This window comes from Pseudomonas entomophila (assembly GCF_018417595.1).
In the GTDB taxonomy this organism is placed as follows: domain Bacteria; phylum Pseudomonadota; class Gammaproteobacteria; order Pseudomonadales; family Pseudomonadaceae; genus Aquipseudomonas; species Aquipseudomonas entomophila_C.
Map to the genome: position 1 here is coordinate 1,562,482 of NZ_CP070982.1, position 112,584 is coordinate 1,675,065.

The window sequence follows — 112,584 nt, forward strand, 5'->3', positions numbered from 1 at the left end:
CCGCAAAGCGGGGGCCGGGCATCGCGTTGCCTGGATCGCGGCTGAAGCCGCTCCTACAGCGAACAGTTGTTACTCGGCGATCTGCAACTTGCGCGCCTGGGTGTACACGTAGCGCAGCTTCTCGTACTCGAACGGCGAGTTGGTCTGCCCGTAGCGGAAGTTGTTGGTGTAGCGCCGGTCGATCACACGCAGCAGGGTGATTTCGGGGTGGTCCTCGGCCGCTTCGGCCATGTTGAGGTAGTTGAGCTCCCGCTCGCCCACGTAGTCCACCACCAGCCCGGTGGTGTCGCGCAGGTTCGACGGCCCCAGGATCGGCAGCATGATGTATGGCCCTTCCGGCACGCCATAGACGCCCAGGGTTTGGCCGAAGTCCTCGTTCTGTTTCGGCAGGCCCATCTTGGTTGCCGGGTCCCACAACCCGCCGACGCCAATGAGGGTGTTGAACATCAAACGTGCGGTGATTTCCGCCGAACGCCTGGGCTTGAGCTGCAGCACGCTGTTGAACAGGTTAGGCACATCCCCCAGGTTGCTGAAGAAGTTGCTGACGCCGGTACGCACGAAGCCCGGCGTGACATAGCGGTAACCGTTGACCACCGGCAGGAACACCCACTCGTCGAAGCGGTAGTTGAAGTGATAGATGCGCCGGTTCATTGACTCCAGCGGGTCGTACACGTTCAGCGCGGCCAGGGTCGAGCGCTCGAATTCGCGCTGGTCCAGGCCCGGGTTGAATTTCAATGCGCGCAGCGGGTCGAGGAAACCGTCGGGTTCCGCCGAGAGGGTGCCGATGGTTTCGGATTCGACCACGCTGGCACGCGGCGCGGTCTCCTCGGCCAGGGCGCAGCCGCTGGCGAGCAGGGCGGTGACGAGCAGCAGTCTGTTAACCACGGAAGAACTCCAGCATGGCGTCGCTGTTGACGCGGTAGTTGAGGTTGCCGCAATGGCCGCCATGGGGGTAGAGCGTGAGACGGTCGCCGAACACCCGGCGCAGGAAACCGATATCGCCGGGCCCGAGGATCACGTCGTCGGCGTTGTGCATCACGGCGATCTTGGGGCTTTCGCGCAGGTAGTCTTCCAGGGCGTACAGGCTGACCTGGTCGATCAACTGCAGCACGCTGTTGCCATCGGTGCGTGCACGCCACATCGGAATCACCTGTTCGGTGATGTAGCAGTCGAAGTCGCATTGCAGGGCGCGCTTGAAGAACGGCTCCAGGCTGCTGCCCTCGGTGATCGGCAGCTTCGGCGGGATGATCAGGCCACGGCGGTTGATCAGGTCGGAGGTGAAGGCGATGTCGGCCGCCGAGAAGCGGAACGAGGTACCGATGAGCATGGCCATCTGTTCGTTGGACAGGTGCTCGCGGGACCTCTGGAAGTCATACAGCAGGGCGTCATTGAGGTCGATGTAGCCCTTTTCCTGGAAGTAGCGGGTGAGCTTTTCCAGCATCAGCTCGTAGAAAGTGGTGCTCTTGTCGATGCCCTTGACCCGGGTCTGCACCAGCTTGTCCAGGTTGGTGACCGAGGTGTACAGGTTGACCGGCGGGTTGAGCAGCAGCACGCGCTTGAACTTGAAGCTCTGGCGGGTTTCGTCCAGCTTGCTGACGAACGCCGCGTCCAGCGCCCCCAGGCTGTAGCCGGTGAGGTAGTACTCGCTGACCGGCAGGCGCGGATGTTGCGCGCGCACCGCCTGCATGACCCGGTACAGGTCCTTGGCGTCTTCGCTGGTCACCCCTGGGGTGGCGAAGCGTGAGGCGGCGCTCATGAAGTCCCAGCTGGTGGGCGATGACAACTGCACCACGTGGTAGCCGGCCTGGTAGAACAGTTTCTTCAGGTATTCGTTGATGCTGCTGGAGTAGGGCGCGCCGGTGCCGGCGATCAGGAAGATCAGCGGCGCCTCGTGGTCCTGCCTGGCCAGGCGATAGCGCAGCTTCTTCACCGACCAGAAGTTGTCGGGCAAGGTGAATTCGCGCTCAGGGCGCAGCGTCAGGCTGTAGTCGGCCTGGTCGATGTCGTCGTCGCTAGGCAGCGTCGGGCGATGGTCCGGCGGCGTGGTGGCGATGGTCGCCTCGAACGGGTTGGTCAGCGGAAAGCCGTAGCTCGCGGCGTCGATGTCCCGCGCCAGGGCGGCCGCAGCCATGAGCAGGCCGCCAAGCAGGGCGGCGAGGCGCAAAGGTCGAAGCATGAAATCCCCCAGGAAAACGCAAGGTCGTGCAATCAATACGCAGGCTAGGACCACGGCTGGCGGGGCAAAGTTGCCGCCGTTCATGCCTTTGTCGCGCCAGATGTTGCCGCGCCGGGCAATGTTTGTCTTGTGCAACATAGCTGCAGGCAGGTGATTTTGCCTTACATCGGGGCTTGGGCGATCATGCGGCGTTTCGGTTACCGCTATTGGAGAACGGGATGTCGCGGTCGCTTCCGGTCGTTGCCTTGATGCTGTTCCTGGCCCTGTGGCTGGCCGCCAGTTATGGCGTGCGTTACGAATTGATGGAGGATGCCCGTTGGGTGGGGCTGTGCAGCGTGCCGGGCGAGCAGTGGCAATGCCAGGTGCGCTCGCTGCTGGGGTTGGCGATTCATTTCCAGGTGATTGCCTGGGCTGGGTTGGGGCTGGCGTTGATCGCCCAGTTGCTTTCGGCGCGGGCGGGTCGGTGGCTGGCGGTGCTAGCTCTGGTGTTCGGACTGCCTTCGCTGGTGCTGTATACCGCCAGCATCGCGGTGTTCACGGTGGTGCTGGCGGGGTTACGCCTGGTCCGGCAAACGCGGGGCGGCTGACAGGGGCTGCTGTGCAGCCCATTCGCGGGTAAACCCGCTCCCACACGGACCTTGCCGGGTTCAAATGCCACGCAGTACCTGTGGGTGCGGGTTTACCCGCGAAGGAGGCAATGCAGGACTCAGGCCTTGCGCAGGCTGCGCCACAATGCCCCGGTCATCATCACGCTGACCATTGCCCAGCCCCAGGCCTGCTGATTGCTCAACCCCTCCTGGAACAGCTGCGGCGCAATGCCCGCTCCGATGATGAACGCCAGCAACGCCACTTCCGCCCGCCTTGCCGTCACCGGCCGCAGCAGGTACACCACGGCCGGCAGCAGCAACGCGGCGCTAGGGAAGCTGCGATAGCGCGGGTCGAACACCATCGCCAGCATGCTCACCGCTGCGGCAAACCCCGCCGCCAGCAACCACGCGCCGCCATTGTGCTCGAGCCAGGCGAACAAGCGCTGGCGCCAGCCCTCGCGACGGGCCAGGGCCAGCGTGCCGTGGGCCAGCACCAGCAGGTTCAGCCCGGCCAGGGCCACGGCCCACAGCCATTCCCCGGCAAAACGGGCGTTGGTGCGCATCAGCTCGCCCCACAACCCCAGGCTGCCGGCGCCCACGGCCGCCAGCAGCGGCAGCAGCAAGGCGGCGCGGGCATTGGCCGGGCGCCCGGCCAGGGCCAGGGTGGCCAGCATCAGCAGCACGTTGGCCAGCAACCATTGCGGCCACAGCGCCAGGTTGCTCACCGGCCCTTCGAGCACGCCCTTGTCCAGGCGGTCGGCGTCGTACAGGCCCCAGTAGCCGCCAACGGCGCCTTCGCTGGCGCGCTTCCACGGTTGGTCGAAGGCTTCGATCAGGTTGTAGTGCCAGCCATTGGCTTCGGCCAAGGCCACGAAGCCGCGGATGAAGCGTGCTTCGTTGACCCGGCTGGGCACCGCCGTCTCGCGCTGACGGCCCTCGCTGGGCCACCCGGTCTCGCCGATCAGGATATCCTTGGGCGCGAAGCGGTTGCCGAACACCTGGCGCACCTCGGCGACATGGGCCAAGGCCGCGTCGATGCCACGCGGGTCATCCTCCCAGTAGGGCAGCAGGTGGATGGTGAGGAAGTCCACCGCCGGCGCCACCTGCGGGTGCTGCAGCCAGAATTCCCAGACATCGGCGTAGGTCACCGGTACGCTCACCTGGCTTTTCACCTTGCCGATCAATGCCGCCAGGCGCTCGCCGGTCACTTCCTTGCGCAGCAGCGCCTCGTTACCGACGATCACCGCGCTGACCACGTCCGGGTTGGCGTTGGCTTCGGCGATCAGCAGGTCGATCTCCTTGTCGGTGTCCGCCGGGTTGGCATTGACCCAGGCGCCGAGCATCACCTTCAGGCCATGCTTGCGCGCCAGCGCCGGGATCGCCTCCAGGCCGGTCATCGAGTAAGTGCGGATGCACTGGAAACGCTCGGCCAGCAGTGCCAGGTCGGCGTCCATGCGCGCCGGGCGCAGGCGCAACGGCTGGTCGAACGGCGACTGGTCCTTGTCGAACGGCGTGTAGGAGGCGCACTGCAGCTTGTGCGTCGGGCTGGCCGCATCGGGCAGGTGCACCGGCTTGCCCAGGCCGTACCAGAGGGCACCGAGGCAGGTGAAGGCCAGCAGGCAGGCGAGCAGGTAGGTGGTGCGGAGCATCGGGTGGTCACGTTCCCCTGTAGGAGCCGGCCTTGCCGGCGAAAGGGCCGGTACAGACCGGCCAAAGGCTGTGATAGTAGCCCGGCACCAAGGCTTTGGCATGCAAGGATCGCGCAGACCCTCATCGCGCGATGACGCTAATGGCACAGTGCTGTCGCTGATCGTTCGCTGGAGGTCGCTGACAGAGCAGGTCGCGCGCCGGGGCAGGTCGATGATGCAGTCTCCAAGACCTGACGAGGGGATGCTTTGATGAGTATGCGACGTTTCCTGGGGGTGGGCACCGCCCTGGTATTGGCCATGAGCACTGCACAGGCAATGGCCAAAGAAGTGAGCATCGGTTACGTGGATGGTTGGTCCGACAGCGTGGCGACCACCAACGTGGCTGCCGAAGTCATCAGGCAGAAGCTCGGCTACGACGTGAAGCTGCAGGCGGTGGCCACCGGGATCATGTGGCAGGGCGTGGCCACCGGCAAGCTCGACGCCATGCTCTCGGCCTGGCTGCCGGTCACCCATGGTGAGTACTGGGCCAAGAACAAGGATAGCGTCGTCGACTACGGGCCCAACTTTAAAGACGCCAAGATCGGCCTGATCGTCCCCGAGTACGTCAAGGCCAACAGCATCGCCGACCTCAAGACCGACCAGAGCTTCAAGCAGAAGATCGTCGGCATAGACGCAGGCTCCGGGGTGATGCTCAAGACCGAGCAGGCGATCAAGGATTACGACCTGACCGGTTACAAGCTGACCGCCAGTTCGGGTGCTGCGATGACCGCCGAACTGGGGCGCTCCTACGCCAAGAATCAATCCATCGCCGTGACCGGCTGGGTACCGCACTGGATGTTCGCCAAGTGGAAGCTGAAGTTCCTCGAGGATCCGAAAGGCGTTTATGGCGCGGCGGAAACAGTCAACAGCATCGGCAGCAAGGATTTGGCGGGCAAGGCCCCGGAAGTGGCCGAGTTCCTGAAGAAGTTCCAGTGGCAGTCGAAGGATGAGATCGGTGAGGTGATGCTGGCGATCCAGGAAGGCGCCAAGCCCGAGGCGGCGGCCAAGGACTGGGTGGCCAAGCATCCGGAGCGGGTCAAGGAGTGGACCGGCAAGTAGTTAGACTTGACCTCTTGATCTGATATGCCTGCTGTAGGCGTGGCTTCAGCCGCGATCACCCGCGAAGCGGGTGCCAGGCACCGCGATGCCTGCATCGCGGCTAAAGCCGCTCCTACAGGGCGAACGGTTGTTGCGAAATCTGTAAAACACCGTTGCATCTAAGACTAAGGTCGTCTGGTTGGCGTCCAACGGCAGCATAAAGTTGGAGTCGGGTTCTCCCTACTCTGTGCTGCTAGGACAAAAACAATGAACGACAGCATCTATCAATCGATACAGAACAGTCCGCGTTTCAAGGAACTGGTCACCAAACGCGAGCGCTTCGCCTGGATTCTCTCGGCGATCATGCTCGGCCTCTACTGCGCCTTCATCCTCCTCATCGCCTATGGCCCGCATGTTCTGGGCAGCAAGCTCAGCCCCGGCTCGTCGATCACCTGGGGCATTCCCCTGGGCGTCGGCCTGATTCTCTCGGCGTTCGTGCTCACCGCGATCTACGTGCGCCGCGCCAACGGCGAATTCGACGAGTTGAACAAGGCGATCCTCGAGGAGGCCAAGCAATGATCCGTCACATGAAAACCGTGGCCGTCCTGGCCTGCGGCGCTTTCGCACCCGCCGTGTGGGCTGCCGATGCCCTGACCGGCGAGGTGCAGAAACAGCCGCTGAACGTCGCGGCGATCGCCATGTTCGTGGCCTTCGTCGCCTTCACCCTGGGCATCACTTACTGGGCCTCCAAGCGCAACAAGTCGGCCGCCGACTACTATGCGGCCGGCGGCAAGATCACCGGCTTCCAGAACGGCCTGGCGATCGCCGGCGACTACATGTCGGCGGCCTCGTTCCTGGGCATTTCCGCGCTGGTGTTCACCTCCGGCTACGACGGCCTGATCTACTCCATCGGCTTCCTGGTCGGCTGGCCGATCATCCTGTTCCTGATTGCCGAACGCCTGCGCAACCTGGGCAAATACACCTTCGCCGACGTGGCCTCGTATCGCCTCGGGCAGAAGGAAATCCGCACCCTGTCGGCCTCCGGTTCGCTGGTGGTGGTGGCGTTCTACCTGATCGCCCAGATGGTGGGGGCCGGCAAGCTCATCGAGCTGCTGTTCGGCCTGGACTACCATGTGGCGGTGATCCTCGTCGGTATCCTGATGTGCCTGTACGTGCTGTTCGGCGGCATGCTGGCCACCACTTGGGTGCAGATCATCAAGGCGGTGCTGCTGCTGTCCGGTGCCAGCTTCATGGCGCTGATGGTGATGAAACACGTCGGCTTCGACTTCAACACCCTGTTCTCCGAGGCGATCAAGGTGCACGCCAAGGGTGAGGCGATCATGAGCCCGGGCGGCCTGGTCAAGGACCCGATCTCGGCGTTCTCCCTCGGCCTGGCGCTGATGTTCGGTACCGCCGGCCTGCCGCATATCCTGATGCGCTTCTTCACCGTCAGCGATGCCAAAGAAGCCCGCAAGTCGGTGCTCTATGCCACGGGCTTCATTGGTTACTTCTACATCCTGACCTTCATCATTGGCTTCGGCGCAATCCTGCTGGTCAGCACCAACCCCGACTTCAAGGATGCCGCCGGCGCCCTGATCGGCGGCAACAACATGGCGGCGGTGCACCTGGCCGATGCCGTGGGCGGCAGCGTGTTCCTCGGCTTCATCTCGGCGGTGGCCTTCGCCACCATCCTGGCGGTGGTCGCCGGCCTGACCCTGGCCGGTGCCTCGGCGGTGTCCCATGACCTGTACGCCAGCGTCTGGCGCAAGGGCAAGGCCAACGACAAGGATGAGATCCGCGTGTCGAAGATCACCACCGTCGCTCTGGGGGTGTTGGCGATCGGTCTGGGCATCCTGTTCGAGAAGCAGAACATCGCCTTCATGGTCGGCCTGGCTTTCTCCATTGCCGCCAGCTGCAACTTCCCGGTGCTGCTGCTCTCGATGTACTGGAAGAAGCTGACCACCCGTGGCGCCATGATCGGCGGCTGGCTGGGCCTGGTGAGCGCGGTGGGCCTGATGATCCTCGGGCCGACCATCTGGGTGCAGATCCTCGGTCACGAGAAAGCCATCTACCCGTACGAGTACCCGGCGCTGTTCTCGATGATCATCGCCTTCGCCGGCATCTGGTTCTTCTCGGTCACCGACAAGTCCAAGGCCGCCGACGACGAGCGGGCGCTGTTCTACCCGCAGTTCGTGCGTTCGCAGACCGGCCTGGGGGCCAGCGGAGCGGTTTCCCATTGATAGGTCACGTTGCCTGAACCACGCCCCGGCTTGCCGGGGCGTGGTCGTTTACGGGAAGAGGCGCACTTTCCCGGGAATTTTCTGGATCGTGCTGCTCAGCTACCAGGCGCATTACAAGAGGGCGCGTCGAGCGCCCGCCCTGGATGAGGTTGGCATTGCAGGGCGGGTGAGCCGGCTGTCATATCCGGCCGAGCAGCAACAGCACCAGCAGTACCACCAGCACCACGCCAACGATGCCGGAAGGGCCATAGCCCCAACTGCGCGAGTGCGGGAAGACCGGCAAGCCACCGATCAGCAGCAGGATCAGGATGATGATGAGGATCGTGGTCATGGTGGAGTCCTTGCGTGGTTGAGGGGCAGGGCCTCGGAATGCTGGGCGCTTACTGTGTGCGACTGTCGCAGGTGGGCAAAGATTCAATCGGATCGCGACCACCGGCCCGCGATATCCCCTTATTCAGCATCCTGATGCCGCACCGCGGCCCCCCGGGTTGTGGCTAGACTCCTGGCCAAACCCACCGATCAGGACCCGATTTCCCCATGCACAACCGAATGATGATCACCGGTGCCGGTTCCGGCCTTGGCCGCGAGATTGCCCTGCGCTGGGCCCGTGATGGTTGGCGCCTGGCGCTGGCGGACATCAACGAAGCAGGGTTGCGCGAGACGCTGGAGCAGGTGCGCGAGGCCGGTGGCGATGGTTTCATCCAGCGCTGCGATGTGCGCGACTACAGCCAGCTCACGGCCCTGGCCCAGGCCTGCGAGGAGAAGTTCGCGGGCATCGACGTGATCGTCAACAATGCCGGGGTCGCTTCGGGCGGTTTCTTCGCCGAGTTGTCGCTGGAGGACTGGGACTGGCAGATCGCCGTCAACCTGATGGGGGTGGTCAAGGGGTGCAAGGCCTTCCTGCCGCTGCTGGAGCGCAGCAAGGGGCGGATCATCAACATCGCTTCGATGGCCGCATTGATGCAAGGGCCGGGCATGAGCAACTACAACGTGGCCAAGGCCGGTGTGCTGGCGCTGTCGGAAAGCCTGCTGGTGGAACTGCGCCAGTCGGAGGTCGCGGTGCATGTGGTCTGCCCGTCGTTCTTCCAGACCAACCTGCTCGACTCGTTTCGTGGACCAGACCCGGCAATGAAGGCACAGGTCGGCAAATTGCTGGAAGGTTCGCCCATCAACGCCGCCGACATTGCCGAGCACATTCATGGGCGGGTGGCCGCGGGCGAGTTCCTGATCCTGCCCCATGAGGCTGGGCGCCAAGCCTGGCAGCTCAAGTGCCAGGCACCGCAGCGTCTCTATGATGAGATGGCGGACATGGCCGTCAAGATGCGGGCGAAGTCTCGTAGAAGCGGCAACTGAGCGGTGTGGCTGTAGGATCTTTTACTGTCGCTGGTAGGAACGGTCTATTTGTCTGGCGAACGATTGTGTAGGCAAAAGGCCAGGGTGCAGTCTCCGATTTTCCCTGTAGCTGGAGGATCGGAGCATGCTGGTAATCGGACGCGAGATCGGTGAGGTGATTGTCATCGCCGATGACATCAAGATCCAGGTGATGGCGGTGGAAAACGGCCAGGTGCGCTTCGGCATCCAGGCCCCTCGTCATGTCGAGGTGCACCGGGTCGAGGTGTACAAGCGAATCAAGGCGTTGGCCCAGGTGAAGCAGCAAGCCTGATGGGCGTCAGCCCAGCAGCTCGCGCGGCACGTCATGCCTGGCCAGTAGCTGGCATTGCTGGCTTTCCACGTCGAACAGGATGAACGCCTGGCCCTTGGCCAGTGCCTGGCGCACGCGCAGTACGCGGGTTTCCAGGGGCGTGTCGTCGCCGTTGTCGGTGCCGTCGCGGGTGACGAAGTCCTCGATCAGGCGGGTCAGGGTTTCGGCTTCGAGTTGGTCGTGGGGGATCAGCATGGTCTGGGTGCAGTGGTGGGCGTGGGTGCATGCTACGTGAAATCTGCGGACATGCGCAGTCACTCATTGAACCGGCGCAACCTTTGTAGGCGCGGCTTCAGCCGCGATCACCCGCGAAGCGGGTGCCGGATATCGCGGCGCGTGCATCGCGGCTGAAGCCGCTCCTACAGAGAAAGCTCGTCAACCTTTGTTACCCACCAGGCTGTCCACCGCCGGTACCCGTGTCTCGCTCTCCATCTGCGCATCGTGCTCCAGTTGGTGGCTGAAACGCTCCAACGAGGCATGGGCCGGCTGCGAGTCGCTGGCGAACACCGGTGGGCTGAGCAGGTAGCCCGAGAGCAGGCGGCTGAGCGCCGCCAGGCTGTCGATATGGGTACGTTCGTAACCGTGGGTGGCGTCGCAGCCGAAGGCGACCAGGGCGGTGCGGATATCGTGTCCCGCGGTCACCGCCGAATGGGCGTCGCTGAAGTAGTAGCGGAACAGGTCGCGGCGCACGGGCAGGCCCTGGTCGCCGGCAAGCTTGAGCAAGTGGCGTGACAGGTGGTAGTCGTAAGGGCCGGATGAATCCTGCATGGCCACGCTCACCGCATGTTCGCTGGAGGCCTGCCCCGGTGCCACCGGGGCGATGTCGATACCGACGAACTCACTGACATCCCAGGGCAGGGCGGCCGCAGCACCGGAGCCGGTCTCCTCGGTGATGGTGAACAGCGGGTGGCAGTCGATCAGCGGCTGGCGACCACTTTCCATCACGGCCTTGAGCGCGCCCAGCAGGGCGGCTACGCCGGCCTTGTCGTCCAGGTGGCGGGCGCTGATATGGCCGCTTTCGGTGAATTCCGGCAGCGGGTCGAACGCCACGCAGTCACCGATGGCGATACCCAGCGCCTCGCAATCGGCGCGGGTGGCGCAGTAGGCGTCCAGGCGCACCTCTACGTGGTCCCAACTGATCGGCATCTGGTCGATGGCGGTATTGAACGCGTGCCCACTGGCCATCAATGGCAGCACGCTGCCGCGAAACACGCCGGTATCGGTGAACACGCTGACCCGGCTGCCCTCGGCGAAGCGGCTCGACCAGCAGCCCACCGGGGCCAGGGCCAGGCGGCCGTTGTCCTGCAACTGGCGCACGCTGGCGCCGATGGTGTCCAGGTGCACAGCGACGGCGCGATCGGGCGAGCTCTGGCGGCCCTTCAGGGTGGCGCGGATGGTACCGCGGCGGGTGAGCTCGTAGGGGATGCCAAGCTCGTCCAGGCGTTCGGCCACATAGCGCACGATGGTGTCGGTGAAGCCGGTGGGGCTGGGGATGGCGAGCATTTCCAGCAGGACCTTCTTCAGGTAGTCGAGGTTGGGTTCGGGGGGGCATGAAGGCATGGCACACTCCTTAGGCGTTATGTCGTGTCTGCGGGCCCTTTCGCCGGCAAAGCCGGCTCCTGCAGGTACGGCGCCTGTGGGAGCGGGTTTGCCCGCGAAGAGGCCAGCACGGGCTCACATCAATGGCCGGCTATGGGGAAACAGCAGGTCGACGAATCGTTCGGCGGTGGGCTGTGGCTCATGATTGGCCAACCCTGCGCGCTCGTTGGCTTCGATGATCACGTAGTCCGGATGCTCGGCATCGCGGACCATGAAATCCAGCCCCACCACCGGGATCTCCAGCGCACGGGCGGCGCGCACGGCGGCATCGGCCAGCACCGGGTGCAGGCGGCTGGTGACGTCCTCCAGCGTGCCGCCGGTGTGCAGGTTGGCGGTGCGTCGCACGGCCAGGCGCTGACCGGCCGGCAGCACATGGTGGTAGCCCAGGCCCGCGGCCTTGAGTGTGCGCTCGGTCTCGTCGTCCAGCGGGATGCGGCTTTCGCCGCCCGTGGCGGCCTGGCGCCTGCGGCTCTGGGCGTCGATCAGCGCGTGGAGGTTGTGCCTGCCGTCGCCAATCACCTGCGCCGGATGGCGGATGGCGGCGGCCACCACTTCGTAGCCGATCACCAGGATGCGCAAGTCGCTGCCTGGGTGAAAACTCTCCAGCAACACGCGGCTGTCGAAGCGCCGCGCCTGTTCGATGGCCTGGTCGAGTTCGTCGAGGCGGCCCAGGTTCACCGCTACCCCCTGGCCTTGTTCGCCGTCCACCGGTTTGACCACTACCGCGCCATGCTCGTCGAGGAACGCCTGGTTGTCGTCGGCGGCGCCCGCCAGTTGCTGCGCCGGTACTTGCAGACCGGCAGCGTGCAGCACTTTGCGGGTCAGGCACTTGTCCTGGCAGAGGGTCATGGTCACGGCGCTGGTCAGGTCGCTGAGCGATTCGCGGCAGCGAATGCGTCGCCCGCCCAGGCTCAGGGTGAACAGGCCGCTGGCGGCATCGTCTACCTGCACATCGATGCCGCGGCGCAGCGCCTCGTCGACGATGATCCGGGCATAGGGGTTGAGCCCGGCCTCAGGCCCCGGCCCGAGGAACAGCGGCTGGTTGATGCCATTCTTGCGCTTGATCGCGAACGTCGGCAGGTTGCGAAAACCGAGCTTGTGGTACAGGCGCTTGGCCTGGCGATTGTCGTGCAGCACCGAGAGGTCGAGGTAGGCCAGGCCCCGGCTCAGGTAGTGTTCGACCAGATGGCGGACCAGCACCTCGCCGACGCCCGGGCGCGTGCCGTGCGGGTCGACGGCCAGGCACCAAAGGCTGCAACCATGCTCGGGGTCGTCGAAGGCCTTGTGATGGTCCAGGCCCATGACACTGCCGATCACTGCGTTGCTGTCTTCATCCTCGGCCAACCAGTACACCGGGCCGCCAAGGTGGCGCGGGGTGAGCAACTCAGGATCCACCGGCAACATGCCGCGTGCCTGGTACAGCGTGTTGATCGCCTGCCAGTCGGCGGCGCCTTGCGCGCGACGGATGCGGAAGCCGCGGAATACCCGTTGCGCGGGGCGGTAATCGGTGAACCACAGGCGCAGGGTATCGGACGGATCGAGGAACAGTTGTTGCGGCGCCTGGGCCAGTACCTGCTGGGGGGCGGCCACGTACAAGGCGATATCGCGCTCGCCGGTCTGTTCTTCCAACAGGGCCTCGGCAAGGCTGACCGGGTCGGGGAAGGTGTGCCCGATCAGCAACCGTCCCCAGCCACAGTGCACCGCGCGTGGCTGAGCGTGAGGTTGATTGCCGTCACCGGCCAGGCGCGCCTGCAGGCGCTCGTAGGACGGCGCCTGGCCGCGCAGCAGGCGCTGACCGTAGGCGATTTCGTGAGCTTTCATCGGTCAGATTCCTAGCTCGCTGAGCCACAGGTTCAAGGCGGCCAGCTGCCACAGCTTGGAGCCGCGCAGCGGGGTGAGCTGGCTGTGCGGGTTGCTCAGCAGGCGATCAAGCATCGCCGGGTTGAACAGGCCGCGGTCCTGGCTGGGGTCGGTGAGCAGTTCGCGCACCCAGTCCAGTGTCGCGCCTTGCAGGTGCTTGAGGCCGGGTACCGGGAAATAGCCTTTCTTGCGGTCTATCACTTCATGGGGGATGACCCGCCGCGCAGCCTGCTTGAGCACCTGTTTGCCGCCATCAGGCAGCTTGAAGCGGCCCGGGATGCGTGCTGACAATTCGACCAGGCGGTAGTCGAGGAAGGGCGTGCGCGCCTCCAGGCCCCAGGCCATGGTCATGTTGTCCACGCGCTTGACCGGGTCGTCCACCAGCATCACCGTGCTGTCCAGGCGCAGGGCCTTGTCCACCGCATCGGGCGCACCCGGACGAGCGAAGTGCTCGCGCACGAAGTCACCTGCGGCATCGCTCTCCAGCAGCCAGGGCGCTTGCACGGTCTCGCGGTATTCGTCGTGGCTGCGGTCGAAGAAGGCGGCGCGGTAGGCGCTGAATGCGTCTTCGGCGCCGTCGACCTGTGGGTACCAGTGATAGCCGGCGAACAGCTCGTCGGCGCCCTGGCCGCTCTGCACGCCCTTGCAGTGCTTCGCGACTTCCCGCGAGAGCAGATAGAAGGCGATGCAGTCATGGCTGACCATCGGTTCGCTCATGGCGCGGAACGCCGCCGGCAACTGTTCGATGATCTCGTGTTCGTCGATGCGCAGTTGATGATGGCGGGTGCCGTAATGGCGGGCGATCAGGTCGGAGTACTGGAACTCGTCACCGCGCTCGCCACCGGCATCCTCGAAGCCGATGGAGAAGGTCGACAGGTCATCGATCCCGCTTTCGCGCAGCAGGCCGACCAACAGGCTGGAGTCGACGCCACCAGACAACAGCACGCCGACATCCACCGCCGCGCGCTGGCGGATCGCCACTGCGTCGCGTGTGGTATCGAGCACCCGGGTGGTCCAGCCTTCGAGGTCGAGTTCGCGCTCATCCGGGTTCGGGCCGTAGTGCAATTGCCACCAGGCCTGGCGTTCGACTTCACCGTGGTGGTCGATACGCATCCAGGTGCCGGGTTCGAGCTTCTGCACATTGGCCAGCAGGGTGCGCGGCGCGGGTACCACGGCGTGGAAGTTGAGGTAGTGGTTGAGCGCCACCGGGTCGATCATCGGGTCGATATCGCCGCCCTTGAGCAGCGCCGGCAGGGTCGAGGCGAAGCGCAGGCGTTCGCCGTTGCGCGACAGGTACAGCGGCTTGACGCCGAGGCGGTCGCGGGCCAGGAACAGGCGCTGGTTGTCGCGCTCCCAGATGGCCAGGGCGAACATGCCGTTGAGCTTGGGCAGCAGTGCCGCACCCCAGGCGTGGTAGCCCTTGAGCAGCACTTCGGTGTCGCCGTCCGAGTGGAAGTGGTAGCCCAGCTCCTGAAGCTCCTGGCGCAGTTCGGGGAAGTTGTAGATCGCGCCGTTGAAGGCCAGCGACAGCCCCAGGGGCGTGTCGACCATGGGCTGGGCCGAGCCGTCGGACAGATCCATGATCTTCAGTCGGCGGTGGCCGAGGGCAATCGGGCCCTGGCTATGGAAGCCCCAGGCGTCGGGGCCGCGGGGTGCCAGGTGGTGGGTGATGCGCTCCACGGCGGCGAGGTCCGCCGGGCGTGGGGCTTGGTCGAGGGGGGTGAAACGTAACTCTCCTGCTAATCCGCACATAATTCCTTACCGGTTTTGCCGTTGGGGAGGTGCGCCCTTTATTCCGGGCACCTAGTGAAGGACATGGGTGAGCTGCGAGAGTTTTATATCGATCTGTTATATAGGGTGGTGCGCGAGTGCCCTGTAGGAGCGGCTTCAGCCGCAATGCGGGCGTCACCGTGCCTGGCACCCGCTTCGCGGGTGATCGCGGCTAAAGCCGCTCCCACAGTGGTCGTATCGGATCGCCCAACCGGCGAACAATCCACTACTTGCCGCGAATCAGGCGGCGCAAGGCAAAGCGGTTGGGATGGCACGCCTCGGCAACGGCCCTGGGGACCGGCAACGGTTCGCCGCAGACCCACGCCGCGATCAATTCGCCCGACAACGGCGCCGTGATCAGCCCGCGCGATCCATGCCCGCTGTTGACGTACAGCCCATCCAGCCACGGGCAGGCGATATCCGGCACCTGTCGTGCATCCTTTGCCAGCATGGCATAGGTGGTGTTGAACGCCTGGACATTCGCGACCGGCCCGACAATGGGCAGGTAGTCGGGGCTGGTGCAGCGAAACGCCGCGCGCCCTTCGAGCTGTTCGGCATCAAGCTCGGCGGTAGCCAGGCGCGTGGCCAGGTCGGTCGAGATATCCTCCAGCAGCCCGAGGTTGCCCTGGTGCTCCGCGGTGGTCGGTGTGAGGTCTTCGTTGTGGAAGTCGAAGCTGGCCCCGAGGGTGTGCTCGTCGCCACGCGGCGGCGCGACATAGCCATCGGCGCAGACCACCGTGCGCAGCTCGCGGCTGGCCTCGGTGGCCGGCAGGCGGGTGATCTGCCCGCGGATACGCTTGAGCGGCAGCTCGGCGCAGGCCGTGAAGCGCCGCACATCGGCGGCACCGGCCAGCACCACCAGCGGCGCGCTGGCCAGCAGGCGCTTGCCATCCCAGGCCTGCCACAGGCCATCGGCCTTGCGCAGTTCGACCACTTCGTGGTGGTTGAGCAGGCGAATATTCGGATGCCCGAGCTGCGCCTGGCACAAGGCCGGTGGATGCACCCAGCCGCCTTCGGGATAGAACAGGCCACCGCAGGCCAGGGCGATGCCGGCCACAGCCTCGGCCTGGTCGCGTTCCAGCCGCTGCAGCAGGCTTGCGTCGAACGCAGCAGCCAGCTTGGCCTGGCGTGCGGCTTCCTGATCGTCGAAGGCCAGTTGCAGTACGCCGCAGGCGTCCCAGTCCTGGCCGCGTTGCAGGTGTTCGAGCCAGCGGCGGGTGTAGCCGAAGCCTGAGAGGATCATCTGCGAGAGGGCGGTGCCGTGGGCGGAAAGCTTGAGGTACAGCACGCCCTGTGGATTGCCCGAGGCCTCCTGGGCCGGGCTGGCGTGGCGCTCCAGCACGCTGACCTGCCAGCCACGCTCGGCCAGGCTCCTGGCCGTGGCGCTGCCGGCCAGGCCGGCACCGATCACCAGCGCTTCGCGTGGGCCGGGCAAATCGGTCGGGCGTGCATACCAAGGCGCGGCCGGCGAAGCTGCGGCGCCCGTGTATACACCGTGCATCACTTCCCATTTCTTGCCGATGCCCGGCACCTTCTTCATGGTGAAGCCGGCTTCGATCAGCGAGCGGCGCACCCAACCGGTGGTGGTGAAGGTGCCCAGCGTGGTCCCCGGCCGCGACAGGCGGGCCAGCTGGGTGAAAAGCTCGGGCGTCCACATGTCGGGGTTCTTTGCCGGGGCGAAGCCGTCGAGGAACCAGGCGTCGATATGAGCGTCGAGCTGCGGCAACTGCTCCAGCGCATCGCCGATCATCAGGGTCAGGGTGACCCGGCCTCCGTCGAGGCTGAACTGCTGGAAGCCTGGGTGGATCGCTACGTACTGTTCGAGCAACGGCTGGGTGAACGCAGCCAGCTCTGGCCAAAGCTGCGTGGCACGGGCGAGGTCGTCGCGGCTCAGCGGGTATTTTTCGACGCTGACGAAGTGCAGGCGTGCCCCGGCCGGGGCCAGTTCGGCGAACAGTTGCCAGGCGCAGAAGAAGTTCATGCCGGTGCCAAAGCCTGTCTCGCCGATCACCAGGCAGTCGTGCGGCTTCAGTTCGGCGAAGCGCTGGCGCAGATGGTTCTGCTCGATGAACACGTGCAGGGTCTCGTCGATGCCCTCATTGATGGCGAAATAGACATCGTTGTATTGCCGCGAGTGGGGACGGCCCTGGTCGTCCCAGTCGATCTGGGCATTTTGAGGGAGGGAGGTGTCGGACATGGTCATATACAAGCCGCAAGTTGCAAGCTTTGAGCTGCAAGAAAAAAGCGAATAGTGGCACGACCTGCTATTTCTTGCAGCTTGAAGCTTGTAGCTTGTAAAAGATCCATTGACGGAGTCCCCCATGTTCGAATCCGCGGAAATCGGCCACAGCATCGACAAGGAAACGTACGAAGCAGAAGTCCCCGCCCTGCGCGAGGCGCTGCTCGAAGCCCAGTACGAGCTCAAGCAGCAGTCGCGGTTCCCGGTGATCGTGCTGATCAACGGCATCGAAGGTGCCGGCAAGGGCGAGACGGTCAAGCTGCTCAACGAATGGATGGACCCGCGGCTGATCGAGGTGCGCACCTTCGACCAGCAGACCGATGAAGAGCTGGCGCGCCCGCCGGCCTGGCGTTACTGGCGGGCGTTGCCACCGAAAGGGCGCATGGGCGTGTTCTTCGGCAACTGGTACAGCCAGATGCTCGAAGGCCGCGTGCATGGGCAGTTCAAGGACGCCGTGCTCGACCAGGCCATCGCTGGTGCCGAGCGCCTGGAGCAGATGCTCTGCGACGAGGGCGCGCTGATCATCAAGTTCTGGTTCCACCTGTCGAAGAAGCAGATGAAGGCGCGGCTCAAGGCGCTGAAGGAAGACCCGCTGCACAACTGGCGCATCAGCCCGCTGGACTGGCAGCAATCGGAAACCTACGACCGTTTCGTACGCTTCGGCGAGCGTGTGCTGCGCCGCACCAGCCGCGACTATGCGCCCTGGCACGTGATCGAAGGCGTCGACCCGCATTACCGCAGCCTGGCCGTTGGGCGCATCCTGCTGGAGAGCCTGCAGGCGGCACTGGGCAACAAGCCGCTCAAGCACCAGGGCAACGTCGCACCCTTGGGGCGCAGCATCGACCAGAAGAGCCTGCTGGGTGCGCTCGACCTGAGCAAGCGCCTGGACAAGCGCGACTATGAGGAACAACTGGTCACCGAACAGGCGCGCCTGGCGGGGCTTCTGCGTAACAAGCACATGCGCCGGCATGCGCTGGTGGCGGTGTTCGAAGGCAACGACGCTGCAGGCAAGGGCGGGGCGATTCGCCGCGTGGCGGCGGCGCTGGACCCGCGCCAGTACCGCATCGTGCCGATTGCCGCGCCCACTGAGGAAGAGCGTGCCCAACCGTACCTCTGGCGCTTCTGGCGGCACATCCCGGCGCGCGGCAAGTTCACCGTCTTCGACCGTTCCTGGTATGGCCGGGTGCTGGTGGAGCGGGTCGAGGGTTTCTGCAGCCCGGCCGACTGGATGCGTGCCTACGGCGAGATCAACGATTTCGAGGAACAGCTGCGCAATGCCGGGGTGGTGGTGGTCAAGTTCTGGTTGGCCATCGACCAGCAAACCCAACTCGAGCGGTTCGAGGAGCGCGAGCAGATCCCGTTCAAGCGCTACAAGATCACCGAGGAAGACTGGCGTAACCGTGACAAGTGGGATGTATACGCGGAGGCGGTGGGCGACATGGTCGACCGCACCAGCACCGAGATCGCGCCGTGGACCTTGGTGGAGGCCAACGACAAGCGCTGGGCGCGGGTGAAGGTGCTGCGCACGATCAACGAGGCCCTGGAGGCGGCGTTCACCAAAGACAAGAATTGATCCGTGCCGCCCTCTTCGCGGGTAAACCCGCTCCCACAGGGATTGTCGCAAACCTGTGGGAGCGGGTTTACCCGCGAAGAGGGCGACACGTTCGTATCGGGCATGCCCGGAAGGAATGACCTGATGAAATCTTTTCCCGCCACTTCTCTCCCGCCAACCCTTTAGACTGCACTTCCCCCGCTACCGGCCTGACCGAGGACACCATGCACATCTCTTCCGGACGCTGGGTCCATGGCCTGTCGCTGGCTCTGTTGACCGCCTTTCTCTGGGGCATCCTGCCGATCAAGCTCAAGCAGGTACTGCAGGTGATGGACCCGGTAACGGTCACCTGGTACCGCTTGAGCGTCTCGGGTGGCCTGCTGTTCGCCTGGCTGGCGGCCAATCGACGGCTACCGTCGTTCAGGCACCTGGGCCTCAAGGGCAAGGGGCTGGTGGCAGTCGCGGTGGGTGGGCTGGTGGGCAACTATGTGTTGTACCTCGTCGGGCTCAACCTGCTCAGCCCCGGCACGGCGCAACTGGTGGTGCAGCTCGGGCCGGTACTGCTGCTGGTGGCCAGTGTGTTCGTGTTCAAGGAGCGCTTCAGCCTCGGGCAGGGCCTGGGGTTGCTGGTGTTGATGGCAGGCTTCGGGTTGTTCTTCAACCAGCGCCTGGAAGAGCTGTTCACATCGCTCGGTACCTACACCACCGGTGTGCTGACCATCATCCTCGCCACCAGCATCTGGGTGTTCTACGCCTTGAGCCAAAAGCAATTGCTGACCGTGTGGAACTCGCAGCAGGTGATGATGGTGATCTACCTGTGCTGCGCGCTGCTGCTCACGCCCTGGGTGCATCCACTGGAGGCGCTGCAACTGAGCCCGGTGCAGGGCTGGCTGTTGCTGGCCTGCTGCCTCAACACCCTGGTGGCCTACGGCGCATTTGCCGAGGCACTGGCGCATTGGGAGGCCTCACGGGTGAGCGCCACGCTGGCGCTGACGCCGCTGGTGACCTTCGTGGCCGTGGCATTGGCGGCCTGGGTGTGGCCGGAGCATGTGCAGGCCGAGGATATCAATGGCCTGGGGTATGTGGGCGCGGTGACGGTGGTGCTGGGCTCGGCGCTGGTGGCATTGGGGCCATCGCTGGTGGCGGGGTGGAAAGCACGGGGGGCGCAGGCACGCTGACGACCATGTTGGCTTCTTCGCGGGTAAACCCGCTCCCACAGGGATCACCATGGCCCCTGTGGGAGCGGGTTTACCCGCGAAGGGGGCGGCACATGAACCGATCAGCCCTTGCCCCCCGGCGCCAGCATGTTCTCCGGCCGTACCCACTGGTCGAACTGCTCGTTGGTCAGGTACTTCAGCTCCAGCGCCGCCTCCCGCAGGGTCTTGCCCTCGCTGTAGGCCTTCTTGGCGATTTCCGCCGCCTTGTCGTAACCGATGTGCGGGTTCAGCGCCGTCACCAGCATCAGCCCGCGCTCCAGGTGCGCTGCCATCTGCCCGGCATCCGGCTCGATCCCGGCCACGCAATGCTGCTGGAAGTTGTGGCAGCCATCGGCCAATAGCGCGATCGATTGCAGCAGGTTGTGGATGATCACCGGCTTGAACACGTTCAGTTGCAGGTGCCCCTGGCTGGCGGCAAAGCCGATCGCCGCGTCGTTGCCAAGCACCTGGCAGGCCAGCATCGACAGCGCCTCGCACTGGGTCGGATTGACCTTGCCGGGCATGATCGAACTGCCGGGCTCGTTGGCCGGCAGGCGTACCTCGGCAAGCCCCGCGCGCGGGCCCGAACCGAGCAGGCGCAAGTCGTTGGCAATCTTCATCAACGCCACGGCCAGGGTTTTCAGCGCGCCCGCCAGGCTGGTCAACGGTTCGTGGCCGGCGAGGGCGGCGAATTTGTTCGGCGCGGTCACGAACGGCAGGCCGGACAGGGCGGCCAGTTCGGCGGCGATGGCTTCGGCGAAACCGTGCGGGGCATTGAGCCCGGTGCCCACGGCAGTGCCGCCCTGGGCCAGCTCGCAGACCGCCGGCAACGTCGCGCGAATGGCGCGCTGGGCGTAGTCGAGCTGGGCGACGAACGCCGAGACTTCCTGGCCGAAGGTGATGGGGGTGGCGTCCATCATGTGCGTGCGGCCGGTCTTCACCAGTTTTTCGTGGCGCTCCGACAACTCCGCCAACCCCGAGGCGAGTTCGCCGATCGCTGGCAGCAGCTTCGCGTGTACCGCCTGGGCCGCGGCGATGTGCATGGCGGTGGGGAAGCAGTCGTTGGAGCTCTGCGAGCGGTTGACGTGGTCGTTGGGGTGGACTGGTACCTTGCCGCCGCGGCCTTTGCCGGCCAGTTCGTTGGCGCGCCCGGCGATCACTTCGTTGACGTTCATGTTGCTCTGGGTGCCGCTGCCGGTCTGCCAGACCACCAGCGGGAACTGATCGTCATGTTCGCCATCCAGCACTTCATCGGCAGCCTGTTCGATCAGCCGGGCGATGTCTGCGGGCAGGTCGCCGTTGCGATCATTGACCCGCGCCGCCGCTTTCTTGATCAACGCCAGGGCATGCAGCACCGCGAGCGGCATGCGCTCCTTGCCGATGGCGAAGTTGATCAGCGAGCGCTGGGTCTGCGCACCCCAGTAGGCCTCCTCCGGAACTTCGACCGGGCCCAGGCTGTCTGTCTCGATACGGCTCATGCTGCGCTCACTCCTTTGTAGTCCGAAATCGCAGTTTAGGCCCTGATTCGACAGCGCGGTTCCATCGCTCGTCGTGCCACTTGAGCACTTCGCCATCACGGCGCAGAATGCTCTACTCTGAGGTACTCGCCTCTCTTTCTTGAAGGAAATGCAATGACCCGTCTTCGTGTCCTCTGTGCCGCCGTTGCCCTGGTCTGCGCCAGCGGCCAGGTACTCGCCGCAACCCCCAGCCACAATGCTGCCGCCGAGAAATTCCTGACCCTGGCCAATGCCGACAAGCTGGGCACCCCGGTGTACATGCAGGTCCAGCAGATGTTCGCCCAGCGTTTCGAGCAAACCAAGGCGCCCGCCTCCAAGAAATCCGTCCTCGACAGCTACCAGGCCAAGGCCAACGCCGCCCTGGACAACGCCATCGGCTGGAAGAAGCTCAAGCCGAAGATGGTCGACCTGTACACCGCCACCTTCACCGAAGGCGAGCTGAACGACCTGGTCAAGTTCTACGAGTCGCCGCTGGGCAAGAAAGTCCTGCGCGAAATGCCTAAAGTCACCCAGCAATCGGCGCAACTGACCCAGCAAAGCCTGGAGCCGGCCGTGCCGGTGGTGAACAAGCTGCTCGACGACATGACCAAGGAACTCGACCCGAATGCCGGCAAGGCACCGGCGAAGAAGTGAGCCTGACGCGATGAGCATGCAGCAACGCATCGAACAGCAACTGGCGCCGCTGGCCAGCCAGCACCTTGAAGTGCACAACGAGAGCCACATGCACAGCCGTGGCCAGGAAACGCACTACAAGGCGGTGCTGGTCAGCGAGCAGTTCGCCGGGCTGAACAGCGTCAAGCGTCACCAGAAGGTCTACGCCACCATGGGCGAGCTGATGGGCGAGATCCATGCCCTGGCCATCCACACCTACACACCCGAAGAGTGGGCGGCGGTCGGTGTGGCGCCAGCCTCGCCGGTGTGCGCCGGCGGCGGGCACTGAATCCTTTCCGTCCTTCTGGTACAATCCGCGTCATTCCCTTGGGGGCCGCCGCGCGGCCCATCGCCGGCAAGCCTGCTTCTACAAAACCTGTAGGGGCCGGCTTGCCGGCGATGGGCTGTGCAGCAGCCCCCTTGCTTTTGTCAAACCCGGTCCGCCCCTTACGAGGGCAACCACCTGGAGATGCACATCCATGTCCCAACCGATCGTCGTGGCGGCGCTGTACAAGTTCGTCACCCTGGAAGACTACGTCGAACTGCGCGAGCCCCTGCTCAAGGCCATGACCGACAACGGTGTCAAAGGCACCCTGTTGCTGGCCAACGAAGGCATCAACGGCACCGTGTCGGCCACCCGCGAAGGCATCGACGCGCTGCTCGCCTGGCTGCGCAACGACCCGCGCCTGGTGGATGTCGACCATAAAGAGTCGTACTGCGACGAGCAGCCGTTCTACCGCACCAAGGTCAAGCTCAAGAAAGAGATCGTCACCCTGGGCGTGCCGGGCGTGGACCCGAACAAGGCGGTGGGTACTTATGTCGACCCGAAAGACTGGAACGCCCTGATCAGCGACCCGGAAGTGCTGTTGATCGACACCCGCAACGACTACGAAGTGGCCATCGGCACCTTCAAGGGCGCCATCGACCCGAAGACCGAAACCTTCCGTGAGTTCCCCGACTACATCAAGGCCAACTTCGACCCGAGCAAGCACAAGAAGGTGGCCATGTTCTGCACCGGCGGCATCCGCTGTGAGAAAGCGTCCAGCTACATGCTCGGTGAGGGCTTCGAAGCCGTCTATCATCTCAAAGGCGGCATCCTGAAATACTTCGAGGAAGTAGCCCAGGAAGAAAGCCTCTGGGACGGCGACTGCTTCGTCTTCGACAACCGGGTCACCGTGCGTCACGACCTGAGCGAGGGCGAGTATGACCAGTGCCATGCCTGCCGCCACCCGATCGATGTGAAGGACCGTGAGTCGGAGCACTATTCGCCAGGCGTGAGCTGCCCGCATTGCTGGGACACCCTGAGCGAGAAGACCCGGCGCAGCGCCATCGACCGCCAGAAGCAGATCGAGCTGGCCAAGGCGCGCAACCAGCCGCACCCGATCGGCTACAACTACAAAGCCGAGGCTTGATGCATGTCCGCACGCCTGCTCTATGTGATGGACCCGATGTGTTCCTGGTGCTGGGGCTTCGCCCCGGTGGCCGAGGCGCTGATCGCCCAGGCCCGCGAGGCCGGGGTCGGCACCCGGCTGGTGCCGGGCGGCCTGCGCAGCGGCGGCAGCGCCCTGGACGCCTCGACCCGCAAGTACATCCTCGAGCATTGGCAGGCCGTGCATGATGCCACCGGGCAACCGTTCCGCTTCGAAGGCGCGATGCCGGACGGTTTCGTCTATGACACCGAACCTGCGTGCCGCGCCCTGGTCGCGGCGCGGGAGCTGGATGACCTGCGAGCCTGGAGCTTGCTCAAGCTGATCCAGCGTTCGTTCTACGAGCAGGGCGTGGACGTCACCCGCGCCCCGCAGCTGGTGGATCTGGCCGAGCAGGCCGGATACGACCGTGAGCCGTTCGCGCAACGTTTTGCCAGCCTTGACACCCGGGCCGCCACCAGCGCCGATTTCGCCTGGGTGCAGGGCCTGGGTATCGCCGGTTTTCCCACGCTGCTCGCCGAGCGCAATGGCCAGCTGGCACTGCTGACCAACGGCTACCAGCCGCTGGACAGCCTGCAACCCTTGCTCGGCCGCTGGCTGCAGCAGGCCGCTTGTGCTTGATCTGCCAGGGTCGCCAGACCCTGTGCCAGGGAAGCCCCCCGCTGTGCCCGATCGCCTGAGCTGGGCGGAAATCCGCCGCCTGGCCCTGCAACACAAGAAAGCCCTGTGGACCGCCAACCTGGTGGCCGTGCTTGCGGCCCTGTGCAGCGTGCCGATCCCGTTGCTGCTGCCGCTGCTGGTGGACGAGGTGCTGCTGGGGCATGGCGACGCCGCGCTGAAGTGGATGAACAACTTCCTCCCTTCCGGCTGGCAGGTCGCGGCTGGCTACATCGGCCTGATGCTGTGCGCCACCTTGGGCCTGCGCCTGGCCGCGCTGGCGTTCAACGTGGTCCAGGCCAAGCTGTTCGCCGGGCTGGCCAAGGATATCGTCTACCGCCTGCGCATCCGCCTGATCGAGCGGCTCAAGCGCATTTCGCTCAAGGAATACGAAAGCCTGGGCAGTGGCACGGTGACCACCCACCTGGTTACCGACCTGGATACTCTGGACAAGTTCGTTGGCGAAACCCTGAGCCGTTTCCTGGTGGCCGTGCTGACACTCACCGGTACCGCCGCGATCCTGATCTGGATGCACTGGCAGCTGGCATTGCTGATCCTGCTGTTCAACCCACTGGTGATCTACTTCACCGTGCAGTTGGGCAAGCGCGTCAAGCACCTGAAGAAGCTCGAGAACGACAGCACCGCACGTTTCACCCAGGCGCTCACCGAAACACTGGACGCCATCCAGGAAATTCGCGCCGGCAACCGCCAGGGGTATTTCCTCGGGCGCCTGGGCCTGCGCGCCCGCGAGGTGCGTGACTATGCCGTGGCCTCGCAGTGGAAGAGCGATGCCAGTGGCCGCGCCAGTGGCCTGCTGTTCCAGTTCGGTATCGATATCTTCCGCGCCGCGGCCATGCTTACCGTGCTGTTCTCCGACCTGTCCATCGGCCAGATGCTGGCGGTGTTCAGCTATCTGTGGTTCATGATCGGGCCGGTGGAGCAGCTGTTGAACCTGCAATACGCCTACTACGCGGCAGGCGGTGCGCTCAGCCGGCTCAATGAGCTGCTGGCGCGCGCCGACGAGCCGCAGTATCCGGCGGCCAGCGATCCGTTCGCCGGGCGCGAGACGGTGGGGCTTGAAGTGCGCGACCTGCGTTTTGCCTACGCGGATGAACCGGTGCTCGACCAGCTCAACCTGTCCATCGCCCCGGGCGAGAAGGTGGCCATCGTCGGGGCCAGCGGCGGTGGCAAGAGCACCCTGGTGCAGTTGCTGCTGGGGTTGTACAGCGCCCAGGCCGGGACTATTCGCTTTGGTGGCGCCAGCCTGCAGGAGATTGGCCTGGAGACGTTGCGCGAGAACGTCGCGGTGGTGCTGCAGCACCCGTCGCTGTTCAACGACAGCGTGCGCGCCAACCTCACCATGGGCCGTGACTGCAGTGACGAAGCCTGCTGGCAGGCGCTGCGCATCGCCCAGCTGGACGCCACCATCGCCGCCTTGCCCCAGGGGCTGGACAGCGTCGTCGGGCGTTCCGGGGTGCGCTTGTCTGGAGGTCAGCGTCAGCGATTGGCGATTGCCCGCATGGTGCTGGCCGAGCCCAAGGTGGTCATCCTCGACGAAGCCACCTCGGCACTGGACGCGGCCACCGAGTACAACCTGCACCAAGCGCTGGCGCGTTTCCTCAGCGGCCGCACCACCCTGATCATTGCCCACCGTCTATCGGCGGTGAAGCAGGCCGACCGGGTGCTGGTGTTCGACGGCGGGCACGTGGCCGAGGATGGCGGCCACCAGCAGCTGATTGCCGAAGGTGGGCTGTACGCCAAGCTGTACGGGCATTTGCAGCAGACTTGAGCGTCTGTGCCGGGTTTCGCCAGCAAGGCTGGCCCCAAAAGGGCGGCGCATTCCCTGTAGGAGCGGATTTATCCGCGAATGCGCCCCATCAGGCACCGACAATACCGCAGAGTTGATACTTTCGACGATCATCCCGCTCCCACAGGCATGGCAAATGGCCTACGCTGTGCTTGTCTAGGTCGATTCGTGCCTTATCTGCCGCAGTGACAGGGACCACATGAAGGGAAATCGGACGCTCGAGGCACCAAGGCTGCTGGGTATCATCTGGCCTTTCGTCGCCGTTGTGGTCTTCCAGGTGCTGCTGGGCAGCCTGAGCCTCTATGCATTGTCCGCCATGCGCGCCTATGTGGCGGGCGAGAGCCTGTGGTCCAAGGCGCAGAAAGACGCCATCTACTATTTGAATCTCTATGCCGAAGACCGTGATCCGCGGACCTTCGAACGCTACCAGCGGGCCATCCTCGTACCAAAAGGCGACCATGACCTGCGTGTGGCCCTGGATCGCCCCGAGCCGGACCTCGAGGCTGCGCGCGCGGGTATCCTGCAAGGCGGCAACCACCCTGACGACGTCGCTCGGATCATCTGGTTCTACCGCAATTTCCGCCATATCAGCTACATGGAAACGGCCATCGATCTGTGGGATGTGGGTGACGACTACCTGCGCCAGCTCGATGTGCTGGCCGTGCAGATGCGCGACGGCTTCAACGCCGGTGACGTCGCGGCGCGGCAGGTGCTGGACTGGAAGGCGCATATCGTCGCCATCAACGATGGCGTGACGCCGGCCGCCAAGGCGTTCAGCGATGCGCTGGGCGAAGGCTCGCGGGTACTGCTCAAGGTACTCATGCTCACCAACCTGGCCACGGCGCTGTTTCTGATCGCCATGGCCTGGCGGCGCTCGAGCAAGTTGCTGGCCCAGCGCCAGGCCTTCGCCATCGCCTTGCAGGAGGAGAAGGAGCGGGCGCAGATCACACTGGAGTCGATCGGTGATGCGGTGATCACTGCTGATGTCGACGGCTGCATCGCCTACATGAACCCGGCCGCCGAGCAGTTGACCCATTGGCAGGCCGCCCAGGCCCAGGGGCTGCCCCTGGCGGCCTTGTTCAGCCTGCTCGACGAGAACGCCGAAAGCGACAGCCGCACCTTGGTCGAGCAGGTGCTCAGTGGCAGCCTCAAGGGTGGTGCCGAGCACGCCCGGCTGATCCAGCGCCTGGACGGCAGCACCGTGTCGGTCAACCTGGTGGGGTCGCCCATCCTCACCGAAGGGCAGGTCAGCGGCATCGTCGTGGTGCTGCACGACATGACCCAGGAACGCCAGTACATCGCCAACCTGTCATGGCAGGCCACCCATGACGCGCTCACCGGCCTGGCCAACCGGCGCGAGTTCGAGTATCGCCTGGAGCAGGCGCTCAATGCCTTGGCGCGCCAGGCCGGGCGCCATTCGCTGATGTTCCTCGACCTCGATCAGTTCAAGCTGGTCAATGACACCTGTGGGCATGCTGCTGGCGACGAACTGCTGCGGCATATCTGTGCGGTGCTGCAATCCGGCCTGCGCGAGGGCGATACACTGGCCCGGCTGGGCGGTGACGAATTCGGCGTGCTGCTGGAGAACTGCCCGCCGGACCAGGCCGGACGCATCGCCGAACACCTGCGCCAAGCGGTGCAAAGCTTGCATTTCGTCTGGAAGGGGCGGCCCTTCGTCACTACGGTCAGCATTGGCCTGGTGCACATTGCCCAGCCGCCCGGTACTCTGGAAGCCTCACTGCGCGCCGCCGACATGGCCTGCTACATGGCTAAGGAGAAGGGCCGCAACCGGGTCCAGGTGTACCACGCCGACGACAGTGAGCTGTCCATGCGTTTCGGCGAGATGGCGTGGATCCAGCGTCTGCACGTGGCCCTGGAAGAAAACCGCTTCTGCCTCTATGCCCAGGAAATTGCACCCCTGCGGCCGCAGGAGGGCGCCGGGCATCTCGAGATCCTGCTGCGCCTGCACGACGAAAACGGCCGCACCATCCTGCCGGACAGCTTCATCCCCGCCGCCGAACGCTACGGACTGATGACCGCCCTCGACCGTTGGGTGGTGCGCAGTGTGTTCCAGGTGGTGCGCCAGTGCCTGGACGAAGGCCGTGAGGGGCCGCTGGCGATGTGCGCGATCAACCTGTCGGGGTCGAGCATCGGTGATGACAAATTCCTCGAGTACCTGCAGCGGCTGTTCGAGGAGTTTTCCATCCCGCCCTGGCTGATTTGCTTTGAAATTACCGAAACCAGCGCGATCGCCAACCTGGGCAGTGCGATTCGATTCATCAATGAATTGAAGGCGCTGGGCTGCAAGTTCTCCCTGGATGACTTCTGCGCCGGAATGTCGTCATTCGCCTATTTGAAGCATTTGCCTGTAGACTTCCTGAAGATCGACGGAAGTTTCGTCAAAGACATGCTCGATGACCCGATCAACCGGGCGATGGTCGAAGTGATCAATCACATCGGCCACGTCATGGGCAAGCGGACCATCGCCGAGTTCGTCGAGACGCCGTTGATCGAGCAGGCGTTGCAGGAGATCGGCGTGGACTACGCCCAGGGCTACCTCATCGAACGCCCGCAGGTCTTCACCTGCGACAGCCTGCAGCGCCAACGGATTGCCGCGAGGCCCCTGCTGCACCGGGCGCCGGGGACCTTTCGCTGAACTTTGCCCGGTCATCACAGGGAATCAAGGAGCTGACAGTGATTGACTCGTTCGTAAGGATCGGACCATTGATGGATCCGGCCAGTTATCCGGATTGGGCCCAGCAACTGATCGAGGATTGCCGCGAAAGCAAGCGCCGAGTAGTCGAGCACGAGTTCTATCAGCGCCTGCGCGATGGCCAGCTGCGGCCGGCCACCATCCGCCAGTACCTGATAGGTGGCTGGCCGGTGGTCGAACAGTTTTCGTTGTACATGGCCCACAACCTCACCAAGACCCGCTACGCCCGCCACCCAGGAGAAGACATGGCGCGGCGCTGGCTGATGCGCAACATCCGCGTCGAACTCAACCATGCCGACTACTGGGTGCACTGGTGCCAGGCCCATGGCATTCACCTGCACGAGTTGCAGGCCCAGGAAGTGCCGCCCGAGCTCAATGGCCTGAACGACTGGTGCTGGCGGGTGTGCGCCACCGAGTCGCTGGCCATCTCGATGGCGGCCACCAACTACGCCATCGAAGGCGCCACGGGCGAATGGTCGGCAGTGGTCTGCTCGACCGACACCTATGCCCAAGGCTTCCCTGAAGAAACCCGCAAGCGCGCGATGAAGTGGTTGAAGATGCACGCCCAGTACGACGATGCCCACCCGTGGGAGGCGTTGGAGATCATCTGCACCCTGGCCGGCGAGAACCCCACGCTGGGGCTGCGCACCGAGCTGCGCAGGTCGATCTGCAAGAGCTACGACTGCATGTTCCTGTTCCTGGAGCGTTGCATGCAGCTGGAAGGGCGTCAGCAGGGGCGGGTGCGCCCGGCGCTGGCGGCGGGTTGAGGCGCTCTGTTTGTCTGAGCCGGCCTTTCGCGGGTAAATCCGCTCCAACAGAATGGTCACTGCCCTTGAGGGTTGTGTAGATCCTGTGGGGGGCGGGTTTGCCCGTGAAATGGTCGGCTCAGTCGACGCAAGGCTTATTGCGCGTTCAGCGCCTGCCCGTTCACATCCTTGCTGTCCGGGCCCATCAGGTACAGGTACACCGGCATGATTTCTTCGGGCAGCGGGTTGTTCTGCGGGTTCTCGCTCGGGTAGGCCTGGGCCCGCATCGCCGTGCGCGTGGCGCCCGGGTTGATGCTGTTGGCGCGTACCGGCGCGACGCCTTCCAGTTCATCGGCGAGCGTCTGCATCAGCCCTTCGGTGGCGAACTTCGAAACGCCATACGCGCCCCAGTAGGCCCGGCCCTTGCGCCCGACGCTGCTGGAGGTGAACACCACCGAGGCGTCCTCCGACAGCTTGAGCAGCGGCAGCAAGGTGCTGGTAAGCATGAAGGTGGCGTTGACGTTGATATGCATCACGCGCATGAAGTTGTCGCCCGACAACTGCTCCAGCGGCGTGCGCGGGCCGATGATCGATGCATTGTTGAGCAGGCCGTCGAGGCGCCCGAACTGCTCCTCGATCATCACTGCCAGTTCGTCGTACTGGTGGGGCAGGGCGGTTTCCAGGTTGAATGGAATGACCACCGGCTGCGGGTGGCCGGCGGCTTCGATCTGGTCGTACACCTCGTTGAGGTTGGCCTCGGTCTTGCCCAGCAGCAGCACGGTGGCGCCCAGTGCTGCATAGGCTTTGGCGGCTGCGGCACCGATGCCGCGGCCGGCGCCGGTGACGAGGATGATCCGGCCCTTGAGCAGGTCGGGGCGGGCGGTGTAGTCGAACATGTGATTTGTCCTTGAAATCAGTGGGCGACGCACCCCTGTAGGAGCGGGCTTGTCCCGCGATTGCGTCCGCCCAGGCGGCGATGTTGCCGCGGTCAGCCTCATCGCGGGGCAAGCCCGCTCCTACAGGCTCTACGTCAGGCCGAGGGTATCAGCAGCCGCACAGCGCGCTGTCGATCACCTTGCGCAGTTCCAGCGGGTGGTCCACCACCACGTCGGCGCCCCAGTTGTTGGGGTTGTCCTCTGGATGAATATAGCCATAGCGCACGGCTGCGGTGCGGGTGCCGGCGTCGCGTCCGGACTCGATGTCGCGCAGATCGTCACCGACGAACAGCACGCTGGCCGGGTCGAGGTCGAGAGTCTTGCAGGCCAGGATCAACGGTTCGGGGTCGGGTTTGCTGTTCTTCACGTGGTCCGGGCAGATCAGCAGCGCCGAGCGCTCGGCCAGGCCCAGGCGTTGCATGATCGGCTCGGCGAAGCGCACCGGCTTGTTGGTGACCACGCCCCACAGCAGGTTGCCTTTCTCGATGTCGGCCAGTAGTTCCGGCATGCCGTCGAACAGCTTGCTGTGCACCGCGCAATCACGCTGGTAACGCTCGAGGAACTCCAGGCGCAACGTTTCGAAGCCTTCCGCGTCCGGGTCCATGGCGAAGGTCGCGGCGACCATGGCTCGGGCGCCACCGGAAATCACGTCGCGGATGCGCGCATCGTCGATGGTCGGCAGGCCGCGGTCGGTGAGCATTGCCTGGCAGATGGCGATGAAGTCCGGCGCCGTGTCCAGCAGGGTGCCGTCCATGTCGAAGAGTACTGCTCGCAGGCGCATGCTCATTCCTCGCGCAGGGTCTGGATCATGTAGTTGACGTCGACGTCGTTGCTCAGCTTGTAGTGCTTGGTCAGCGGGTTGTACGTGAGGCCGATGATGTCCTTCACTTCAAGCCCGGCGACGCGGCTCCAGGCGCCCAGTTCGGAAGGGCGGATGAACTTCTTGAAGTCATGGGTGCCGCGCGGCAGCATCTTGAGGATGTACTCGGCGCCGATAATGGCCAGCAGGTAGGCTTTGGGGTTGCGGTTGATGGTCGAGAAGAACACCTGGCCGCCCGGCTTGACCATGCGGTAGCAGGCACGGATCACCGATGACGGGTCGGGCACGTGTTCGAGCATTTCCAGGCAGGTGACCACGTCGAACTGTTCGGGCATCTCCTCGGCCAGGGCTTCGGCGGTGATCTGCCGGTATTCGACGTCCACGCCGGACTCCAGCTGGTGCAGTTGGGCTACCGCCAGCGGCGCCTCGCCCATGTCGATGCCGGTGACGGTGGCGCCGCGCTGGGCCATCGCCTCGCTGAGAATGCCGCCGCCGCAACCGACGTCCAGCACCTTCTTGCCGGCCAGGCTCACGCGCTCGTCGATCCAGTTGACCCGCAACGGGTTGATGTCGTGCAGTGGCTTGAACTCGCTCTCGCGGTCCCACCAGCGATGGGCCAGGGCCTCGAACTTGGCGATTTCGGCGTGGTCGACGTTGCTCATGTGAACGGTCCTCTGAATCTTCGATGAAAGTGCTACAGGCGGCAGCCGTGGCTGCCGGCCGGTTATTCGTTGCGCCCGCCGATGCGGGCTCCCCAGGCGCGGGCGGTGCTGGCCAGCGCGGCTTCGTCCATCTGCGTCAGGCAGCGATCCTGAACCAGGGCGTGGCCGGCCACCCAGACGTCTTTCACGCAATCGCGGCCGGTGGCGTAGATCAGTTGCGAGACCGGGTCGTGCACCGGTTGCTGCTGCAGGCCGGAGAGATCGAAGGCGACCAGGTCGGCGGCCTTGCCCACTTCCAGCGAGCCGGTAACAGCCTCCAACCCCAGTGCCCGGGCGCCATTGAGCGTGGCCATGCGCAGGGCGCGATGGGCGTCCAGCGCCGTGGCCGAACCTGCAACCGCCTTGGCCAGCAGGGCGGCGGTACGGGTCTCGCCGAGCAGGTCGAGGTCGTTGTTGCTGGCGGCGCCATCGGTGCCGACCGCCACATTCACGCCAGCCTGCCACAGGCGCTCCACCGGGCAGAAGCCACTGGCCAGCTTGAGGTTGGATTCGGGGCAGTGGACCACGCTGGTGTTGCTTTCTACCAGCAGCGCCAGATCTTCGTCGCTGACCTGGGTCATGTGCACCGCCTGCAGATTTGGGCCGAGCAGGCCCAGGCGGGCGAGGCGGGCCAGCGGGCGCTCGCCGTTGTCCTCGAGGGCCTGCTCGATTTCGCCGGCGGTCTCGTGGATATGCATGTGCAGCGGCGCGTCGAGCTGGTCGGCGATGATGCGGATCTTCTCCAGGTTCGCGTCGCTGACGGTGTAGGGGGCGTGCGGGCCAAGGGCGACAGTGATGCGCGGGTGGTGGCGCAGGTCGCCGAACAGCTCGATGGCCAGGTGCAGGCCCTCTTCCGGCGTGCGCGCGCCGGGGATGGGGAAGTCCAGCAGGGGGACGGCGATCTGTGCGCGGATGCCGCTGCGGTGCACGCGGTCGCAGGCTTGGCGGGGGAAGAAGTACATGTCGGCGAAACAGGTGATGCCGCCTTTGAGTTGTTCAGCAATGGCAAGGTCCGTGCCGTCGCGCACGAAGGCTTCATCGACCCAGCGCCCTTCGGCCGGCCAGATGTGCTCCTCGAGCCAGGTCATCAGCGGCAGGTCGTCGGCCAGTCCCCGGAACAGCGACATGGCGGCATGGCCGTGGGCGTTGACCAGGCCGGGGGTGAGCAGGCAATCGGGGAGCTCGCGCACCTGGTTCGCTGATGGGGCACGCTCACGCGGGCCGAGCCAGGCGATCTGGCCATCGCGGATGCCCAGCGCATGATGTTCCAGTACCACGCCAGCCGGCTCCACGGGTACCAGCCAGCGTGGTGCCAGCAACAGGTCTAGAGGGGGCATGGGGGAGGACATGCGCGGTATATACCAGGGTTGGTTTGGTTAAACGCGCAGTATACCCGAGCGGCCGCGGCTGAGGGTCGCTATAATCGCCGCCTTTTGATGCCAGGGCGACGGGGAGAGGCGATGCGCGAGCAACTGATGGCGGCGGAGACGGTGACGGGCATCGAATGGCACGATGGCGTGCTGCACCTGCTCGACCAGCGCCTGTTGCCGCTGGAGCAGTGCTGGCTGGCCTGCACCGATGTGGCGCAGGTGGCCGAGGCGATCAGCGACATGGTTGTGCGCGGCGCCCCGGCAATCGGCATCAGCGCCGCCTACGGGCTGGTGCTGGCGCTGCGTCGGCGCCTGGCCGAAGGCGAGGGGTGGGAGGAGTCCCTGGAAGAGGACTTCCTGATGCTGGGCGAGGCGCGCCCCACGCCGGCCAACCTGTTCTGGGCGCTCAACCGCATGCGAGAGCGCTTGCAGCGCCTGCGTCCGGGTGAGGATGTGCTGGCGGTCATGGAGGCCGAGGCGATCGCCATCCATGAAAGTGACCGTGAAGCCAACCTGACCATGGCCCAGTTCGGTGTCGAGCAGATCCGCAAGCACCAAGGCAGCGAGCAGGCCCTGCTCACCCACGGCAACGCCGGGGCCCTGGCCACCGGTGGCTTCGGCACCGCTCTAGGGGTGATTCGCGCCGCCACGCTGGAGGGCATGGTCGAGCAGGTTTATGCCTGCGAATCCCGTCCGTGGCTGCAAGGGTCGCGCCTGACCGCGTGGGAACTGGCCGCCGACGGCGTGCCGGTGACCGTGGTGGCCGACGCGGCGGCAGGGCATCTGATGAAGACCAAGGGCATCAGCTGGGTGGTGGTCGGCGCCGACTGCATTGCCGCCAATGGTGACGTGGCGGCGAAGATCGGCACTTACCAGTTGGCGGTGGCGGCCATGCACCACGGGCTGCGCTTCATGGTGGTGGCGCCCAGCAGCAGTATCGATCTGAACCTGGCCACGGGCGAGGATATCCCGCTGGAGACGCGCGGTGTGGAAGAGCTGCTGGAGGTGGCGGGCATCCAGGTGACGGCCGACGTCGAGGCGTACAATCCGGTGGTCGATGTCACGCCGGCCGACCTGATCGACGTGATCGTCACCGAAAAGGGGGTGGTCGAGCGTCCGGACGCGGTGAAAATCGCCCAGTTGATGTGCCGTAAACGCCTCCATTGAGGCGTTTTTCAATTCATTCGGATAGTGCTGCACGGCAACCTGCCACATCTCCCATGCGTCCAGCGTTTGTGATACCATCCGGCAGTTTCCAAGGCCGTTCATTGCGGCGGCCTTCATTGCGCAGATCCATGGCACAACTCATTGATTTGTCGTATGTCGTCGCTACTCTTCACGCAGCGGCGGCGAGCTTCGTTCGTCCTACGAGGGACCAGGCGAAGTTTCACCAGAAAAAGGAATCAGGCTTCTCATGGGCGAACTGGCCAAAGAAATCCTCCCGGTCAATATCGAAGACGAACTGAGACAGTCTTACCTCGACTACGCGATGAGCGTGATTGTCGGGCGAGCGCTGCCCGATGCGCGTGACGGCTTGAAGCCCGTGCATCGTCGCGTTCTCTATGCGATGAGCGAGCTGGGCAACGACTGGAACAAGCCGTACAAGAAATCCGCCCGCGTGGTCGGTGACGTGATCGGTAAGTACCACCCGCACGGCGATACCGCCGTGTACGACACCATCGTGCGCATGGCGCAGCCGTTCTCGCTGCGCTACCTGCTGGTCGATGGCCAGGGCAACTTCGGTTCGGTGGACGGCGACAATGCCGCGGCCATGCGATACACCGAAGTGCGCATGGCCAAGCTGGCCCACGAGCTGCTGGCCGACCTGCACAAAGAGACCGTCGACTGGGTGCCCAACTACGACGGTACCGAGCAGATTCCGGCGGTCATGCCGACCAAGATCCCCAACCTGCTGGTCAACGGTTCCAGCGGTATCGCCGTGGGCATGGCCACCAACATCCCGCCGCACAACCTGGGCGAAGTGATCGATGGTTGCCTGGCGCTGATCGATAATTCCGATATCACGGTCGATGAGCTGATGCAGTTCATCCCGGGCCCGGACTTCCCGACAGCAGGCCTGATCAACGGTCGCCAGGGCATCATCGAGGCCTATCGCACCGGCCGTGGCCGCATTTATATGCGCGCCCGTTCGGAAATCGAAGACATCGACAAGGTCGGTGGCCGCCAGCAGATCGTCGTCACCGAGCTCCCTTACCAGCTGAACAAGGCGCGTCTGATCGAGAAGATCGCCGAGCTGGTCAAAGAGAAGAAGATCGAAGGCATCACCGAGTTGCGCGACGAGTCCGACAAGGACGGCATGCGCATCGTCATCGAGCTGCGTCGCGGCGAGGTGCCGGAGGTGGTGCTCAACAACCTCTACCAGCAGACGCAACTGCAGAGCGTGTTCGGCATCAACATCGTCGCCCTGATCGACGGTCGTCCGCGCCTGCTGAACCTGAAGGACCTGCTCGAGGCGTTCGTCCGTCATCGCCGTGAGGTAGTGACGCGTCGTACCGTGTTCGAGCTGCGCAAGGCTCGTGAGCGCGGCCACATTCTCGAAGGTCAGGCGGTTGCGCTGTCCAACATCGATCCGGTCATCGCCCTGATCAAGGCTTCGCCGACGCCGTCCGAGGCCAAGGAAGCCCTGATCAGCACCGCCTGGGAATCCAGTGCCGTGCAGGTGATGGTGGAGCGTGCCGGCGCCGACTCCTGCCGCCCGGAAGACCTGCCGGAGCAGTATGGTCTGCGTGAAGGCAAGTACTACCTGTCGCCGGAACAGGCCCAGGCCATCCTCGACCTGCGTCTGCACCGCCTGACCGGCCTGGAGCATGAGAAGCTGCTGGCTGAGTACCAGGAAATCCTGGAGCAGATCGGTGAGCTGATCCGCATCCTCAGCAGCGCCGAGCGCCTGATGGAAGTGATCCGCGAAGAGCTCGAAGCGATCCGTGCCGAGTACGGTGATGCCCGTCGCACCGAAATCCTCGATGCCCGTCACGACCTCAACTACGGCGACATGATCCCCGAAGAAGAGCGCGTGGTGACCATCTCCCACGGCGGCTACGCCAAGACGCAACCGTTGTCCGCCTACCAGGCCCAGCGCCGTGGCGGCAAGGGCAAGTCGGCGACTGGCGTGAAGGACGAGGACTACATCGAACATCTGCTGGTCGCCAACAGTCACGCGACGCTCCTGCTGTTCTCCAGCAAGGGCAAGGTGTACTGGCTCAAAACTTATGACATTCCCGAGGCCTCCCGCGCCGCCCGTGGTCGTCCGCTGGTCAATCTGCTGCCGCTGGAGGAGGGTGAGCGCATCACCGCCATGCTGCAGATCGACCTGGAAGCCCTGCAGCAGCACGCCGATCCGGAAGAAGAGCTGGAAGACGGTGACGACGGTGTGATCGAGGGTGAGCTGGTCGAGGTCGAGGAAGTCGACGAGGAAGACGGCGACACGCCTGAGTGGGCCGCCGAGCCTACCGGTGCCTACATCTTCATGGCCACAGCCTCCGGTACCGTCAAGAAGACCCCGCTGGTGCAGTTCGCTCGCCCGCGCTCAAATGGCCTGATCGCCTTGAAGCTCAAAGAGGGTGACACCCTGATCGCCGCGGCTATCACCGACGGCGCCAAGGAAGTCATGATGTTCTCCGACGCCGGCAAGGTGATCCGCTTCGCCGAGAGCGTCGTGCGCGAAATGGGCCGTACCGCCCGTGGCGTGCGTGGCATGAAACTGGGCAAGGGGCAGCGCATCATTTCCATGCTGATTCCGGAGTCTGGCGCGCAGATCCTCACCGCCTCCGAGCGCGGCTTCGGCAAGCGTACTCCGCTGTCGAAGTTCCCGCGTCGTGGTCGTGGTGGCCAAGGTGTGATCGCCATGGGCACCAAGGGGCGTAACGGCCTGCTGACTGGCGCCATCCAGGTGCAGGAAGGCGAAGAGATCATGCTGATCTCCGACCAGGGCACGCTGGTGCGTACGCGGGTTGGCGAAGTGTCCAGCCTGGGCCGTAACACCCAGGGTGTTACGCTGATCAAGCTGGCCGCCGACGAGACGTTGGTCGGTGTGGAGCGTGTCCAGGAGCCATCCGAGGAAGAGCTCGACGAGCTGATCGAGACGGACGAGGAGGGCGCCCCGCTCGATGCGGTGGGCGAGGGCGACGCGGGTGCCGAAGAGGCGCCTCAGGAATAAGTGAAGCTACAACCCGAACGGGGCGACCAAGGTCGCCCCGTTTGACTGATTGGAACAGGCAACGCCGCTGCTTCAGGGTTTGGCGAGCCTGCAAGTTACGATTTGTTCTATTTGGCAGAGCGAGAGTGGATGTGAGCAAACGAGCCTTTAACTTCTGCGCAGGCCCGGCCGCGCTTCCCGATGCTGTCCTGCAGCGTGCCCAGGCCGAAATGCTGGACTGGCGCGGCAAGGGGCTGTCGGTGATGGAAATGAGCCATCGCAGCGACGACTACGTGGCCATCGCCGAAAAGGCCGAACAGGACCTGCGCGACCTGCTGTCCGTCCCCTCCAACTACAAGGTGCTGTTCCTGCAGGGTGGTGCCAGCCAGCAGTTCGCCGAGATTCCGCTGAACCTGCTGCCGGAAAACGGCGTCGCTGACTACGTCGAGACCGGTATCTGGTCGAAAAAAGCCATCGAAGAGGCGCGCCGTTTCGGTAATGTCAACGTTGCCGCCAGCGCCAAGCCTTACGACTACCTGGCGATCCCTGGTCAGAACGAATGGCAGTTGAGCAAGAATGCCGCCTACCTGCACTATGCGTCCAACGAGACCATCGGCGGCCTGCAGTTCGACTGGGTGCCCGAGGCCGGTGACGTACCGCTGGTGGTCGACATGTCCTCGGACATCCTCTCGCGCCCGATCGACGTCTCCCAGTACGGCCTGATCTACGCCGGCGCGCAGAAGAACATCGGCCCCAGCGGCCTGGTGGTGGTGATCGTGCGTGAAGACCTGCTGGGCCGTGCTCGCAGCAGCTGCCCAACGATGCTCGACTACAAGGTCTCGGCCGACAACGGCTCGATGTACAACACCCCGGCCACTTACTCCTGGTACCTCTCGGGCCTGGTGTTCGAATGGCTTAAGGAGCAAGGTGGCGTCGAGGCTATGGAGCAGCGCAACCGCGCGAAGAAGGACCGCCTGTACGGTTTCATCGACTCCAGCGAGTTCTACACCAACCCGATCAGCCACAACGCTCGTTCGTGGATGAACGTGCCGTTCCGCCTGGCCGACGAGCGCCTGGACAAGGCCTTCCTCGCCGGCGCCGACGCCCGTGGCCTGCTGAACCTCAAGGGTCATCGTTCGGTCGGCGGCATGCGTGCTTCGATCTACAACGCCTTGGGTCTGGAAGCTGTCGAGGCCCTGGTCGGCTACATGGCCGAGTTCGAGAAGGAGCACGCTTGATGTCCGATCAGGAACTCAAGGCGCTGCGCGTTCGCATCGACAGCCTCGACGAGAAGATCCTCGAGCTGATCAGCGAGCGTGCCCGCTGCGCCCAGGAAGTCGCCAAGGTCAAGACCGCCACCCTCGCCGAAGGCGAGAAGCCGGTGTTCTACCGCCCCGAGCGCGAGGCCGCGGTGCTCAAGCGTGTCATGGAGCGCAACAAGGGGCCGCTGGACAACGAAGAGATGGCGCGGTTGTTCCGCGAAATCATGTCTTCCTGCCTGGCCCTGGAAGAGCCGCTCAAGATTGCCTACCTCGGCCCTGAGGGCACTTTCACCCAGGCGGCGGCCATGAAGCACTTCGGTCATGCCGTGGTCAGCCGCCCGATGGCGGCCATCGACGAGGTGTTCCGCGAGGTGGCGGCCGGTGCCGTCAACTTCGGCGTGGTGCCGGTGGAGAACTCCACCGAGGGTGCGGTCAGCCATACACTGGACAGCTTCCTCGAGCACGACATGGTGATCTGTGGCGAAGTCGAGCTGCGTATTCACCACCATCTGTTGGTGGGTGAGAACACCAAGACTGACAGCATCACCCGCATCTACTCCCATGCCCAGTCGCTGGCCCAGTGCCGCAAGTGGCTGGACGCCCACTATCCGAACGTCGAGCGCGTGGCGGTGTCCAGCAACGCCGAGGCGGCCAAGCGGGTCAAGGGCGAGTGGAACTCGGCGGCGATCGCCGGCGACATGGCGGCCAACCTGTATGGCTTGACGCGCCTGGCCGAGAAGATCGAGGACCGTCCGGACAACTCCACGCGCTTCCTCATGATCGGCAGCCAGGAAGTGCCGCCGACCGGCGACGACAAGACCTCGATCATCGTGTCCATGAGCAACAAGCCGGGTGCGCTGCATGAACTGCTCGTGCCGTTCCATGAGAACGGCATCGACCTCACGCGCATCGAAACCCGTCCGTCGCGCAGTGGCAAATGGACCTACGTGTTCTTCATCGACTTCGTCGGCCATCATCGCGATCCGTTGATCAAGGCGGTGCTGGAGCAGATCAGCCAGGAGGCCGTGGCGCTGAAGGTGCTGGGTTCCTATCCGAAGGCGGTGCTTTGATCTCGTCCGTGGGGGCCGCCTTGCGGCCCATCGCCGGCAAGCCGGCTCCTACGGATCTGCGCTGTCTCTGTGGGAACCGGCTTGCCGGCGGTGGGCTGCAACGCAGCCCCAATGGGTCTCGCAGATTGCCTAGATTTCTGAACAGGGTTCGCACTCGTGGTTGATGCTGTAACAAAACAATCCGCACCGTTTATCGGTCGCCTGGTCGTGGTCGGCCTCGGTCTGATCGGCGGCTCCTTCGCCAAGGGCCTGCGTGAAAGCGGCCTGTGTCGCGAAGTGGTCGGTGTCGATCTCGATGCCGAGTCGCGCAAGCAGGCCGTGGCGTTGGGCGTGGTCGATCGCTGCGAGGAAGACCTCGCCGCCGCCTGTGTCGGCGCCGATGTCATCCAGTTGGCAGTACCGATCCTGGCCATGGAGAAGCTTCTGGCTCGCCTGGCTCAGCTTGACCTGGGCGACGCGGTAGTCACTGACGTGGGCAGTGCCAAGGGCAACGTGGTGCGTGCCGCTCGCGAGTCCTTCGCCGAGCGGCTGCCGCGCTTCGTGCCGGGGCATCCGATCGCGGGTTCCGAGCAGAGTGGCGTGGAAGCTTCCAATGCGGCATTGTTCCGCCGCCACAAGGTGATCCTCACGCCATTGCCGGAAACCGACCCGCAGGCGCTGGCCCTGGTCGATCGTTTGTGGCGCGCGCTGGATGCCGATGTCGAGCACATGTCGGTCGAGCGTCACGATGAAGTACTGGCCGCTACCAGTCACTTGCCACACCTGCTGGCCTTCGGTCTGGTCGACTCGCTGGCCAAGCGCAATGAAAACCTGGAGATCTTCCGGTACGCTGCGGGGGGCTTTCGCGATTTCACGAGAATCGCCGGCAGCGACCCGATCATGTGGCACGACATCTTCCTCGCCAACCGCGAGGCTGTCCTGCGCACCCTCGATACATTTCGCAGCGACCTCGACGCCTTGCGCGACGCGGTCGATGCAGGGGACGGGCACCAACTGCTGGGTGTGTTCACCCGCGCCCGGGTTGCCCGCGAGCATTTCAGTAAAATCCTGGCCCGCCGGGCCTATGTGGACGCTATGAACGCCAACGACCTGATTTTCCTGGCCCAACCTGGTGGCCGCGTGTCCGGACGGATTCGCGTACCGGGCGACAAATCGATCTCGCATCGCTCGATCATGCTCGGCTCGCTGGCCGAAGGCACCACCGAGGTGGAAGGTTTCCTCGAGGGCGAAGATGCCCTGGCCACCTTGCAGGCCTTCCGCGACATGGGCGTGGTCATCGAGGGCCCGCATCATGGTCGCGTGACCATTCATGGTGTTGGCCTGCACGGCCTCAAGCCGCCACCCGGGCCGCTCTACGTCGGCAACTCCGGCACCTCGATGCGCCTGCTGTCCGGCCTGCTGGCGGCGCAGCCGTTCGATACCACCATGACCGGCGATGCCTCGCTGTCCAAGCGTCCGATGAATCGCGTCGCCAATCCGTTGCGTGAAATGGGCGCGGTGGTCGAGACTGGTCCTGAAGGCCGTCCGCCGCTGACCATCCGTGGTGGCCACAAGCTCAAGGCGCTGAACTACACGCTGCCAATGGCCAGTGCCCAGGTCAAATCCTGCCTGCTGCTCGCCGGCCTTTACGCAGAGGGCACCACTACCGTCACCGAGCCTGCGCCGACCCGCGACCACACCGAGCGCATGCTGCGCGGCTTCGGCTACGCGGTCGAGTCGAATGGTCCGGTCGCTTCCCTGCAGTCCGGCGGCAAGCTCACCGCCACCCGCATCGAAGTGCCGGCGGACATTTCATCCTCGGCGTTCTTCCTGGTGGCGGCGTCCATCGCCGAGGGTTCTGAGCTGGTCCTGGAGCACGTCGGTATCAACCCGACCCGCACCGGCGTGATCGATATCCTGCGCCTGATGGGTGGCGACATCACCCTGGAAAACCAGCGTGAAGTCGGTGGCGAGCCTGTGGCGGACCTGCGCGTGCGTGGAGCGAAGCTCAAGGGTATCGAGATTCCCGAGCACCTGGTGCCACTGGCCATCGACGAGTTCCCGGTGCTGTTCGTCGCCGCGGCCTGCGCCGAAGGGCGTACAGTGCTGCGCGGCGCCGAAGAACTGCGGGTCAAGGAGTCGGACCGCATCCAGGTGATGGCCGACGGCCTGATTGCATTGGGCGTGAAGTGCGAGCCAACCCCGGATGGCATCATCATTGACGGCGGCCAGATCGGCGGCGGTGAGGTGCACGGTCACGGCGATCACCGCATCGCCATGGCCTTCAGCATTGCTTCTCTGCGCGCCAGTGCGCCGATTGTCATTCATGATTGCGCCAACGTCGCGACATCGTTCCCGAACTTCCTGGCGCTGTGCGCCGAAGTCGGTATTCGTGTTGCTGAAGAGGGCAAGTCGTGAGTTCGCAAGCACCGGTCATCACCATCGACGGGCCGAGCGGCTCGGGCAAGGGTACTGTTGCCGGCCTGCTGGCCCGAGAGCTGGGCTGGCGCTTGCTCGACTCTGGCGCCCTGTACCGCCTGCTGGCCTTCAACGCCAGCAACCATGGTGTCGACCTGACCAATGAAGAGTTGCTCAAGGCCCTGGCCGCTCATCTGGATGTGCAGTTCATCGCCGCCGAGCCGGGCAAGCTGCAGCAGATCATTCTCGAAGGCGAGGATGTCAGCAATGTCATCCGTACCGAGACTGTAGGTGCTGGCGCGTCGATGGTCGCCTCGTTGCCTGCGGTTCGCGAAGCGCTGCTGCAACGCCAGCGCGCCTTCCGTGAAGCGCCCGGTCTGATCGCCGATGGTCGTGACATGGGGACCGTGGTGTTCCCGGACGCCCCCTTGAAAGTCTTCCTCACCGCCAGCGCGGAGGAGCGTGCTCGCCGCCGTTACCTGCAGTTGAAGGGCAAGGGTGAAGATGTTAGTCTGTCAAGTCTGCTAGATGAGATCCGTGCGCGCGATGAGCGTGACACCCAGCGCGCAGTGGCCCCGCTCAAGCCGGCGGCCGATGCGATTCAGCTGGATTCCACGGAGTTGTCCATCGAGCAGGTGCTGCAACGCATCAGGAGCGAGCTGTCGCTACGCGACCTCGTCTGATGGAGAGGAGAGCAGGCAGGGGCACCAGTCAACGTCCTGCCAGCTTTTCTTTACTTAAACGAAACCCACATTGTCTGGAATGTGGCTATGGGCGTCTGTTTCGCCCGAATCTACAGGAATTAAAATGAGCGAAAGCTTTGCAGAACTCTTTGAAGAAAGCCTGAAAACCCTCAATCTTCAGCCGGGTGCCATCATCACCGGTATCGTTGTCGACATCGACGGCGACTGGGTTACCGTTCACGCTGGCCTGAAGTCCGAGGGCGTCATCCCGCTCGAGCAGTTCATCAACGAAGCTGGCGAGCTGACCATCAAGGTCGGTGACGAAGTTCACGTTGCGCTGGACGCGGTCGAAGACGGCTTTGGCGAAACCAAGCTGTCCCGTGAAAAAGCCAAGCGCGCCGAGTGCTGGATTGTTCTGGAAGCTGCTTTCGCTGCCGAAGAAGTGGTCAAGGGCGTTATCAACGGTAAGGTTAAGGGCGGCTTCACTGTCGACGTTAACGGCATCCGTGCGTTCCTGCCGGGCTCCCTGGTTGATGTCCGCCCAGTGCGCGACACCACCCACCTGGAAGGCAAAGAGCTGGAATTCAAGGTCATCAAGCTGGACCAGAAGCGCAACAACGTTGTCGTTTCCCGTCGCAGCGTCCTGGAAGCCGAAAACAGCGCCGAGCGCGAAGCTCTGCTGGAATCGCTGCAGGAAGGCCAGCAGGTCAAGGGTATCGTCAAGAACCTCACCGACTACGGTGCGTTCGTCGACCTGGGCGGCGTCGATGGTCTGCTGCACATCACCGACATGGCCTGGAAGCGTATCAAGCACCCGTCCGAGATCGTCAACGTTGGTGACGAGATCGACGTCAAGGTCCTGAAGTACGATCGTGAGCGCAACCGCGTTTCGCTGGGTCTGAAGCAGCTGGGCGAAGACCCATGGGTTGCTATCAAGGCTCGCTACCCAGAAAGCACTCGCGTCATGGCTCGCGTCACCAACCTGACCGACTACGGCTGCTTCGCTGAGCTGGAAGAAGGCGTTGAAGGCCTGGTGCACGTTTCCGAAATGGACTGGACCAACAAGAACATCCACCCGTCGAAAGTCGTTCAGGTTGGCGACGAAGTGGAAGTCATGGTTCTGGACATCGACGAAGAGCGTCGTCGTATCTCCCTGGGTATCAAGCAGTGCAAATCGAACCCATGGGAAGATTTCTCCGGCCAGTTCAACAAGGGTGACAAGATCACCGGTACCATCAAGTCGATCACCGACTTCGGTATCTTCATTGGCCTGGACGGCGGCATCGACGGTCTGGTTCACCTGTCGGACATCTCCTGGAACGAAGCCGGCGAAGAAGCCGTGCGTCGCTTCAAGAAGGGCGACGAGCTGGAAACCGTCATCCTGTCGGTTGACCCAGAGCGCGAGCGCATCTCCCTGGGCATCAAGCAACTGGAAGACGATCCGTTCTCCAACTTCGTTGCTCTGAACGACAAGGGCGCGATCGTCAAAGGTATCGTCAAGGAAGTTGACGCCAAAGGCGCCATCGTTACCCTGGGCGACGACATCGAAGCTACTCTGAAAGCTTCCGAAATCAGCCGTGACCGCGTTGAAGACGCTCGCAACGTGCTGAAGGAAGGCGAAGAGATCGAAGCCAAGATCATCAGCGTCGATCGCAAATCCCGCGTCATCAGCCTGTCCATCAAGTCGAAGGACGACGCTGAAGAGCGCGAAGCCATCCAGAGCCTGAAAAACGCTCCGGAAGCGGCTGCCGATACCACCATGGCTGCGCTGCTGCGCGAAGCAATGGCCAAGCAGAACTGAGTTCTGTTTGATCGGTAAAAAGGGCGACCTTCGGGTCGCCCTTTTTTTTGCCCGTGGGTGTAGTGCTCTCTTCTGTGAATGGCTTGCCTGGTGATGGGGCGCTAAGCGGCTCCGTAGAGCAACTGCCTTGGTCTGTAGTTTGTGATGCGAATCCGTCGGAGGTCTCTCGGGGCTGACAAAGGGATCCCCTTGAGGTTGTAGCCCTCTTCTTGAATTTTTTTATTAAGTCAAGAACCGCACTGTTCAAATCTTCCGGGGCGTGCTACAAACTGATTAAGCAATGATCTAGCTGCTTGATAACGAAGGGAAAAATATGACGAAGTCGGAGCTGATCGAACGAATTGTCACCCATCAGGGGCTGCTCTCGTCCAAAGACGTGGAGTTGGCCATCAAGACCATGCTTGAACAAATGTCGCAGTGCCTGGCGACCGGCGATCGCATAGAGATCCGCGGTTTTGGCAGTTTTTCATTGCACTATCGTGCGCCGCGGGTGGGGCGAAACCCCAAGACTGGGCAGTCTGTCAGCCTTGAGGGTAAGTATGTGCCTCACTTCAAGCCCGGCAAGGAGTTGCGTGATCGGGTTAATGAGGAAGAAGATGCGCCTACCTGAACGAAAGAAGGTCCATCCTGATGCGTAACCTCAAGCGCGCCCTGGTGGCGTTGTTCGTGCTGTTGTTGGCGATGTTGGTGTTGTTCTTCGTGTTGGAGAACCAGCAGTCTGTTTCGCTGATGATCTTTGGTTGGGCTACACCGGCGCTGCCGATTGCGGTGCTGATCCTGGCGGCATTGGTTGTCGGGCTGGTAGTAGGCCCGTTGCTGGGTGTTTATGGGGTGATGCGTGGCAAGCGCAAGCTCCGTGCGCCCGCCAGTTGAAGAGAGTTCCTGCGCGGTGCCCTTTTCCACTGTTTCAATGGAAGGGGTGAGGTCGAGGGTCGGTTTGCGCTCGGGCGACCGGCGTGAGGGTGCGGTTTCGATGTTGATGTTGCTCGGCTTCCTTTTTCCTTCGATCGGTTCGCTCGTCCCTCTTTGTTATGCGGTGCAGTGTTCACTATCCCGTTTTTATTGCTCGGCTCCCTTGCAGGCATTTTTTTGGTGTGTGGGGTGATAGAGATTGGCGGCGTATCCTCATGGTGCGCCCTTTGGCGTTTCTTGAAGTCCATATTTCCTCCATTACCGTTGGGCTGTTGATGTGCAAGTGGTGAGTGTGCAGGCCTATGAGGGTGGTGCGCTCTTGTGGTTGTGGTGCTTCTTGCGAGGATCAGGGGTGATTCTGATGGAGGGCGGGCGTCTAAGTTCCCTTTGGTGGCTCTGATAGCGAAAGCGTGGTGCGCAGGAGGGGCAGTGAGCAGCGGATTGTTTTGGGTCAGGGATTGACGCAATTGCGCAATAATATCTGGTGGGATTTGTACCACTGGTCGATGTAGGGGAACCAATACAGTTGCGTGCTTTCTACACGCTCCTGGTATTTATTGAGTGCTGCCTTTGTCCGGGGCTGGAAATGCTGGCTGCTCTTCAGATTGAGCGAGGAGAGGTTGAGTGTTGTTGGGCTCTCGGGGGCTAGGTTAAAAATCAGACCCAAGGAAAAATAGAATAAATGCGCAGTGAACGTGAGCGCCTGAGTGCTGGTGATGAGATTGATCTGTTTGAACTAGTGGAAGGGTTGTGGAAGCAGAGGCTGTTGATTGTCGTAGTGATGATTGTGGTCATCGGCCTAGCGCTGGTCTACGCGCTGCGTGCGACGCCTATTTACGAGGCCAGGGTGATCGTACAGCCGCCTGCGCAAAACGATATTTCTGCGCTCAACTATGGGCGAGGAGGGGATTCCGGGCTAAGTATGCTTACTGTCAAGGAGGTGTATGGCGTTTATCTGCATCACTTGCAGTCGGAGTCGTTGCGTCGCGAGTTTTTCCAGGGTGTCTATCTCCCAAGCTTGTCGGCGGGGGAGCGAAAGGGGTCGCAGGATGAGCTCTATGCCCGTTTTGAAAGCCTGCTCACGCTGGGGGGGCTCTCCAAGGATGCTTTGCCTCGATTCTTTGTGAAGGTTGACCTGCCAGATCCTCGGTTGGCGGCGGATTGGGCGGTTCGTTACATTGAGATGGCTGGGCTCCGAGGCAAGAACGAAATCACCGAGGACCTCAAGGCTGAAGCCGCGATGAAGTCCAGTAACCTCGAGCGTGAAATTGCTGCAGCGCGCGAGGGCGCGCGCAAGCAGCGCGAGGACAGGATCATTCAGTTGAATGAAGCCTTGCGAATAGCTCAATCGATCGGTTTGGAGCGGCCGCCAATCATTTCGAATACCTTGTCCGGTGAGTTGTCCGCCAATATGGAGGATTCGCTTACCTATATGCGGGGGAGCAAGGCGCTGCTCGCTGAAATCGAGAACTTGCGCGATAGGGTGAGCGATGATCCATTTGTTCCTAACCTTCGTCAACGTCAACAATCTCTGGATTTCTACCGTTCGGCCCATGCTGACATTGAGCGAGTGCGGGTGTACCGGCAGGATGGCTCAGTCGAGTCTCCGGATAGGGCTGTGAAGCCCAGAAAAGGGGCCATTGTGGCGTTTGGAGTGGTCGCTGGTTTCGCGTTGGGTGTCATGCTCGCCTTGCTACGGAATTTGCGAGGCCTTCGTCGGCGCTAGTCGGGCGGGGGGTGCTGGCGCATTGATAAGTCAGCTGTCACAATGCTGTCTTTTCAGTGTGTATCGGAGCATGGAGGTTCCACTGAGTGGGGTGGCCAGGAGATGTGGCTGCTTTTCCTGTTCCCTACCCCTCTCTCCAGCAGGCAGGTGTGCCGTGACCAGCATTGTCCCTATTTCATCCTCAGCCAATCACGATGAGGTCGACTTACTTGCGTTGCTTCAGTCGTTCTGGCGCCAGGCGATATTGATCGGAGTTGTAACAGTCTGTTGTGCGGTGATTGCCGGCATCTACTCACTCAAAATGACTCCGATGTATCAAGTCAGCACGGTTTTGCGCCCTGCCTCCTTGAGTGGCCTGGACGAGTTGAATCTGACGAAGATATACCATTTGCCACCGGGTGAGGCATTGAAGCGGCTGGCGGTGTCGCTGGAGTCTTACGATACGCGGCTGAGCTACTTTCGCTCCAATTCAGCGTTGCAGGCATCGATGATGGAGCCTGGCTGGACGGTGGAGCAGGCCTTTGAGAGGTTTAATTCCAATGCCCTTCGGCTAACGGCGCCGGTCATTAAGGATGGGGATGCTTCCAAGGCGTTTATTCGCTTGGATATGCTATATCCAGCCGGTTTGGATGGTAAATCTGTTCTCAACGGGTTGGTGCAGTATGCCATTGATCGCGAGCGGCGGCAGATTACTGAAGATTTGCAGGCTCTTGTGCAGAACCGTATGCAGGCAGTGGATGCGAAGTTGGAGAACGCGCGGGAAGCGTATTCGACTGACAAGCAGCAGCAGATCGCTGCGTTACTCGAGGCTGATGCGCTCAGCCGTGCTCAGCTCACCGATGAGTTGCGAGGCTTGCGCCTCCAGCTGAAATTACGTCGTGAGAATCGTATCGCCGAGCTCGGCGAGGCGATTTCTATTGCGCGCTCGTTGGGGCTGAAGCGACCCTCAACACCTTCTAGCCTGGAGGAAGGTAGTGTTGGCGTGGGTGGGAATGTCATTCGCACGGAAATCAATAATCAGCTCATCCCACTATATTTCATGGGTACTGACGCGCTGGAGGCGGAGCAGCGAGTGCTCAGCAAGCGCACCTCTGACGATTTCAGTGAGCCTCGTATTGCTCGGATTCGAGAAAAGCTTGCCGTCCTGGAGACCAACCGGAAGGTCCAGATTCTCAAGGGGCGTGAGAACGAAGAGCTCTTTCTCAGGGATGTCGAACAGGTGCGGGCTGAGCGGAGTAGGCTGAGCCTCATTCGCACGGATATGAGTGCCTTGCAGCTTGTCAGTGTAGATCGCCTAGCGGTAGAGCCGTTACGTCCCATCAAGCCGGACTTCAAGGTGTTCGTAATGCTGGGGGCGGTGTCGGGCTTCGTGCTGGGGCTTCTGATTGCGGCTTTGCGCTACATGTTGGTCTTGCGTCGACAGGCGGCGAGAGCAGTGTAAGAAAGTAGGCGTAGTGCGAGTCGCCAGGGGGGTAGACGCCTGGCGTGAGCGGCTGATGCGCGTTCGGGTTGGGTGGCCTCATATTGCCATCAAATGGAGTGGTTTGCATTGCCCTAGCAGAATGTAGCTACTTGAGCAGGCAGCGGGTATGATCGCAGCACTGATGCACAGGGGACGGTTCGTTCCCGTCTTGCGGATTTTCAGAGGCCTTCGAGTGTTTTGGGCGCTGGAAGTTGATGCTTATAATTGGGTCGGTTCTTAATTTTGGAGAATAAGGATGTCGCTGCAGAAGCAGGTCAGCGTAGAGAAGTTTAAAAGTAAGCAAGCGAAGCTCGGAATCGTTGGGCTCGGTTACGTTGGCTTGCCGCTGATGCTTCGTTACAATGCTATCGGCTACAATGTGCTGGGTATCGATATTGATGAAAGCAAGGTAGAGCGTCTCAATGCGGGTCAGAGTTACATTGAGCATATCGCTGCCGAGAAAGTATTGGCCGCGCGCCAGTCGGGCTTTGAGGCGACCACGGACTTCTCTCGCGCTTCTGAGTGTGATGCGTTAATTCTCTGTGTGCCGACACCGCTGAATAAATATCGCGAACCCGATATGAGTTTCGTGATCAATACCACTGATGCACTGAAGCCTTATGTCCGTCGTGGGCAGGTGGTTTCTCTGGAAAGCACTACTTATCCAGGTACCACGGAAGAAGAGTTACTTCCGCGCATTCAGGAAAGTGGGCTGGTCGTCGGTGAAGACATTTTCCTCGTCTACTCACCTGAGCGCGAAGATCCAGGCAACCCTGACTTTGAAACGAGGACTATCCCCAAGGTGATTGGTGGCCATACGCCTGCCTGCCTTGAAGTGGGTGTCGCGTTGTACGAACAGGCGATTGATCGGGTAGTTCCAGTCAGTTCCACGAAGGCAGCAGAGATGACCAAGCTGCTGGAGAATATTCACCGTGCGGTGAATATCGGCCTAGTCAACGAAATGAAGATCGTCGCAGATCGCATGGGTATCGATATCTTCGAAGTTGTCGATGCTGCGGCGACCAAGCCTTTTGGCTTCACCGCTTATTACCCAGGCCCGGGATTGGGCGGTCATTGCATTCCTATCGATCCCTTCTATTTGACCTGGAAGGCGCGTGAGTACGGTTTGCACACTCGCTTCATCGAGCTTTCCGGTGAGGTCAATCAGGCGATGCCCGAATACGTTGTCGGCAAGCTCATGGATGGCCTCAATGATCAAGGCAAGCCGCTCAAGGGAAGCAAGGTGCTAGTGCTTGGCATCGCGTACAAGAAAAACGTGGATGACATGCGAGAGTCTCCCTCCGTGGAGATCATGGAGCTGTTGGAGGCCAAAGGGTGCAATATCGCTTATAGCGATCCCCATGTTCCTGTTTTCCCGAAAATGCGGGAACATCATTTTACATTGAGCAGTGAGCCAATCACGGCGGAGAACTTGGCGCGCTTCGATGCCGTCGTGCTCGCGACGGATCATGATAAGTTTGATTACAAGCTGATCAGTGACAGCTGCAAGTTGGTCGTGGATAGCCGTGGCAAGTATCGGCAGCCGGCAGCTCATATTATTAAAGCCTGACTATGTTTCTGGGCGGTCATCCGCCCAGTTGCCAAGGATAGAATGATGAAGAAGTTTGCGTTGATTGGTGCGGCCGGTTATATCGCGCCTCGACATATGCGTGCAATCAAAGACACTGGGAATGAATTGGTTTCAGGTTATGATATCAACGATTCCGTCGGGATCATTGATAGCATCTCTCCTCAGAGTGAGTTCTTTACCGAGTTCGAACGGTTCCTCGAACATGCTTACCGGTTGCGTCGCGACCCGGCGACAGCCCTGGATTATGTCGCTGTGTGCTCGCCAAACTACCTCCATCAGTCCCACATCGCCGCTGGTTTACGCTTGGGGTGTGACGTGATATGCGAGAAACCGTTGGTGCCGAGTGCCGCGGCGCTTGATGAACTCGCTGAAGTTGAGCGGGAGACGGGCAAGCGGGTGTTTAATATTCTGCAGTTACGCCACCATCAGGCAATACTTGACCTTAAGCAGAAAGTTGCGGGACAGCAACAAGCAGATAAGCACGAAGTCGAGCTGACCTATATTACATCGCGCGGAAAGTGGTACATGGAAAGCTGGAAGGGCGATCCGCGTAAATCGTATGGCGTGGCCACCAATATTGGTGTTCACTTCTACGATATGTTGCACTTTGTATTCGGAAAGCTGGTGAGTAATGTTGTTCACTATGCAAATGACTACAAGGCAGCCGGCTACCTTGAGTATGAGAAGGCGCGGGTGAAGTGGTTCCTGTCGATCGATGCCAATGATCTTCCTGAATCGGTGAAAGGCAAGAAGCCCACCTATCGCTCGATCACCGTGGATGGGCAGGAAATCGAGTTTTCCGAAGGCTTCACTGACTTGCACACCACGAGCTATAAAGAAATTCTGGCGGGGCGGGGCTATGGGATCGAGGATGCACGGCATTGTGTTGAAACCGTGGAATATATTCGTTCTGCGCCGATTCAAGTGGCGTCTGCAGATCAGGCTCATCCAATGCTGGCCTTGCTGAAAGGCTAAGGCGAATGCTCGGCGCATTTGGTTGAAGGTCAGTAATGTTTTGTGATTGGCTGTGGGTTTGAGTGGTGAATATAAACGTGTTCAGCAATGGTCAGCTTCGGACCGCACAGCCAATCAATGCAAGCCCGTATGGCAGCTACCGCTATGACGTGCAGGGGTTGCGCGCGATCGCCGTGCTTGCGGTGATCTTGTTTCATGTTGATAAACACTGGTTGCCTGCCGGTTTCCTTGGTGTTGACATGTTTTTTGTCATCTCTGGGTTTATCATTACACCAATCATCATGCGTCATGAAGGCAAGCGTTTCTGGCTAGATTTCTATTGGGGCCGAGTCCGCCGTATCGTTCCGGCATTTCTCGCGATGGCGTTGCTGGTGGGTGTGACCGCCGCTATATTTTTTATTAACCAAGATTTCAAGGTCTTTTCGGAAAGCCTGAAATACTCACTGCTGTTTTTTTCCAATCACTATTTCTCCGAGTTCGGCAGCTATTTCGCTCCGGCGGCGCACGAACTGCCACTCCTGCATACGTGGTCACTGGCCATCGAGATGCAATTCTATCTGTTGATGCCGTGCTTGATCGTGTTCATCCCGCGCCGCTGGTGGTTGCCGGTGCTGGCCGCGATTACTTTGGCGTTTACGCTGCAGGCTGAGTATCGATTGAGTCTGCCTGATGAGCAGGCGCATGTTTATTTCTCACTGCTGTCAAGGGTTCCCGAATTCATGGTGGGGGCTTGCTTGGCCATATCCTCGCTGGGCGAGACATGGACAGCGCGGAAAGCTAACGTGATTGCAGGGCTTGCCTTGCTGTTATTGTTCTGTTGCTTCTTTTTATTGGAGGCCGGGCATTTTCCAGGAGGGCTTGCGCTGTTGCCATGCGTTGCTACCGCCATGTTGATTGCTGCCAGCAAAAGTCGCGTTTCTGCTTGGATTTCTGCGCCTCCGCTGGTCTGGTTGGGGGCCATATCGTACTCCCTGTACCTGTGGCATTGGCCGGTTCTGGCCTTCATGCGGTACTGGAGTGGCCACTACCAGTTGAGCATGCTGCAACTGCTCTTGTTTGTCGTCATGACCCTTTCGCTTGCGTGCCTGTCTTACTACTTCATTGAGGTTCCGCTGCGTAGGCCGGGAGGGGGGCGGCGTATCTGCGCTGTCGCGGTAGTCGCCCTGGTCACGATGTTCGGTTTCGCGCCGGTATTGAATAGCCAGGTCGAGAAACCATTACCTGTGGCGTTGACTCGTTACGCGTCAGCGGAGCAAATCTGCCATGGACAGATGGTCGGTCTGTGTACGCGCGGGGATCCGGCGCGAGAAGTGCGGGCATTGGTCATTGGTGATAGTCATGCGGCACAGTTGAACTACTTCTTTGATGCAGCAGGCAAGCAGCAGGGCTTTTCAGTGAAAGTTGTCAGTGCCAGCAACTGTGTGCCCATTCCGGGGTTCGATGTTGAGCGCATCCCCAGTTATTCTCGACATGACTGTGAAACTCAAATTCAGGCGGTCCTGCCACTCCTGGATCAGGTGGATACGATTTTCGTTGCGGGCATGTGGCAATGGCAGGCCCAGAGCGAGGCATTTGTAGGCGCTTTTTCCCGATTTTTGAGCGCAATGACTGCCCAGGGCAAACATGTGGTCGTGCTGGCACAGATTCCAATGTTTGAGGTCAATGTCCAGCGGATGAAGCGCTTTACGGCGTTGGGCTTGGAGTTGGCGCCTGAGCAGGAAAGAAGTTGGCGCTCTTCCAATCAGGCTATTGCGAGCGTGACGAGACGAGTCGCGGGTGCAGAGTTTCTGGACTTCTCAGATTCAGGATTTTTTAAAGATGCACCCTATGAGCACGGTGTTCTGATGTACCTGGATAATCATCACCTGAATGAGGTCGGTGCGTTTCGTTATGGAGAAATGGCCGGCCCTACCCTGGCAAAGCTGATCGGGCCTATCAAATGATGGAAAAGGTTATGTACGACAAGCATCCGAGCGCGATAATTGACCCCGGTGCGCAGATTGGTGAAGGCTCCAGGGTTTGGCACTTCGTTCATGTATGTGGCGGTGCCATTATCGGCAAGGGCGTTTCTCTCGGGCAGAACGTGTTCGTTGGAAACAAAGTGGTCATTGGCGATAACTGCAAGATACAAAACAATGTATCGGTTTATGACAATGTAACGCTTGAAGACGGTGTATTTTGTGGGCCGAGTATGGTGTTTACCAATGTCTACAATCCTCGTTCCCTGATTGAGCGAAAGAGCGAGTACCGTAATACGCTGGTCAAGCGCGGGGCAACGCTTGGCGCCAACTGTACGATCGTGTGTGGCGTGACCATTGGTGAGTTCGCCTTTGTCGGTGCGGGGGCGGTCATTAATAAGGATGTGCCAGCCTACGCGCTGATGGTAGGAGTGCCCGCTCGGCAAATTGGTTGGATGAGTGAGTACGGAGAACAATTGAACCTGCCCTTGACCGGGGAGGGGCAGGTGCAGTGTATACACTCCGGCATGCGCTATGTTCTTTCTAATGGGTCTGTAATTAAACAAGGAGAGCAGCATGATTGAGTTCATCGACCTCAAGGCTCAACAGCAGCGCTTGAAGCCTGCCCTGGACGAGGCAATCCAGCGGGTCCTTGCTCATGGGCAATATATTCTGGGGCCCGAGGTTTCCGAATTGGAATCAAAGCTGGCGCAGTATGTAGGTGCGAAGCATTGCATCACCTGTGCCAATGGTACCGACGCGCTGCAAATTGCTCAGATGGCGTTTGGTATCGGGCCAGGCGATGAAGTGATCACACCTGGTTTTACTTACATTGCAACTGCCGAGACCGTGGCGCTCCTAGGGGCAAAGCCTGTATATGTTGACGTAGACCCGAAAACCTACAACTTGGACCCTGCATTGCTGGAGGCTGCGATTACACCGCGCACCAAGGCAATCATCCCAGTCTCGTTGTATGGGCAGTGTGCAGATTTCGATTCGATTAACGCCATTGCCAAGAGGCATGGCTTGCCGGTCATTGAGGACGCCGCCCAAAGTTTTGGTGGGGTTTATAATGGTGTGCGTTCCTGTAACTTGAGTACTGTAGCCTGTACCAGTTTCTTTCCAAGTAAACCGTTGGGCTGCTATGGTGATGGCGGTGCGATATTCACCAACGATGACGACTTGGCGCTGGTGATTCGTCAAATTGCCCGGCACGGTCAGGATCGGCGATATCACCATGTCCGCGTCGGCGTGAATAGTCGCCTGGATACTCTCCAGGCTGCGATTCTGCTCGAGAAACTCTCAATTTTTGATGAAGAAATCGATCTTCGTTTGCGGGTGGCTCGCGAGTATGATCGGCGCTTTGACTCCATGGGGCTGAATACTCCTTTCGTCGATCCTCGGTGTCAGAGCGCATATGCTCAATATACACTTCGAGTTGAAAATCGTGAGGCCTTTCAGTGCAATATGAAAGCATTGGGTGTCCCAACTGTAGTGCATTATCCTATCCCTTTGAATCGCCAGCCTGCCGTCGCCGACACCAGTAAATCACTGCCCGTCGGGGATCGGATCGCAGAGCAGGTTGTAAGCTTGCCGATGCACCCTTACCTGAGTCAGGAGCAGCAGGACTTCATCGTGGAACAGGTTGGGAAAAGCCTTCAGTGATCAAGGCGCTCATTCCGAAGTCCTCGTTTGCCCGTAATGTGCTTACCTTGATGACGGGCACCACCTTCGCGCAAGCGGTGCCCGTTTTGGTTAGCCCAGTGCTGACGCGTTTGTACTCACCTCAGGAATTTGGGGTTTTTGCATTTTATCTGGCGCTCGTGTCCATCCTGGCGGTGCTCGCCACGGGGCGCTATGAGCTGGCAATCATGGTGCCCAGGCGTGACAGAAGTGGTGCTGCTATAACCCTTTTGGCGCTTGCTGTGTCACTGGCCTTTTGTGCAATCATTTTTCTGGTGGTGTTGCTGTTCGGGCGTGATATTGCAGAGCTCTGTAATATGTCTGATCACTACCAGATATTTTATTGGGTGCCTGTGAGCGTTGCGTTCATGGCCGGCTATCAAGCGCTCAATTATTGGTGTAATCGAATCGGGTACTATCGTCCGATGGCGATGGCGCGTATTTCTCAAAGTATCTCGATGTCCATTGTTCAGGTCGGTGCCGGACCTCTAGGGGGCGGAGTACTGGGTCTGTTGGGTGGAGGTGTTGTTGGGCATTTTTCTGCGTTTGTTTTTCTGCTCCTGAGGGTCAGGCGTTCAGATGGGCGCGTGTTCCGGCGCTGCCGCGCTCCTCTTTTGCGAGCGGTCGCAAGGCGCTATGTCGACTTTCCGAAATACCTCATTGTTGCCCATAGTTTGAATATGGCATCCTTCCAGGCGCCGGTTATCATCTTGGGTGCGATTTTTGCGAACAGTGTCTCTGGCTTCTTCATGTTGACACAGCGTGTTGTGGGGGCGCCCATGAGCATTGTCGCAAGTGCGATTGGCGATGTATTCAGGCAGCAGGCGGGGCGGATATATGCTGAGCGCGGGCAATGTCGGGAGGTTTACGTAGGCACATTCAAGCGTTTGTTGAGCATAGCTGTTCCCGCCTTCATTGTATTTTTCCTCGTTGCGCCAAGCTTGTTCGCCTTCGTGTTTGGCGAGCAATGGAGGGTGTCGGGGGATTATGCCAGAATTCTCACTCCCATGTTTTTCTTTCAGTTTATAACCAGTCCGTTGAGTTCAATGTATATGTTGGCTCAGCGTCAGCGCCTCGACTTGCTTTGGCAGAGTGGGCTCTTTTTGTTGACCGGGCTGTCGTTCGTCATGGCGTTTGTATTCAATAGTGTTGAGGTTGGCTTGTATTGTTATTCCGCCAGCTATAGTTTCATGTATGCCGTCAATGGCGTGTTGTCCTATCGACTGGCCAAGGGCTGGCGCTGAGATGGGGGTGGTCCATGAATGTTAGGGGCATTAAAGATCTTTGTGTTTCTTTGTTTGCCGAGCTGCGAGCTGCCGTGGCATACAGGGCGATCCCTGTGTCTGCGGAAGATTCGTATATTCTGAGGGGATTCAAGTGGCGTGATCTTCCCAGCGTGCGCCGGCTCTATCGTGACCTTAATCCAGAGGGGCGTCTGTCCTGGCTGCGCCTGGTTATCGGGCTGCTTTCATATCGCAAGTTACTTCTCGTCATCGAGAATTCTGATCGCGATATCGTGGGTATTGACCTTTTCTATTTCAATGTCCGGGACGTTTCAGAGGCAACGGTGCATGAGGGGTTTGTAGGGGTTTCCGAAGCCTACCGCGGTTTGGGGTTGGCAACCAAAATGCGTGTTGCCGCCAAGGGGCACTTTAAACGCAATGGGCTGGCCGGTATCTCGACCCGAATCGCTCAGGATAATCCCGCGTCGCTTCTGTCTGCGTTGAAGTCCGGGTTTGAAATCGTAGAAACCCATGTGTCGAATAATGTTGATAACCATTACATGGTTTGCAGTCTTGGAGACAATAAGTGACATCTTTGCGAGAGAGGTATCGTCAACTTTGTGAGGTAGAGTCCACTGTTCCTTTATTCAGTCAGTCGTGGTGGCTTGATGCTGTCGCAGGGGATGCCTGGGATGTTGTTTTTTGTGAAAAAAAAGGTGTCGTGCTGGGGAGTATGCCTTTTGTTTTAAAGAAAAAAGGCCTTTTCACCTTGTTCGCTATGCCTTCGTTAACTCAGCATCTGGGCCCTTGGGTTCGACCTATCGAAGGCAAGATGTCAAAGCGTTTGTCCTATGAAAAGGATGTCTTGACGGACTTGGTGGAAACCATTCTTTCGCGGCGCTTCGACTATTTCGACTCCAATTGGTCGTATGCCAAGACCAACTGGCTTCCCTTCTATTGGGCTGGTTTCAAGCAAACAACCCGTTACACCTATGTGCTGGAGGACCTTTCCTGTACCGATGTTTTATGGGAACAACTCCAGGAGAACGTGCGTAGGGAAGTCAGGAAAGCTGAAGGACGGTTCAATCTTCGTGTGCGAGATGATCTGGGGGTCGATGAGTTCCTAAAGCTGAACAATCTCGTGTTTCAGCGCCAAGGCATGCAACTCCCCTACACTGAGGATTTGGTCAGGCGTATTGACGCTGCATGCGCTGAACGAGGTTGCAGAACTATTCTGATTGCCGAAGATGCAGAGGGGCGACGTCATGCGGGTGTGTATGTCGTCTGGGATGAACACAGCGCCTATTACCTGATGGGTGGGGGGGACCCGGAGTTGCGCAATAGTGGCGCGACCAGTCTTTGCATGTGGGAAGCCATCAAGAGGGCCAGCGCCGTGACGAAAGCATTCGATTTTGAAGGCTCGATGATCGAGCCTGTTGAGCGTTTCTTTCGCGGTTTTGGCGCAACCCAAGTGCCTTACTTCTCTGTCACCAAGACCAACTCCTGGTTGCTGAAGGGCTATTTCTTTCTTCAAGACTTGAGGGCGCGCGCGTGATGGCCGGCCATGGTTGGCCTAATCTGGCCATCTTGCGATGGCTGGAATCACTGCTGGGTGAGCGTTTTGGCCTGGAGATAGTGTTGGCGCTGCGCGGAGACAGGCTCTGCCTCTCCCTGCCGGGGCGGCCAGGTTGCATTGACTTTGCGGTCAATGATTCGGCATTCAGTGGTCCCATAGCCAGCATTCCGGTGGCCTCCTGGCCTGCCAAGGAGGAAGGTTGGCAATCTGTCTGGCTCGATGAGTTGAAGGCGCCTGGCGTATCGTCGTTGCGTTCGCCGCTGATAGCCCGGACTCCGGAAGGATTGGACGTCGATTATGACGTATTGGGTTTCGTCTACTGGATGCTTGCACGGTGTGAGGAAGTGACGTCCGAAGAGATTGATGAGCATGGCCGATTTCCTGCTCGTGCATCTCACGCCTTTCAGCAGGGTTATCATGATCGCCCGATCGTTGATGAATGGTTGGCCGTGCTGGGGCAAATGATTTGCCGGCAATGGGGCGTGACTCTCAACCTGCGTCCATTCACCGTGTCTGTCTCACATGATGTGGACGAACCGAGTCGCTATGCTTTTCGATCCTTCAAGGGGTTGATCAGGGCCATGGGGGGGGACCTGCTGCGGCGTAAAGATCCGCTTGCAGCCCTGAGAGCGCCATTGCTGAAGATGACCAGCCGACGGCGTATCAGTACTCTGGATCCGAGCAACACCTTTGACTGGTTGATGGCCGAGTCGGAGCGGCGCGGATTGGTCAGTGCGTTCTATTTTATTTGTGGGCGAACCGACCCGGGGAAAGATGCTGACTACGAGATCGAGCATCCCGCTATACGCTCGCTGTTGCGGGATATTCATGGACGTGGGCATGAAATAGGCCTGCACCCTAGTTATGGCACGTTCCTTTCACCTGACACGCTTGAATCGGAAGCTGCTCGGCTACGGAAGGTCTGTGCCGAAGAAGGCGTCCTTCAGGCGCAATGGGGGGGGCGAATGCACTTCCTCCGCTGGCGGCATCCGATTACCTTGAATGCCTGGGAGCGAGCCGGAATGACCTACGACAGCACGTTGGGGTATGCGGAGTTGCCAGGTTTTCGCTGCGGAACATGTCACGAATATCAGGCCTTTGATCCGGTCGCCCAGCAGCCTTTGAAACTACGTATTCGTCCGCTGATCGTCATGGACGTTACGTTGCTCAGTAGCAGCTACTTGGGATTGACGGAAGAAGCAGCTTACCAGTTAAGCATGGGGCTGCGGGACGCGTGCAAGGCGGTGGGCGGCAACTTCACCCTGCTCTGGCATAACTCCAATCTTCAAAGTGTTGAAGAGCGCAGGCTCTACAGTCGTATATTGGGTTAGGTGGGACATGAATACTGTGCGTCAAAAGCTGGGCTCGTGGCGTGGTCTCTATCGAGTGCCGATGGCGCGCTTGATCTTGATCACGTCCATTTTATTGTACGCCTTGGCGATCATGCTTGGGCAGGAACGCTACCTGTCGGTTGAACATGCGTTCTGGGGTTTTAATGTCCCGTCGTACGATCCTTTGAGCCTGATGGTGATGATGGGGCTTTTGATATTGCCCGCAACCTCGATGCCGCTTCGTTTCAATAGGGTATCATCGCTATTTATTTATGCCTTGATGTTTTTTGTTTATGTGCCGGCGTTGGTGATCGGCACGCTGAATAGAGCTGATGCGTTAGATCATTATTTTTTTCTGTTTCTCTCGTTTGCGCTGGGTGTATTCGTATGTTCGTTGCTTGTCCGTTCGGGCAAGGCGCTGCCTGAGACGAACGTGCCGCCCTCCCGGCTCATGATTTCTATCGCTGTCGTGGGCAGCGTGGTCTGCTTTGTGAGTCTGTACAGCGTCTATCGAGACGTCATTTATTTTTCGGGCTTGAATGAGATTTATGCGCAGCGTGAGAAAGGTGCGGCAACCTCTTTGTTTATTGGTTATTGTCAAGTCTACTTGGCGTACTTTTTCTCACCGATTCTTTTTGTCTATGGGTTGTTGTATCGAAGGTACTTTTTATTTGGTCTAGGGCTGGCTGGGTTTGTTTTCACTTACATGATCACTGCTGAACGGACGGTCATCTTGTTACCGGTGATGCTCTGGGGTGTGGCCAGGGTCTTTCGCACGGTCGGGTATGGTGTGGCGAGCGCGTCCGGGCTTTTTCTGCTCGGGGCATTGTTAGTGACAATGGTCTCGTTGTTTTTCCAAGATGTCGGTGCTCTTTCGCAGTTGGGTTTGTACATTTTCATGCGGCTCATCGCGATTCCAGGGCTGTTCGTGACCCAGTACTTTGATCTGTTCTCAGAGCAAGGCTTCACCCACTGGTCACACGTGTCGGTGATCGGCAGCATGATCGATGTCCCCGCAGCCTACGTGACAGATGAGAAATGGCCTGCACTGGGTAAGATTTTGGCAGAGCGGGTACTGGGCATCGAGAGCCAGTCCAATGCGGGATTCATTGCCACCGACGGTGTCGCGGCATGGGGAAGTGCCGGTGTTTTCCTGGTGTGTATGCTCTATAGCGTTTGGTTGCTGGTGCTTGACAAGGTTGCCAGGGGGTGGAGCAAGTTGTTTCTGCTCACCGCCTTGTTCCCGCTGGCCTTTATTAGCGCGAATGGTTCACTTTTTACCATGATGACCTCCTTCGGCGGCGCGTTGTGGGTGTTGCTCTTGTGGGTAGATAAATACAGATTTCGCTTTACCGGGAGGGGGGTTCAATGATTGGATATATCTACTCGAGGCTCGTCAAGAAGGCGAGGGGGGTCGCGCGAGTTGACTCGAAAATTCCCAGGACCTCTAAAGTCGAGTCGGGATGTACCGTGATTGAAAGTAGTTTCGGTGATCATTCATTCTGTGGTTATGATTGCTCGTTTATACGTGTGTCTGTCGGGAGCTTCTGCTCTATTGCTAGCCGTGTTGTGGTCGGTGGTGCGCGCCACCCGATTGAATACGTCTCGACCAGCCCAGTATTTCTTGCCCATAAAGAAAGCATCAAGAAAAAGTTCTCTCGTCATGACTATCGTTGGGAACCGGTGACAACCATCGGCAACGATGTATGGATCGGTGAAGGGGTTTACATCAAAGGCGGCGTGACGATCGGAACCGGTGCTGTCATTGGCATGGGCAGTGTAGTTACAAAAGATGTACCGCCTTACGCGATCTATGCGGGAAACCCTGCTCGGCTGATACGATATCGTTTTCCAGAGGCGATCATCGAGGGCTTGTTGGCGAGCCGCTGGTGGGAGTACTCGGACGAGAAGTTGACAGAAAGTGCTGCGTTATTCACCGATCCTGAAGGTTTTTTGAAAAGTCAAGGGTTACTATGAAGATTCTGCACCTTTGCCTATCTTGCTTTTATATTGATGGCTACCGTTACCAAGAGAATGAATTGGTGCGCGAGCATGTGGCAGCAGGGCATGATGTTCTTGTTGTTGCATCCACCGAGACTTACGTTGATAACTTGTCGCTGGGTTATATCAACCCAGGGGAGTACGTGGGGAGTGATGGGGCTACTGTTATCCGGCTTCCGTATGCCGGACCATTCCCATTCTTCGTAAAGAAAAAACTGAGAATACACACCGCGCTTGCCAGCCTTCTGGAAAAGTTTGCCCCCGATGTCATGGTTTTTCACGGGCTCTGTGGATGGGAGCTCCATACAGTCGCGCGCTATAAACGGTCCAACCCACATGTCCGTTTGTATGTCGACAGTCATGAGGATGCCAACAACAGCGCCGTCGGGGTGCTGTCTAAATTGCTGCATCGCTACTACTATCGGCCGATTATTCAGCGCGCCTTGCCTTGGATCGACAAGGTCCTCTGCATCTCGCTCGAGACCATCGAGTTTTGCCGTAATCAATACGGCATATCAACCCAGGAAATGGAATTCTTCCCGTTGGGTGGGCATATTGCCAGCGACGAGGAGTATGAGGCCAACCGCAGCGAGGCCAGGGCTGCTCTGGGCTTGAGCGATAAAAATGTTGTCTTCCTCCAGTCGGGCAAGTTTGACGCGAAGAAAAAGCTCGTCGAGAGTCTGACCGCGTTTGCCTCTACCCGTAACGAGGATTTTCGTTTCCTCATCGTCGGTAAGGTGCATGACTCCATCGCGAACGAGGTGGCTGCACTCTCGGCTGCGGATCCAAGGGTCCAGGCATTGGGGTGGAAAACCGCCGATGAACTGTATCGGTTGCTGTGCGCCGCAGATGTGTACGTCCAGCCCGGTAGTCAGTCGGCCACCATGCAGATGAGCCTCTGCGCCCGCAGGCCGGTCATCGTCGCTGAGGTCCCCAGCCATGAGCCCTTTGTAAAGGGCAACGGCTGGGCTGTCACGGGGCAGCGCCAGTTGCAGGAGGCCTTCGCCGCGGTTGAGCACGACCCGCTGATTCTGTGCCAAATGTCACAGCGTTCTTTGGAAATCGCATCGGACCTTTTAGACTATCGCCGCATGGCGAAGCGCCTTTTGGTTTAACCACGGAATTGATATGGCCCACTACCAGATTTGTACCCAGTGCATCATGGACACGCGTGATCCCAGGATCACGTTCGATGCGCACGGGGTCTGCGACTACTGCAACAATTTTCAGAGCACGATCAAGCCGAATTGGCACACCGATGAGCGTGGCGAGGCCGAGCTCATGGCGATGGCCGAAAAAATCAAAGCCCACGGTCGTGGCAAGGACTTCGACTGCATCATCGGTCTGAGCGGTGGGCTGGACAGTTCCTATGCGGCTTATGTGGCCAAGGAAAAAATGGGCTTGCGCCCGTTGCTTTTCCACGTGGACGCGGGTTGGAACACCGATCAGGCAGTTGGCAACATCGAAAAGCTGGTCGACGGCCTTGGCTTGGACCTGTACACAGAGGTAATCAACTGGGAAGAGATGAAGGATCTGCAGGTCGCGTTTCTTCGCTCCCAGATTGCCGACCAGGACCTGCCACAGGATGCAGCCTTTTTCTCGGGGCTGTACAAATTTGCTCGCCAGCACCGTATCAAGTACGTCTTGACGGGAGCAAACTACTCGACAGAATGCTGCCGTGAGCCAGAGGAGTGGGGCGGGTATCCAGGGATCGACAAGACACTGTTCAAGGATATCCACACCCGTTTCGGCTCTCGCCCGCTGAAATCATTCCCGTTGACCGATATTCTGGTCTACAAGGTGCTTTACCAGCGTCTGCTTGGGATGCAAGTGGTCAAACCGTTGAACCTGGTACCGTACATCAAGAAAGAAGCCGAAGACACGCTGGAGCAACGGTTTGGCTGGAAGCGCTTCCAGCACAAGCACCACGAGTCACGCTTCACTCGCTTTTACGAAGACTACTGGATGCCGCGAAAATTTGGGTACGAGAAGCGTCGTGCGCATTTTTCCAGTCTGATCATGACGGGGCAGATGACTCGGGAAGCGGCACTCGAACGTATTTCCAAACCGGAACTGGACGAGAGATTCCTCACCAGCGAGTTTGAGTACGTTGCCAACAAGCTGGACCTTACGGTCGAGCAGTTGCAGGAAATCTTCAACGGCACTAACAAGACTTATCACGACTATCGCAACAAGCGATTCCTGATAGGGGTTGGTTCAAGGGTCATGAGTGCACTGGGCTTGGAGAGAAGGCTTTTCAGATGATCACTATCATCGATTATGGGCTGGGCAACATCCATGCCTTTGTCAACATGTACAAGCGTCTGCACATACCGGTGAACGTGGCCAGCAGTGCTGATGGCCTGCGGGGCGCCGAACGTTTGATCCTGCCAGGCGTCGGCGCATTTGATCATGCCATGGAGCGTTTGAACGCCTCTGGCATGAGGCCCACGCTGGAAGAAATGGTGACCGAGCGAAAGGTGCCGGTGCTGGGGATTTGTGTTGGCATGCAGATGTTGGCCAAAAGCAGTGATGAGGGCACATTGCCTGGCCTTGGCTGGATCGATGGTACCGTGAAATCCTTTTCTTCGGCAGCGGGTCTGAAAGATCTACCGTTGCCACACATGGGGTGGAATGATGTCCGACCGACACCGGGTGTCGGACTGTTCAACGGCATGGAGGATGACGCCAAGTTCTACTTCCTGCATTCCTTCTATTTCGAATGCACGGAGGCAAGCAGCGTTGCTGCTTCTGCCTCCTATGGCCAGGATTTTCACTGTGCGGTTGCCCAAGGAAACATCATGGGGGTCCAGTTCCATCCAGAGAAGAGCCATCACTACGGCTCCAATCTTCTGAAGAACTTCGCGGAAATATGACATGCTCAGGCCGAGAATAATCCCTTGCCTTTTGATTCAAGACAGTGGTTTGGTCAAGACTGTGCGTTTCAAGGACGCGAAGTACGTCGGAGACCCAATCAACGCCGTCAAGATTTTTAATGAGAAGGAAGCTGACGAGCTCATCGTGCTCGACATAGATGCTTCCATGAATGGCGTGGAGCCCAATTACAAGCAGATAGCTAACCTGGCCGCCGAGTGCCGTATGCCGCTTTGCTATGGGGGCGGTGTTCGTACGCCCGAGCAGGCGAGAAAGATTATCAGCCTCGGGGTGGAAAAAGTCGCGATCAGTTCGGCAGCGTTGGAGAATCCGCAGTTGGTAACGCGTATTGCCGAGGAAGTTGGACGGCAAAGCGTGGTCGTCGTACTGGATCACAAGAAGCGCCTGCTGGGGAGTACCCAGGACGTCTGGACTCATAACGGCACGCGCAATACCAAGCGCTCGGTTCTGGACGTTGCCGTACAAATGGCAGAGTTGGGTGCCGGTGAGATCGTCATCAACTCGATCGACAACGATGGTCGGATGAAGGGCTACGACGTGGAGCTGGCGGCCAAATTGCGTCAGTCTGTGAAAATTCCGATCACTATCCTGGGCGGTGGCGGCTCGCTCGACGACATGCACAAGGTCATCGCGAAGTGTGGCGTTGTTGGCGTCTCAGCAGGTAGCTTCTTCGTCTTCAAGGGGCCGTATCGGGCAGTCCTGATCAGCTACCCGAGCACCCAGCAAAAGGACGACATCATCTTTTCGGCACTGCAGCCTCGTTGAAGGTGTAGGGCTCCGACCTTAGGATTTCTTATGTTTACCGGCAAAACACTCCTCATCACTGGCGGTACGGGTTCATTTGGCAACGCCGTGCTCAAGCGTTTTCTCAATACCGATATCGGCGAAATTCGCATCTTCAGTCGTGATGAGAAAAAACAGGACGACATGCGCAAGCGCTATGCCAGTAGCAAGCTGAAGTTCTACATTGGTGATGTGCGTGATTACCAGAGCATCCTGAATGCCACTCGCGGTGTTGACTACATCTACCACGCCGCGGCGCTCAAGCAAGTGCCTTCGTGCGAGTTTCACCCTCTCGAAGCGGTGAAAACCAACGTGCTGGGTACTGAGAACGTGCTTGAGGCCGCCATCCAGAATGGTGTCAAGCGCGTGGTCTGCCTGAGCACTGACAAGGCCGTCTATCCCATCAATGCCATGGGGATTTCCAAAGCGATGATGGAAAAGGTGATGGTCGCCAAGTCGCGTAACGTCGACAGCAGCCGTACCGTCATTTGTGGTACCCGCTATGGCAATGTCATGGCTTCACGTGGCTCGGTGATTCCTTTGTTCATCGACCAGATCCGTGCAGGCAAGGCACTGACACTGACCGACCCGAGTATGACCCGGTTCATGATGACGCTGTCCGACGCTGTCGACCTGGTGCTGTTTGCCTTCGAGCATGGTGAAAACGGTGACCTGTTCGTGCAGAAAGCACCCGCCGCCACTGTGCAAACCCTGGCCGAAGCACTTACTCGACTGGTCGGTAAACCGGAGCATCCGATTCAAGTCATTGGCACCCGACACGGCGAGAAGCTGTACGAGGCCCTCCTCAGCCGTGAAGAGATGGCCTGTGCCGAAGACATGGGCGACTACTTCCGCATACCGCCAGACCTGCGCGACCTGAACTACGCCAAGTTCGTCGAGCAGGGCGAGGAGAAGATCTCCCGTACCGAAGATTACAACTCCCACAACACCGAGCGTCTCGACGTCGAGGGTATGCAGCGCCTGCTGCTCAAGCTGGAGTTCATGCAGGCTATCCAGCGTGGCGAACACGCTGTTCCGGAGGAGTGATCGATGAATGTCCTGATCACCGGTGCTGATGGCTTCATTGGCAAGAACCTGCTGGTGCACCTGCGCGAGCTCAAGGGTATCGTCATCGATACGTTCATCCGTAACGACGATGTGGCCACGCTGGCTGAAAAGGTCGGCAAGGCCGACTTCATCTTTCACTTGGCCGGTATCAATCGCCCGCAGGATCCACAGGAATTCACTACCGGCAACGTCGATCTCACTCGTGCGCTGGCTGATGCCGTGCGCGTCGCTGGTCGCCATGTCCCGTTGCTGTATACCTCGTCGACCCAGGCCGCAGCTGACAATGTTTATGGCATCAGCAAGCGAGGTGCCGAGGGCCTGTTGCAGGAGTTGCAGGCACAGACCGGCTCGCCGGTCTACCTGTTCCGCCTGCCCAACGTGTTCGGCAAGTGGGCGCGCCCGAATTACAACTCGGCGGTAGCCACGTTCTGTCACAACATCGCCCGCGACCTGCCGATCCAGATCAACGACCCAACTGCGCGTATCAACCTGGTTTACATTGACGACGTGGTTCGCTGTTTCCTTGAAGTGATGCGTGGTGAACATGCAGGCGAAGCCTTTGTCGAGGTGCAGCCGCAGTACACTGCCAGTGTTGGCGAAATCGCCGAACACCTGAACGCTTTCCGTGAAAGCCGCAAGAGCCTGATCACCGAGCCGGTGGGCACCGGCTTCATCCGCGCATTGTACTCCACCTATGTCAGCTATCTGCCGCAGGAGCGTTTCACCTATGAGGTGCCCAAGTACGGTGATGAACGCGGTGTGTTCGTGGAAATGCTCAAGACCGGCGACAGCGGCCAGTTTTCGTACTTTACAGCTCACCCTGGCGTGACCCGTGGTGGGCATTACCACCACACCAAGACCGAAAAATTCCTGGTCATCAAGGGCACGGCGAACTTCCGCTTCCGCCATATGGTGTCCGATGAGTTCTACGAACTGCAGACCAGCGGCGCCAAACCGGTCATCGTCGAAACTGTTCCTGGTTGGACCCACGACATCACCAACATTGGTGACGAGGAAATGGTTGTCATGCTGTGGGCCAACGAGATCTTTGATCGCGAGCTTCCCGACACCTACGCCAAGCCGTTGAACGCCTGAGCGCCCAGAGCACAAGGAATCGAAATGAAAAAGTTGAAGGTTGTCACGGTCGTTGGCACCCGTCCGGAAATCATCCGTCTATCGCGTGTGATGGCGGCTCTGGACCAACACTGCGAGCACGTCCTGGTTCACACCGGGCAGAATTATGACTACGAACTGAATGAGATCTTCTTTCAGGACCTCGGTATTCGCAAACCGGACCATTTCCTCAATGCAGCCGGTGCCACCGGTGCTGAAACCATTGGTAATGTGATCATCGCGGTTGACAAAGTGCTGGCTGAGGTCTCGCCGGAGGCATTGCTGGTGCTGGGCGATACCAATAGTTGCATGGCGGTGATTCCAGCCAAGCGTCGCAAAATTCCGACTTTCCATATGGAAGCTGGAAACCGCTGCTTCGACATGCGAGTTCCTGAGGAGATCAATCGTCGCATTGTTGACCATACTGCCGATATCAACCTGACTTACAGCACCATCGCCCGCGACTATCTGCTGCGCGAAGGACTGTCGCCGGACATGGTGATCAAGACCGGTAGCCCGATGTTCGAAGTGCTCAATCACTATCGTCCGTCGATCGAAACCTCCGACGTATTGCAGCGTCTCGGCCTGGAGGCTGGTCGTTTCTTCGTGGTCAGTGCCCACCGCGAAGAGAACATCGACGCCGACAATAACTTCCTCAAACTGGTGGATGTGCTCAACACCGTGGCCGAGAAGTACGACATGCCGGTGATCGTTTCGACCCATCCGCGCACCCAGAAGCGTGTCGATAAACTGGCTATCAAGTTCCACGCCAACGTTCGCCTGCTCAAGCCGCTTGGGTTCACCGACTATAACAAGCTGCAACTGGAGTCGAAGGCGGTGTTGTCCGACAGCGGCACCATCAATGAAGAGTCGTCGATCCTGAACTTCCCGGCATTGAACCTGCGTGAGGCCCATGAGCGTCCGGAGGGTATGGAGGAGGCCGCTGTGATGATGGCTGGTCTGGACATCGAGCGCGTGCTCCAGGGGCTGGCTCTGCTGGAAAGCCAGCCGCGCGGCCAAGTTCGTGGCCTGCGCCTGGTCGAGGACTACAGCATGCCAAACGTCTCCGAAAAGGTCGTACGCATTATCCACAGCTACCGTGACTATGTGATGCGGACTGTCTGGAGAAGGTACTGATCAATCATGACGGTTCGTGTACTTCTGCTGACCCAATGGTTCGATCCCGAGCCGACTTTCAAGGGTATCGTCTTCGCCCGTGAACTACTGGCACAGGGCTTCGATGTGGAAGTGGTGACCGGCTTCCCGAACTATCCGGGAGGTAAGCTGTACCCGGGTTACAAGGTGCGGCTGCTGCAGCGGGAAGTGATCGATGGTGTCAAGGTCACCCGGCTGCCGCTCTACCCCAGCCATGGGCAGAGCGGTATCGGTCGAATACTGAACTATGCCAGCTTCGCGGCTACGAGCCTGTTCTATGGGCTGTTCGGTGCGCGTCGTCCCGACGTGATCTACGCCTACCATCCACCATTGACCGTGGGCATGAGTGCGGCGCTCATTCGACTGTTTCGTCGTGTTCCGGTGGTCTACGACATTCAGGACATGTGGCCTGATACGTTGCGGGCGACTGGCATGTTCTCCAATGAGAAGGCGTTGGCGCTGGTCAGCCGAATTTGTGACTGGGTCTATCGCCGGGTTGATCAGATCGTGGTGTTGTCGCCAGGGTTCAAGCGCCTGTTGATCGAACGCGGCGTGCCGGCACAAAAGATCGACATCATCTACAACTGGTGTGCCGAAGACACTATCAGCGCGCCGCAGGCCATCAAGCCGGCAGGTTTCCCGGACACCGGCAGTTTTCGTGTACTGTTCGCCGGCAACATGGGCAAGGCCCAGGCGCTGGACGCGGTGATCGAGGCAGCAAGCCTGCTCAAGGCTCGCGCCGCCCATGTCACCCTGGTGTTCCTTGGCGGGGGGGTCGAGGTTCCGCGCTTGCAGGCGCTGGTTCGCGAGCGCCTGCTGGACAATGTGGTGTTCCTGCCGGGCGTGCCAATGACAGAGGTCGGGGCCTACCTGGCCAACGCCGATGCGTTGATGGTACATCTCAAGCGAGACCCACTGTTCAGTGTCACCATCCCGTCCAAGACCCAGGCTTACATGGCCGCAGGCAAGCCCATGCTGATGGCTGTCGAAGGGGACGCGGCGGATCTGGTGCGCGATTCTGGCTGTGGCGTGGTCGCGCAATGGGAGAGCCCACAATCGCTGGCCGATGCGATGCTTGAACTGGCGAGCCTGGATGCCGATGCACGTCGGCAGATGGGGGAGAAGGGAAGGGCCTACTACCAGCAACACCTGTCGCTGAAGGTGGGGGTGGCGCGTTTTGGCGAGCACTTCCGTCGTCTGGGCAAACAGTAGGCATTGCCCGCGTAGCAATGGTAAACCCGAGTTAGGAACTGCAATTTTGAAGCGATTGTTTGATGTAGTGGCTGCCAGCCTGGGATTGCTCATCCTGTCGCCAGTGATTGCCATCGTGGCGCTGTTGATCCGACGCCGCCTGGGGTCCCCGGTGCTGTTTCGCCAGGTGCGCCCAGGGCTCGACGGAAAGCCGTTCGAGATGGTCAAGTTCCGTACCATGCGCGATGCCACGGATAGCCAGGGCAACCCGCTGCCCGACGACCTACGCATGACACCGTTCGGCGCCTTCCTGCGCTCAAGCAGTCTCGACGAACTTCCGGAGCTTTGGAACGTGGTCAAGGGTGAGATGAGCCTGGTCGGGCCACGGCCGCTGTTGATGGAGTATGTGCCACTGTATGACGACGAACAGGTTCGTCGCCACGAGGTACGCCCAGGTGTCACCGGGTGGGCGCAGATCAATGGACGTAATGCGCTGAGCTGGGAAGAGAAGTTCAAGCTCGATGTGTGGTATGTCGATAACCGCTCGTTATGGCTCGACTTGAAGATCATCTTCCTTACGATTAGGAAAGTGGTGGTGCGTGATGGCATCAGTGCCGAGGGCGAAGTGACCATGTCCAAGTTCACCGGGTCACGCAAATGAGTCGCCTGGCGATTCTCGGAGCCAGTGGCCACGGCAAGGTAGTGGCTGATGCGGCGCAGCTATCCGGCTGGAGCAGCATCGAGTTCTTCGACGATGCCTGGCCGCATGTCACGGTCAATGGCGCCTGGCCGGTGGTGGGTGACAGCACGCGGCTGCTTGCTTGTGCCGCCGAGTTCACCGGTGTAGCGGTTGCCATTGGCAACAATGCGGTGCGACGGCAGAAACTGACGCAGCTCAAGGATGTCGGTGCGATGCTCGCTACCATCATTCATCCTGCGGCCGCAGTCAGCCCGCATGCCAGCCTTGGTGCCGGCAGCGTGGTGCTTGCCACGGCGGTGGTCAATCCGTTCGCTGAGGTGGGCGAGGGTGCCATCCTCAACACCGGTTGCAGCGTCGATCATGACTGCCGGCTGGGGCATTGCGTACATGTAAGCCCCGGGGCCAGGTTGGCCGGCGCAGTGAGTGTCGGGGACGAAAGCTGGATCGGCATCGGCGCCTGTGTTCGCCAACAGATTCGCATCGGTGCCCAGGTCATGATCGCAGCCGGGGCCGCTGTAGTGGGTGATATCTCTGATAACATGACAGTCGCCGGCGTTCCCGCGCGCGCGCTCGTGCGCAAGTAGTGAGCAGTGATGCCGGATGCAGGGAAACTGGCGTCCTCGGGCGGCATCGATAACAAATTCTGGATAGCAGGTATAAGCCGTGTTGAATACTCCATTTTCTCCTTGGCCATCGTTCAGTGAAGAAGAGGCCGAGGCTGTTCGCAGCGTGGTGCTCTCCAACAAGGTCAACTACTGGACTGGCCAGGAGTGCCGCGAGTTCGAGAAGGAATTCGCCAGTTGGGCAGGCACCGAGTATGCCATTGCCCTGGCCAACGGTACGGTGGCGCTGGATCTGGCCCTGAATGCCTTGGGCATCGGCAAGGGTGACGAAGTCATCGTTACCCCACGTACTTTTCTCGCCTCGGTTTCAAGTATCGTCAACGCCGGTGCCATACCGGTGTTCGCCGAGGTTGACCGCGATACTCAGAACATCACCGCCGAAACCATCGAGCGTGTGTTGACCCCGCGCACTCGCGGCGTCATCTGTGTGCACTTGGCGGGCTGGCCTTGCGACATGGATCCGATCATGGCACTGGCTGAGCGTCACGACCTCAAGGTGATCGAAGACTGCGCCCAGGCCCATGGAGCGACCTACAAGGGGCGTTCGGTTGGCTCGATTGGCCACGTTGGCGCCTGGTCTTTCTGCCAGGACAAGATCATGACCACCGGGGGCGAGGGTGGCATGGTCACCACCAACGACCGCAAACTGTGGGCTGACATGTGGGCCTTCAAGGATCACGGCAAGAGCTGGGCAGCGGTCTATGAGCGTGAGCATGCGCCGGGCTTCCGCTGGCTGCACGAGAGCTTCGGCACTAACTGGCGCATGCTCGAGATGCAGGGGGCGATCGGTCGTATCCAGCTGCGCCACATGCAGGCCTGGCATCAGGCGCGGCTGCGCAATGCCGACGCGATCTGGAATACGGCCCGTGATCTGCCTGGCCTGCGGGTGCCGTCCCCTGGTGACGGCATCGTCCATGCTGCCTACAAATGCTATGTCTTTGTAGAACCTGAGGCGCTACGTTTTGACTGGTCGCGCGACCGCATCATCAACGAGATTGTCGCCCGCGGTGTGCCGTGCTACTCCGGGTCCTGCTCAGAGGTTTATCTCGAAAAAGCCTTCGATGGCACTGGCTGGCGACCGGAGCAGCCACTGTCAATCGCTCGCGAGCTGGGAGAGACCAGTGTGATGTTCCTGGTGCATCCGACATTGACTGAGGCGGAAGTTGAGAAGAGCTGCCGCGTACTGCGCGAGGTCATGGCCTGCGCTGTGAAGGCGTAGCCGTAAGTATGAACTCAGGAAAAGCAGACTCAGGGATTCTGGTGGGGTTGAAGGGATGATTGACACGTTGCGCAGAGGGCTGCTGGGGCTTCCCCGTCGGCAGAAACGCCTGCTTCAGGTGCTGACAGACATCATCCTCGTCTGGGGGGCGCTGTGGTTGGCATTTCTGGTGCGGTTGGGAATCGACGACCTTGCCAACCCGTTGCTGGATCATGGCTGGCTGTTCGTCGCAGCCCCTGTCGTGGCGATTCCCCTGTTTATTCGATTCGGTATGTACCGGGCGGTGATGCGCTATTTTGGCAACGATGCCCTGGTTACGATCATCAAGGCGGTCAGCCTGTCTGCGTTGATCCTGGGGTTGTTCGTCTATTGGTACAGCAATCACCAGAACCTTGTGCCACGCTCGGTCATTTTCAACTATTGGTGGTTAAGCCTGATCATGGTGGGTGGGCTTCGCCTGGCCATGCGTCAGTATTTTCTCGGTGACTGGTTCTCCGCCGCTCAGCACGTGCCGTTCGCCAACCGCGACGATGGGCTGCCAAGGGTCGCTGTCTACGGTGCTGGCGCAGCGGGCAACCAGCTGATTGCGGCTCTAAGAATTGGCAAGTTGATGCGTCCCGTGGCGTTCATCGATGATGACGAGACTATCGCTGATCGCATTATTTCCGGGCTGCAGGTCTACAAACCACGTCATATCCAGAAAATGATCGATGTGACAGGAGCCCAGGAGATACTGTTGGCGATTCCATCGGCGACTCGCGCCCGGCGTCGGGAAATTCTTAGTTATCTCGAAGGCTTCCCGTTGCATGTGCGCAGTGTCCCTGGATTCATGGACTTGGCCAGTGGCCGGGTCAAGGTAGACGATATTCAGGAAGTTGACATCGCCGACCTGCTGGGCCGTGATCCGGTACCCGCTCAGGATGACCTGCTGGAGCATTGCATCAGGGGGCAGGTGGTGCTGGTTACCGGTGCCGGAGGCTCGATCGGGTCGGAGCTATGTCGGCAGATCCTGATGCAGTCACCCAAGGTATTGCTGTTGTTGGAACACAGTGAGTTCAACCTCTACAGCATCATGTCGGAGCTCGAACAGCGAGTAAGTCGCGAGGCGTTGTCCATAAGTCTGCTACCGATCCTGGGCTCCGTACGCAATCAGGCCCAGCTGTTCGATGTCATGAAGACCTGGCGCGTGGACACCGTTTACCATGCTGCGGCCTACAAGCACGTGCCGATGGTCGAGCACAACATCGCCGAAGGCGTGATCAACAATGTCATCGGTACGCTCAATACCGCTCAGGCTGCACTGCAGGCCGGTGTCGCCAACTTTGTGTTGATTTCCACAGACAAGGCGGTGCGCCCCACCAACGTCATGGGTAGCACCAAGCGCCTCTCGGAAATGGTTTTGCAGGCCCTGAGCCGTGAAATGGCGCCCGTGATGTTCGGTGAGGCGGGAAATGTCTCGCGGGTGAACAAGACGCGTTTCACTATGGTGCGCTTCGGCAATGTGCTGGGTTCTTCCGGCTCGGTGATTCCGCTGTTCCACAAGCAGATCAAGAGCGGTGGCCCGCTGACGGTGACCCATCCAAAGATCACTCGTTATTTCATGACCATTCCCGAGGCGGCGCAACTGGTGATCCAGGCGGGTTCGATGGGGCGAGGGGGGGATGTGTTCGTGCTGGACATGGGGGAGCCGGTGAAGATAGTCGAGCTGGCGGAGAAGATGATTCACCTGTCGGGGTTGAGCGCGCGCTCCGAGCGCAACCCGCATGGTGATATCGCGATCGAGTTCACAGGCTTGCGCCCGGGTGAGAAGTTATACGAGGAGTTGCTGATCGGCGACAATGTCATTGCTACTCGCCACCCAATGATCATGAGCGCCGAAGAGGATTTCCTGCCATGGGACGTACTCAAGGAGCGTCTGAGCGAGTTGCTCGACGCCATGGCTCAAGACGATTATGGGCGGGTTCGGCAGTTGCTGCGTGAAACGGTCAGTGGTTATTCGCCGGATGGTGACATTGTCGACTGGATCTACCAGCAACAGCGGTTGGATCCGCGCTCCTGAAGCGCATGACGAACGGCCACCCTCGAGGTGGCCGTTTTGCAATATTTCCAAGCATTTGTTGGTTTGTCAGGTGCTCCTGCGCTGACTAACGTTCAGCTTGCAGCGAGGGAAACGCTGCATCTGAATGTTGTCTACCAGGAGAAATATTACTATGCGCAACACTGTTCTGAGCTACTTGCTTCTACCTCTGCTCGCGGGCTGGTCAGTGTCCTCGAGCGCAGCGCCAGTCATCTCGACTGATCCGCTGCCCACGGTGTCGTTAACGACACCCAGCATCGAGCCAATGGCTCGAGTCGATCTCAACCGGGCTGATCGTGAGACACTGCAACGTCGGCTCTCAGGGATCGGCAAGGACAAAGCCCAGGCTATCGTCGATTATCGTGAGGCCAACGGGCCATTCACATCTGTGGACGAATTGCTGGAGATCAAGGGTATCGGCAATGCACTGCTGGAGCGCAATCGCGACAAGATGATGGTGGAGTAAGCAGCTCCGACACCGGCGGCTTACGCGCCGGTGTCGGCATCTTTAGCGGTCTTGAGCGTCCTTCGCGTCCATTTCTGCATTACGCTCGTGGATTTTTTTCAGCTGCTCGTCGGTCAGAGGCAACTTTTTCGCCGTATCTCGCAGCAGCAGTAAACCACCAATGATCGAACCAAGGGCGATGATCAGAATCAACCAAGCATACCAAGGCATTGACGTTCTCCTTGCTCTCGTGGAACCCATCGCCCCGAGGCACTTGTATCAATTATAGGCGGGGTGCGGGCTGGGGGCCAAATCGTCTGATCCATGGCCCCCAAAGGCCCTGCGACTTCGTTTACAATGCGCGCCGTTCAAGACTTGCCAAGAGACCCTGCCCATGTCCGCCTGCCAGACGCCCCTTATCGTCGCCCTGGATTTCCCTACCCGTGACGCCGCCCTGAAGTTGGCTGACCAGCTCGATCCGGCGCTGTGCCGGGTAAAGGTCGGAAAGGAGCTATTCACCAGCAGTGCTTCGGGGATTGTCGAGACCCTTTGCGCCAAGGGCTTCGAAGTGTTTCTCGATCTCAAGTTCCACGACATCCCCAACACCACCGCCATGGCGGTCAAGGCGGCGGCCGAGATGGGCGTGTGGATGGTCAACGTGCACTGTTCCGGTGGCCTGCGCATGATGTCGGCTTGCCGAGAGGAGTTGGCCAAGCGTAGTGGTCCGCAACCGCTGTTGATCGGTGTGACTGTACTGACCAGCATGGAGCGCGAGGACCTGGCCGGCATTGGCCTGGACGTCGATCCACAGGAGCAGGTGCTGCGTCTGGCGGCGTTGGCGCAAAAAGCCGGTATGGATGGCCTGGTGTGCTCGGCACTGGAGGCGCCCGCATTGAAAGCGGCTCATCCGTCACTGCAACTGGTTACCCCGGGGATTCGCCCGGCGGGCAGTGCCCAGGACGATCAGCGTCGTATCCTGACGCCGCGCCAGGCGCTGGATGCAGGGTCCGATTACCTGGTGATCGGCCGCCCGATCAGCCAGGCGGCGGATCCGGCCAAGGCTTTGGCTGCCGTAGTGGCCGAGATTCGCGGCTGATTTGTAAGGGCCAGGGCCGCGTTGCGGCCCATCGCGGGGCAAAACAGAACCCATTGATTTGTCACGAGCTCTGTAGGAGCGGCTTTAGCCGCGATCACCCGCGAAGCGGGTGGCCAGCACCGTGTTGTCTGCATCGCGGCTAAAGCCGCCCCTACAGAGTGCTCTTTTCCCTGCGCCACAGCGCAGCCCCGAAGCCCTCAGACCTTCAGCACCAACTTGCCGAAGTTCTCACCGCTGAACAGCTTGAGCAAGGTTTCCGGGAAGGTCTCCAGCCCCTCCACCACGTCCTCCTTGCTCTTGACCTTGCCGCTGGCCAGCCATCCAGCCATCTCCTGCGCAGCCTTGCCATACTCCTTGACGTAATCCATGACCACGAAGCCTTCCATGCGTGCACGGTTCACCAGAAGCGACAGGTAGTTTGCCGGCCCCTTCACCGCCTCCTTGTTGTTGTACTGGCTGATTGCGCCGCAGATCACTACCCGGGCCTTGAAACTGAGGCGCGAGAGCACGGCATCCAGAATGTCACCGCCGACGTTGTCGAAGTACACATCCACGCCCTTGGGGCATTCGCGCTTGAGGCCGGCCAGCACGTCTTCGGCCTTGTAGTCGATGACCCCGTCGAAGCCCAGTTCATCCTTGAGGTACTGGCACTTCTGCGCACCGCCGGCAATCCCGATCACCCGGCAACCCTTCAGCTTGGCAATTTGCCCGGCAATGCTGCCGACCGCGCCGGCGGCGCCTGAGATCACCACCGTCTCGCCGGCCTTTGGCTGGCCGACATCGAGCAGGGCGAAGTAGGCGGTCATGCCGGTCATGCCCAGCGCGGAGAGATAGCGGGGTAGGGGGGCGAGCCTGGGGTCGATCTTGTACAGGCCCTGGGGCGCGCCCGTGTAGTAATCCTGCACGCCCAGCGCACCGTTCACATGGTCGCCGACCTTGAAGTCCGGATGCCTGGAGGCGATCACCTCGCCGACCCCCAGGGCACGCATCACCTGGCCAAGGGCCACGGGCGCAATATAGGACTTGCCCTCGTTCATCCAGCCGCGCATCGCGGGGTCCAGTGACAAGTAGAGGTTCTTCACCAGTACCTCGCCCTCGGCGGGTTGCTCGGTGGCGACCTCCTCATAGGTGAAGTCTTCGCGACGCACGGCGCCGACCGGGCGCTTGGCAAGCAGGAAACGGCGGTTGCTGGTGGACATGGCGATATCTCCTGGAATGGGGTAGTCGGGGCAGGATGATCAGCTGCGATCCTGTCCTGCGTCACGCAAGATCACCGCGAACGATAGTAGTCCAACCGCAGTCCTGATGATGCTGCCCAGCCGGTTGGCAGGCTGACTAGACTCAGGCTCGAATCCAGTTCCCAGAAGGAGCCAATGATGGGCATGACGTTCTCCGGCCAGGTCGCACTGGTCACTGGCGGTGCGGCGGGCATTGGCCGGGCGACCGCCCAGGCTTTCGCGGCGGAAGGCCTGAAGGTGGTGGTCGCCGACCTCGATGCGGTGGGTGGCGAGGCCATGGTCGCGCAGATTCGCCAGGCGGGCGGTGAGGCACTGTTCGTGGCCTGTGACGTGACCCGCGACAGCGACGTACGGCAACTGCATGAAAGAATCGTCGCGGCCTATGGTCGGCTTGACTACGCCTTCAACAATGCTGGCATCGAGATCGAGAAAGGCCGGCTGGCCGAGGGCAGCGAGGCGGAGTTCGACGCGATCATGGGGGTCAACGTCAAGGGCGTCTGGCTGTGCATGAAGTACCAGTTGCCCCTGTTGCTGGCCCAAGGTGGTGGAGCGATCGTCAACACCGCGTCGGTGGCGGGGTTGTCGGCGGCGCCGAAGATGAGCATCTATGCGGCCTCCAAGCATGCAGTGATTGGCCTGACCAAGTCGGCTGCCATCGAGTACGCCAAGAAGGGCATCAGGGTCAACGCGGTATGCCCGGCGGTCATCGACACCGACATGTTCCGTCGCGCCTATGAAGCAGACCCGCGCAAGGCCGAGTTCGCCGCAGCGATGCACCCGGTCGGGCGCATCGGCAAGGTCGAGGAGATCGCCAGTGCAGTGCTCTACCTATGCAGCGATGGCGCGGCGTTTACGACCGGGCATAGCTTGACGGTCGATGGCGGGGCATTGGCCATCTGAGTTCAGGCCTGCTGTTGCCGTGGCATGCGCAAGCTTTTATGGAGTTGCAGGGCAACCAGCAGGCAGCCGCTTACCAGGCCGACGCCAAACAGTAGCAAAGCGCTGTTGGCCCCCAGGTGGTCGCTCAGCAGGCCCGTGAGGATCACTGGCAGGCTGAAGCCCAGGTAGGCCAGCAGAAAGAACCCGGCGCTGGCGCGGGTCTTCTCCTGGCCTGCCAGTTGATTAACCGCAGCCAGTCCGCCCAGGTAGATGAAGCCGTAGCAAGCGCTGCTGGCGGTGATCGCACCGATCAATACGCCGGCCAGGTTGCCGCTTGCCGCGCCCCAGGCTAACAATCCATAGCTGCATGGCAGGATCGACAACCCCAACAGCGTCGCCCGAGTGCTGGAAAGGCGGCGGGCGATGGGCTGGAACAACAGGCCGCAGCTGATCACGCAGAACGTCGAGAAACCCGACCAGGCGCTCAGGCCATGCGCGCGCAGGATACCCGGCAGCAGGGCGATGACCAGGCCGACACAGGCCCAGGCCAGCAGGATCGCAAAGCCGTAGGCCAGGCTCCCTGTGGGATAGTAGGGCAGGCGCAGCATGACGCCGCGCTGCGCCGGGCGAGGGTCAGGCAGACGCCAGACCAGGAGCAGGGCAATTGCAGCCAGTGCCAGTTGCAGGTGGAAGCTGCCAGGCGTGAGGGTGGGGCCGTGCAACAGGAACAGGCTGGTCAGTGCCGCCCCCAGGCCGAAGCCCAGGGAGGTGCTGGCGGTGACCCAGTTGGCCGCGCGGCTGCTGCGCTCGGGCGCCATCAATTCGCCCATGTAGGCGGTGGCCGTGGCCGAGGCCAGGCCGGTGCCCAGCCCCAGGAACAGGCGCGCCACGCCCAAGGCCTCCAGGCCGGGTGCCAGCAGCATGATCAGGGTGGCAATCATCGACAGCCCCAGAGCCACGAGTATCAGCGGGCGTCGGCCGACCCGGTCGGCGAGGCCGCCGAGGGCCAGTAATACCGGCAGCACGCCGAGCACGTAGCCGGAAAAGGCCACGGCGGTGGCGGCCGCGCCGCGTCCGGACAAGTCGGCGTAGGCGATGTACAGGGGGGCTTGGAGGTTCACCGCAAGGGTGATCAGGCAAAGGGCAATGGCCAGCAAGGCCGGGGCATGACGAGAGGGCATCGCAAGCATCCGTGGAGGAGTGTCCGGTGCAGCTTCGAGGTCGTGGCCTTTCTTCGACAAGGCACACACGCGGCGCATTTGTGATTAACTGTTTGCCCGAAAACAGCGAACACTTGCCATGCGCCTCGAACTCGACCGGCTTCACCCTTCGCCGTTGGTCCAGCAACTGACCGGGCAATTGCAGGCTTGGATTGAGCAGCAGCGCTTGCGTCCCGGCGCGCGTCTACCCTCGATCCGTGCTCTTGCGCGGGACCATGGGGTGAGCGCGTCCTGCGTGATCGAGGCCTACGATCGGCTGGTCGCCAGCGGTTGGCTGGAAGCGCGCCACGGAACGGGCTTTTTCGTGGCGGAGCGCAAGCCGGGATTGCAGGCTGATGTGGGGGTGGCCTGGGGCGAGGGCATCGACGGTCGTTGGCGGCAGTTTCGTGAAGGGCACGACGAGTTGCTCAAGCTGGGGTGTGGCTGGCTGCCGGTGGCCTGGCGCGCCGAGGCTGAGCTGGCCCAGGCGGTGCGCCAGGTAAGCCGTGGTGCGGCAGAGGCGTTGTTCGACTACTGCCCGCCGTTGGGGCTCGCCAGCCTGCGCCTGCAGTTGCACAAGGGCTTGGCGAAGCTCGACATTGCGGCTTCACCTGAGCGTATCCTGACCACCCAGGGGGCCAGCCATGCCCTCGACCTGTTGGTACGCACCCTGCTGGCACCCGGCGATACCGTGCTGGTGGAGCGTCCCGGCTATTACAACCTGTATAACCTGCTGCGTCTGCATCAGGTCAAAATGCTCGAAGTGCCGCGCACGGCCACCGGGCCGGACCTGCCGGCGCTCGAGCGCCTGCTGGCCGAACACCGGCCACGCTGCCTGTTCACCAACAGCCTGTACCAGAACCCCACAGGCTCCAGCCTGACACCCAAGGTGGCCTACCGCCTGCTGGAACTGGCGCGCGAGCATGATGTGCGGATCATCGAGGACGATCTCTACGCCGACTTCCAGAATGGCGCGGCGACGCGCCTGGCGACGCTCGACAGTGATCAGCGGGTTATCTATGTGGGCAGTTTTTCCAAGACCCTCAGCTGTTCATTGCGCGTCGGTTATGTGGTGGCCGAAGAGGCGCTGGTGGCTCGCCTGGCCGAGCTGAAGATGGTCAGCGGCATCGGCACCTCACGCTTCGCCGAGCAGGTGGTCGGGCAGATGCTTGCCAATGGCAGCTACCGCAAAAGCGTGCAGCGCCTGCGCGTGCGCCTCGGACAGCACATGGCGAAGGCGCTTGGGCAGTTGGAGGCCTGTGGTTGGGAGGTGTTCTGCGAACCGTTCGGCGGCATGTTCGTCTGGGCTCGCTCGCCTGGACGCGATTTCGCCGAGCTGGAGCAACTGGCGCTGGAGCAGGGCGTGCTGTTGACGCCGGGCAGTGCCTTCGACCCGCAAGGGGGGGCAAGCGACTGGCTGCGGATCAATGTCGCCTATGGGCAGGACGTCCGCGCCCAGACCTTCTTCCAGCACGCCGGGCGACCTTCAGCAATCTGAAAACGACAGGTTCATAGCTATTTGACACCATTGCCTCGTTCGGCTCTTGTGAGGGTGTCGATGCCATTGTCACTCTTGTAGTTCGGAACAGTCCGGCAACGCGAGGGGGGAACGGTGATGGTGGCGACCCGGCACGGTGTACTGGCCAACCTGGGCATGGCCCGCAAGCTTGGCCTGGGTTTCGCGTTGGTTCTGCTGCTGACGCTGGTGGTGGCTGTGATCGGCGTGTACGCGCTGAGCAGTATCGGCCAGCGCTTCGACGGGCTTAGGCAGATGGCGCAGTTCAACGCCGAGCTGTCGAGGCTGCGCCAGCATGAGCAAGCTTTTGCCCTGCGTTCGGACATCAAGGAGGCCGAGGCCTTGCGCGGTGGGTTGAAAAACCTGCTGGAACGAGCCCAGGCCGTGCCTGCACTGGCGTCCGCGCAAGCAGACCTGTCCGCCTACGGCCAGGCGTTCGACCAGTTCGTCCAGGCGGTGCAGGCCAAGGAACTGGCGCTGGACATGGCCAGTTGGTCGGTCTCCAGCGTGGCCAACAACCTCGATGTGCTTCAGGCGGGCCTGGCCGATGACGGCAGCTACACCCTCAAGCAGTCCCAGGGGCAGCAGGGGGCTGAATTTCTCGAGCAGGCGGGCCAGGTGGGGCAGGTCTCACGGTTGATGCTGCAGGCCATGGACGAAGCCCGGGTGCGCCTGGACCAGAGCCGCAAAGGCGTCGAGGCTGGCCAGGGGCGAATCGCCCAGACGGTCGAGGCAGCAAGCCTGGTCGAGCAGCTCAAGGGGACGGTCAGCGACGCGGGTTACCAGAGTGTGCTCGGCGAAGTGGCCGGGCATATCGCCAGTTTTTCCGAGAAGCTCAACGAGTACACCGACCTGTTGAGCCAGGAGCAGGGCATCAAGGCCCAGTTGCAAGGCAGGGCCGAGCAGGCCACGGCGCAGGTCGACCAGGCATACGCGGCCCAGGAGCAGGCAATGCAGGGCGAGTTGGCGCGCAACCTCGTGGCCATCGCGCTCGCCACGGCCCTGGCGTTACTGGTGGGGGTGCTGGCGGCCTGGCTGATTACCCGTGCCGTGGTCGCGCCACTCAGGCGAGTGATCGCCCGGGCCCGGCGCATTGCCGCAGGTGAACTGGGTTTCGAGGCCGAGTTGCCGCGCAAGGATGAAGTAGGGCAACTGTTGCAGGCGATGCAGCAGATGGCCGAAGGCTTGTCCGGCGTGGTCAGTGGCTTGCAGCAGGGGATCGAGCAACTGGCCGGCAGCGCGCAGGCATTGTCGGCGGTCACCGAGCAGACCAATCGTGAGGTCGGCAGCCAGAAGGACGAAACCGAGCAGGTGGCCACCGCCATGCAGCAGATGACCGCCACGGTGCACGATGTGGCACGCAATGCCGAGCAGGCGGCGCAAGCCGCGCAGGCCGCCGACGACAAGGTTGGCTCGGGGCAGCAGGTGGTGCGCCAGAGCATGCAGCGCATCGAGCAGTTGGCGGCGGCGGCTGAAACGGCCAGCAATGGCATCGACAGCCTCAGTGCCGAGATCCACACCATCGGTGGTGTGCTGGAGGTGATCAAGAGTGTCGCCGAGCAGACCAACCTGCTGGCGCTCAATGCCGCCATCGAAGCAGCCAGGGCGGGAGAGCAGGGTCGTGGCTTTGCCGTGGTGGCCGACGAGGTGCGGGCCTTGGCCCGACGCACCCAGCAATCCACCGAGGAGATCGAGCGCCTGGTGGCCAGCCTGCGCGGCAACGCCCAGCAGTCGGTGGCGCAGATTCGCGGCAGCACCGAGCTGGTGCGCCTGGCGGTGGCCGATGCGCTGCAGACCGAGAGTGCCCTGGGCAGCATTGCCGCGGCGGTGTCGTTGATCCAGCAGATGAACCAGCAGATTGCCGCGGCGGCCGAGCAGCAAAGCTCGGTGGCCGAAGAGATCAGCCGCAGTGTCACTCAGATTCGCGGCAGTGCCGATCAGGCGGCCTTGGCCATGGAGGACAACGCCCGGTCAAGTGTTGAGCTTGCCCGGCTGGGGGATGACTTGAAGGGGATGGTGGGGCATTTTCGCGTGTGACGCCCGCAAAGCCCGCTTCGCCGGCAGGCCGGCTCCTACAGGTGTCCGGTAGGCGCCGGGTTGCCGGTGAACGACAGTTTCAACCTTTGCGTGGGCTCAGGATCAGCAGGGTCAACACCCCCGCGACGATCCCCCAGAACGCCGACCCGATCGAGAACAGGGTGAAGCCCGACGCCGTCACCATGAACGTGATCAGCGCCGCCTCGCGTTCACGGGCCTCGCCCATGGCCACGCTCAGGCCGTTCATGATCGAGCCGAACAGAGCCAGCGCGGCGATCGACAGCACCAGCTCCTTGGGCAGCGCGCCGAACAGCGCCGCCAGGGTGGCGCCGAAGGTGCCGGCCACGCCATAGAAGATCCCGCACCAGACCGCCGCGGTATAGCGCTTGGCCGGGTCTTCATGGGCATGCGGGCCGGTGCAGATCGCCGCGCTGATCGCCGCCAGATTGATGCCGTGGGAGCCGAACGGTGCCAGCAGCAACGAGGCGAATCCGGTGGCCGAGATCAGGGGCGATGCGGGCACCTGGTAACCGTCGGCGCGCAGCACGGCGATCCCTGGCATGTTCTGCGAGGTCATGGCCACGACGAACAGCGGGATACCGATGCTGATGGTCGCCGCCAGCGAGAAGCTTGGGGTGGTCCACACCGGCGTGGCGATTTCCAGTTGGAAACCGCTGAAGTCCAGCAGCCCCAGGGCACCGGACAGCGCCGTGCCGACCAGCAGCGCGGCGAGCACGCAATAGCGTGGCGACAGGCGTTTGACCAGCAGGTAGCTGAAGAACATGCCCAGCACCAGCAGGGTGCGGTGCTGCGCGGCGACGAAGATCTCGCTGCCGATCTTGAACAGGATGCCGGCCAGCAATGCCGAGGCCAGCGAAGCGGGGATGCGCCTGACCAGGCGCTCGAAGCTGCCGGTCAGCCCACAGATCAGCACCAGCACGGCGCAGGTGATGTAGGCGCCGATGGCCTCGCTGTAGCTGACACCGCCCAGGCTGGTGATCAGCAGCGCCGCGCCAGGTGTCGACCAGGCCACCGTGATGGGGGTGCGATAACGCAGCGACAGGCCGATGCTGCACGCCGCCATGCCGATCGACAGTGCCCAGATCCACGATGAGATCTGCGCACTGGTGAGCCCCGCCGCCTGGCCGGCCTGGAACATCAGCACCAGGGAGCTGGTATAGCCGGTGAGCATGGCGATGAAGCCGGCGACCACCGCCGACGGGGAGCTGTCCGCCAGCGGCCGCAGGCGCGCGGAGGTGGCATCGGTCATGGGGTAATTCCTTGTACAGGTGTCAGCATTTTTTGCAGGCTACCGCGTCATGAGGCGTTTCTTGCCATACAGCAGCCATTGCATTTAACCGTACAGTCGCCAACTATTGGCCTCGGATAGGCAACTGCGTGAAAGGGGAGGGGCGATGTACAAGGTGTATGGGGATTACCAGTCGGGCAACTGCTACAAGGTCAAGCTGATGCTCAGCCTGCTTGACCGCCCGTATGAGTGGCATTCGGTGGATATTCTCAAGGGCGAAACCGAGACCCCCGAGTTCCTGGCCATGAACCCCAACGGCAAGGTGCCGGTGCTGCAACTGGAGGATGGCACCTGCTTGTGGGAGTCCAACGCGATTCTCAACTTCCTGGCCGACGGCAGCGAGTTCCTGCCCAGCGAACCGCGCCTGCGTACCCAAGTGCTGCAGTGGCAGTTCTTCGAGCAGTACAGCCATGAGCCGTATATTGCCGTGGCGCGTTTCATCCAGTTCTACCTGGGGCTGCCGGACGAACGCATCGAGGAGTATCGCAAGCTGCACAAGGGCGGGTACAAAGCGCTCAAGGTGATGGAGCGGCAGTTGCAGATGACCCCATACCTGGTCGGGGACCAGTATTCGATTGCCGATGTAGCGTTGTATGCCTACACCCATGTGGCACATCAAGGCGGGTTCGACCTGGCCGATTATCCGGCGGTGAGAGCCTGGCTGGAGCGGGTGGCCAGCCATCCGCGGCATGTGCCGCTGGCTGATTGAAGTTGTACCGGCCTCTTCGCGGGTAAACCCGCTCCCACAGGTGCGCCACCGTTTTCAGATCCGGTGGCGTATCTGTGGGAGCGGGTTTACCCGCGAAAGGGGCTGAAAATTTCTATCAGACTGCCGCGAAGCGTTTGTCCAGGTAAGCGATGATATCCTTGGATTCGTACATCCAGGTGACCTTGTCGCCTTCCTCGATGCGCAGGCACGGCACCTTCACCCGGCCACCGCCTTCGAGCAGCGCCTGACGGTGCTGCGGGTCGTTCTTCGCATCACGCAGCGTCACCGGCACATTGAGCCGGTGCAGGGTGCGGCGGGTCTTGACGCAGAACGGGCAGGCATGGAACTGGTACAGCGCGAGGCCTTTGGCCTCCTGCTCGACACCGGCCTGGGCCGCGGCATCGCGCTTTTTCTTGGCCGGGCGGCTGATCCAGTCAGCGAACACGATGAGCTGGCCGAGGCCGACCCGCAGGGCTTTGACGATCATGGGCAACTCCTGAAATGAAAAAGCCGACCCCAGTGGGTCGGCTCCGGATCACAGGCCGATCACTTGATCAGGCTGAGGAACTCGCTGCGGGTGGAGGCGTTCTCGCGGAACTCGCCGAGCATCACCGAGGTGAGCATGGTCGAGTTCTGCTTTTCGACGCCGCGCATCATCATGCACATATGCTTGGCTTCGATGACCACGGCCACGCCCGCGGCGCCGGTCACCTGCTGGACGGCTTCGGCGATCTGGCGGCTGAGGTTCTCCTGGATCTGCAGGCGACGGGCGAACATGTCGACGATCCGCGCAACCTTCGACAGGCCGAGCACCTTGCCCTGGGGCAGGTAGGCGACATGGGCCTTGCCGATGAACGGCAGCATGTGGTGTTCGCACATCGAGTACAGCTCGATGTCGCGGACCAGCACCATTTCGCTGTTGTCGGAGCTGAACAGCGCACCGTTGGTCACTTCTTCCAGGGTCTGCTCATAACCGCGGCAAAGGTATTTCATGGCCTTCGCAGCCCGTTTCGGCGTGTCGAGCAGGCCTTCGCGGGAGACGTCCTCGCCCAGCTGGCTGAGGATCTCGGTGTAGTTCTGTTCCAGGGACATGGATCTACCTGTGGAAAATTTCGCAAAGACGAAGGGTACGGCGCCAAGCACGGCGCTGCAAGCGCGATGTCATTCGTCGCGGCCTTCGAGCATGGTTCGCTTGAGCATGACGTACAGCGCGCCGGTGCCGCCGTGGCGGGCCTGGCAGGAGGCGAAGCCGAGCACCTGCGGGTGTTGGCGCAGCCAGGTGTTGACGTGGCTCTTGATCATCGGGCGCTTGCCATCGATGCGCGCGGCCTTGCCGTGGGTCACGCGCACGCAGCGCACTTCGAGCTTGGTGGCTTCGGCGATGAAGTCCCACAGGGTTTCGCGCGCTTTCTCGACGCTCATGCCGTGCAGGTCGAGGCTGCCCTCGAAGGCGATCTGGCCGAGCTTGAGCTTGCGGATCTGGCTCTCCTGCACGCCGTCGCGGCGCCACATCAGTTCGTCTTCGGCACCAACGTCGATGACGAACTGGTCGGAAAGGCCGTCGACGACCAGTGGCTGGTCGCTACGAATGGTCGCCGCCTGGCGCAGCCCGGCCAGTTGCTTGCGGTCGGCCTTGGGTTTGCCGACCTCGGCGCGATCGTGCTGGATCGGCTTGACCCCGCGCACTTCGCTGCGGAAGAGGGAAAAATCGTCGTCTTGCATGGTGCCTCCACGTGGGCGGCGTAGTTTACGCGACTGGGCGTCGGAGTGAAGCTTTGGGTTCAAGCACAACCTATTGAGTTGGCATGCCTCTGTAGGAGCGGCTTTAGCCGCGATCACCCGCAAAGCGGGTGAAAGATACTGCGGTGTCTGCATCGCGGCTAAAGCCGCTCCTACAGAGGGCCCTGATGCTCGACAGGTCAGTCGTGTTTCTTCATCAGGTGAGGCGCAAGATTCAACCCGTGCCCGCGGCGTAGGCGAATGCGGCTGCGTCGCCAGCCGCGTACACCGAAGTACAGCAGCACGATGCCGACCACCGCGAGCGTCGCCGCCAGCGGCTGGTTGGCGTTGAGTTCGGCGAGGGCGGGGTAGTTGCCCAGCAGGCCGGCGACGCCGGCCATGGCGAGGAGGATGCCCAGCGTCGCGAGCAGCACCGAGAAGGCGGCGCCCAGGCGGGCGCCCCAGTTGCTCGGTTCGCGCTGGCGCAGGCGCTTGGCATCGAAACGGCCTTTGAGCTTCATTCGAAGTCCTCTGGATCTTGTAACGCTGATCCGGATTTCGACCTGCGGGCTGTCCTTGGGTTCCGCCCGTCCGCCGGACGGTCTCGGTCAGACCAGGCTGGCGGTGGGGGCGACGCAGGCGAAGTTGTCGGCCATCACGGCCATTTCGCACTGGTGGATCTGTGCGGCGGGAATCACCGTATCCTTCAGAGCAAGGTCACGGGTCGCCGAGGCATCTTCCACCAGGGTGCAGCGATAACCATAGTCCTTGGCACGGCGCACGGTGGTGCTGACGCTCGAGTGGCTCATGAAGCCGCAGACGATCAGGTCAAGCGGGCCGAACGCCTGCAGCGTCTCGTGCAGCTTGGTGTTCTTGAACGCATTGGGCATGCGTTTTTCGATGACGACTTCGCCCTCCAGTGGCTCCAGGCCGGGGATGAACTCACCCCCCGGGCCCTGCGGGTCGAAGCGACCGCCGACGGTACCGAGGTGGCGGACGTGGATGATCGGGCGGTTGGCCTTGCGGGCGGCGTCGAGCAACCTGGCGATGTTCGCCACGGCCTCGTCCATGCCCGACAGCGCCAGCGGACCGCTCAGGTACTCCTTTTGCGCATCGATGACGATCAGGCTGGCTTGGCCCAGCTTGGCCGGCGGGTAGTCGCGGCCAGTGAGGCGGAACATCGTGGTTGGAACGGAGGACATCAAGGGCTCCTTGGATAGGGCTTTTGTATACCTATTCTCCCTCGCCTTGGCGTCAATGTGAATGGTTGACATTGCAGGCGGCATGGTTACTGGCCTGGGGCTATCCATTCGGCCATCGGAGAAAACAAATGTGTGGTGTGGGCTGTTAGACTTTTGTCCTGTCTGAAAAGGAGTACCCCGTGATCACATCCCGCCTGCGCACCCTGCGCGACCATATCCGCTGGGCGGTCAGCCGCTTCCATGAGCACGAGCTGTTCTTCGGCCACGGCGCCGACAATGCCTGGGACGAGGCCCGCCTGCTGGTGCTCGGTTCGGTGCACCTGCCGTGGGAGGTGGCCGACAGCTACCTGGACTGCCAACTGGAGGACGATGAGCGGGTACGCCTGCAGCACCTGCTCAAGCGCCGCATCGAAGAGCGCGTGCCCACCGCCTACCTGCTGGGCGAGGCGTGGTTCTGCGGCATGTCGTTCATCGTCGACGAACGCGTGCTGGTGCCTCGCTCCCCCATTGGCGAGTTGATCGAAAAGCGTTTCGAGCCGTGGCTGGCGGCGGAGCCGGCGCGCATCCTCGACCTGTGCACCGGTTCCGGTTGCATCGGCATCGTCGCCGCCGATGTGTTCCAGGACGCCGAGGTGGTGCTGGCCGACCTGTCCTTCGATGCGTTGGAAGTGGCCAACCAGAACATCGAGCGCCATGGCCTGGAACAACGTGTCTATACCGTGCAGGGCGATGGTTTTGGCGGCTTGCCGGGGCAGCGTTTCGACCTGATCCTGTCCAACCCGCCGTATGTCGACGCCGAGGATTTCGACGACATGCCGGCCGAGTACCACCATGAGCCCGAACTGGGCCTGGCCTGTGGCGACGATGGCCTGGACCTGGTGCGGCGGATGCTGGCCGAAGCGGCCGATCACCTGACCGAGAAGGGCTTGCTGATCGTCGAGGTAGGCAACAGCCAGGTGCATGTAGAGGCGTTGTACCCGGAAGTGGACTTCGCCTGGCTGGAGTTCGAACGCGGTGGCCATGGGGTGTTCATGCTGACCGCCGAGCAGTGCCGGCAGCACCAGGCCTTGTTTGCTTCGCGCGTGTAATTCGCGTGTATTGAAGGGGGCTGCCTTGCAGCCCTCTCGCCGGCAAGCCGGCTCCTACGCAGTATTTTCTGTAGGGGCCGGCTTGCCGGCGAAGGATCAGCGGGTGGCGATCCAGATCAGCAGCCCTGCCTGGAAGACCGCGAAGGCCACCAGGCAGGTGATGGTGAACCGCAGGCCGCTGTCCTCACGACGGTACTTGGCCACGCGCTCGTCACGTTCACGCAACTGGGCTTCCTTCTCCATCAGGTTCTGCTCGGCCTGCTGCAGCATGCCGGCTGCCTCGATGATGTCGACGCGCTGGACCTTCTCGGTGTTCCAGCCGCCCTTGAGCTGGCCCACCGCAGTTTCCACCACGCGCCCCTTGAGCAACTGGCCATCGGCGTATTCCACGGCCAGGCCGACGCTGGCCAGCACGTGGTCGCGGCGCAGGCGAGTATCCTCGTTGAGCGCATCCTTGTTCGGCAGGTTCATGCCTTCGACCCGGTAGTGCGAGCAACGTTGCTGCAACCACTGCACCGCCTGGGCCAGCAGGTAGCGGCCCAGGCCGCGGTTCAGCGGTTCGAGTTGCAGGCCACTGTCGCTGCCGATGCGCACCAGGCGCTGTTCGTGGTCGACGCGGATGTCCAGCTGGTTCTGTTCCTTGCGCACTTTCTGCCCGGGCAGGCGGATTTCCATGCGCAACAGGCTATGGGCTTTGTCGTGACGCTCGGCATAGCCGAACTGGACGAAGCGCAGAGGCCGCGCGCCGCTGTTGCGGTCGGTCGGCAGCGGCGCCAGGCGCAGCAGCTGGAAGTGTTCGGCGGCAAGGTCCGCCCAGGGCTGGGGGGCGCTCTCCGGGGCTTGTTCTTCTGTCGCCTCGGCGGCGGGGGCATCGGTCATCGGGACAATCCTCAAGTGCACGGCGGCCAGGTGTTCAGCGGGCCTCGGCGCCGCGATCACGACCTTCATAGCTGCATTATCGGCAGCTCGGGCCAAGACCTGAGTATTGTCGGTGATCGAACCCTCAGGTCGGTGGCAACTGGTGGATGAAGGCGACGATCCGTTCACCCAGCTCGCGCGCCAGGGGCAGTTCCGGGTTGAGGTAGCTGTCGCGTTGCTGGCGGATGTCCCGGGGGCTGATGCGCAGCACGTGGTTCATGCCGTCGATCAGCGCCAGCTCGGCGTCGGGCTTGGCGGCCTTGAGGCGTTCGGCGTCGGCCACTTCGACCTGCACGTCATTGCGCCCCTGGACGATCAGCGCGGGCACCTGGAGGTGGGCGAAGGCTGCCGCCGGGTCCTGGCGCAGCAGCGAGATCAGGTACGGCTGCACGCTGGGGCGGAACACCTGGCGCAGGGGTGCCGGCACGTCCAGGCTGGTCTGCCCCGCCTGCAACCTGTCGATCAGCGCCATGGCGGCGTTCAATTGCGCAGGGGGCAGGCGTTGGGCCAGTTGCTCGCGCAACACCTGCGCCACTGGGCGGCCACTGCCGGCCAGGGTGATCACCGCGCTGGCGCCGGCCTGCTCGGCGGCCAGGCTGGCGATCAGTGCGCCTTCGCTATGGCCGATCAGGATCAACGGGCCAAAGCGAGGGTCATGGCGCAATGCCTGGCCCCAGGCGACGACGTCGGCCACGTAGCGTTCGACGCTGAGGTCGCGTTCGTCGGGTGTGGCCGGTTGGCTGGCGGCCACGCCGCGCTTGTCGTAGCGCACGCTGGCGATGTGCTCGCCGGCCAGCAGCAGGGCCAGGCGCTTGAGGTTGTCAATGCGCCCGGAGGCCGGATTGTTGCCGTCGCGGTCGGTGGGGCCGGAGCCGGCGATGATCAGCACCACCGGGGGCGGGGTGTCCTGCTGCGGCAGCAGCAGGCTGCCGTGCAGCACCCCCTGGCCGGTGTCCAGGTCGATAGGGCGTTGCAGCACGGTGGGGGCGGCCTGGGCTAGACCAGTGCAAAGCAGCAGGAGGAGGGCGGCGAGGCGCGACTTCATCAACGGGCACTATCTGGGGAGGTCTGGTTTCGACCTTGGGGTTTGCGGAAGGTTCGCTGCCCATTCACCGGCAAAGCCGGCTTCTGCATTGAGGTCAGCACGGGCCACCATTACCCTGGTGTTTTCCGTATACTGGCCGCTTTCGTTCACTTCAGGCTGATCTCGCGGAGCGTCCATGTCCGGCAATACCTACGGCAAGCTGTTCACTGTCACCACCGCTGGCGAAAGCCATGGGCCGGCGTTGGTCGCCATTGTCGATGGGTGCCCGCCGGGCCTCGAGATCTCGCTCGCCGACCTGCAGCACGACCTCGACCGGCGCAAGCCCGGTACCAGCCGGCACACGACTCAACGCCAGGAACCGGACGAGGTGGAGATCCTCTCCGGGGTGTTCGAGGGCCGCACCACCGGTTGCTCGATCGGCCTGCTGATCCGCAACACCGACCAGAAATCCAAGGACTACTCGGCGATCAAGGACCTGTTCCGCCCGGCCCATGCCGACTACACCTACCACCACAAGTACGGCCTGCGCGACTACCGTGGCGGTGGCCGCAGCTCGGCGCGCGAGACTGCCATGCGTGTGGCTGCCGGCGCTATCGCCAAGAAGTTTCTCGCCACCCAGGGCATTCGTGTGCGCGGCTACATGAGCCAGCTCGGCCCGATCGAGATCCCGTTCAAGACCTGGGACTCGGTGGAGCAGAACGCCTTCTTCAGCCCCGACCCGGACAAGGTGCCGGAGCTGGAGGCGTACATGGACCAGCTGCGCCGTGACCAGGATTCGGTGGGCGCGAAGATCACCGTGGTCGCCGAAGGCGTGATGCCGGGCCTGGGCGAGCCGATCTTCGACCGCCTCGACGCCGAGCTGGCCCACGCGCTGATGAGCATCAACGCGGTCAAGGGCGTGGAGATCGGCGCCGGTTTCGCCAGTGTCGCCCAGCGTGGTACCGAGCACCGTGACGAACTGACCCCCGAAGGCTTTCTCAGCAACAACGCCGGCGGCATTCTCGGCGGCATCTCCTCGGGCCAGCCGATCGTCGCCCATCTGGCGCTCAAGCCTACTTCGAGCATCACCACGCCCGGCCGCTCGATCGACATCGACGGCAATCCGGTCGAGGTGATCACCAAGGGCCGTCACGACCCTTGCGTCGGCATCCGCGCCACACCAATCGCCGAGGCGATGATGGCTATCGTGCTGATGGATCACCTGTTGCGTCATCGTGCACAGAATGCCCAAGTCAAGGTGAACACCCCGGTCCTGGGCCAGCTCTGAGCTTTTCGGCCCAATCGCGGGGCAAGCCCGCTCCCACGAGGCTCACATCGTGGGAGCGGGCTTGCCCCGCGATTGGGTCGGAACCTGTAGACCGGACGCTCTGATGCCCCCCATCCCCTACTGGCGCCTGTCCAGCTTCTACCTCTGCTACTTCGCCCTGCTCGGTGCCACCGCGCCGTTCCTGGCCCTCTATTTCGACCACTTGGGCTTCTCGCCGGCACGCATCGGCGAGCTGGTGGCCATCCCCATGCTGATGCGCTGCCTGGCCCCCAATCTCTGGGGCTGGCTGGGTGATCGCACGGGCCAGCGCCTGCTGATCGTGCGCCTTGGTGCGCTTTCCACGCTGGCGACCTTCTCGCTGATCTTCTTCGCCAAGAGCTACGCCTGGCTGGCGCTGGTCATGGCGCTGCACGCATTCTTCTGGCACGCGGTGCTGCCACAGTTCGAAGTCATCACCCTGGCCCACCTGCATGGCCAGACTTCACGCTACAGTCAGGTGCGCCTGTGGGGCTCGATCGGCTTCATCCTCACCGTGGTCGGGCTGGGCCGCCTGTTCGAATGGCTGAGCCTGGACATCTATCCGGTGGCGCTGGTGACCATCATGGCGGGCATCGTGGTCGCCAGCCTGTGGGTGCCCAATGCCCAGCCGGTGGAGCAGGCCGACCGGGGTAGGGCAGGGGGCTTCCTCAGGCAACTGGCGGCCCCCGGCGTGGTTGCCTTCTATATTTGCGTGGCGCTGATGCAGCTCAGCCACGGTCCTTACTACACCTTCCTCACCCTGCACCTGGAGCACCTGGGCTACAGCCGTGGCGCCATCGGCCTGCTGTGGGCGCTGGGGGTGGTGGCCGAAGTGCTGGTGTTCATGGTGATGAGCCGGATCTTCGCGCGGGTTTCGGTACGCCGGGTACTGCTGGCGAGCTTCCTGCTGGCCGCCGTGCGCTGGCTGTTGCTGGGCAACCTGGCCGAGATCCCGGCGGTGCTGGTGTTCGCCCAGGTCCTGCATGCCGCCACGTTCGGTTGTTTCCACGCCGCCAGCATCGCATTCGTCCAGGCCAGTTTCGGTGCGCGTCAGCAGGGCCAGGGGCAGGCGCTGTACGCTGCGCTGTCCGGCACCGGTGGTGCGTTGGGCGCCCTGTATTCAGGCTACAGCTGGAAACTGCTGGGCCCGCACTTCACCTTTGGTATGGCCAGCGTCGCGGCACTGGCCGCAGCCGTTATCATTGCCCTCCGTATGAAAGAAAGCAGGAACGACCCCTGATGAGCATCCTCAGTGTTTTCGACCCGTCCAGCCCGGAACTGCCGAACAAGGTGCTGACCCACCACGACGATATCGCCGCGACCCTGGCCGAACAGGGCGTGCGTTTCGGTCGCTGGCAATCGGGCGCGCGACTGCGCCCCGGCAGCAGCGAAGGTGAGGTCCTGGATGCCTGCCGCGAGCCCCTCGATCAATTGATGACGGCCCACGGCAGTGCCGCATTCGCCGTGCTCAGCCGCGAAGGTGTCGATCCGGCCCTGGACGACCTGCGCGATGAGCATGTGCATGATGCCGAGGAAGTGTTCGCGGTGATCAGCGGGCGGGCCCAGGTTACGTTGCGCCTGGGCGACTTCGTCCATGCTGTGTTGTGCGAGAAGGACGATGTACTGGTGATTCCAGCAAGGGCACGGCGCTGGTTGGACCTGGGCGATGCCCCGTTCTGCCTGGCGTTGCGCCTGTTCGACAGCACGCAGGGCATGCAGCCGCGGTTCACCGGTGATGCCGGTGCCCGGCAGTTCCCGGGGCTCGACGAGCGCTGAGCGATCAGCGATAGGTCGGCAGGGCGAAGCGCTGCTGGCTTTGCAGCCTCGAGATTACCGGCAGGTCGCAGGCCTGTTCGGCCAGGTCGCGGCGGATGGCGCTGATGGCCCAGGACAGCTGTTCGGCGCTGTGCAATTGTGCGTACGACAGCACGCGGCGGGTCACCACGCCGTCGGCGGCGCGCAAGGTCAGCAAGATGCCGCCGTCTGGCCGTGACTGGGTGGCGACCTGGTAGGCAGAGAACACCGACGTGAATTTTTCCTGAATGAGGTCCATGGCAACTCCTGACTGTTGTACTGGCAGACGTGAGTTGGGATTTGCAGTGAGCGTGCCAGTCTTTCGGTTTTTATAAAATCCTTATAAAACAATAAGTTATGTGTATTATTGACATCGAGCTATTTGCATTTTGCAAGGTCGTGCATTTTGCACAGTGCAATTTGCACGGTAATAGGTTTGTTCTCTCTGCCCCATAGAATCTGACGTTTTGACCCTGGAGGGTGCCTGGCCAACACTTGGCCCCACGAAATTGCCAGGAGGTTCCCGATGTCCGACCAACAGTCCGCCGAAGCGACCGCCGCCTTCGCCGAAGAAGTCTTCGAGTGCGCCCGTCGCGGTGATGCGCCCATGCTTGAGCGCCTGCTCGCCAGTGGCCTTCCGGCCAACTTGCGCAATCACAAGGGGGATACCTTGCTGATGCTGGCCAGTTATCACGGTCATGAAGAGGCGGTTCGGGTGTTGCTGGCCCATGGCGCCGACCCGCTGATCGCCAATCGCAACGGTCAGTTGCCCATTGCCGGCGCAGCGTTCAAGGGCGACCTGGCGATGATCCGCCTGCTGCTGGCGCAGGGCGTGCCGGTGGATGCCGCCGCCGCTGACGGCCGAACCGCGCTGATGCTGGCGGCCATGTTCAATCGCCTGGAGATCCTCGATCACCTGCTGGCCCAGGGTGCCGATCCGGCGCACCGCGATGCCGCAGGCATCACGGCGCTGATTGCGGCGCGGAGCATGGGCGCGATGGATACCGCAGCGCGTCTCGAGGCGCTGCTTGGCTAACCCCCCGGGGGCATTTGCGGCTATCCTTGGCGCCTTTACGCCAATCCGCAGGGCCCCCAATGAAAGACCAGTTGCTCGAATTCATCAGCCTCATCGGCGCCGGCTGCATGCCCGATGACGTCATCGAGCGCATCGCCGACGAGGCCGCCCAGGCCTATGCCGACCCCGCCGCCTTCCTCGCCGCCAACCCGGACATCAACTACGACGACACCTTCCCGATTCCGCTGGGCGAATGGGTGGTGCTCGGCAGCCTGCCCGATACCGTGGTGTTCCAGGCCGACACTTACCAGGACCTGTTCCAGCAGATCAGCGACTCGTTCGACAAGAGCGTGCCGTTCACCCTCAAGCCCAAACAGTTGGCGCGCACCGAGCCGCTGACCGCGCTCAATCGCATCCAGGTGCAGATGGGCGCGCTGAACAAGGAAGCCGGCGGCTATGTGCTGTTGAACTTCAGCCAGTTGCTCGATGACGAGTTGCAGATGGTGATGGTGGGGCAGAACGACCTGGCGCGGGTGCTGGAGCTGGGCGCGGCGGTGGGGATCAAGGTGGAGCCGGCGCTGGAAGCGCTGCGTGTTGCAGTGCACGTGTAGGAGTGGCTTCAGCCGCGATGCGGGCATCGCGGTGCCTGTGCCTGGCACCCGCCTCGCGGGTGATCGCGGCTGAAGCCGCTCCTGCAGAGGTCGTGCCAGGGCCGTCCTACCCTAACGCGGTATCAAGGAACATCATCACCGCGAACCCGCCCATCAAGCCCAGGGTCGCCGCCGTCTGGTGGCCGTTGCGGTGGGTTTCCGGGATCACTTCGTGGGACACCACGAAGATCATCGCCCCCGCCGCCAGCCCCATGCTGATCGGGTAGGCCAGGGCGAAGCCGGTGGAAATCCCCAGGCCGATGACCGCCCCCAAGGGCTCCATCAACCCGGAACCGATTGCCACCAGCGCCGCCTTGAAGTTCGACAGCCCCGTGGCGCGCAAGGCCAGGGCCACGGCCAGCCCTTCGGGGATGTCCTGGATGGCGATGGCGCTGGTCAACGGCAGGCCGATGTTCAGGTCGCCGTTGGCGAAGCTCACGCCGATGGCCATGCCTTCAGGCAGGTTGTGCAGGGTGATGGCCAGCACGAACAGCCAGACCCGGCTGATCCGTTCGGCTTCCGGCCCGCAGGGCCCGGTGCTTTCATGCTCGTGCGGGGTGAAACGGTCGAGCCCGAGCATCAGCAGCACGCCCAGCCCCATCCCCAGCACTACGGTAAAGGCCGCGGCCGGGCCGTTGCCGGTGATTTCCCGGGCGGCATCCAGGCCAGGCAGAATCAGCGAGAACGAGCTGGCCGCGAGCATCATCCCGGCGGCGAAACCCAGCATCACATCCTGGCTGCGTGCGCTGACATCGCGCAGGACCACCGCCAGTACCGCGCCGAGGGCGGTGGCGCCGAAGCCAGACAGGCCTCCGAGCAATGCCAGGTGAAGGTTGTCGGCGTGGTCGCCGTTGATGGCATTCCAGACGCTCGCCGTCAGCAAGGCGAGTATGGCGAGCAGGCTCAGCAGCAGGCCGGCGCTGAGCCAGGGGGTGTCGCTCGCCTGTTGCCGCCAGGCGCCGATCATCGAGAGTTGGGTATTGGCTGGGGGCATGTGGACCTCGGGACGGTGGATGATGGCAGTCTATCCAGTGACCGGCGTGGTCGGCCAAGGATTCCCTTCTATCGGCGCCATAGCCAGCTATGCTCTGCAACACTGTCATCTAGTGGGGGCGGCGCCATGGGTTCGACCTTCAATGGCCTGGTTGGCCTGATCATCCTGGCCCTGGACATCTGGGCGATTCTCAATGTCATCAAGAGCAGCGCCGAAGTGGGGATCAAGGTGCTGTGGATCCTGTTGATCGTGTTGCTGCCAGTGGTAGGGCTGATCATCTGGGCGATCGCCGGGCCGCGGGGCAACATTCGGATATAGATGCGCTGACGGCCATGGCCGGTGCTTCGACAAAATTTTCACACTCGATTTTTGAGAATTCGCGCCGCACAATGCGGCCTTGGTCCGTGGCCACGGTAATGGTCGGACCGCCTGGCTGTCGGCGATTGTCGCCTTCCCGCAAACCGCAATCCTAGGACCTCTCCATTCATGGCTAACACGGACGCCTTGAAGCAACAGGGCGTGCGAGGCTCGTTCTCGCCAACCCTGAAATCCCACCTGGCCTACACGCTGCTCAGCGGCCTGGTGATCATGCTGATGCTCAGCCTGGTGCGCCTGGCGCTGCTGGTCTACAACAGCGACATGATCGGCGACACCCCTTACTCGACCGTCGCCGAAGGCTTCTTCAACGGCCTGCGTTTCGACCTGCGGGTGGTGGTGTACATCAGCATCCCGCTGCTGCTGGCCTTGCTCAGCCCCTGGCTGATGGCCCGGCGTGGGCTGTTGCGCTTCTGGCTGACCATCGCCGCGAGCGTGGTGATGTTCCTCGGCCTGATGGAGATGGACTTCTACCGCGAGTTCCACCAGCGCCTCAACGGCCTGGTGTTCCAGTACATCCAGGAAGACCCCAAGACCGTCATGAGCATGCTCTGGTACGGCTTCCCGGTGGTCCGCTACCTGCTGGCGTGGCTGTTCGGTACTTGGCTGCTGAGCTTGCTGTTCAAGGGCATCGACCGCCTGACCCGTGGCGCGGGTGATTCCGTCCAGGCCTCTGGCCGTCGCTCGGTCGCACCGTGGTACGGCCGCCTGGCCGTGTTCATGGTGATCCTCCTGGTGGCAGTGATCGCCGCCCGCGGCACCCTGCGCCAGGGCCCGCCGATGCGTTGGGGCGATGCCTTCACCACGGACTCGAACTTCGTCAACCAGCTGGGCCTGAACGGCACGCTGACGCTGATCGACGCCGCCAAGAGCCGCTATGGCGAGGACCGCGCCAATATCTGGAAGCCGGTGCTCAAGCAGGATGAGGCCACCCAGAGCGTGCGCGAGCAGTTGCTGACCGCCCACGACACCTTGGTCGACGCGGACGAAGCCGCGATCCGCCGCGATTTCGTGCCGCCGCAGGACCGCACGCTGCCGATCAAGAACGTCGTGGTGATCCTCATGGAGAGCTTCGCCGGCCACTCGGTGGGCGCCCTGGGCAGCCCGAACAACATCACCCCGTATTTCGACAAGCTGGCCAAGGAGGGTCTGTTGTTCGACCGCTTCTTCTCCAACGGCACCCACACGCATCAGGGCATGTTCGCCACCATGGCCTGCTTCCCCAACCTGCCGGGCTTCGAGTACCTGATGCAGACCCCGGAGGGGGGCCACAAGCTGTCCGGCCTGCCGGCCCTGCTCAGCGCCCGCGACTATGACGATGTGTATGTCTACAACGGCGACTTCGCCTGGGACAACCAGTCCGGGTTCTTCGGCAACCAGGGCATGACCACCTTCATCGGCCGCAACGACTTCGTCAACCCGGTGTTCTCCGACCCGACCTGGGGCGTGTCCGACCAGGACATGTTCGACCGCGGCAACGAAGAACTGGCCAAGCATGACGGCAAGAAGCCGATCTACGCCCTGCTGCAGACGCTGTCCAACCACACGCCGTATGCGCTGCCGAGCAACCTGCCGGTCGAGAAGGTCACCGGCCAGGGGCGTCTGGACGAGCACCTGACCGCCATGCGCTACTCCGACTGGGCTCTGGGCCAGTTCTTCGAGAAGGCGCGCAAGGAGCCTTACTTCAAGGAAACCCTGTTCGTCATCGTCGGTGACCATGGTTTCGGCAACCACCAGCAGGTCACCGAGCTGGACCTGGGCCGCTTCAACGTGCCGCTGCTGCTGATCGCCCCGGGCATCCAGGAGAAGTTCGGCGCGGTGAACCACACTGTCGGTACCCAGGTCGACATCGTGCCGACCATCATGGGCCGCCTGGGTGGCCAGACCCGTCACCAGTGCTGGGGCCGCGACCTGCTCAACCTGCCTGAGGGCGACGAGGGCGTGGGCATGATCAAGCCGTCGGGCAGCGAGCAGATCGTCGGCCTGGTGCAGGGTGACCGTATCCTGATCGAGTCCAAGGACATGTCCCCGCGCATGTACCGTTACCAGTTGGGCCGCGAGTTCAAGGCCGAGCTGATCGAAAGCCCTGAGCAGCCGCAGATGCTCAAGCGTCTCGAGGCGTACATCCAGACCGCGACCAAGAGCCTGCTGGACAACACCGCCGGTGTGGTGCACGGCACGCCGAAGTAAGTGATACGCTCCAGGGAAGCCCGCCGTCATCGGCGGGCTTTTTTTTGCGTTGCCGGTCTGAACCCCTGAACGACGAGCCTGTATGGCGGTCAGCTATTACGGGTATCACTGAACATTGCGCGTTTAGCGAGGACCAATCGATGAAAGAGTGGGAAGTCATCTTTGCCGACCAGAAAGGCGAGCCGACGTCGCTGCTGCTCAATGCCGAGCAGTGCCCCAGCGAGGAAGACGCCGCGCGCGCGATACGTTCGCATCTGTTCCCGGTCATGGACGAGCTGGACCTCAACGACTTCCAGGGCCGTACCCATTCACCCACGGCGCGTTGGCTCAAGGAGCAGAACGGCGTCGTCATCACCGCCATCCGTGAAGTCCCCTGAAAGCAGGCTTCTGGCGTGGTGCCTGCACAGGCACTACGCTGGAGTGAGGCACCGGCCTAATCTGCGGGCCTGTGTCGGTTCGATTCGCGTCTTGCATCAGCTCTAATTGCCAGGCATGGCACCGTTGCCAGGCAGGTGCGTCGTGCACTGAAAGTCTATCCATTGCTTTGCCGGAGGACGTTTCATGAGCAGCCAGAACGAAGACATCAGCAGCAGTGTCCTGCGCCAGATGAAAGCTGGCGGTTTCGATTTCACCCGCATCCACCCCATCGAATTCTATGCCGTTTTCCCAGACGAGGCGGGCGCACGACGCGCGGCCGGAGCGTTTCGCGGCGAGTCCATCAATGCCCAGGTTCGCGAGCGTGACGATGGCGCCTGGCATCTGGAACTGAGCAAGGTCATGTATGCCACTCACGGAGGCATCGGCGCCTTCGAACAATCCTTCGAACGTGCCATTTCGCCGTTCGGTGGCGAGGTCGAAGGCTGGGGTGTCAAGCAGGAGCGGCCGATCGCCTGACGTGCTTGCATACGTACCTGTAGGAGCCGCCGGCTTTGCCGGCGAACAGGGCCGCGCACTAGTTGGCGGTCTTGCGCCCAGCCATATGCTTCAGATAAGCCAGTACCGCGTCGAGCTCCTGCTCGCTGAGCACCTGGGTCGAGAAGCCCGGCATCTTCGCCTGTGGCCAGCGCCGAAGGCTCTGGGGGTCACGAATGTACTGGCGCAGGAATGCCGGCTGGAAGTACTCGGTGGGATTGTGCGGCAGATTCAGGTCTGGCCCCAGTTGCGCGTCGCCCGCGCCATTGAAGCGATGACAGGCCAGGCAGTTCTGCTGGAACAAGGCAAAACCCTGGCGCGCGGGGTCGTCCAGGGGCAGGGCCGGATCGGGCAGCAAGGCGGGAAAACGTGCCTCGACCGCTGCCAGGCGGCGAATCGTGCTGATCTGGAACGGCCACTGCTCCGGGCGTATGCCGCTGGCCTGAGGTTGGGTCCAGACCAGATAGAAAGGCCCCGCGCTCGGTTTCCCCGTGCCGATCGAAGGCCAGGGGTGGGCAGGATCCTCGATGGCCAGCCACGCCTGCGCCGGGCCTGGTTGCAGCAATGTGGCGGCCGGCATCTCGGCGGCGAATCCGTCCAGCGCGATGGCCTGGAGGTGATCACCCGGTTCTACCCCTTCAAGCAGCGCGGCCAGCGGCACGGCGCGGTAATGCAGGGTGCGCTTGTAGGTGACGTCCTGCTCGATGGTGATATCCCGGGCCTGGGGGTGGCCGAGCAACTGTTCGCTTTGCCAGTGGCGGCTGGCGCTTCCCAGTTCCAGGGTCAGCTGCGCCGCCCATGAAGGCAGGGCAAGCAGCAGGCAGATCAGGGTGAGGCACGCGCGCATGGGCAATCTCCAACCATCAAGGTCGGCAGGTTACCTGCGCATTGCCATTAATGGCCACAGCGCTGTTCAACCGAACAGCCGGGTGAGGTTCGGCAAGATCAGCAGCAGTGTGGTGGCGAAGAGAATGAGCCCTGCTTGGCGTACTTTCGATTGTCTGAACATGGCGGACCGCCTTCTTGTTGTTATTCCTGAATAACCCTTGGCTTCCCTGTCGCGCGTCGGGTCGATCGCAGTGGCGCGATGAAGCGCCATGCCTGCTTGCCTCTTGTGTCTGGGTATACAACCAACAGTAGGGCCCGCGTCATCCCTGTTTCAGAACCCTTTGTTCTAACTGGTTCATCGATGATTTCAACTGGTTGTAAGGCCACTGGCCACACCGCTGCCACGCTGGGGCTAGACGAGTGCGCGGGCAGGGTTACCAAGGGTTACAGGGCCTACCGTTCGTCTGGACATCCTACTTGCTTGTACGAGCCTTTCGCGTCAGTCTTTACAGCAATTCCCACACACATGTCGTTCAGGACTATTCCTATGTCGTTACGCATCTGCATCCTTGAAACCGATGTCCTGCGACCGGAGCTGGTTGCGCAGTACCAGGGCTACGGAAGGATGTTCGAGCAGCTGTTCTCGCGTCAGCCGGTCGCCGCCGAGTTCGATGTGTACAACGTGATGAACGGCGACTACCCCGCGGATGACGCAGTCTTCGACGCTTACCTGGTGACCGGAAGCAAGGCTGACTCGTTCGGCAGCGACCCGTGGATCCAGACGCTCAAGGTCTACCTGCTCAAGTTGTATGAGCGTGGCGAGAAACTGCTGGGCGTGTGTTTTGGCCACCAATTGCTGGCGCTGACCCTCGGCGGCAAGGCCGAGCGCGCCGACAAGGGCTGGGGAGTGGGGATCCATCGCTACAGCCTGGCGGCCCATGCGCCGTGGATGGACCCGGAAGTGACCGAGCTGAAGCTGCTGATCAGCCATCAGGACCAGGTCACCGAAGTGCCCGAGGGCGCCACGGTGATTGCCTCCAGTGACTTCTGCCCGAACGCCGCCTACCACATCCGTGACCAGGTGCTGTGCTTCCAGGGGCATCCAGAGTTCGTCCACGACTATTCGCGCGCGTTGCTCGATGCGCGTCAGGACTTCCTGGGCGAGGAGGTTTACCAGAAAGCCGTGGCCAGCCTGGCGAGCGAGCACCAGGGCGATCTCGTGGGTGAATGGATGCTGCGCTTCATTCAGCAGCCGGCCAAGGCGGGCGATAGCACAGTGTGATGGTCGGGCCGGCGGTGTGTTCTGGCCTGGCTGTGCCGGGCATCGCCAGCGCTGCTGGCGAATGGGCTAAAGCCAACCAGATCGCTTGAAGCTGTAGTACAACCCTGAACACCCAAGCCCAATTACCCCAAGCACGGCAAAGTAACCGTAATGCCAGCCCAGCTCCGGCATGTTCTGGAAGTTCATCCCGTAGATCCCGGCAATCGCCGTGGGGAACGCCAGGATCGCCGCCCAGGCGGCGAACTTGCGTTGAGTGATGCTCTGGCGTGACGACTCCAGCAGCATGCCGATCTCGATGGTCTGGCTGGCGATATCGCGGATGCCGGCCAGGTCTTCCATCTGCCGTGTGACGTGGATCTGCACGTCGCGAAAATACGGGCGCATGTTCTTGTCGATGAACGGGAAGCTCAGGCGCTGCAGCTCCTCGCTGACCTCCACCATCGGCGCCACGTAGCGGCGCAGGCGCAGGATATCCCGGCGCAGGCTGTGCAGACGCTGGACGTCCTCTTCCTTCAACGAGTTGCTGAGCACGCTCTGCTCCAGCTCCTCGATCTCGCCATGGATCGCCTCGCTGACCGGTTGGTAGTTTTCGGTGACAAAGTCGAGCAGGGCGTAGAGCACGAAGTCTTCGCCGTGTTCCAGCAGCAGCGGGCGCGCCTCGCAGCGTTGGCGCACCAGGGCGTAGGACTTCGAGTGGCCGTTGCGGCAGGTAATGATGTAACCGTTGCCGGCGAAGATGTGGGTTTCGATGAATTCGAGCTTCCCTTCGTGGCGCACCGGCGAGTAGGTGACGATGAACAGCGCGTCGCCGAAGGTCTCGAGCTTGGGCCGGCTGTGTTTTTCCAGGGCATCCTCGATGGCCAGTTCGTGCAGGCCGAACTGGCGTTGCAGGTTGGCCAGTTCCTCGGCGTTGGGCTCTTCCAGGCCGATCCAGACGAAGTGCCCGGGCTTGCGGGCCCACTCGGCGCCTTCGTCGAGGCTGATGTTGGTGACCTTCCTGCCGGCGCTGTACACCGCCGACGCGACGACTCGACCCATGGTTGTCCGCTTATTCGGTTGAACACCGTGACAGCTTGGGCTGTAAGGCGGCCCGGGGCAACCTGTGGGGCGTGAAGAATTGCGTACCTACACGGAGAGTTCGTGTTCCATGTGGTCGATGCAGTGCTGCATCTGGGTGCGGCATTGTTCGATCAGTGCGGGGATGTCCTGCGAGGTGAGGCCAGCAGTGGCGATGGGGGCCAACGAGCGGATGATCACCGTGCGTTGGCGCCAGCTGTTCAGGCCCAGGCGCTTTGTGTAGCGGCTGACGCACACCGGCACGATCGGCACGCCGGCTTCGATGGCCATGTGGAACGCGCCTTTCTTGAACGCCAGCAATTGCTCACCAGGGTTGCGCGTGCCTTCCGGGAAGATCCAGATCGAGGTGTCGTCGCGCAAGGTGCGCGTGGTCGCCTGCAGGGCTTTGCGCGCCTGGTAGGCGTTCTTGCGATCGACCAGTACATTGCCACCGAGCCAGAACAACTGGCCGAACAGCGGGATCCAGCCCAGGCTCTTCTTGCCGATGGCGACGGTACGCCGAGGCACTACCTGACCCAGGATGAACAGGTCGTAGTTGGATTGATGGTTGGCGATGATCACGCAACCGGGCGGCTGGTCCCACAACGGGCCGACTTCGGCCTTTACCCGGATGCGCATGAACCAGGCGGCCGGCACGCTATAAAGGCGGGCGAACACGCGGCTGTTATCCGGGTTGAAGGGGCGTAGCAGGCCGATCAGCAGGCCCAGCACGCCAACCAGCAGGAAATGCAGCGCCAGCAGGAGCATGCGCAAGATATAAAGCATGGAACGACTCACACCAGACAGTCGCGGCGCAGTGTACGGGTGTGCACTGTCCGGGGCAAATACTCGGTGAGTGTCTGGCGGGTCTTTGTAGGAGCGGCTTCAGCCGCGATGCGGTCATCGCGGTGCCTGGCACCCGCGGCGCGGGTGATCGCGGCTGAAGCCGCTCCTACAGAGGGGGAGGCTCGGCGATCAGCCCATGTGGTTCTGGTCTTGCAGGATTGCCTCGTCCAGCGCTTCCAGCAGTGCCTTGCGCACCTTCAGCTTGGTGTTCTTGTGCGCCAGCATGTTCAGCTTCTTCAGTTCACGGGCAACTGCCAGGGCGGTTTCATGCAGTTGTTCCGCTGGCACCACCTTGTCGAGGAAGCCGGCTTCGCGCGCGCCCTGCGGGTCGAAGATCTCGGCATTGTTCACCGCCCGCTGGAAGGCGGCGCGGCTGAGGCGGTCGCGGGCCAGTTCGATACCGGCGTGGTGCATGGTCATGCCGATCTGCACTTCGTTCAGGCAAATCTTGTAGGGGCCTTCGACACCGATGCGGTAATCGCCCGACAGCAGCAGGAAGGCGCCTTTGGCCACGGCATTGCCCGGGCTTGCGACAATCACCGGGAAAGGGTGCGACAGCAGGCGGCGGGCCAGGGTGGAGCCAGCAGTCACCAGGCCGACGGCTTCTTTGGGGCCAGCGGTCATCACCTTGAGGTCGTAGCCGCCGGAGAGTATGCCCGGCTGGCCGGTGATGATCACAATGGCGCGTTCTTCCACGGCGCGGTCGAGGGCGGCATTGAAGGCGACGATGAGGTCCGGCGAGATGGCGTTGACCTTGCCGTTGTTCAGGGTCAGGGTGGCGATGCCGTCTTCGGCGTGGTAGGTAATCAGCTCGCTCATGGCAGAGTCCTTTGGATGGCGTGGCGACGACGTTACCCAGCGGCGCCGGCCAGGTAAAGCGCCAAGGCTGACCGGCCAGTCAGCGCCAGGCCGGCATCCCTTGGTTCGTCGGGGCGGGGCTTTGGCGACGGGGAAAAGCGCTGGGCACAATGGCAGCATTGCCTTGATAAGCCAGGGTTTTCGGGGAATTGTCTTAAGCGCATGAAAATTCTGAAAAAAATGCTTGCCAAAGAAAAGCTCTTCTACTAAATTAGCGCGCCTCGACAGGCTGAATGGCTTGAAGAGAAACGGTGAAGTGTCCGAGTGGTCGAAGGAGCACGCCTGGAAAGTGTGTATACGAGAAATCGTATCAAGGGTTCAAATCCCTTCTTCACCGCCACATTCTACGAGAAGCCCCCGAATCGAAAGGTTCGGGGGCTTTTTGTTTTCTGCCCCTTTCGTCGGCAAGCCGGCTCCTCCAGGTTCGGCGCCGCTCTTGAGGCCGGCGCCGTACTTGTAGGAGCCGGCTTTGCCGGCGAAAGGGCCGGTGCAGTCAGCACATCACAATTTCTGTCAGAAACTGACGGAAGCCGACATCCGTGCGGTACGCGGCGCGCCCGGGAACAAGTAGTTGTCGCCGAGGTAATCGCCTACGTCGCGCCAGTAGCGCTTGTCGAAGACGTTGTCCACGGTCAGCCGCAACACGGTGTCGTAACCGCCGATGCGGGTACGGTAGCGGCTGCCGATGTCAAACACGGTGTAGCCGCCAACTTCGGCATTGCCCGCCTGGCTGGCGTACTTGCTGGCGCTGTAGCGCGCGCCACCCAGCAGGGCCAGGCCGGGCACGGGCAGGGCGTAGTCGGCGTGCAGGGCGGCGCGCAGGCGGGGGACATTGATCGCCTGATGGCCTTCGTAGGCGTCGGTACCGCTGTTCTGCACGCGAGCGCGGATCGCCGCGGCACTGGCCTGGATCTGCAAGTTCGAGGTCACCTGGCCACTGGCGCCCAGTTCCAGGCCGGTGTTCTTCTGTTGGCCCTGTTGCACATAGGTGAAACTGGCACCCTCGGGCCGGGCGTACTGGTAAGCCTGACGGATCTGGAACAGGGCGGCGCTGAAGCTCATGCCCTGCCAGTCACGCTTGATACCAACCTCCATCTGACGCGACAGGGTGGGCGCGAGGATTTCGGCGGCATTGCTGGCGAACCAGGGCGCTGTTCCTCCAGCGGACAGTCCCTTGGAATAGCTGGCGTACAGCGTAGTGTCCGGTTGTGGTTTGTAGATCAGCGCCGCATTGGGCAGCAGTTGATACTGCTGGGTGTGTCGACCGGCAACGCCGTTCTCGTTCCAGGTCTTCTCGTCCAGGCGCACTTCCCGGGCGCCTATCACGGTTTGCCAGTGTTCGCTGAGGGTGATCCGGTCGCTGAGGAATAGGCCATATTGGCGGCTGTCCAGGCGGCGCTCGCTGGAGCCGATGGATTTGTCGGAGGGTTCCAGGGCGGGGGCGCCGGTGTAGATGTTGCCGGTACCCAGCCATTCGTTGTAGTACGGCCGCTGATCGAGCGTACGGCGTTGGGCGCTGGCACCCACCGTCAATTCGTGGCCCACGCCCAGCGCATCGAAACGTCCATCGAGCATGGCCTGTGCTTCGTCGATGCGACGAGTGTCGTCGGGGCTGCGGAAGTCGTAGATGTCATAGTCGCCTGTGCTGCCAAAGAACGCGCCTTCGCTCGAGCCCCAGGCAAACGCACTGTAGTCATCGATCACCACCTTGCTGCGCGAAGCGCTGAGGGTGCCGTTCCAGGTGTCGTTGAACCGGTACTTGAAGCGACCACCCAGATTCAGCGAATCGTTCTGCACCGGCTTCGCCCATGACTGCCAGGCCAGGTGGTCCCTGGGGTCGACGCCATGGGGCACCTGGGTGCCGCCGAGCAACTGGTAGCCTGGTACCGAATACTGCTCGCGGTGCTGGTACTCGGCGTCCAGTTCCAGCACCGCATCCGGGTTGATCTGCCAGTCGAAGGCCAGCGAGGCGAAGTCGCGCTTGCCGTCGGCGTGGTCGACGTACGAACGGATATCTTCATGGGCCAGGTTGGCGCGCAGGCCGAACTGGCGCTCGGCGCCGAACCAGCCGCCGAGGTCGGTGGCCAGGTAGCGCTCGCCCTGCTCGTTGCTCGAGACGCTGACGCTGCGTACGTCCTCCGGGCGCTTGGTCACGTAGTTGACCAGGCCGCCGGGCTCCGACACGCCGCTCTGCAGCCCGGAGAGCCCCTTGAGCAGTTCGACCTGCTGCTTGTTCTCCAGGGCCACATTCTGTTCGCCGGCGATGGTCTGGCCGTTGATCCGGTAGCTGCTGGCAGCGTTGAGCTCGAAGCCGCGCACGTTGAAGTTCTCGTAGTAGCCGACCGGAGCGTAGCTTTCGCCCACCGAGGCGTCGCTTTGCAGCACTTCGCTCAACTTGCGCACCTGGCGGTCGTCGAGCAGTTGGCGGTTGAACACGTTGACCGAGGCGGGGGTGTCCAGCAACGGGGCGTTGTGCAGGCCGCCGACCTGGGCCTCGCGTGCCTGGTAGCCCTCGCTCCCGTAAACCTCCGAGACGCGCACGGGGGCCAGGGTCACGCTGTCGGCGGCAAGGCCCTGGCCACTGTGCAGGGCAAGGCCGAGGCTGAGCAGGCCGAGGGGCAGGCGGGGGCGAAGCGGGGTCATGCAAGGCTCCTTGGAAGGCGGACGCGCCGTTATCGGTCGGCGGCTGTCGGGCAGGCAAAAGGGCGCCATGGTAGCAGGCTGCCAAGCACGGGTTTCGAAGTTTCAGGGGGAAGGCCGTATGCCTGAGACGAATTCTGTAGGAGCGGTCAGAACGAGCGAAGCGGTTGCCGATTCAGGCCGCAGCCGGCCGCTGATGCTTGCGCCAGTTGTCGTCGATCTTCGACCAGGTCTTGCCATCGGTGATGGCCATCAGCTTGCGCCCATCCTTGAACGTGGCGACGAAGGTGACTTCGTCTTCCTTGCCGCCGAGCAGAAGCCCAGCCAGCAGGCCGACCGGGCCGGCCACCAGTGCCCCGGCCACGCCCCAACCCAGGGCGCTGCCCAGGTTGCGGGTCGATTCGAGGTTGGCCAACCTCAGGTCCTTGATGCGGGTGAGTGAAATGCGCTCGCCCGGCGAGGGGCTGCGTGGGGTCTTGAGTGTAAGCGCTCCATTGCGATACTCGCCTTCACCTTGCAAGAAATCGCCGGATTGCACCGTGAGTCTTGTCATTGTGTCGTCCTGTCAGGGAGGGGCTGTGACCAACACCTACTGAGCGCCAGGGGCGTTGACAAGTCAACGGCCAGGCGACGGAGGGTCGTGCGGCGGGTTGTCACGTAGTCAAGCGCCTAGAACGAAGCAGCGATTGAAATGTTCAAGCGAAAGTCGCGTTTTCGAAAGTAAACTTCGATTCGCTGACCAATTAGTCATCTATTCATTAATGGAACTAATGGTTGTATCAGCGGGGGCCGGTAGAGCGCAGCTTGAGGAAAAAAGTACGGATCAGTGATCGTGTTCGAAAACGAAAAAATGAAGCCAAAAAAGGCTGGACAGGTAGTTTCAACATGTGTCAGTTTTTTTGCGCCGCATAAAGGCGAGTGACAGGACGCTCTCGCCAAGTTGGGAAACTCCTGTCTGACATCAACTGCTTTTTTGTAAACAAGGAAGTAATCTGCATGTCGAAAGTCAAAGAAAGCGCTATTGTTTCGGCCGTTTCCGCACTGCAACCGAAGGGTCCGAGCTCTTCCTTCGGCCAGATTGATAGTTTTGCCCACCAGTACGATCGCGGCGGCGCGAAAATCAATGGCAAGAAGTCCTTCACGGCCGACCAGGCCGCCGATCACATCCTGCGTGATGGCGCCTCCTGGAAGGACCTGAACAAGGATGGCACGATCAGCTTCTCGTACACCTTCCTGACCAAGGCTCCGGCCGACTTCTACACGCGCAAGCTGGGCACTTTCAGCCAGTTCAGCGACCTGCAGAAAGAGCAGGCCAAGCTCTCCATGCAGTCCTGGGCGGACGTGGCCAAGGTCACCTTCACCGAGGCCGCATCGGGCGGTGACGGCCACATGACCTTCGGCAACTTCAGCGCCAGCAACGGTGGCGCGGCGTTCGCCTACCTGCCGTTCGACACCCCGGGCTCGCACAAGGGTGAATCCTGGTACCTGATCAACAACAGCTACCAGGTCAACACCACCCCGGGTACCGGCAACTACGGGCGTCAAACCCTGACCCACGAAATCGGCCACGTGCTCGGCCTGTCCCACCCCGGCGACTACAACGCCGGCCAGGGCAACCCGACCTACGCCGACGCCGATTACGCCCAGGACACCCGTGGCTACAGCGTCATGAGCTACTGGAGCGAAAGCAACAACGGGCAGAACTTCGTCAAGGGCGGCGGGCAGTACTACGCCTCGGCCCCGCTGATGGATGACATCCTGGCGATCCAGAAGCTCTACGGCGCCAACTATGCCACCCGTGCCGGCGACACCACCTACGGCTTCAACTCCACCGCTGATCGCGACTTCTACTCGGCCACCTCGGCCTCGTCGAAGCTGGTCTTCTCGGTGTGGGACGGTGGCGGCAACGACACCTTCGACTTCTCCGGGTTCACCCAGAACCAGAAGATCAACCTCAATGAAGCGTCGTTCTCCGATGTTGGCGGCATGGTTGGTAACGTGTCCATCGCCAAGGGCGTGACCATCGAAAACGCCTTCGGCGGTTCGGGCAACGACCTGCTGATCGGCAACGCGCTGGCCAACGTGCTCAAGGGTGGTGCCGGCAACGACATCATCTACGGTGGTGGCGGTGCCGACCAACTGTGGGGCGGCACTGGCGCGGACACCTTCGTGTTTGGCGCTATCAGCGATTCCACCAAGGCCGCGCCGGACCGGATCATGGACTTCACCTCGGGTCAGGACAAGATCGACCTGTCGGCGATTTCCGCGTTCGCCGTTAACAAGCTGCCGCTGCAGTTCGTCAACGCTTTCACCGGCCATGCCGGCGAAGCCGTGCTGAGCTACGACCAGGGTACCAACCTGGGCAGCCTGTCCATCGACTTCACCGGGAACAGCTCGGCTGACTTCCTGGTGACCACCGTTGGCCAGGCCGCGGTCACCGACATCGTGGTCTGATGTACGTGGGGGTGGCGCGCAAGCGTCACCCCTTCTGCCGACGAGGTAGAAGGATGCGAACGTTGCAACGAATCATCGCGCTGGCCGCGATTCCATTGATGTTGATGACCGAGGTAGGTATGGCGAGCAGCCTGCTACTCCCCAACGCCGCGCAACTGGCCGGGCGTTGGCAGCTTTATCCCGAACAACAAAAGGCACAGGCCTGCGACCTGCGCCTGGCCGCCAGCGAAGGCAAGCTGGACGGCGACCTGGAATGCGCCGAGCGCCTGCTGGGCCTGCGCCCCGGCAGCTGGCTGGTGACCCCCGACACCCTGGCCCTGGTGGGCGGTGACGGCAGCACCGTGGTGCACTTCAGCCGCAAAGGCGCCCAGCGTTACGGCTGGACCACGCCAAGCGGTACCCAACTGGTGCTCGAGCGCCTGGACAACTAAACCCGGCCCGGCACTTTCAAACGGCCGGGTTAAAAAGGGCGAAACATGAAACTACCGAGCAGGAAGCCCGGGGCGCCCTTGTGGGCAGCGCTCGGCGAACATAAGTCGACGTTGATCAGCGTTGGCTGTTTCACGGCCTTGATCAATATCCTGATGCTGGTGCCGTCCATTTATATGCTTCAAGTGTACGACCGTGTACTGAGTTCGCAGAGCACCACAACTTTGTGGGTACTCACTTTGATGGTCGTCGGTTTCTTTGTATATATCGGCGCACTCGAAGCCGTGCGCAGTTTCATTGTTATCCGGGTGGGCAACCAGCTGGAAAAAAGTTTCAACCTGAATGTCTACCGCGCCGCCTTCGAGCGCAACTTGCGCCATCGCGATGGCGCGGCCGGGCAGGCTTTGGGCGATCTCACGCAACTGCGCCAGTTCGTCACCGGCCCTGCGTTGTTCGCTTTCTTTGATGCCCCGTGGTTCCCCATCTACCTGGCCGTTATCTTCGCCTTCAACGTCTGGCTGGGGGTCATGGCCACGGTCGGCGCGCTGCTGCTGATCGCCCTGGCCGTGCTCAACGAACGTCTCACCCACAAGACCCTGGTCGAAGCCAGTGGCATCCAGCAGCAATCGACGCTGTTGGCCGGCAGCCAGTTGCAGAGCGCCGAGAGCATCCAGGCCATGGGCATGCTCGCGGCCTTGCGTCGGCGTTGGTTCGACTTGCATGGACGCTTCCTCGACCTGCAGAACAAGGCCAGCGACACCTCGGCGGTGATCACCGCCACCAGCAAGGGCCTGCGCCTGTGCCTGCAATCGCTGGTGCTGGGCCTGGGCGCGCTGCTGGTGATCGAGGGGCAGATGACCCCGGGCATGATGATCGCCGGTTCCATCCTGATGGGCCGGGTGCTTGCCCCGATCGACCAGTTGATCGCCGTATGGAAGCAGTGGAGCGGCGCGCAACTGGCCTACCAGCGCCTGGACAGCCTGCTGCGCGACCACCCGGAGCACCCGGCGCCGATGCCACTGCCGGCGCCGACCGGGCAGTTGACCGTGGAGCAGATGAGCGCCGCGCCCCCCGGGCGCACCCAGGCCACGTTGCAGCAAGTGCATTTCCAGCTTGAACCCGGTGAGTTGCTGGGCGTGCTCGGTGCCTCGGGTTCCGGCAAGTCGACCCTGGCCAAGGTCCTGGTGGGCGTCTGGCCCACCTTGGGTGGGCATGTGCGCCTGGATGGCGCCGAGCTCGATCAATGGGACCGCGAGGCCCTGGGCCCGCACATCGGCTACTTGCCGCAGAACATCGAACTGCTGCGCGGCAGCATCGCCGAGAACATCGCCCGCTTTGGCGAGCTGGACGGCCACAAGGTAGTCGAGGCAGCGCGCCTGGCGGGGGTGCATGAGTTGATCCTGCGCCTGCCCAAGGGCTACGACACGCGCCTGGGCGAAGACGGCGGCGACCTCTCTGGTGGCCAGAAGCAGCGCATTGCCCTGGCCCGGGCGTTGTACGGCAACCCATGCCTGATCGTGCTCGACGAGCCCAACTCCAACCTCGACAGCCCCGGCGAGGCGGCCCTGGCCAACGCCATCCTCCAGCTCAAGGCCCTGGGCCGCACCGTGGTGCTGGTGACCCACCGCAGTTCGGCGCTGGGCCAGGCCGACAAGCTGCTGGTGATGAACGAAGGGCGCATGCAGGGCTTCGGCCCGGCGCGCGACATTCTCCACGCGCTCGGCCAGGCGCCGGCGCAACGACCGCTGCAGGCCGGAGGTGGCGCATGAGCCGGCATGAACGTGACGCACGCTTCCATGTGCGCCTGGGCTGGGTGCTGACTCTGGTCGGCTTTGGTGGCTTCATGGTCTGGGCCAGCCTGGCCCCGCTCGACCAGGGGGTGCCGGTGCAGGGCACCGTGGTGGTCTCGGGCAAGCGCAAGGCGGTGCAGTCCATGGCCGGTGGCGTGGTCAGCCGGATCCTGGTGAGCGAGGGGCAGCAGGTGCGCCAGGGCGAGCCGTTGTTCCGCCTGGACCGTACTCAGGTGCAGGCCGATGTCGACGCGTTGCAGGCCCAGTACCGCATGACCCGCGCCAGCCTGGCGCGCTGGCAGAGCGAGCGCGACAACCTCGGCCAGGTGCAGTTTCCCGTCGACCTGGTCGAGGATGCCGACGCCAAGCTCGGCCTGATCCTGGAAGGCCAGCGCCAGCTGTTCGACAGCCGCCGCCAGGCCCAGGCCCGCGAGCAGGGCGCCTTGTCTGCCAGCATCGATGGCTCCCAGGCCCAGCTGGCCGGCATGCGCCGTGCCCGCAGCGACCTGCAGGCCCAGGCCGACTCGTTGCGCGAGCAGTTGGACAACCTGCGCCCGCTGGCCGGTGACGGTTACATTCCGCGCAATCGTGTGCTGGAGTACCAGCGCCAGCTGTCCCAGGTGCAGCGCGACCTGGCACAGAACGCTGGCGAGAGCGCGCGGCTGGAGCAGGTGATCGTCGAGTCGCGGTTGAACCTTGCACAGCGTCGTGAGGAGTACCAGAAAGAGGTGCGCACGCAACTGGCCGAGGCCCAGGTCAAGGCTGCCACCCTGGAGCAACAGCTCAACTCGGCGCGCTTCGAGTTGCAGCACAGCGAAATCCAGGCGCCGGCCGACGGCATCGCGGTCAACCTTGGCGTGCACACCGAAGGCGCCGTCGTGCGCCCTGGCGACACGTTGCTCGAGATCGTGCCCCAAGGTACCGCGCTGGAAGTGGAAGGGCGCCTGCCGGTCAACCTGGTGGACAAGGTCGCGCCGCAGCTGCCGGTGGATATCCTGTTCACCGCCTTCAACCAGAACCGCACGCCGCGGGTCACGGGGGAGGTGGCGCTGGTGTCGGCCGACCAGTTGATCGACGAGCGCAGCGGCCAGCCGTACTACGTGTTGCGCAGCACTGTCAGCGAAGAAGCGTTGGCGCGCCTGCAAGGGCTGGCGATCCGTCCGG

The 112,584-nt window shown here is 61.8% G+C and carries 104 protein-coding genes, 1 tRNA gene and 1 pseudogene (1 of these 106 only partly in view); 72 read left to right on the plus strand and 34 right to left on the minus strand.

Annotation, left to right across the window (positions count from 1 at the left end; all coding sequences use genetic code 11):
* Positions 1–69 precede the first annotated feature (69 nt).
* Positions 70–885: an MlaA family lipoprotein gene (locus tag JYG34_RS06875; protein WP_213660018.1), complete on the minus strand. Its 816-nt coding sequence runs from the start codon at positions 883–885 to the stop codon at positions 70–72.
* Positions 878–2,176, minus strand: a complete 1,299-nt coding sequence (locus JYG34_RS06880; protein ID WP_213660020.1) for a serine/threonine protein kinase — start codon at positions 2,174–2,176, stop codon at positions 878–880. The genes JYG34_RS06875 and JYG34_RS06880 overlap by 8 nt, the downstream gene beginning before the upstream one ends.
* Before the next feature lie 218 nt (positions 2,177–2,394).
* Between JYG34_RS06880 and JYG34_RS06885 the strand changes: the two genes are divergently transcribed.
* Complete coding sequence (locus JYG34_RS06885; protein WP_213660021.1) at positions 2,395–2,763, plus strand: hypothetical protein; 369 nt, start codon at positions 2,395–2,397, stop codon at positions 2,761–2,763.
* Between the two features lie 119 nt (positions 2,764–2,882).
* On the opposite strand, the gene JYG34_RS06890 is transcribed toward JYG34_RS06885, so the two are convergent.
* Positions 2,883–4,412 (minus strand): beta (1-6) glucans synthase, encoded by a 1,530-nt coding sequence (locus JYG34_RS06890; protein ID WP_213660022.1) that lies wholly within the window; start codon positions 4,410–4,412, stop codon positions 2,883–2,885.
* A 249-nt stretch (positions 4,413–4,661) separates the two neighbouring features.
* Here JYG34_RS06890 and JYG34_RS06895 point away from each other — a divergent pair, with 249 nt between their 5' ends.
* The 3 genes from JYG34_RS06895 (at position 4,662) to JYG34_RS06905 (ending at position 7,729) form a co-directional block, all read left to right on the plus strand.
* Positions 4,662–5,510, plus strand: a complete 849-nt coding sequence (locus JYG34_RS06895; RefSeq protein ID WP_213660023.1) for a glycine betaine ABC transporter substrate-binding protein — start codon at positions 4,662–4,664, stop codon at positions 5,508–5,510.
* A gap of 246 nt (positions 5,511–5,756) precedes the next feature.
* Positions 5,757–6,068, plus strand: a complete 312-nt coding sequence (locus JYG34_RS06900; protein ID WP_213660024.1) for a DUF485 domain-containing protein — start codon at positions 5,757–5,759, stop codon at positions 6,066–6,068.
* Positions 6,065–7,729, plus strand: a complete 1,665-nt coding sequence (locus JYG34_RS06905) for a cation acetate symporter (protein WP_213660025.1) — start codon at positions 6,065–6,067, stop codon at positions 7,727–7,729. Before JYG34_RS06900 ends, JYG34_RS06905 begins: the two co-directional genes overlap by 4 nt.
* 178 nt (positions 7,730–7,907) lie before the next feature.
* On the opposite strand, the gene JYG34_RS06910 is transcribed toward JYG34_RS06905, so the two are convergent.
* Complete coding sequence (locus JYG34_RS06910; RefSeq protein WP_009682861.1) at positions 7,908–8,060, minus strand: DUF3309 family protein; 153 nt, start codon at positions 8,058–8,060, stop codon at positions 7,908–7,910.
* A 206-nt stretch (positions 8,061–8,266) separates the two neighbouring features.
* Between JYG34_RS06910 and JYG34_RS06915 the strand changes: the two genes are divergently transcribed.
* The gene (locus tag JYG34_RS06915; protein WP_213660026.1) at positions 8,267–9,082 is read left to right on the plus strand and encodes an SDR family oxidoreductase; all 816 of its coding nucleotides are present in this window, start codon (positions 8,267–8,269) and stop codon (positions 9,080–9,082) included.
* A gap of 124 nt (positions 9,083–9,206) precedes the next feature.
* On the plus strand, positions 9,207–9,392 hold the full coding sequence (csrA, locus tag JYG34_RS06920; protein WP_213660027.1) for a carbon storage regulator CsrA: 186 nt from the start codon (positions 9,207–9,209) through the stop codon (positions 9,390–9,392).
* Positions 9,393–9,398: 6 nt separating this feature from the next.
* Here the strand turns inward: csrA and JYG34_RS06925 are convergent, their stop codons facing one another.
* From JYG34_RS06925 to mnmC, 5 genes are all read right to left on the minus strand, one after another.
* Positions 9,399–9,626: a YheU family protein gene (locus JYG34_RS06925; RefSeq protein WP_213660028.1), complete on the minus strand. Its 228-nt coding sequence runs from the start codon at positions 9,624–9,626 to the stop codon at positions 9,399–9,401.
* A 180-nt stretch (positions 9,627–9,806) separates the two neighbouring features.
* Complete coding sequence (locus JYG34_RS06930) at positions 9,807–10,991, minus strand: osmoprotectant NAGGN system M42 family peptidase (protein WP_213660029.1); 1,185 nt, start codon at positions 10,989–10,991, stop codon at positions 9,807–9,809.
* Between the two features lie 114 nt (positions 10,992–11,105).
* On the minus strand, positions 11,106–12,851 hold the full coding sequence (gene ngg, locus JYG34_RS06935; protein ID WP_213660030.1) for an N-acetylglutaminylglutamine synthetase: 1,746 nt from the start codon (positions 12,849–12,851) through the stop codon (positions 11,106–11,108).
* A gap of 3 nt (positions 12,852–12,854) precedes the next feature.
* Positions 12,855–14,642, minus strand: coding sequence for an N-acetylglutaminylglutamine amidotransferase (locus JYG34_RS06940; protein ID WP_213660031.1), 1,788 nt, complete (start codon positions 14,640–14,642; stop codon positions 12,855–12,857).
* Positions 14,643–14,886: 244 nt separating this feature from the next.
* Positions 14,887–16,857, minus strand: a complete 1,971-nt coding sequence (gene mnmC / locus JYG34_RS06945) for a bifunctional tRNA (5-methylaminomethyl-2-thiouridine)(34)-methyltransferase MnmD/FAD-dependent 5-carboxymethylaminomethyl-2-thiouridine(34) oxidoreductase MnmC (protein WP_213660032.1) — start codon at positions 16,855–16,857, stop codon at positions 14,887–14,889.
* Positions 16,858–16,981: 124 nt separating this feature from the next.
* Here mnmC and pap point away from each other — a divergent pair, with 124 nt between their 5' ends.
* Both pap and JYG34_RS06955 read left to right on the plus strand, forming a co-directional pair.
* Positions 16,982–18,472 (plus strand): polyphosphate:AMP phosphotransferase, encoded by a 1,491-nt coding sequence (gene pap, locus JYG34_RS06950; protein WP_213660033.1) that lies wholly within the window; start codon positions 16,982–16,984, stop codon positions 18,470–18,472.
* Positions 18,473–18,675: 203 nt separating this feature from the next.
* Positions 18,676–19,629 carry a DMT family transporter gene (locus JYG34_RS06955; RefSeq protein ID WP_213660034.1) on the plus strand — a complete coding sequence of 318 codons (954 nt, stop codon included), beginning with the start codon at positions 18,676–18,678 and terminating at the stop codon, positions 19,627–19,629.
* 101 nt (positions 19,630–19,730) lie between these two features.
* On the opposite strand, the gene JYG34_RS06960 is transcribed toward JYG34_RS06955, so the two are convergent.
* A complete protein-coding gene (locus JYG34_RS06960) occupies positions 19,731–21,125 on the minus strand; it encodes a class II fumarate hydratase (protein ID WP_213660035.1) in 1,395 nt (464 codons plus the stop codon).
* A 153-nt stretch (positions 21,126–21,278) separates the two neighbouring features.
* Between JYG34_RS06960 and JYG34_RS06965 the strand changes: the two genes are divergently transcribed.
* From JYG34_RS06965 to JYG34_RS06995, 7 genes are all read left to right on the plus strand, one after another.
* Entirely contained in the window at positions 21,279–21,797 is a 519-nt protein-coding gene (locus JYG34_RS06965) for a DUF2059 domain-containing protein (protein WP_213660036.1), read from the plus strand.
* 10 nt (positions 21,798–21,807) lie between these two features.
* Positions 21,808–22,104 carry a BolA family protein gene (locus JYG34_RS06970; protein WP_213660037.1) on the plus strand — a complete coding sequence of 99 codons (297 nt, stop codon included), beginning with the start codon at positions 21,808–21,810 and terminating at the stop codon, positions 22,102–22,104.
* 190 nt (positions 22,105–22,294) lie between these two features.
* On the plus strand, positions 22,295–23,227 hold the full coding sequence (locus JYG34_RS06975; protein WP_213660038.1) for a rhodanese-related sulfurtransferase: 933 nt from the start codon (positions 22,295–22,297) through the stop codon (positions 23,225–23,227).
* A gap of 3 nt (positions 23,228–23,230) precedes the next feature.
* Entirely contained in the window at positions 23,231–23,863 is a 633-nt protein-coding gene (locus JYG34_RS06980; RefSeq protein ID WP_213660039.1) for a DsbA family protein, read from the plus strand.
* A complete protein-coding gene (locus JYG34_RS06985) occupies positions 23,856–25,688 on the plus strand; it encodes an ABC transporter ATP-binding protein (RefSeq protein ID WP_213660040.1) in 1,833 nt (610 codons plus the stop codon). The genes JYG34_RS06980 and JYG34_RS06985 overlap by 8 nt, the downstream gene beginning before the upstream one ends.
* Before the next feature lie 217 nt (positions 25,689–25,905).
* Positions 25,906–28,362, plus strand: a complete 2,457-nt coding sequence (locus JYG34_RS06990; RefSeq protein WP_213660041.1) for an EAL domain-containing protein — start codon at positions 25,906–25,908, stop codon at positions 28,360–28,362.
* A 38-nt stretch (positions 28,363–28,400) separates the two neighbouring features.
* A complete protein-coding gene (locus JYG34_RS06995; RefSeq protein WP_011532765.1) occupies positions 28,401–29,186 on the plus strand; it encodes a TenA family transcriptional regulator in 786 nt (261 codons plus the stop codon).
* A 134-nt stretch (positions 29,187–29,320) separates the two neighbouring features.
* On the opposite strand, the gene JYG34_RS07000 is transcribed toward JYG34_RS06995, so the two are convergent.
* The 4 genes from JYG34_RS07000 to JYG34_RS07015 form a co-directional block, all read right to left on the minus strand.
* On the minus strand, positions 29,321–30,061 hold the full coding sequence (locus JYG34_RS07000; RefSeq protein WP_011532766.1) for a YciK family oxidoreductase: 741 nt from the start codon (positions 30,059–30,061) through the stop codon (positions 29,321–29,323).
* Between the two features lie 148 nt (positions 30,062–30,209).
* Entirely contained in the window at positions 30,210–30,881 is a 672-nt protein-coding gene (mupP, locus tag JYG34_RS07005) for an N-acetylmuramic acid 6-phosphate phosphatase MupP (protein WP_213660042.1), read from the minus strand.
* 2 nt (positions 30,882–30,883) lie between these two features.
* Complete coding sequence (ubiG, locus tag JYG34_RS07010; RefSeq protein ID WP_011532768.1) at positions 30,884–31,582, minus strand: bifunctional 2-polyprenyl-6-hydroxyphenol methylase/3-demethylubiquinol 3-O-methyltransferase UbiG; 699 nt, start codon at positions 31,580–31,582, stop codon at positions 30,884–30,886.
* Positions 31,583–31,644: 62 nt separating this feature from the next.
* Positions 31,645–32,958 carry a TRZ/ATZ family hydrolase gene (locus JYG34_RS07015; RefSeq protein WP_434011218.1) on the minus strand — a complete coding sequence of 438 codons (1,314 nt, stop codon included), beginning with the start codon at positions 32,956–32,958 and terminating at the stop codon, positions 31,645–31,647.
* 123 nt (positions 32,959–33,081) lie between these two features.
* On the opposite strand from JYG34_RS07015, the gene mtnA reads away from it, so the two are divergent.
* The 35 genes from mtnA (at position 33,082) to JYG34_RS07190 (ending at position 74,088) form a co-directional block, all read left to right on the plus strand.
* Complete coding sequence (mtnA, locus tag JYG34_RS07020) at positions 33,082–34,158, plus strand: S-methyl-5-thioribose-1-phosphate isomerase (protein WP_213660044.1); 1,077 nt, start codon at positions 33,082–33,084, stop codon at positions 34,156–34,158.
* A 247-nt stretch (positions 34,159–34,405) separates the two neighbouring features.
* Positions 34,406–37,168 (plus strand): DNA gyrase subunit A, encoded by a 2,763-nt coding sequence (gyrA, locus tag JYG34_RS07025; RefSeq protein ID WP_213660045.1) that lies wholly within the window; start codon positions 34,406–34,408, stop codon positions 37,166–37,168.
* Positions 37,169–37,299: 131 nt separating this feature from the next.
* A complete protein-coding gene (serC, locus tag JYG34_RS07030; RefSeq protein WP_213660046.1) occupies positions 37,300–38,385 on the plus strand; it encodes a 3-phosphoserine/phosphohydroxythreonine transaminase in 1,086 nt (361 codons plus the stop codon).
* Entirely contained in the window at positions 38,385–39,479 is a 1,095-nt protein-coding gene (gene pheA / locus JYG34_RS07035) for a prephenate dehydratase (protein ID WP_011532773.1), read from the plus strand. Before serC ends, pheA begins: the two co-directional genes overlap by 1 nt.
* A gap of 156 nt (positions 39,480–39,635) precedes the next feature.
* Complete coding sequence (locus JYG34_RS07040; protein ID WP_213660047.1) at positions 39,636–41,876, plus strand: bifunctional prephenate dehydrogenase/3-phosphoshikimate 1-carboxyvinyltransferase; 2,241 nt, start codon at positions 39,636–39,638, stop codon at positions 41,874–41,876.
* Complete coding sequence (cmk, locus tag JYG34_RS07045; RefSeq protein ID WP_213660048.1) at positions 41,873–42,559, plus strand: (d)CMP kinase; 687 nt, start codon at positions 41,873–41,875, stop codon at positions 42,557–42,559. The genes JYG34_RS07040 and cmk overlap by 4 nt, the downstream gene beginning before the upstream one ends.
* Positions 42,560–42,683: 124 nt before the next feature.
* The gene (gene rpsA, locus JYG34_RS07050) at positions 42,684–44,360 is read left to right on the plus strand and encodes a 30S ribosomal protein S1 (RefSeq protein ID WP_011532776.1); all 1,677 of its coding nucleotides are present in this window, start codon (positions 42,684–42,686) and stop codon (positions 44,358–44,360) included.
* Between the two features lie 313 nt (positions 44,361–44,673).
* Positions 44,674–44,970 carry an integration host factor subunit beta gene (gene ihfB, locus JYG34_RS07055; RefSeq protein WP_213660049.1) on the plus strand — a complete coding sequence of 99 codons (297 nt, stop codon included), beginning with the start codon at positions 44,674–44,676 and terminating at the stop codon, positions 44,968–44,970.
* 20 nt (positions 44,971–44,990) lie between these two features.
* Positions 44,991–45,233 carry a lipopolysaccharide assembly protein LapA domain-containing protein gene (locus JYG34_RS07060; protein ID WP_213660050.1) on the plus strand — a complete coding sequence of 81 codons (243 nt, stop codon included), beginning with the start codon at positions 44,991–44,993 and terminating at the stop codon, positions 45,231–45,233.
* Between the two features lie 721 nt (positions 45,234–45,954).
* Positions 45,955–46,998, plus strand: coding sequence for an LPS O-antigen chain length determinant protein WzzB (locus JYG34_RS07065; RefSeq protein ID WP_213660051.1), 1,044 nt, complete (start codon positions 45,955–45,957; stop codon positions 46,996–46,998).
* A 154-nt stretch (positions 46,999–47,152) separates the two neighbouring features.
* A complete protein-coding gene (locus JYG34_RS07070; RefSeq protein ID WP_213660052.1) occupies positions 47,153–48,439 on the plus strand; it encodes a Wzz/FepE/Etk N-terminal domain-containing protein in 1,287 nt (428 codons plus the stop codon).
* Positions 48,440–48,716: 277 nt separating this feature from the next.
* A complete protein-coding gene (wbpA, locus tag JYG34_RS07075; RefSeq protein ID WP_213660053.1) occupies positions 48,717–50,030 on the plus strand; it encodes a UDP-N-acetyl-D-glucosamine 6-dehydrogenase in 1,314 nt (437 codons plus the stop codon).
* Between the two features lie 45 nt (positions 50,031–50,075).
* On the plus strand, positions 50,076–51,026 hold the full coding sequence (locus JYG34_RS07080; protein ID WP_213660054.1) for a Gfo/Idh/MocA family oxidoreductase: 951 nt from the start codon (positions 50,076–50,078) through the stop codon (positions 51,024–51,026).
* Positions 51,027–51,103: 77 nt separating this feature from the next.
* Positions 51,104–52,969, plus strand: coding sequence for an acyltransferase family protein (locus JYG34_RS07085; protein WP_249746224.1), 1,866 nt, complete (start codon positions 51,104–51,106; stop codon positions 52,967–52,969).
* 11 nt (positions 52,970–52,980) lie between these two features.
* Positions 52,981–53,568 carry a UDP-2-acetamido-3-amino-2,3-dideoxy-D-glucuronate N-acetyltransferase gene (wbpD, locus tag JYG34_RS07090; RefSeq protein ID WP_249746225.1) on the plus strand — a complete coding sequence of 196 codons (588 nt, stop codon included), beginning with the start codon at positions 52,981–52,983 and terminating at the stop codon, positions 53,566–53,568.
* A complete protein-coding gene (locus JYG34_RS07095) occupies positions 53,561–54,649 on the plus strand; it encodes a DegT/DnrJ/EryC1/StrS family aminotransferase (protein WP_213660056.1) in 1,089 nt (362 codons plus the stop codon). The genes wbpD and JYG34_RS07095 overlap by 8 nt, the downstream gene beginning before the upstream one ends.
* Positions 54,646–55,911, plus strand: coding sequence for a lipopolysaccharide biosynthesis protein (locus tag JYG34_RS07100; protein ID WP_213660057.1), 1,266 nt, complete (start codon positions 54,646–54,648; stop codon positions 55,909–55,911). The genes JYG34_RS07095 and JYG34_RS07100 overlap by 4 nt, the downstream gene beginning before the upstream one ends.
* Positions 55,912–55,925: 14 nt before the next feature.
* Positions 55,926–56,480, plus strand: a complete 555-nt coding sequence (locus JYG34_RS07105; protein ID WP_213660058.1) for a GNAT family N-acetyltransferase — start codon at positions 55,926–55,928, stop codon at positions 56,478–56,480.
* Entirely contained in the window at positions 56,477–57,445 is a 969-nt protein-coding gene (locus tag JYG34_RS07110; RefSeq protein ID WP_213660059.1) for a GNAT family N-acetyltransferase, read from the plus strand. The genes JYG34_RS07105 and JYG34_RS07110 overlap by 4 nt, the downstream gene beginning before the upstream one ends.
* Positions 57,445–58,797, plus strand: coding sequence for a polysaccharide deacetylase family protein (locus tag JYG34_RS07115; protein WP_213660060.1), 1,353 nt, complete (start codon positions 57,445–57,447; stop codon positions 58,795–58,797). Before JYG34_RS07110 ends, JYG34_RS07115 begins: the two co-directional genes overlap by 1 nt.
* Before the next feature lie 7 nt (positions 58,798–58,804).
* Positions 58,805–60,169, plus strand: coding sequence for a hypothetical protein (locus JYG34_RS07120; RefSeq protein ID WP_213660061.1), 1,365 nt, complete (start codon positions 58,805–58,807; stop codon positions 60,167–60,169).
* A gap of 98 nt (positions 60,170–60,267) precedes the next feature.
* The gene (locus tag JYG34_RS26435; RefSeq protein ID WP_283811806.1) at positions 60,268–60,774 is read left to right on the plus strand and encodes a CatB-related O-acetyltransferase; all 507 of its coding nucleotides are present in this window, start codon (positions 60,268–60,270) and stop codon (positions 60,772–60,774) included.
* Positions 60,771–61,913, plus strand: coding sequence for a glycosyltransferase family 4 protein (locus tag JYG34_RS07130; protein WP_213660063.1), 1,143 nt, complete (start codon positions 60,771–60,773; stop codon positions 61,911–61,913). The genes JYG34_RS26435 and JYG34_RS07130 overlap by 4 nt, the downstream gene beginning before the upstream one ends.
* A 13-nt stretch (positions 61,914–61,926) precedes the next feature.
* Positions 61,927–63,063: an N-acetyl sugar amidotransferase gene (locus JYG34_RS07135; protein WP_213660064.1), complete on the plus strand. Its 1,137-nt coding sequence runs from the start codon at positions 61,927–61,929 to the stop codon at positions 63,061–63,063.
* Positions 63,060–63,674, plus strand: coding sequence for an imidazole glycerol phosphate synthase subunit HisH (gene hisH, locus JYG34_RS07140; RefSeq protein WP_213660065.1), 615 nt, complete (start codon positions 63,060–63,062; stop codon positions 63,672–63,674). The genes JYG34_RS07135 and hisH overlap by 4 nt, the downstream gene beginning before the upstream one ends.
* A gap of 1 nt (position 63,675) precedes the next feature.
* Positions 63,676–64,458, plus strand: a complete 783-nt coding sequence (locus JYG34_RS07145; RefSeq protein ID WP_213660066.1) for an AglZ/HisF2 family acetamidino modification protein — start codon at positions 63,676–63,678, stop codon at positions 64,456–64,458.
* A gap of 30 nt (positions 64,459–64,488) precedes the next feature.
* The gene (locus JYG34_RS07150) at positions 64,489–65,523 is read left to right on the plus strand and encodes a polysaccharide biosynthesis protein (RefSeq protein ID WP_213660067.1); all 1,035 of its coding nucleotides are present in this window, start codon (positions 64,489–64,491) and stop codon (positions 65,521–65,523) included.
* Between the two features lie 3 nt (positions 65,524–65,526).
* Entirely contained in the window at positions 65,527–66,639 is a 1,113-nt protein-coding gene (gene wbjC / locus JYG34_RS07155; RefSeq protein WP_213660068.1) for a UDP-2-acetamido-2,6-beta-L-arabino-hexul-4-ose reductase, read from the plus strand.
* Positions 66,640–66,663: 24 nt separating this feature from the next.
* Positions 66,664–67,794, plus strand: a complete 1,131-nt coding sequence (wecB, locus tag JYG34_RS07160; RefSeq protein WP_213660069.1) for a non-hydrolyzing UDP-N-acetylglucosamine 2-epimerase — start codon at positions 66,664–66,666, stop codon at positions 67,792–67,794.
* A 6-nt stretch (positions 67,795–67,800) separates the two neighbouring features.
* A complete protein-coding gene (locus tag JYG34_RS07165) occupies positions 67,801–69,024 on the plus strand; it encodes a glycosyltransferase family 4 protein (RefSeq protein WP_213660070.1) in 1,224 nt (407 codons plus the stop codon).
* Between the two features lie 43 nt (positions 69,025–69,067).
* Positions 69,068–69,664 (plus strand): sugar transferase, encoded by a 597-nt coding sequence (locus JYG34_RS07170; protein WP_213661126.1) that lies wholly within the window; start codon positions 69,068–69,070, stop codon positions 69,662–69,664.
* Positions 69,661–70,287, plus strand: coding sequence for an acetyltransferase (locus JYG34_RS07175; protein WP_213660071.1), 627 nt, complete (start codon positions 69,661–69,663; stop codon positions 70,285–70,287). The genes JYG34_RS07170 and JYG34_RS07175 overlap by 4 nt, the downstream gene beginning before the upstream one ends.
* A gap of 79 nt (positions 70,288–70,366) precedes the next feature.
* Positions 70,367–71,545, plus strand: coding sequence for a DegT/DnrJ/EryC1/StrS family aminotransferase (locus JYG34_RS07180; RefSeq protein ID WP_213660072.1), 1,179 nt, complete (start codon positions 70,367–70,369; stop codon positions 71,543–71,545).
* A 55-nt stretch (positions 71,546–71,600) separates the two neighbouring features.
* Positions 71,601–73,604, plus strand: a complete 2,004-nt coding sequence (locus tag JYG34_RS07185; RefSeq protein ID WP_213660073.1) for a polysaccharide biosynthesis protein — start codon at positions 71,601–71,603, stop codon at positions 73,602–73,604.
* Between the two features lie 151 nt (positions 73,605–73,755).
* On the plus strand, positions 73,756–74,088 hold the full coding sequence (locus tag JYG34_RS07190) for a ComEA family DNA-binding protein (RefSeq protein WP_213660074.1): 333 nt from the start codon (positions 73,756–73,758) through the stop codon (positions 74,086–74,088).
* Positions 74,089–74,130: 42 nt separating this feature from the next.
* Here JYG34_RS07190 and JYG34_RS07195 read toward each other — a convergent pair whose 3' ends face one another.
* Positions 74,131–74,298 carry a DUF2897 family protein gene (locus JYG34_RS07195; protein ID WP_213660075.1) on the minus strand — a complete coding sequence of 56 codons (168 nt, stop codon included), beginning with the start codon at positions 74,296–74,298 and terminating at the stop codon, positions 74,131–74,133.
* A 163-nt stretch (positions 74,299–74,461) separates the two neighbouring features.
* Here JYG34_RS07195 and pyrF point away from each other — a divergent pair, with 163 nt between their 5' ends.
* A complete protein-coding gene (pyrF, locus tag JYG34_RS07200) occupies positions 74,462–75,163 on the plus strand; it encodes an orotidine-5'-phosphate decarboxylase (protein ID WP_213660076.1) in 702 nt (233 codons plus the stop codon).
* A gap of 197 nt (positions 75,164–75,360) precedes the next feature.
* Here the strand turns inward: pyrF and JYG34_RS07205 are convergent, their stop codons facing one another.
* Positions 75,361–76,362 carry an NADP-dependent oxidoreductase gene (locus JYG34_RS07205; RefSeq protein WP_213660077.1) on the minus strand — a complete coding sequence of 334 codons (1,002 nt, stop codon included), beginning with the start codon at positions 76,360–76,362 and terminating at the stop codon, positions 75,361–75,363.
* A 177-nt stretch (positions 76,363–76,539) separates the two neighbouring features.
* On the opposite strand from JYG34_RS07205, the gene JYG34_RS07210 reads away from it, so the two are divergent.
* On the plus strand, positions 76,540–77,301 hold the full coding sequence (locus JYG34_RS07210; protein ID WP_213660078.1) for an SDR family oxidoreductase: 762 nt from the start codon (positions 76,540–76,542) through the stop codon (positions 77,299–77,301).
* A 2-nt stretch (positions 77,302–77,303) separates the two neighbouring features.
* Here JYG34_RS07210 and JYG34_RS07215 read toward each other — a convergent pair whose 3' ends face one another.
* Positions 77,304–78,461: an MFS transporter gene (locus JYG34_RS07215; protein WP_213660079.1), complete on the minus strand. Its 1,158-nt coding sequence runs from the start codon at positions 78,459–78,461 to the stop codon at positions 77,304–77,306.
* Positions 78,462–78,579: 118 nt separating this feature from the next.
* Here JYG34_RS07215 and JYG34_RS07220 point away from each other — a divergent pair, with 118 nt between their 5' ends.
* The 3 genes and pseudogenes from JYG34_RS07220 (at position 78,580) to JYG34_RS26600 (ending at position 82,032) form a co-directional block, all read left to right on the plus strand.
* Positions 78,580–79,977: a PLP-dependent aminotransferase family protein gene (locus tag JYG34_RS07220; RefSeq protein ID WP_213660080.1), complete on the plus strand. Its 1,398-nt coding sequence runs from the start codon at positions 78,580–78,582 to the stop codon at positions 79,975–79,977.
* Between the two features lie 969 nt (positions 79,978–80,946).
* Positions 80,947–81,126: pseudogene (locus JYG34_RS26595) on the plus strand (hypothetical protein); the annotation flags it as partial.
* A gap of 201 nt (positions 81,127–81,327) precedes the next feature.
* A complete protein-coding gene (locus JYG34_RS26600) occupies positions 81,328–82,032 on the plus strand; it encodes a methyl-accepting chemotaxis protein (RefSeq protein WP_434011687.1) in 705 nt (234 codons plus the stop codon).
* Between the two features lie 79 nt (positions 82,033–82,111).
* Here the strand turns inward: JYG34_RS26600 and JYG34_RS07230 are convergent, their stop codons facing one another.
* Positions 82,112–83,302 (minus strand): benzoate/H(+) symporter BenE family transporter, encoded by a 1,191-nt coding sequence (locus JYG34_RS07230; RefSeq protein ID WP_213660082.1) that lies wholly within the window; start codon positions 83,300–83,302, stop codon positions 82,112–82,114.
* 145 nt (positions 83,303–83,447) lie between these two features.
* Between JYG34_RS07230 and JYG34_RS07235 the strand changes: the two genes are divergently transcribed.
* Positions 83,448–84,050 (plus strand): glutathione S-transferase family protein, encoded by a 603-nt coding sequence (locus JYG34_RS07235; protein WP_213660083.1) that lies wholly within the window; start codon positions 83,448–83,450, stop codon positions 84,048–84,050.
* A 115-nt stretch (positions 84,051–84,165) separates the two neighbouring features.
* On the opposite strand, the gene JYG34_RS07240 is transcribed toward JYG34_RS07235, so the two are convergent.
* The 5 genes from JYG34_RS07240 to JYG34_RS07260 form a co-directional block, all read right to left on the minus strand.
* Positions 84,166–84,537 carry a glutaredoxin family protein gene (locus tag JYG34_RS07240; protein ID WP_213660084.1) on the minus strand — a complete coding sequence of 124 codons (372 nt, stop codon included), beginning with the start codon at positions 84,535–84,537 and terminating at the stop codon, positions 84,166–84,168.
* Between the two features lie 59 nt (positions 84,538–84,596).
* A complete protein-coding gene (gene folE / locus JYG34_RS07245) occupies positions 84,597–85,142 on the minus strand; it encodes a GTP cyclohydrolase I FolE (RefSeq protein ID WP_011532802.1) in 546 nt (181 codons plus the stop codon).
* A gap of 69 nt (positions 85,143–85,211) precedes the next feature.
* Complete coding sequence (locus tag JYG34_RS07250; protein WP_011532803.1) at positions 85,212–85,772, minus strand: Smr/MutS family protein; 561 nt, start codon at positions 85,770–85,772, stop codon at positions 85,212–85,214.
* A 197-nt stretch (positions 85,773–85,969) separates the two neighbouring features.
* A complete protein-coding gene (locus JYG34_RS07255) occupies positions 85,970–86,290 on the minus strand; it encodes a hypothetical protein (RefSeq protein WP_213660085.1) in 321 nt (106 codons plus the stop codon).
* 87 nt (positions 86,291–86,377) lie between these two features.
* A complete protein-coding gene (locus tag JYG34_RS07260; protein ID WP_213660086.1) occupies positions 86,378–86,971 on the minus strand; it encodes a cysteine hydrolase family protein in 594 nt (197 codons plus the stop codon).
* Between the two features lie 179 nt (positions 86,972–87,150).
* Here JYG34_RS07260 and prmB point away from each other — a divergent pair, with 179 nt between their 5' ends.
* Positions 87,151–88,059, plus strand: coding sequence for a 50S ribosomal protein L3 N(5)-glutamine methyltransferase (prmB, locus tag JYG34_RS07265; RefSeq protein WP_213660087.1), 909 nt, complete (start codon positions 87,151–87,153; stop codon positions 88,057–88,059).
* Positions 88,060–88,155: 96 nt separating this feature from the next.
* On the opposite strand, the gene JYG34_RS07270 is transcribed toward prmB, so the two are convergent.
* Positions 88,156–88,938: a hypothetical protein gene (locus JYG34_RS07270; RefSeq protein WP_213660088.1), complete on the minus strand. Its 783-nt coding sequence runs from the start codon at positions 88,936–88,938 to the stop codon at positions 88,156–88,158.
* Positions 88,939–89,062: 124 nt separating this feature from the next.
* Positions 89,063–90,022: an alpha/beta hydrolase gene (locus tag JYG34_RS07275; protein ID WP_213660089.1), complete on the minus strand. Its 960-nt coding sequence runs from the start codon at positions 90,020–90,022 to the stop codon at positions 89,063–89,065.
* A 175-nt stretch (positions 90,023–90,197) separates the two neighbouring features.
* Between JYG34_RS07275 and aroC the strand changes: the two genes are divergently transcribed.
* The 3 genes from aroC (at position 90,198) to JYG34_RS07290 (ending at position 93,083) form a co-directional block, all read left to right on the plus strand.
* On the plus strand, positions 90,198–91,289 hold the full coding sequence (aroC, locus tag JYG34_RS07280) for a chorismate synthase (RefSeq protein ID WP_213660090.1): 1,092 nt from the start codon (positions 90,198–90,200) through the stop codon (positions 91,287–91,289).
* Positions 91,290–91,392: 103 nt separating this feature from the next.
* Complete coding sequence (locus JYG34_RS07285; protein WP_213660091.1) at positions 91,393–92,547, plus strand: MFS transporter; 1,155 nt, start codon at positions 91,393–91,395, stop codon at positions 92,545–92,547.
* Entirely contained in the window at positions 92,547–93,083 is a 537-nt protein-coding gene (locus tag JYG34_RS07290; protein ID WP_213660092.1) for an oxidase, read from the plus strand. The genes JYG34_RS07285 and JYG34_RS07290 overlap by 1 nt, the downstream gene beginning before the upstream one ends.
* A gap of 4 nt (positions 93,084–93,087) precedes the next feature.
* On the opposite strand, the gene JYG34_RS07295 is transcribed toward JYG34_RS07290, so the two are convergent.
* The gene (locus tag JYG34_RS07295; RefSeq protein ID WP_213660093.1) at positions 93,088–93,360 is read right to left on the minus strand and encodes a DUF3509 domain-containing protein; all 273 of its coding nucleotides are present in this window, start codon (positions 93,358–93,360) and stop codon (positions 93,088–93,090) included.
* Positions 93,361–93,627: 267 nt separating this feature from the next.
* On the opposite strand from JYG34_RS07295, the gene JYG34_RS07300 reads away from it, so the two are divergent.
* Together JYG34_RS07300 and JYG34_RS07305 are read left to right on the plus strand one after the other, a co-directional pair.
* Complete coding sequence (locus JYG34_RS07300; protein ID WP_213660094.1) at positions 93,628–94,137, plus strand: ankyrin repeat domain-containing protein; 510 nt, start codon at positions 93,628–93,630, stop codon at positions 94,135–94,137.
* A gap of 59 nt (positions 94,138–94,196) precedes the next feature.
* Positions 94,197–94,727, plus strand: coding sequence for a hypothetical protein (locus tag JYG34_RS07305; RefSeq protein WP_213660095.1), 531 nt, complete (start codon positions 94,197–94,199; stop codon positions 94,725–94,727).
* 106 nt (positions 94,728–94,833) lie between these two features.
* On the opposite strand, the gene JYG34_RS07310 is transcribed toward JYG34_RS07305, so the two are convergent.
* Complete coding sequence (locus JYG34_RS07310) at positions 94,834–95,760, minus strand: ZIP family metal transporter (RefSeq protein ID WP_213660096.1); 927 nt, start codon at positions 95,758–95,760, stop codon at positions 94,834–94,836.
* 126 nt (positions 95,761–95,886) lie between these two features.
* On the opposite strand from JYG34_RS07310, the gene JYG34_RS07315 reads away from it, so the two are divergent.
* The 4 genes from JYG34_RS07315 (at position 95,887) to JYG34_RS07330 (ending at position 99,219) form a co-directional block, all read left to right on the plus strand.
* Positions 95,887–96,078: a PLDc N-terminal domain-containing protein gene (locus tag JYG34_RS07315; RefSeq protein ID WP_011532816.1), complete on the plus strand. Its 192-nt coding sequence runs from the start codon at positions 95,887–95,889 to the stop codon at positions 96,076–96,078.
* Positions 96,079–96,246: 168 nt separating this feature from the next.
* The gene (locus JYG34_RS07320) at positions 96,247–98,325 is read left to right on the plus strand and encodes an LTA synthase family protein (protein WP_213660097.1); all 2,079 of its coding nucleotides are present in this window, start codon (positions 96,247–96,249) and stop codon (positions 98,323–98,325) included.
* Between the two features lie 140 nt (positions 98,326–98,465).
* Positions 98,466–98,702, plus strand: a complete 237-nt coding sequence (locus JYG34_RS07325) for a hypothetical protein (protein WP_213660098.1) — start codon at positions 98,466–98,468, stop codon at positions 98,700–98,702.
* A 184-nt stretch (positions 98,703–98,886) separates the two neighbouring features.
* Positions 98,887–99,219: a ribonuclease E inhibitor RraB gene (locus tag JYG34_RS07330; protein ID WP_213660099.1), complete on the plus strand. Its 333-nt coding sequence runs from the start codon at positions 98,887–98,889 to the stop codon at positions 99,217–99,219.
* 58 nt (positions 99,220–99,277) lie between these two features.
* Here the strand turns inward: JYG34_RS07330 and JYG34_RS07335 are convergent, their stop codons facing one another.
* Together JYG34_RS07335 and JYG34_RS07340 are read right to left on the minus strand one after the other, a co-directional pair.
* Entirely contained in the window at positions 99,278–100,084 is an 807-nt protein-coding gene (locus tag JYG34_RS07335; RefSeq protein WP_213660100.1) for a c-type cytochrome, read from the minus strand.
* Between the two features lie 66 nt (positions 100,085–100,150).
* The gene (locus JYG34_RS07340; RefSeq protein ID WP_213661260.1) at positions 100,151–100,336 is read right to left on the minus strand and encodes a hypothetical protein; all 186 of its coding nucleotides are present in this window, start codon (positions 100,334–100,336) and stop codon (positions 100,151–100,153) included.
* A gap of 276 nt (positions 100,337–100,612) precedes the next feature.
* On the opposite strand from JYG34_RS07340, the gene JYG34_RS07345 reads away from it, so the two are divergent.
* The gene (locus JYG34_RS07345; RefSeq protein ID WP_213660101.1) at positions 100,613–101,347 is read left to right on the plus strand and encodes an amidotransferase; all 735 of its coding nucleotides are present in this window, start codon (positions 100,613–100,615) and stop codon (positions 101,345–101,347) included.
* A 66-nt stretch (positions 101,348–101,413) separates the two neighbouring features.
* Here the strand turns inward: JYG34_RS07345 and JYG34_RS07350 are convergent, their stop codons facing one another.
* The 3 genes from JYG34_RS07350 to JYG34_RS07360 form a co-directional block, all read right to left on the minus strand.
* Positions 101,414–102,385 carry a magnesium and cobalt transport protein CorA gene (locus tag JYG34_RS07350; RefSeq protein WP_213660102.1) on the minus strand — a complete coding sequence of 324 codons (972 nt, stop codon included), beginning with the start codon at positions 102,383–102,385 and terminating at the stop codon, positions 101,414–101,416.
* An 87-nt stretch (positions 102,386–102,472) separates the two neighbouring features.
* Positions 102,473–103,189, minus strand: coding sequence for a lysophospholipid acyltransferase family protein (locus JYG34_RS07355; RefSeq protein ID WP_213660103.1), 717 nt, complete (start codon positions 103,187–103,189; stop codon positions 102,473–102,475).
* 189 nt (positions 103,190–103,378) lie between these two features.
* Positions 103,379–104,068, minus strand: a complete 690-nt coding sequence (locus JYG34_RS07360; protein WP_213660104.1) for a crotonase/enoyl-CoA hydratase family protein — start codon at positions 104,066–104,068, stop codon at positions 103,379–103,381.
* Positions 104,069–104,357: 289 nt separating this feature from the next.
* On the opposite strand from JYG34_RS07360, the gene JYG34_RS07365 reads away from it, so the two are divergent.
* A tRNA-Ser gene (locus JYG34_RS07365) sits at positions 104,358–104,447 on the plus strand.
* Between the two features lie 173 nt (positions 104,448–104,620).
* Here JYG34_RS07365 and JYG34_RS07370 read toward each other — a convergent pair.
* Together JYG34_RS07370 and JYG34_RS07375 are read right to left on the minus strand one after the other, a co-directional pair.
* The gene (locus JYG34_RS07370; protein WP_213660105.1) at positions 104,621–106,750 is read right to left on the minus strand and encodes a TonB-dependent siderophore receptor; all 2,130 of its coding nucleotides are present in this window, start codon (positions 106,748–106,750) and stop codon (positions 104,621–104,623) included.
* Positions 106,751–106,922: 172 nt separating this feature from the next.
* Positions 106,923–107,300 carry a hypothetical protein gene (locus JYG34_RS07375; RefSeq protein ID WP_213660106.1) on the minus strand — a complete coding sequence of 126 codons (378 nt, stop codon included), beginning with the start codon at positions 107,298–107,300 and terminating at the stop codon, positions 106,923–106,925.
* 443 nt (positions 107,301–107,743) lie between these two features.
* Between JYG34_RS07375 and JYG34_RS07380 the strand changes: the two genes are divergently transcribed.
* The 4 genes in view from JYG34_RS07380 to JYG34_RS07395 are tightly spaced (at most 53 nt apart) and all read left to right on the plus strand, a layout consistent with a single transcriptional unit that may run on beyond the window.
* Positions 107,744–109,201: a serralysin family metalloprotease gene (locus tag JYG34_RS07380; protein ID WP_213660107.1), complete on the plus strand. Its 1,458-nt coding sequence runs from the start codon at positions 107,744–107,746 to the stop codon at positions 109,199–109,201.
* A gap of 53 nt (positions 109,202–109,254) precedes the next feature.
* A complete protein-coding gene (locus JYG34_RS07385) occupies positions 109,255–109,632 on the plus strand; it encodes an AprI/Inh family metalloprotease inhibitor (RefSeq protein ID WP_213660108.1) in 378 nt (125 codons plus the stop codon).
* Positions 109,633–109,677: 45 nt separating this feature from the next.
* Positions 109,678–111,399: a type I secretion system permease/ATPase gene (locus JYG34_RS07390; protein WP_213660109.1), complete on the plus strand. Its 1,722-nt coding sequence runs from the start codon at positions 109,678–109,680 to the stop codon at positions 111,397–111,399.
* Positions 111,396–112,584 carry the 5' portion of an HlyD family type I secretion periplasmic adaptor subunit gene (locus JYG34_RS07395; RefSeq protein ID WP_213660110.1) on the plus strand. It continues 104 nt past the right edge of the window, so 1,189 of the gene's 1,293 nt are visible here — the first part of the coding sequence; it begins with the start codon at positions 111,396–111,398; the stop codon falls past the right edge of the window. Before JYG34_RS07390 ends, JYG34_RS07395 begins: the two co-directional genes overlap by 4 nt.

What these genes read in the sequence shown, in the direction of transcription:
- JYG34_RS06880 (WP_213660020.1), bottom strand. Translation starts at nt 2,176, where the DNA reads ATGCTTCGACCTTTGCGCCTCGCCGCCCTGCTTGGCGGCCTGCTCATG.
- JYG34_RS06885 (WP_213660021.1), top strand. Translation starts at nt 2,395, where the DNA reads ATGTCGCGGTCGCTTCCGGTCGTTGCCTTGATGCTGTTCCTGGCCCTG.
- JYG34_RS06890 (WP_213660022.1), bottom strand. Translation starts at nt 4,412, where the DNA reads ATGCTCCGCACCACCTACCTGCTCGCCTGCCTGCTGGCCTTCACCTGC.
- JYG34_RS06895 (WP_213660023.1), top strand. Translation starts at nt 4,662, where the DNA reads ATGAGTATGCGACGTTTCCTGGGGGTGGGCACCGCCCTGGTATTGGCC.
- JYG34_RS06900 (WP_213660024.1), top strand. Translation starts at nt 5,757, where the DNA reads ATGAACGACAGCATCTATCAATCGATACAGAACAGTCCGCGTTTCAAG.
- JYG34_RS06905 (WP_213660025.1), top strand. Translation starts at nt 6,065, where the DNA reads ATGATCCGTCACATGAAAACCGTGGCCGTCCTGGCCTGCGGCGCTTTC.
- JYG34_RS06910 (WP_009682861.1), bottom strand. Translation starts at nt 8,060, where the DNA reads ATGACCACGATCCTCATCATCATCCTGATCCTGCTGCTGATCGGTGGC.
- JYG34_RS06915 (WP_213660026.1), top strand. Translation starts at nt 8,267, where the DNA reads ATGCACAACCGAATGATGATCACCGGTGCCGGTTCCGGCCTTGGCCGC.
- csrA (WP_213660027.1), top strand. Translation starts at nt 9,207, where the DNA reads ATGCTGGTAATCGGACGCGAGATCGGTGAGGTGATTGTCATCGCCGAT.
- JYG34_RS06925 (WP_213660028.1), bottom strand. Translation starts at nt 9,626, where the DNA reads ATGCTGATCCCCCACGACCAACTCGAAGCCGAAACCCTGACCCGCCTG.
- JYG34_RS06930 (WP_213660029.1), bottom strand. Translation starts at nt 10,991, where the DNA reads ATGCCTTCATGCCCCCCCGAACCCAACCTCGACTACCTGAAGAAGGTC.
- ngg (WP_213660030.1), bottom strand. Translation starts at nt 12,851, where the DNA reads ATGAAAGCTCACGAAATCGCCTACGGTCAGCGCCTGCTGCGCGGCCAG.
- JYG34_RS06940 (WP_213660031.1), bottom strand. Translation starts at nt 14,642, where the DNA reads ATGTGCGGATTAGCAGGAGAGTTACGTTTCACCCCCCTCGACCAAGCC.
- mnmC (WP_213660032.1), bottom strand. Translation starts at nt 16,857, where the DNA reads ATGTCCGACACCTCCCTCCCTCAAAATGCCCAGATCGACTGGGACGAC.
- pap (WP_213660033.1), top strand. Translation starts at nt 16,982, where the DNA reads ATGTTCGAATCCGCGGAAATCGGCCACAGCATCGACAAGGAAACGTAC.
- JYG34_RS06955 (WP_213660034.1), top strand. Translation starts at nt 18,676, where the DNA reads ATGCACATCTCTTCCGGACGCTGGGTCCATGGCCTGTCGCTGGCTCTG.
- JYG34_RS06960 (WP_213660035.1), bottom strand. Translation starts at nt 21,125, where the DNA reads ATGAGCCGTATCGAGACAGACAGCCTGGGCCCGGTCGAAGTTCCGGAG.
- JYG34_RS06965 (WP_213660036.1), top strand. Translation starts at nt 21,279, where the DNA reads ATGACCCGTCTTCGTGTCCTCTGTGCCGCCGTTGCCCTGGTCTGCGCC.
- JYG34_RS06970 (WP_213660037.1), top strand. Translation starts at nt 21,808, where the DNA reads ATGAGCATGCAGCAACGCATCGAACAGCAACTGGCGCCGCTGGCCAGC.
- JYG34_RS06975 (WP_213660038.1), top strand. Translation starts at nt 22,295, where the DNA reads ATGTCCCAACCGATCGTCGTGGCGGCGCTGTACAAGTTCGTCACCCTG.
- JYG34_RS06980 (WP_213660039.1), top strand. Translation starts at nt 23,231, where the DNA reads ATGTCCGCACGCCTGCTCTATGTGATGGACCCGATGTGTTCCTGGTGC.
- JYG34_RS06990 (WP_213660041.1), top strand. Translation starts at nt 25,906, where the DNA reads ATGAAGGGAAATCGGACGCTCGAGGCACCAAGGCTGCTGGGTATCATC.
- JYG34_RS07000 (WP_011532766.1), bottom strand. Translation starts at nt 30,061, where the DNA reads ATGTTCGACTACACCGCCCGCCCCGACCTGCTCAAGGGCCGGATCATC.
- mupP (WP_213660042.1), bottom strand. Translation starts at nt 30,881, where the DNA reads ATGCGCCTGCGAGCAGTACTCTTCGACATGGACGGCACCCTGCTGGAC.
- ubiG (WP_011532768.1), bottom strand. Translation starts at nt 31,582, where the DNA reads ATGAGCAACGTCGACCACGCCGAAATCGCCAAGTTCGAGGCCCTGGCC.
- JYG34_RS07015 (WP_434011218.1), bottom strand. Translation starts at nt 32,958, where the DNA reads ATGCCCCCTCTAGACCTGTTGCTGGCACCACGCTGGCTGGTACCCGTG.
- mtnA (WP_213660044.1), top strand. Translation starts at nt 33,082, where the DNA reads ATGCGCGAGCAACTGATGGCGGCGGAGACGGTGACGGGCATCGAATGG.
- gyrA (WP_213660045.1), top strand. Translation starts at nt 34,406, where the DNA reads ATGGGCGAACTGGCCAAAGAAATCCTCCCGGTCAATATCGAAGACGAA.
- pheA (WP_011532773.1), top strand. Translation starts at nt 38,385, where the DNA reads ATGTCCGATCAGGAACTCAAGGCGCTGCGCGTTCGCATCGACAGCCTC.
- rpsA (WP_011532776.1), top strand. Translation starts at nt 42,684, where the DNA reads ATGAGCGAAAGCTTTGCAGAACTCTTTGAAGAAAGCCTGAAAACCCTC.
- ihfB (WP_213660049.1), top strand. Translation starts at nt 44,674, where the DNA reads ATGACGAAGTCGGAGCTGATCGAACGAATTGTCACCCATCAGGGGCTG.
- JYG34_RS07060 (WP_213660050.1), top strand. Translation starts at nt 44,991, where the DNA reads ATGCGTAACCTCAAGCGCGCCCTGGTGGCGTTGTTCGTGCTGTTGTTG.
- JYG34_RS07065 (WP_213660051.1), top strand. Translation starts at nt 45,955, where the DNA reads ATGCGCAGTGAACGTGAGCGCCTGAGTGCTGGTGATGAGATTGATCTG.
- wbpA (WP_213660053.1), top strand. Translation starts at nt 48,717, where the DNA reads ATGTCGCTGCAGAAGCAGGTCAGCGTAGAGAAGTTTAAAAGTAAGCAA.
- JYG34_RS07080 (WP_213660054.1), top strand. Translation starts at nt 50,076, where the DNA reads ATGAAGAAGTTTGCGTTGATTGGTGCGGCCGGTTATATCGCGCCTCGA.
- wbpD (WP_249746225.1), top strand. Translation starts at nt 52,981, where the DNA reads ATGTACGACAAGCATCCGAGCGCGATAATTGACCCCGGTGCGCAGATT.
- JYG34_RS07095 (WP_213660056.1), top strand. Translation starts at nt 53,561, where the DNA reads ATGATTGAGTTCATCGACCTCAAGGCTCAACAGCAGCGCTTGAAGCCT.
- JYG34_RS07105 (WP_213660058.1), top strand. Translation starts at nt 55,926, where the DNA reads ATGAATGTTAGGGGCATTAAAGATCTTTGTGTTTCTTTGTTTGCCGAG.
- JYG34_RS07115 (WP_213660060.1), top strand. Translation starts at nt 57,445, where the DNA reads ATGGCCGGCCATGGTTGGCCTAATCTGGCCATCTTGCGATGGCTGGAA.
- JYG34_RS07120 (WP_213660061.1), top strand. Translation starts at nt 58,805, where the DNA reads ATGAATACTGTGCGTCAAAAGCTGGGCTCGTGGCGTGGTCTCTATCGA.
- JYG34_RS07130 (WP_213660063.1), top strand. Translation starts at nt 60,771, where the DNA reads ATGAAGATTCTGCACCTTTGCCTATCTTGCTTTTATATTGATGGCTAC.
- JYG34_RS07135 (WP_213660064.1), top strand. Translation starts at nt 61,927, where the DNA reads ATGGCCCACTACCAGATTTGTACCCAGTGCATCATGGACACGCGTGAT.
- hisH (WP_213660065.1), top strand. Translation starts at nt 63,060, where the DNA reads ATGATCACTATCATCGATTATGGGCTGGGCAACATCCATGCCTTTGTC.
- JYG34_RS07145 (WP_213660066.1), top strand. Translation starts at nt 63,676, where the DNA reads ATGCTCAGGCCGAGAATAATCCCTTGCCTTTTGATTCAAGACAGTGGT.
- JYG34_RS07150 (WP_213660067.1), top strand. Translation starts at nt 64,489, where the DNA reads ATGTTTACCGGCAAAACACTCCTCATCACTGGCGGTACGGGTTCATTT.
- wbjC (WP_213660068.1), top strand. Translation starts at nt 65,527, where the DNA reads ATGAATGTCCTGATCACCGGTGCTGATGGCTTCATTGGCAAGAACCTG.
- wecB (WP_213660069.1), top strand. Translation starts at nt 66,664, where the DNA reads ATGAAAAAGTTGAAGGTTGTCACGGTCGTTGGCACCCGTCCGGAAATC.
- JYG34_RS07165 (WP_213660070.1), top strand. Translation starts at nt 67,801, where the DNA reads ATGACGGTTCGTGTACTTCTGCTGACCCAATGGTTCGATCCCGAGCCG.
- JYG34_RS07175 (WP_213660071.1), top strand. Translation starts at nt 69,661, where the DNA reads ATGAGTCGCCTGGCGATTCTCGGAGCCAGTGGCCACGGCAAGGTAGTG.
- JYG34_RS07185 (WP_213660073.1), top strand. Translation starts at nt 71,601, where the DNA reads ATGATTGACACGTTGCGCAGAGGGCTGCTGGGGCTTCCCCGTCGGCAG.
- JYG34_RS07190 (WP_213660074.1), top strand. Translation starts at nt 73,756, where the DNA reads ATGCGCAACACTGTTCTGAGCTACTTGCTTCTACCTCTGCTCGCGGGC.
- JYG34_RS07195 (WP_213660075.1), bottom strand. Translation starts at nt 74,298, where the DNA reads ATGCCTTGGTATGCTTGGTTGATTCTGATCATCGCCCTTGGTTCGATC.
- pyrF (WP_213660076.1), top strand. Translation starts at nt 74,462, where the DNA reads ATGTCCGCCTGCCAGACGCCCCTTATCGTCGCCCTGGATTTCCCTACC.
- JYG34_RS07205 (WP_213660077.1), bottom strand. Translation starts at nt 76,362, where the DNA reads ATGTCCACCAGCAACCGCCGTTTCCTGCTTGCCAAGCGCCCGGTCGGC.
- JYG34_RS07210 (WP_213660078.1), top strand. Translation starts at nt 76,540, where the DNA reads ATGGGCATGACGTTCTCCGGCCAGGTCGCACTGGTCACTGGCGGTGCG.
- JYG34_RS07215 (WP_213660079.1), bottom strand. Translation starts at nt 78,461, where the DNA reads ATGCCCTCTCGTCATGCCCCGGCCTTGCTGGCCATTGCCCTTTGCCTG.
- JYG34_RS07220 (WP_213660080.1), top strand. Translation starts at nt 78,580, where the DNA reads ATGCGCCTCGAACTCGACCGGCTTCACCCTTCGCCGTTGGTCCAGCAA.
- JYG34_RS26600 (WP_434011687.1), top strand. Translation starts at nt 81,328, where the DNA reads ATGACCGCCACGGTGCACGATGTGGCACGCAATGCCGAGCAGGCGGCG.
- JYG34_RS07230 (WP_213660082.1), bottom strand. Translation starts at nt 83,302, where the DNA reads ATGACCGATGCCACCTCCGCGCGCCTGCGGCCGCTGGCGGACAGCTCC.
- JYG34_RS07235 (WP_213660083.1), top strand. Translation starts at nt 83,448, where the DNA reads ATGTACAAGGTGTATGGGGATTACCAGTCGGGCAACTGCTACAAGGTC.
- JYG34_RS07240 (WP_213660084.1), bottom strand. Translation starts at nt 84,537, where the DNA reads ATGATCGTCAAAGCCCTGCGGGTCGGCCTCGGCCAGCTCATCGTGTTC.
- folE (WP_011532802.1), bottom strand. Translation starts at nt 85,142, where the DNA reads ATGTCCCTGGAACAGAACTACACCGAGATCCTCAGCCAGCTGGGCGAG.
- JYG34_RS07250 (WP_011532803.1), bottom strand. Translation starts at nt 85,772, where the DNA reads ATGCAAGACGACGATTTTTCCCTCTTCCGCAGCGAAGTGCGCGGGGTC.
- JYG34_RS07255 (WP_213660085.1), bottom strand. Translation starts at nt 86,290, where the DNA reads ATGAAGCTCAAAGGCCGTTTCGATGCCAAGCGCCTGCGCCAGCGCGAA.
- JYG34_RS07260 (WP_213660086.1), bottom strand. Translation starts at nt 86,971, where the DNA reads ATGTCCTCCGTTCCAACCACGATGTTCCGCCTCACTGGCCGCGACTAC.
- JYG34_RS07270 (WP_213660088.1), bottom strand. Translation starts at nt 88,938, where the DNA reads ATGACCGATGCCCCCGCCGCCGAGGCGACAGAAGAACAAGCCCCGGAG.
- JYG34_RS07275 (WP_213660089.1), bottom strand. Translation starts at nt 90,022, where the DNA reads ATGAAGTCGCGCCTCGCCGCCCTCCTCCTGCTGCTTTGCACTGGTCTA.
- aroC (WP_213660090.1), top strand. Translation starts at nt 90,198, where the DNA reads ATGTCCGGCAATACCTACGGCAAGCTGTTCACTGTCACCACCGCTGGC.
- JYG34_RS07285 (WP_213660091.1), top strand. Translation starts at nt 91,393, where the DNA reads ATGCCCCCCATCCCCTACTGGCGCCTGTCCAGCTTCTACCTCTGCTAC.
- JYG34_RS07290 (WP_213660092.1), top strand. Translation starts at nt 92,547, where the DNA reads ATGAGCATCCTCAGTGTTTTCGACCCGTCCAGCCCGGAACTGCCGAAC.
- JYG34_RS07295 (WP_213660093.1), bottom strand. Translation starts at nt 93,360, where the DNA reads ATGGACCTCATTCAGGAAAAATTCACGTCGGTGTTCTCTGCCTACCAG.
- JYG34_RS07300 (WP_213660094.1), top strand. Translation starts at nt 93,628, where the DNA reads ATGTCCGACCAACAGTCCGCCGAAGCGACCGCCGCCTTCGCCGAAGAA.
- JYG34_RS07305 (WP_213660095.1), top strand. Translation starts at nt 94,197, where the DNA reads ATGAAAGACCAGTTGCTCGAATTCATCAGCCTCATCGGCGCCGGCTGC.
- JYG34_RS07310 (WP_213660096.1), bottom strand. Translation starts at nt 95,760, where the DNA reads ATGCCCCCAGCCAATACCCAACTCTCGATGATCGGCGCCTGGCGGCAA.
- JYG34_RS07315 (WP_011532816.1), top strand. Translation starts at nt 95,887, where the DNA reads ATGGGTTCGACCTTCAATGGCCTGGTTGGCCTGATCATCCTGGCCCTG.
- JYG34_RS07320 (WP_213660097.1), top strand. Translation starts at nt 96,247, where the DNA reads ATGGCTAACACGGACGCCTTGAAGCAACAGGGCGTGCGAGGCTCGTTC.
- JYG34_RS07325 (WP_213660098.1), top strand. Translation starts at nt 98,466, where the DNA reads ATGAAAGAGTGGGAAGTCATCTTTGCCGACCAGAAAGGCGAGCCGACG.
- JYG34_RS07330 (WP_213660099.1), top strand. Translation starts at nt 98,887, where the DNA reads ATGAGCAGCCAGAACGAAGACATCAGCAGCAGTGTCCTGCGCCAGATG.
- JYG34_RS07335 (WP_213660100.1), bottom strand. Translation starts at nt 100,084, where the DNA reads ATGCGCGCGTGCCTCACCCTGATCTGCCTGCTGCTTGCCCTGCCTTCA.
- JYG34_RS07340 (WP_213661260.1), bottom strand. Translation starts at nt 100,336, where the DNA reads ATGGCGCTTCATCGCGCCACTGCGATCGACCCGACGCGCGACAGGGAA.
- JYG34_RS07345 (WP_213660101.1), top strand. Translation starts at nt 100,613, where the DNA reads ATGTCGTTACGCATCTGCATCCTTGAAACCGATGTCCTGCGACCGGAG.
- JYG34_RS07350 (WP_213660102.1), bottom strand. Translation starts at nt 102,385, where the DNA reads ATGGGTCGAGTCGTCGCGTCGGCGGTGTACAGCGCCGGCAGGAAGGTC.
- JYG34_RS07355 (WP_213660103.1), bottom strand. Translation starts at nt 103,189, where the DNA reads ATGCTTTATATCTTGCGCATGCTCCTGCTGGCGCTGCATTTCCTGCTG.
- JYG34_RS07360 (WP_213660104.1), bottom strand. Translation starts at nt 104,068, where the DNA reads ATGAGCGAGCTGATTACCTACCACGCCGAAGACGGCATCGCCACCCTG.
- JYG34_RS07370 (WP_213660105.1), bottom strand. Translation starts at nt 106,750, where the DNA reads ATGACCCCGCTTCGCCCCCGCCTGCCCCTCGGCCTGCTCAGCCTCGGC.
- JYG34_RS07375 (WP_213660106.1), bottom strand. Translation starts at nt 107,300, where the DNA reads ATGACAAGACTCACGGTGCAATCCGGCGATTTCTTGCAAGGTGAAGGC.
- JYG34_RS07380 (WP_213660107.1), top strand. Translation starts at nt 107,744, where the DNA reads ATGTCGAAAGTCAAAGAAAGCGCTATTGTTTCGGCCGTTTCCGCACTG.
- JYG34_RS07385 (WP_213660108.1), top strand. Translation starts at nt 109,255, where the DNA reads ATGCGAACGTTGCAACGAATCATCGCGCTGGCCGCGATTCCATTGATG.
- JYG34_RS07390 (WP_213660109.1), top strand. Translation starts at nt 109,678, where the DNA reads ATGAAACTACCGAGCAGGAAGCCCGGGGCGCCCTTGTGGGCAGCGCTC.